At 72.0% G+C, this 115,343-nt stretch carries 94 protein-coding genes and 6 pseudogenes (2 of these 100 running past the window's edge); 41 read left to right on the top strand and 59 right to left on the bottom strand.

The annotated features are described in order from the left end of the window. Positions 1-394, bottom strand: the beginning of a protein-coding gene (locus tag ACIP94_RS29455) for a universal stress protein (protein ID WP_402432147.1). 512 nt of this gene lie to the left of the window's left edge; the window shows 394 of its 906 coding nt (coding positions 1-394); the start codon lies at positions 392-394; the stop codon falls past the left edge of the window. A 207-nt stretch (positions 395-601) separates the two neighbouring features. Then, positions 602-1,513, bottom strand: coding sequence for a universal stress protein (locus ACIP94_RS29450; protein ID WP_402432217.1), 912 nt, complete (start codon positions 1,511-1,513; stop codon positions 602-604). 345 nt (positions 1,514-1,858) lie between these two features. Here ACIP94_RS29450 and ACIP94_RS29445 point away from each other — a divergent pair, with 345 nt between their 5' ends. Continuing rightward, positions 1,859-2,560 carry a response regulator gene (locus ACIP94_RS29445; protein WP_402432144.1) on the top strand — a complete coding sequence of 234 codons (702 nt, stop codon included), beginning with the start codon at positions 1,859-1,861 and terminating at the stop codon, positions 2,558-2,560. Positions 2,561-2,612: 52 nt separating this feature from the next. Here the strand turns inward: ACIP94_RS29445 and ACIP94_RS29440 are convergent, their stop codons facing one another. Then, complete coding sequence (locus ACIP94_RS29440) at positions 2,613-4,346, bottom strand: GAF domain-containing protein (RefSeq protein ID WP_402432141.1); 1,734 nt, start codon at positions 4,344-4,346, stop codon at positions 2,613-2,615. Between the two features lie 259 nt (positions 4,347-4,605). On the opposite strand from ACIP94_RS29440, the gene ACIP94_RS29435 reads away from it, so the two are divergent. After that, complete coding sequence (locus ACIP94_RS29435) at positions 4,606-5,772, top strand: AI-2E family transporter (protein ID WP_402432214.1); 1,167 nt, start codon at positions 4,606-4,608, stop codon at positions 5,770-5,772. Positions 5,773-5,943: 171 nt separating this feature from the next. Beyond that, positions 5,944-7,473, top strand: coding sequence for a N,N-dimethylformamidase beta subunit family domain-containing protein (locus tag ACIP94_RS29430; RefSeq protein WP_402432139.1), 1,530 nt, complete (start codon positions 5,944-5,946; stop codon positions 7,471-7,473). A gap of 19 nt (positions 7,474-7,492) precedes the next feature. Here the strand turns inward: ACIP94_RS29430 and ACIP94_RS29425 are convergent, their stop codons facing one another. The 11 genes from ACIP94_RS29425 to ACIP94_RS29375 form a co-directional block, all read right to left on the bottom strand. After that, a complete protein-coding gene (locus tag ACIP94_RS29425) occupies positions 7,493-7,774 on the bottom strand; it encodes a hypothetical protein (RefSeq protein ID WP_402432136.1) in 282 nt (93 codons plus the stop codon). 141 nt (positions 7,775-7,915) lie between these two features. Then, positions 7,916-10,036, bottom strand: a complete 2,121-nt coding sequence (locus ACIP94_RS29420; protein ID WP_402432133.1) for a chorismate-binding protein — start codon at positions 10,034-10,036, stop codon at positions 7,916-7,918. A gap of 613 nt (positions 10,037-10,649) precedes the next feature. Then, a complete protein-coding gene (hypE, locus tag ACIP94_RS29415) occupies positions 10,650-11,729 on the bottom strand; it encodes a hydrogenase expression/formation protein HypE (RefSeq protein WP_402432130.1) in 1,080 nt (359 codons plus the stop codon). Then, positions 11,722-12,846, bottom strand: a complete 1,125-nt coding sequence (gene hypD / locus ACIP94_RS29410; RefSeq protein ID WP_402432127.1) for a hydrogenase formation protein HypD — start codon at positions 12,844-12,846, stop codon at positions 11,722-11,724. Before hypD ends, hypE begins: the two co-directional genes overlap by 8 nt. After that, positions 12,843-13,154, bottom strand: a complete 312-nt coding sequence (locus tag ACIP94_RS29405; RefSeq protein WP_402432124.1) for a HypC/HybG/HupF family hydrogenase formation chaperone — start codon at positions 13,152-13,154, stop codon at positions 12,843-12,845. The genes hypD and ACIP94_RS29405 overlap by 4 nt, the downstream gene beginning before the upstream one ends. 52 nt (positions 13,155-13,206) lie before the next feature. Next, the gene (hypF, locus tag ACIP94_RS29400; RefSeq protein ID WP_402432121.1) at positions 13,207-15,606 is read right to left on the bottom strand and encodes a carbamoyltransferase HypF; all 2,400 of its coding nucleotides are present in this window, start codon (positions 15,604-15,606) and stop codon (positions 13,207-13,209) included. Then, entirely contained in the window at positions 15,603-16,403 is an 801-nt protein-coding gene (gene hypB, locus ACIP94_RS29395; protein ID WP_402432119.1) for a hydrogenase nickel incorporation protein HypB, read from the bottom strand. Before hypB ends, hypF begins: the two co-directional genes overlap by 4 nt. Before the next feature lie 3 nt (positions 16,404-16,406). After that, entirely contained in the window at positions 16,407-16,805 is a 399-nt protein-coding gene (locus ACIP94_RS29390) for a hydrogenase maturation nickel metallochaperone HypA (protein WP_402432117.1), read from the bottom strand. A gap of 173 nt (positions 16,806-16,978) precedes the next feature. Beyond that, the gene (locus tag ACIP94_RS29385; protein WP_402432114.1) at positions 16,979-17,524 is read right to left on the bottom strand and encodes a hydrogenase maturation protease; all 546 of its coding nucleotides are present in this window, start codon (positions 17,522-17,524) and stop codon (positions 16,979-16,981) included. After that, positions 17,521-18,837 carry a hypothetical protein gene (locus ACIP94_RS29380; RefSeq protein WP_402432111.1) on the bottom strand — a complete coding sequence of 439 codons (1,317 nt, stop codon included), beginning with the start codon at positions 18,835-18,837 and terminating at the stop codon, positions 17,521-17,523. The genes ACIP94_RS29385 and ACIP94_RS29380 overlap by 4 nt, the downstream gene beginning before the upstream one ends. A gap of 322 nt (positions 18,838-19,159) precedes the next feature. Then, positions 19,160-20,923, bottom strand: coding sequence for an enoyl-CoA hydratase-related protein (locus tag ACIP94_RS29375; protein WP_402432108.1), 1,764 nt, complete (start codon positions 20,921-20,923; stop codon positions 19,160-19,162). A 316-nt stretch (positions 20,924-21,239) separates the two neighbouring features. Between ACIP94_RS29375 and ACIP94_RS29370 the strand changes: the two genes are divergently transcribed. Then, the gene (locus ACIP94_RS29370; protein WP_402432105.1) at positions 21,240-24,062 is read left to right on the top strand and encodes a SpoIIE family protein phosphatase; all 2,823 of its coding nucleotides are present in this window, start codon (positions 21,240-21,242) and stop codon (positions 24,060-24,062) included. A 124-nt stretch (positions 24,063-24,186) separates the two neighbouring features. Continuing rightward, the gene (locus ACIP94_RS29365) at positions 24,187-25,035 is read left to right on the top strand and encodes a chitosanase (protein WP_402432101.1); all 849 of its coding nucleotides are present in this window, start codon (positions 24,187-24,189) and stop codon (positions 25,033-25,035) included. A 10-nt stretch (positions 25,036-25,045) separates the two neighbouring features. Here ACIP94_RS29365 and ACIP94_RS29360 read toward each other — a convergent pair whose 3' ends face one another. From ACIP94_RS29360 to ACIP94_RS29350, 3 genes are all read right to left on the bottom strand, one after another. Then, positions 25,046-26,938 carry a DUF2264 domain-containing protein gene (locus tag ACIP94_RS29360; RefSeq protein WP_402432098.1) on the bottom strand — a complete coding sequence of 631 codons (1,893 nt, stop codon included), beginning with the start codon at positions 26,936-26,938 and terminating at the stop codon, positions 25,046-25,048. Continuing rightward, complete coding sequence (locus ACIP94_RS29355) at positions 26,935-27,978, bottom strand: hydroxyacid dehydrogenase (RefSeq protein WP_402432095.1); 1,044 nt, start codon at positions 27,976-27,978, stop codon at positions 26,935-26,937. The genes ACIP94_RS29360 and ACIP94_RS29355 overlap by 4 nt, the downstream gene beginning before the upstream one ends. An 84-nt stretch (positions 27,979-28,062) precedes the next feature. After that, positions 28,063-28,545: an HIT family protein gene (locus tag ACIP94_RS29350; RefSeq protein ID WP_402432092.1), complete on the bottom strand. Its 483-nt coding sequence runs from the start codon at positions 28,543-28,545 to the stop codon at positions 28,063-28,065. A gap of 60 nt (positions 28,546-28,605) precedes the next feature. Between ACIP94_RS29350 and ACIP94_RS29345 the strand changes: the two genes are divergently transcribed. Next, a complete protein-coding gene (locus ACIP94_RS29345) occupies positions 28,606-29,325 on the top strand; it encodes a YqjF family protein (RefSeq protein WP_402432089.1) in 720 nt (239 codons plus the stop codon). Here the strand turns inward: ACIP94_RS29345 and ACIP94_RS29340 are convergent. After that, positions 29,297-29,755: a phage holin family protein gene (locus tag ACIP94_RS29340; protein WP_402432086.1), complete on the bottom strand. Its 459-nt coding sequence runs from the start codon at positions 29,753-29,755 to the stop codon at positions 29,297-29,299. The genes ACIP94_RS29345 and ACIP94_RS29340 overlap by 29 nt on opposite strands. Positions 29,756-29,920: 165 nt before the next feature. Between ACIP94_RS29340 and ACIP94_RS29335 the strand changes: the two genes are divergently transcribed. The 9 genes from ACIP94_RS29335 to ACIP94_RS29295 all read left to right on the top strand — a co-directional run bounded on the left by ACIP94_RS29335 (position 29,921) and on the right by ACIP94_RS29295 (position 36,660). Continuing rightward, positions 29,921-31,159, top strand: coding sequence for a hypothetical protein (locus ACIP94_RS29335; protein ID WP_402432083.1), 1,239 nt, complete (start codon positions 29,921-29,923; stop codon positions 31,157-31,159). Then, complete coding sequence (locus ACIP94_RS29330) at positions 31,146-31,691, top strand: hemerythrin domain-containing protein (RefSeq protein WP_402432080.1); 546 nt, start codon at positions 31,146-31,148, stop codon at positions 31,689-31,691. The genes ACIP94_RS29335 and ACIP94_RS29330 overlap by 14 nt, the downstream gene beginning before the upstream one ends. After that, complete coding sequence (locus ACIP94_RS29325; protein WP_402432077.1) at positions 31,688-32,815, top strand: hydrogenase expression protein HypE; 1,128 nt, start codon at positions 31,688-31,690, stop codon at positions 32,813-32,815. The genes ACIP94_RS29330 and ACIP94_RS29325 overlap by 4 nt, the downstream gene beginning before the upstream one ends. After that, complete coding sequence (locus tag ACIP94_RS29320) at positions 32,812-34,605, top strand: nickel-dependent hydrogenase large subunit (protein WP_402432074.1); 1,794 nt, start codon at positions 32,812-32,814, stop codon at positions 34,603-34,605. Before ACIP94_RS29325 ends, ACIP94_RS29320 begins: the two co-directional genes overlap by 4 nt. Further along, on the top strand, positions 34,598-35,149 hold the full coding sequence (locus ACIP94_RS29315; protein ID WP_402432071.1) for a NifU family protein: 552 nt from the start codon (positions 34,598-34,600) through the stop codon (positions 35,147-35,149). The genes ACIP94_RS29320 and ACIP94_RS29315 overlap by 8 nt, the downstream gene beginning before the upstream one ends. Further along, positions 35,146-35,736 carry a DUF5947 family protein gene (locus ACIP94_RS29310; RefSeq protein WP_402432068.1) on the top strand — a complete coding sequence of 197 codons (591 nt, stop codon included), beginning with the start codon at positions 35,146-35,148 and terminating at the stop codon, positions 35,734-35,736. The genes ACIP94_RS29315 and ACIP94_RS29310 overlap by 4 nt, the downstream gene beginning before the upstream one ends. 18 nt (positions 35,737-35,754) lie before the next feature. Next, complete coding sequence (locus tag ACIP94_RS29305; RefSeq protein WP_402432065.1) at positions 35,755-35,961, top strand: hypothetical protein; 207 nt, start codon at positions 35,755-35,757, stop codon at positions 35,959-35,961. A 58-nt stretch (positions 35,962-36,019) separates the two neighbouring features. Continuing rightward, positions 36,020-36,169: a hypothetical protein gene (locus ACIP94_RS29300; RefSeq protein ID WP_402432062.1), complete on the top strand. Its 150-nt coding sequence runs from the start codon at positions 36,020-36,022 to the stop codon at positions 36,167-36,169. 269 nt (positions 36,170-36,438) lie between these two features. Then, positions 36,439-36,660 carry a hypothetical protein gene (locus tag ACIP94_RS29295; RefSeq protein ID WP_402432059.1) on the top strand — a complete coding sequence of 74 codons (222 nt, stop codon included), beginning with the start codon at positions 36,439-36,441 and terminating at the stop codon, positions 36,658-36,660. 206 nt (positions 36,661-36,866) lie between these two features. On the opposite strand, the gene ACIP94_RS29290 is transcribed toward ACIP94_RS29295, so the two are convergent. From ACIP94_RS29290 to ACIP94_RS29280, 3 genes are all read right to left on the bottom strand, one after another. Further along, positions 36,867-39,050 carry a SpoIIE family protein phosphatase gene (locus ACIP94_RS29290; RefSeq protein WP_402432056.1) on the bottom strand — a complete coding sequence of 728 codons (2,184 nt, stop codon included), beginning with the start codon at positions 39,048-39,050 and terminating at the stop codon, positions 36,867-36,869. Between the two features lie 109 nt (positions 39,051-39,159). Beyond that, entirely contained in the window at positions 39,160-40,671 is a 1,512-nt protein-coding gene (gene glpK, locus ACIP94_RS29285; protein WP_402432053.1) for a glycerol kinase GlpK, read from the bottom strand. Positions 40,672-40,711: 40 nt separating this feature from the next. Beyond that, on the bottom strand, positions 40,712-41,479 hold the full coding sequence (locus ACIP94_RS29280; RefSeq protein WP_402432050.1) for an IclR family transcriptional regulator: 768 nt from the start codon (positions 41,477-41,479) through the stop codon (positions 40,712-40,714). Positions 41,480-41,622: 143 nt separating this feature from the next. Here ACIP94_RS29280 and ACIP94_RS29275 point away from each other — a divergent pair, with 143 nt between their 5' ends. Continuing rightward, positions 41,623-42,045 carry an ATP-binding protein gene (locus ACIP94_RS29275; protein ID WP_402432047.1) on the top strand — a complete coding sequence of 141 codons (423 nt, stop codon included), beginning with the start codon at positions 41,623-41,625 and terminating at the stop codon, positions 42,043-42,045. 117 nt (positions 42,046-42,162) lie between these two features. On the opposite strand, the gene ACIP94_RS29270 is transcribed toward ACIP94_RS29275, so the two are convergent. Together ACIP94_RS29270 and ACIP94_RS29265 are read right to left on the bottom strand one after the other, a co-directional pair. Then, positions 42,163-43,206, bottom strand: a complete 1,044-nt coding sequence (locus tag ACIP94_RS29270; RefSeq protein ID WP_402432044.1) for an amidohydrolase family protein — start codon at positions 43,204-43,206, stop codon at positions 42,163-42,165. A 60-nt stretch (positions 43,207-43,266) separates the two neighbouring features. Continuing rightward, positions 43,267-44,886 carry an FAD-dependent oxidoreductase gene (locus ACIP94_RS29265; RefSeq protein WP_402432041.1) on the bottom strand — a complete coding sequence of 540 codons (1,620 nt, stop codon included), beginning with the start codon at positions 44,884-44,886 and terminating at the stop codon, positions 43,267-43,269. Between the two features lie 263 nt (positions 44,887-45,149). On the opposite strand from ACIP94_RS29265, the gene ACIP94_RS29260 reads away from it, so the two are divergent. Further along, positions 45,150-46,427: a cytochrome P450 gene (locus ACIP94_RS29260; protein ID WP_402432038.1), complete on the top strand. Its 1,278-nt coding sequence runs from the start codon at positions 45,150-45,152 to the stop codon at positions 46,425-46,427. Positions 46,428-46,582: 155 nt separating this feature from the next. Here the strand turns inward: ACIP94_RS29260 and ACIP94_RS29255 are convergent, their stop codons facing one another. After that, a complete protein-coding gene (locus ACIP94_RS29255; RefSeq protein ID WP_402432035.1) occupies positions 46,583-47,272 on the bottom strand; it encodes a TMEM175 family protein in 690 nt (229 codons plus the stop codon). A 669-nt stretch (positions 47,273-47,941) separates the two neighbouring features. Between ACIP94_RS29255 and ACIP94_RS29250 the strand changes: the two genes are divergently transcribed. The 4 genes and pseudogenes from ACIP94_RS29250 to ACIP94_RS29235 form a co-directional block, all read left to right on the top strand. Further along, positions 47,942-49,276 carry an MFS transporter gene (locus ACIP94_RS29250; protein WP_402432032.1) on the top strand — a complete coding sequence of 445 codons (1,335 nt, stop codon included), beginning with the start codon at positions 47,942-47,944 and terminating at the stop codon, positions 49,274-49,276. Between the two features lie 177 nt (positions 49,277-49,453). Further along, positions 49,454-49,639 (top strand): hypothetical protein, encoded by a 186-nt coding sequence (locus ACIP94_RS29245; protein WP_402432029.1) that lies wholly within the window; start codon positions 49,454-49,456, stop codon positions 49,637-49,639. Positions 49,640-49,767: 128 nt separating this feature from the next. Next, on the top strand, positions 49,768-51,915 hold the full coding sequence (helR, locus tag ACIP94_RS29240) for an RNA polymerase recycling motor ATPase HelR (RefSeq protein ID WP_402432026.1): 2,148 nt from the start codon (positions 49,768-49,770) through the stop codon (positions 51,913-51,915). A 299-nt stretch (positions 51,916-52,214) separates the two neighbouring features. Next, positions 52,215-52,454, top strand: a pseudogene (locus tag ACIP94_RS29235) (NPP1 family protein); the annotation flags it as partial. A gap of 20 nt (positions 52,455-52,474) precedes the next feature. On the opposite strand, the gene ACIP94_RS29230 reads toward ACIP94_RS29235, so the two are convergent. The 3 genes from ACIP94_RS29230 to ACIP94_RS29220 form a co-directional block, all read right to left on the bottom strand. Further along, a complete protein-coding gene (locus ACIP94_RS29230) occupies positions 52,475-53,836 on the bottom strand; it encodes an MFS transporter (RefSeq protein ID WP_402432023.1) in 1,362 nt (453 codons plus the stop codon). 117 nt (positions 53,837-53,953) lie between these two features. After that, positions 53,954-55,429: an NAD-dependent succinate-semialdehyde dehydrogenase gene (locus tag ACIP94_RS29225; RefSeq protein ID WP_402432020.1), complete on the bottom strand. Its 1,476-nt coding sequence runs from the start codon at positions 55,427-55,429 to the stop codon at positions 53,954-53,956. 207 nt (positions 55,430-55,636) lie between these two features. Then, on the bottom strand, positions 55,637-56,431 hold the full coding sequence (locus tag ACIP94_RS29220; protein WP_402432018.1) for an IclR family transcriptional regulator: 795 nt from the start codon (positions 56,429-56,431) through the stop codon (positions 55,637-55,639). Between the two features lie 224 nt (positions 56,432-56,655). On the opposite strand from ACIP94_RS29220, the gene fae reads away from it, so the two are divergent. The 5 genes from fae (at position 56,656) to ACIP94_RS29195 (ending at position 62,071) form a co-directional block, all read left to right on the top strand. Further along, positions 56,656-57,219 (top strand): formaldehyde-activating enzyme, encoded by a 564-nt coding sequence (gene fae / locus ACIP94_RS29215; RefSeq protein WP_402432015.1) that lies wholly within the window; start codon positions 56,656-56,658, stop codon positions 57,217-57,219. Further along, complete coding sequence (locus ACIP94_RS29210) at positions 57,216-58,328, top strand: mandelate racemase/muconate lactonizing enzyme family protein (protein ID WP_402432012.1); 1,113 nt, start codon at positions 57,216-57,218, stop codon at positions 58,326-58,328. Before fae ends, ACIP94_RS29210 begins: the two co-directional genes overlap by 4 nt. Further along, entirely contained in the window at positions 58,325-59,839 is a 1,515-nt protein-coding gene (locus tag ACIP94_RS29205; RefSeq protein WP_402432009.1) for an aldehyde dehydrogenase, read from the top strand. The genes ACIP94_RS29210 and ACIP94_RS29205 overlap by 4 nt, the downstream gene beginning before the upstream one ends. 77 nt (positions 59,840-59,916) lie before the next feature. Next, entirely contained in the window at positions 59,917-60,855 is a 939-nt protein-coding gene (locus tag ACIP94_RS29200) for an NAD(P)-dependent oxidoreductase (protein WP_402432007.1), read from the top strand. 31 nt (positions 60,856-60,886) lie between these two features. Continuing rightward, entirely contained in the window at positions 60,887-62,071 is a 1,185-nt protein-coding gene (locus ACIP94_RS29195) for an iron-containing alcohol dehydrogenase family protein (RefSeq protein ID WP_402432004.1), read from the top strand. A gap of 124 nt (positions 62,072-62,195) precedes the next feature. Here ACIP94_RS29195 and ACIP94_RS29190 read toward each other — a convergent pair whose 3' ends face one another. The 3 genes from ACIP94_RS29190 to ACIP94_RS29180 all read right to left on the bottom strand — a co-directional run bounded on the left by ACIP94_RS29190 (position 62,196) and on the right by ACIP94_RS29180 (position 68,216). Continuing rightward, the gene (locus ACIP94_RS29190) at positions 62,196-63,584 is read right to left on the bottom strand and encodes a M1 family metallopeptidase (RefSeq protein WP_402432001.1); all 1,389 of its coding nucleotides are present in this window, start codon (positions 63,582-63,584) and stop codon (positions 62,196-62,198) included. A 68-nt stretch (positions 63,585-63,652) separates the two neighbouring features. Next, complete coding sequence (locus tag ACIP94_RS29185) at positions 63,653-67,537, bottom strand: Pls/PosA family non-ribosomal peptide synthetase (RefSeq protein WP_402431998.1); 3,885 nt, start codon at positions 67,535-67,537, stop codon at positions 63,653-63,655. 307 nt (positions 67,538-67,844) lie between these two features. Continuing rightward, a complete protein-coding gene (locus ACIP94_RS29180; RefSeq protein WP_402431995.1) occupies positions 67,845-68,216 on the bottom strand; it encodes a winged helix-turn-helix transcriptional regulator in 372 nt (123 codons plus the stop codon). A gap of 140 nt (positions 68,217-68,356) precedes the next feature. Here ACIP94_RS29180 and ACIP94_RS29175 point away from each other — a divergent pair, with 140 nt between their 5' ends. Beyond that, positions 68,357-69,007: an FMN-dependent NADH-azoreductase gene (locus ACIP94_RS29175; protein WP_402431992.1), complete on the top strand. Its 651-nt coding sequence runs from the start codon at positions 68,357-68,359 to the stop codon at positions 69,005-69,007. Positions 69,008-69,040: 33 nt separating this feature from the next. On the opposite strand, the gene ACIP94_RS29170 is transcribed toward ACIP94_RS29175, so the two are convergent. The 6 genes from ACIP94_RS29170 to ACIP94_RS29145 form a co-directional block, all read right to left on the bottom strand. Then, positions 69,041-69,280 (bottom strand): hypothetical protein, encoded by a 240-nt coding sequence (locus ACIP94_RS29170; RefSeq protein WP_402431989.1) that lies wholly within the window; start codon positions 69,278-69,280, stop codon positions 69,041-69,043. Positions 69,281-69,355: 75 nt separating this feature from the next. Beyond that, on the bottom strand, positions 69,356-72,733 hold the full coding sequence (locus tag ACIP94_RS29165; protein ID WP_402431986.1) for a pyruvate carboxylase: 3,378 nt from the start codon (positions 72,731-72,733) through the stop codon (positions 69,356-69,358). 508 nt (positions 72,734-73,241) lie between these two features. Then, the gene (locus tag ACIP94_RS29160) at positions 73,242-74,747 is read right to left on the bottom strand and encodes a glycosyltransferase 87 family protein (protein ID WP_402431983.1); all 1,506 of its coding nucleotides are present in this window, start codon (positions 74,745-74,747) and stop codon (positions 73,242-73,244) included. Next, positions 74,744-75,511, bottom strand: coding sequence for a class I SAM-dependent methyltransferase (locus ACIP94_RS29155; RefSeq protein ID WP_402432212.1), 768 nt, complete (start codon positions 75,509-75,511; stop codon positions 74,744-74,746). Before ACIP94_RS29155 ends, ACIP94_RS29160 begins: the two co-directional genes overlap by 4 nt. Before the next feature lie 92 nt (positions 75,512-75,603). Beyond that, a complete protein-coding gene (locus tag ACIP94_RS29150) occupies positions 75,604-76,260 on the bottom strand; it encodes a DUF2064 domain-containing protein (RefSeq protein ID WP_402431980.1) in 657 nt (218 codons plus the stop codon). Further along, on the bottom strand, positions 76,257-77,042 hold the full coding sequence (locus ACIP94_RS29145) for a glycosyltransferase family 2 protein (RefSeq protein WP_402432209.1): 786 nt from the start codon (positions 77,040-77,042) through the stop codon (positions 76,257-76,259). Before ACIP94_RS29145 ends, ACIP94_RS29150 begins: the two co-directional genes overlap by 4 nt. Positions 77,043-77,210: 168 nt before the next feature. Between ACIP94_RS29145 and ACIP94_RS29140 the strand changes: the two genes are divergently transcribed. Both ACIP94_RS29140 and ACIP94_RS29135 read left to right on the top strand, forming a co-directional pair. Beyond that, on the top strand, positions 77,211-77,945 hold the full coding sequence (locus ACIP94_RS29140) for a response regulator transcription factor (RefSeq protein ID WP_402431977.1): 735 nt from the start codon (positions 77,211-77,213) through the stop codon (positions 77,943-77,945). Beyond that, complete coding sequence (locus tag ACIP94_RS29135) at positions 77,935-79,047, top strand: sensor histidine kinase (RefSeq protein ID WP_402431974.1); 1,113 nt, start codon at positions 77,935-77,937, stop codon at positions 79,045-79,047. Before ACIP94_RS29140 ends, ACIP94_RS29135 begins: the two co-directional genes overlap by 11 nt. Before the next feature lie 36 nt (positions 79,048-79,083). On the opposite strand, the gene ACIP94_RS29130 is transcribed toward ACIP94_RS29135, so the two are convergent. The 3 genes from ACIP94_RS29130 to ACIP94_RS29120 form a co-directional block, all read right to left on the bottom strand. Then, a complete protein-coding gene (locus ACIP94_RS29130; RefSeq protein WP_402431971.1) occupies positions 79,084-80,136 on the bottom strand; it encodes an NAD-dependent epimerase/dehydratase family protein in 1,053 nt (350 codons plus the stop codon). Between the two features lie 104 nt (positions 80,137-80,240). Further along, the gene (locus ACIP94_RS29125; protein WP_402431968.1) at positions 80,241-80,645 is read right to left on the bottom strand and encodes a hypothetical protein; all 405 of its coding nucleotides are present in this window, start codon (positions 80,643-80,645) and stop codon (positions 80,241-80,243) included. Then, positions 80,642-81,778, bottom strand: a complete 1,137-nt coding sequence (locus tag ACIP94_RS29120) for a molybdopterin-dependent oxidoreductase (protein ID WP_402431966.1) — start codon at positions 81,776-81,778, stop codon at positions 80,642-80,644. The genes ACIP94_RS29125 and ACIP94_RS29120 overlap by 4 nt, the downstream gene beginning before the upstream one ends. A gap of 277 nt (positions 81,779-82,055) precedes the next feature. Here ACIP94_RS29120 and ACIP94_RS29115 point away from each other — a divergent pair, with 277 nt between their 5' ends. Then, complete coding sequence (locus ACIP94_RS29115) at positions 82,056-82,292, top strand: hypothetical protein (RefSeq protein ID WP_402431963.1); 237 nt, start codon at positions 82,056-82,058, stop codon at positions 82,290-82,292. 93 nt (positions 82,293-82,385) lie between these two features. Continuing rightward, the gene (locus tag ACIP94_RS29110) at positions 82,386-83,201 is read left to right on the top strand and encodes a DUF427 domain-containing protein (protein ID WP_402431960.1); all 816 of its coding nucleotides are present in this window, start codon (positions 82,386-82,388) and stop codon (positions 83,199-83,201) included. Positions 83,202-83,253: 52 nt separating this feature from the next. On the opposite strand, the pseudogene ACIP94_RS29105 reads toward ACIP94_RS29110, so the two are convergent. The 3 genes and pseudogenes from ACIP94_RS29105 to ACIP94_RS29095 form a co-directional block, all read right to left on the bottom strand. Next, a pseudogene (locus ACIP94_RS29105) lies at positions 83,254-83,706 on the bottom strand (M20/M25/M40 family metallo-hydrolase); the annotation flags it as partial. A 55-nt stretch (positions 83,707-83,761) separates the two neighbouring features. After that, on the bottom strand, positions 83,762-84,205 hold the full coding sequence (locus ACIP94_RS29100) for a DUF6114 domain-containing protein (protein ID WP_402432206.1): 444 nt from the start codon (positions 84,203-84,205) through the stop codon (positions 83,762-83,764). Between the two features lie 137 nt (positions 84,206-84,342). Further along, positions 84,343-84,966 carry a DUF6230 family protein gene (locus ACIP94_RS29095; protein WP_402431957.1) on the bottom strand — a complete coding sequence of 208 codons (624 nt, stop codon included), beginning with the start codon at positions 84,964-84,966 and terminating at the stop codon, positions 84,343-84,345. Between the two features lie 317 nt (positions 84,967-85,283). Between ACIP94_RS29095 and ACIP94_RS29090 the strand changes: the two genes are divergently transcribed. Both ACIP94_RS29090 and ACIP94_RS29085 read left to right on the top strand, forming a co-directional pair. Continuing rightward, positions 85,284-85,763, top strand: coding sequence for a class I SAM-dependent methyltransferase (locus tag ACIP94_RS29090; RefSeq protein ID WP_402431955.1), 480 nt, complete (start codon positions 85,284-85,286; stop codon positions 85,761-85,763). Positions 85,764-86,518: 755 nt separating this feature from the next. Beyond that, a complete protein-coding gene (locus ACIP94_RS29085) occupies positions 86,519-90,619 on the top strand; it encodes a beta-galactosidase (RefSeq protein WP_402431952.1) in 4,101 nt (1,366 codons plus the stop codon). Between the two features lie 341 nt (positions 90,620-90,960). Here the strand turns inward: ACIP94_RS29085 and ACIP94_RS29080 are convergent, their stop codons facing one another. The 5 genes from ACIP94_RS29080 to ACIP94_RS29060 form a co-directional block, all read right to left on the bottom strand. Continuing rightward, positions 90,961-91,935, bottom strand: a complete 975-nt coding sequence (locus ACIP94_RS29080) for an antibiotic biosynthesis monooxygenase (protein WP_402431949.1) — start codon at positions 91,933-91,935, stop codon at positions 90,961-90,963. Positions 91,936-91,941: 6 nt separating this feature from the next. Continuing rightward, positions 91,942-94,659, bottom strand: coding sequence for a molybdopterin-dependent oxidoreductase (locus ACIP94_RS29075; protein ID WP_402431946.1), 2,718 nt, complete (start codon positions 94,657-94,659; stop codon positions 91,942-91,944). Beyond that, on the bottom strand, positions 94,656-95,483 hold the full coding sequence (locus ACIP94_RS29070; protein WP_402431944.1) for an FAD binding domain-containing protein: 828 nt from the start codon (positions 95,481-95,483) through the stop codon (positions 94,656-94,658). Before ACIP94_RS29070 ends, ACIP94_RS29075 begins: the two co-directional genes overlap by 4 nt. Before the next feature lie 227 nt (positions 95,484-95,710). Then, complete coding sequence (locus tag ACIP94_RS29065; RefSeq protein WP_402431941.1) at positions 95,711-96,103, bottom strand: hypothetical protein; 393 nt, start codon at positions 96,101-96,103, stop codon at positions 95,711-95,713. A 23-nt stretch (positions 96,104-96,126) separates the two neighbouring features. Next, positions 96,127-96,426, bottom strand: a complete 300-nt coding sequence (locus ACIP94_RS29060; protein WP_402431938.1) for an MBL fold metallo-hydrolase — start codon at positions 96,424-96,426, stop codon at positions 96,127-96,129. 664 nt (positions 96,427-97,090) lie between these two features. On the opposite strand from ACIP94_RS29060, the gene ACIP94_RS29055 reads away from it, so the two are divergent. Then, the gene (locus ACIP94_RS29055) at positions 97,091-97,549 is read left to right on the top strand and encodes a Crp/Fnr family transcriptional regulator (RefSeq protein ID WP_402431935.1); all 459 of its coding nucleotides are present in this window, start codon (positions 97,091-97,093) and stop codon (positions 97,547-97,549) included. Positions 97,550-97,592: 43 nt separating this feature from the next. Further along, a pseudogene (locus ACIP94_RS29050) lies at positions 97,593-98,243 on the top strand (CBS domain-containing protein). A gap of 171 nt (positions 98,244-98,414) precedes the next feature. On the opposite strand, the gene ACIP94_RS29045 reads toward ACIP94_RS29050, so the two are convergent. From ACIP94_RS29045 to ACIP94_RS29025, 5 genes are all read right to left on the bottom strand, one after another. Beyond that, positions 98,415-98,984 carry a hypothetical protein gene (locus tag ACIP94_RS29045; RefSeq protein WP_402431932.1) on the bottom strand — a complete coding sequence of 190 codons (570 nt, stop codon included), beginning with the start codon at positions 98,982-98,984 and terminating at the stop codon, positions 98,415-98,417. Then, complete coding sequence (locus tag ACIP94_RS29040; RefSeq protein WP_402431929.1) at positions 98,938-99,345, bottom strand: hypothetical protein; 408 nt, start codon at positions 99,343-99,345, stop codon at positions 98,938-98,940. Before ACIP94_RS29040 ends, ACIP94_RS29045 begins: the two co-directional genes overlap by 47 nt. Before the next feature lie 116 nt (positions 99,346-99,461). Continuing rightward, positions 99,462-100,055, bottom strand: coding sequence for a sensor histidine kinase (locus ACIP94_RS29035; RefSeq protein ID WP_402431927.1), 594 nt, complete (start codon positions 100,053-100,055; stop codon positions 99,462-99,464). Positions 100,056-100,191: 136 nt separating this feature from the next. Continuing rightward, positions 100,192-100,866 (bottom strand): helix-turn-helix domain-containing protein, encoded by a 675-nt coding sequence (locus ACIP94_RS29030; protein WP_402431924.1) that lies wholly within the window; start codon positions 100,864-100,866, stop codon positions 100,192-100,194. 102 nt (positions 100,867-100,968) lie between these two features. Then, on the bottom strand, positions 100,969-101,874 hold the full coding sequence (locus tag ACIP94_RS29025) for a universal stress protein (RefSeq protein WP_402432203.1): 906 nt from the start codon (positions 101,872-101,874) through the stop codon (positions 100,969-100,971). On the opposite strand from ACIP94_RS29025, the pseudogene ACIP94_RS29020 reads away from it, so the two are divergent. Beyond that, positions 101,873-102,462 (top strand): annotated as a pseudogene (locus ACIP94_RS29020) (LuxR C-terminal-related transcriptional regulator); the annotation flags it as partial. The gene ACIP94_RS29025 and the pseudogene ACIP94_RS29020 sit on opposite strands and share 2 nt — an antisense overlap. 78 nt (positions 102,463-102,540) lie before the next feature. Here the strand turns inward: ACIP94_RS29020 and ACIP94_RS29015 are convergent. Next, entirely contained in the window at positions 102,541-103,422 is an 882-nt protein-coding gene (locus ACIP94_RS29015) for a CBS domain-containing protein (protein ID WP_402431921.1), read from the bottom strand. A gap of 357 nt (positions 103,423-103,779) precedes the next feature. On the opposite strand from ACIP94_RS29015, the gene ACIP94_RS29010 reads away from it, so the two are divergent. After that, positions 103,780-104,718, top strand: coding sequence for an Ig-like domain-containing protein (locus tag ACIP94_RS29010; protein WP_402432200.1), 939 nt, complete (start codon positions 103,780-103,782; stop codon positions 104,716-104,718). A gap of 323 nt (positions 104,719-105,041) precedes the next feature. On the opposite strand, the pseudogene ACIP94_RS29005 reads toward ACIP94_RS29010, so the two are convergent. Beyond that, positions 105,042-105,367 (bottom strand): annotated as a pseudogene (locus ACIP94_RS29005) (carboxymuconolactone decarboxylase family protein); the annotation flags it as partial. A gap of 195 nt (positions 105,368-105,562) precedes the next feature. Beyond that, entirely contained in the window at positions 105,563-106,147 is a 585-nt protein-coding gene (locus ACIP94_RS29000; protein WP_402432197.1) for an antibiotic biosynthesis monooxygenase, read from the bottom strand. Between the two features lie 280 nt (positions 106,148-106,427). Between ACIP94_RS29000 and ACIP94_RS28995 the strand changes: the two genes are divergently transcribed. The 3 genes from ACIP94_RS28995 (at position 106,428) to ACIP94_RS28985 (ending at position 109,602) form a co-directional block, all read left to right on the top strand. Further along, positions 106,428-106,802, top strand: a complete 375-nt coding sequence (locus tag ACIP94_RS28995) for a VOC family protein (protein WP_031487478.1) — start codon at positions 106,428-106,430, stop codon at positions 106,800-106,802. 321 nt (positions 106,803-107,123) lie between these two features. Then, positions 107,124-107,798: a lysophospholipid acyltransferase family protein gene (locus ACIP94_RS28990; protein ID WP_402431918.1), complete on the top strand. Its 675-nt coding sequence runs from the start codon at positions 107,124-107,126 to the stop codon at positions 107,796-107,798. Positions 107,799-108,216: 418 nt separating this feature from the next. After that, positions 108,217-109,602: an MFS transporter gene (locus ACIP94_RS28985; protein ID WP_402431915.1), complete on the top strand. Its 1,386-nt coding sequence runs from the start codon at positions 108,217-108,219 to the stop codon at positions 109,600-109,602. Between the two features lie 124 nt (positions 109,603-109,726). Here ACIP94_RS28985 and ACIP94_RS28980 read toward each other — a convergent pair whose 3' ends face one another. From ACIP94_RS28980 to lnt, 4 genes are all read right to left on the bottom strand, one after another. Continuing rightward, positions 109,727-111,649, bottom strand: coding sequence for a helix-turn-helix domain-containing protein (locus ACIP94_RS28980; protein WP_402431912.1), 1,923 nt, complete (start codon positions 111,647-111,649; stop codon positions 109,727-109,729). 68 nt (positions 111,650-111,717) lie between these two features. Continuing rightward, complete coding sequence (locus ACIP94_RS28975) at positions 111,718-112,518, bottom strand: 3-hydroxybutyrate dehydrogenase (protein WP_402431908.1); 801 nt, start codon at positions 112,516-112,518, stop codon at positions 111,718-111,720. A gap of 54 nt (positions 112,519-112,572) precedes the next feature. Beyond that, the gene (locus ACIP94_RS28970) at positions 112,573-113,052 is read right to left on the bottom strand and encodes an NUDIX hydrolase (RefSeq protein WP_402431906.1); all 480 of its coding nucleotides are present in this window, start codon (positions 113,050-113,052) and stop codon (positions 112,573-112,575) included. Between the two features lie 9 nt (positions 113,053-113,061). Continuing rightward, complete coding sequence (gene lnt / locus ACIP94_RS28965; RefSeq protein WP_402431904.1) at positions 113,062-114,723, bottom strand: apolipoprotein N-acyltransferase; 1,662 nt, start codon at positions 114,721-114,723, stop codon at positions 113,062-113,064. A 307-nt stretch (positions 114,724-115,030) separates the two neighbouring features. On the opposite strand from lnt, the pseudogene ACIP94_RS28960 reads away from it, so the two are divergent. Beyond that, positions 115,031-115,343 (top strand): annotated as a pseudogene (locus tag ACIP94_RS28960) (O-antigen ligase family protein) (it continues 678 nt past the right edge of the window).

Here is a 115,343-nt window from a genome sequence, read left to right as displayed (position 1 = left end):
GTACGGCGTGGGCCACGACGGCGAGCGACACCGAGCCGACCAGGAATCCGCCGACGCCGCCCAGTGCGCGCGAGCCCAGGACGAGCAGCTCGGCGTCCTCGGCCGCCCGCAGCAACACCTCGGTGGGCCGTCCGACGTGGTGTTCGGCGGTCACCGCGACGCCGGGGTGCCGCAGGCGCAGCCCGTCGGCGGCCTCGCGGGGGATCGTCCCGGTCCAGTGCTGCTGTGTCTCGGCGCCGAGCAGCGGGGCCTCCATCAGAGGATCGGGGGCCGGCTCCCGGACGTGGACCAGTGAGAGCGGCAGTCCGCGCAGCTTCGCCTCGCGGGCGGCCCACTCGGCGGCGGCCCGGCTCTCGGACGAGCCGTCGAGGCCGACGATGACGGGGCGGGGCATGATCTCCACCTCCTGAATCGTGGATCCGGGGGCTTTCCGGCTCCGCTGCCAGCGTCGTGCCGCGGAGGCCGTGCGGTGCAGGGGCCGCAAGTCCCCGGCAGGGGCCGACCGGCCCCTGGGGGGCCGGTCGGCGAACTTGGCCGAGTACCCCAGGCACCCGCTTCCGAACCGGTCGCCGGCCGTCCGGCGACCCGCCCGCGAGCCCGTTCAGGTGTGCGGGACGACCGCGACGGGACAGTCGGCGTGGTGGAGCACCGCATGGGTGACGGCGCCGATGAGCGGACCGAGACGGCGGGTGTCCCGCGTCCGGCGCCCCACGACGAGGAGGGAGGCGCACGCCGAGGCATGTACGAGTTCGGCGGCGGGCCGCCCCTCGGTGACGGTCTCGGTGACCCGGACCCGGGGAAACTTCTCGCACCAGGGGCGGAGGGCCGCCACCACGAGGTGTTCCCGCTCGGCGACGGGTTCCCCGGCGCGTGCCGTGTCCGACCGCCCGTAGGCGCCGTAGGCCGACACGGCGCCTAGGGCGTGGATCACGCGCAGCCCGGCGCCACGGCGGCGGGCGGACTCGAAGGCGAACCCGATCAGCTCGTCGCCGGGGTGCTCGGTGTCCAGTCCGAGGACGACATCGCGGTAGGGGGTCTCCGGTATCTCGTCGGGCGAGACGCCGTCCAGGGCTGGCAGGTGCTCATGGGCGGAGGCCTCACCGGCGCGGACGAGCACCACGGGCCGTGGCGACCGGGCGACGACATGCTGGGACACCGAACCGAGCACGAAGCCCGCGATCCGGCCGAGGCCACGGGATCCGAGCACCACTACCTCCGACTCCTCGGCGGCCGCGAGCAGGACGGTCACCGGGGAGTCGGGCAGCAGTACGTCCTCCACGCGCAGGCCGGGGTGTGCGGCCCGCACGCTGGCGACCGACCGCCGCAGGGCACGCTCGGCGGCGCGGAGCCGGCCGGTGTCGACGGGGACGGAGGACCCCGGCCCCGGCTGTCCGTGCCAGGCGTGCACCAGGCGGAGCCCGGCGCCGCGGCGCAGCGCCTCCCGGGCGGCCCAGTGGGCGGCGGCGAGGCTCTCGGCCGATTCGTCGACTCCCGCGGTGACATGCTGAGCCATGGTGCGCACCTCCAGCGCCTCCGGCGTGCGGGCCGTGGTGCCCTCCGGGTCGAGCCTCGCCCGGGTGCGGGTGGCGTGCGCAGAGGCCGCTCGGACCTGCCCGCGGGCCGGGCGGTCCCGGGACCGGGGCGGGGACACGGACTCACGCTGCTCGCCCGACGACCAGCATGCTCCGCGCGCTGCCCGCCGACCACCGGGAGAAACCGCGGCGGACCGCCCACGAGGCCGTCACCGGGGTCCGGGAGCAGTGGGCCGGTCGGCCCTAGTGCTTCCGGCCCCCGTGGGCGAAGATCGTGGTCGCGGGCGTCCGCAGCCCGTCCCTGGCACGGAGAACGAGAGGTCCCGATGGCCGAGGCACGCACCTTCACCGAGGAGCACCCCATCCGGGTCTTTCTGCTGGACGACCACGAGGTCGTCCGACGCGGCCTGGCCGACCTGCTGGATGCCGAACCCGACATCTCGGTGGTCGGGGACGCCGACACGGTCGAGCACGCGCTCTCCCGCGCCCCGGCGCTACGGCCGCATGTCGCCGTCCTCGATGTGCGTCTGCCGGACGGCGACGGCATCGGCGTCTGCCGCGAGTTGCGCAGCCGGATGCCGGAGCTGGCCTGTCTGATGCTGACCTCCTTCGACGACGAGGACGCGCTGCTCGACGCGATCATGGCCGGGGCCTCGGGGTATGTGCTCAAGCAGATCAAGGGATCCGACCTGGTCTCGGCGGTGCGCACCGTCGCCTCCGGGCAGTCGATGCTCGATCCCGCGACCACGGCACGGCTGATGCGCTCGCTGCGCGCCGACCCCGCCGAGCAGCCGCCCGTAGCCTCCGAACTGGCGAGCCTGTCGCCGCGTGAGCTGGACATCCTCGCGCTGATCGGTGACGGGCTCACCAACAGGGAGATCGGCAAGAAGCTCTATCTGTCGGAGAAGACGGTCAAGAACCACATCTCCCGGCTGCTCGCCAAGCTGGGAGTGCAGCGCCGGGTCCAGGCCGCGGTGCTCGCCTCCCATCTCACGCCGCCGGAGTCCGGGAACGGCCCCGCCCGGTGAGCCGGAGGCCCCGGCACCGCCCGGTGAGGTGACCGCCGGGCCCGCCGGGCCGTCAGTCCCGCGGTGGCCGTGCCGGGACGGTCCACACCAGCCGTGTCCCGCCGCCCTCGTGGCGTTCGCCGACCGTGAGCGTGCCGCCCAGGGCGACGGCCCGTTCCTCCAGGTTCCGCAACCCGCTGCGGCGAGCGTCCCGCGGGACCCCGCAGCCGTCGTCGGTCACCGTGAGCGTCAACTCGCCCGCCGTGAGCCGCAGGTGCACATCCACGGCGCCCGCCCCGGAGTGCCGGGCCGCGTTGCTCAGGGCCTCGCCGAGGACGGCGATCACATGGTCGGCCGTGTCGTCGGGGACGTCGGTGTCCACGAGGCCCTCGATCCGCAGCGCGGGGGTGAAGCCGAGGGGGGCGGCCGACGCCGTCACCGTCGTCGATACCCGGGCGCGCAGACCGGTCTGCTCCTTGGCCTGGCCGCCATGGGTGCGCAGCCCGAAGATGGTCGACCGGATGATCTTGATGGTCTCGTCCAGGTCGTCGACGGTCCGGGACAGCCGTTCGGCGGCCTCGGGGTGGTCGACGAAGCGCTGGGTGCTCTGCAGTGTCATCCCGGCCGCGAACAGCCGCTGGATGGCCAGGTCGTGCAGGTCGCGGGCGATACGGTCGCGGTCCTGGAGCAGCGCGATCTGCTCGGCGTCCCGGCGGCGCTCGGCCAGCTCCAGCGCGAGCGCGGCCTGCCCCGCGAACCCGAGCAGGGGACCGGCGTCGGTGTCCGTGAACGGGGTACGGCCTGCCATGCGTCCGAGCATCAGCACCCCTAGAGACTTGCCGCTGGCCACCAGGGGCACGCCGAGCACGGGCCCGAGTCCGGTCCACAGGTCCGAGTCCCGGCTGATCCGGACGTCCTTCTGGATGTCGGCGCTGACGACCGGCTCCGCCGTGCTCAACGCGGCCTCCACGAACCCGTCCTGCCCGGACACCACGAGGCCCCGGCGGCGCTCCGCCTGCGAACCGACCGCGAGCAGCGGCCGCAGCACGGTCTCCCCGGAGACCCGCTCGGCGATCATGCCCACGTCGGCGGAGACGATCCCCAGCGCCTGCTCGACGATCATCTCCAGGACCTCCGGGCCCGGGGCACCGGACAGCAGGGCACTGGTGACCTGGGCGCTCGCCCTGAGCCAGCGTTCGCGCAGCCGCGTCTGCTCGTACAACCGGGCGTTGTCGACGGCGACACCGGCGGCCACCGCCAGCGTGGACAGCACCGCCTCGTCCTCGGCGTCGAACTCCGCGGCGCCGCGCTTCTCGGTCAGATAGAGGTTCCCGAAGACCCGGTCGCGCACCCGGATGGGCGCACCGAGGAAGGAGTGCATCGGGGGATGGTGGGGCGGGAAGCCGTAGGAGGCCGGGTGCTCCGAGATCTCGGCGAGGCGCAGCGGCTCGGGATGCCGGATCAGCTCTCCGAGGATGCCGTGCCCGCTGGGCAGCGCTCCGATCTCCGCCCGCTGCTCCTCGCTGACGCCGACGGTGTGGAACTCCGAGAGCATGCGGTCGTCACCGATCACGCCCAGCGCGCCGTACTCGGCGTCCACGAGGACCACGGCCGCCTCGACGATGCTCCGCAGCACCTGGGGCAGGTCCAGTTCCCGTCCGACGGAGAGGACGGCCTCCAGGAGGCGGTGCACCCGGTCCTGGGCGCCACGCGCCGCGTCGATGCGGGCCTGGAGCTCGTCCAGCAGCTCGTCCAGCCGCAGTTTGGGCAGGTGCTGATCCGACCGCCTCGGCCCTTCGCCGCTCATCATTGCCTCCGACCGCGCGTCACGCAGAAAAGGTGCGGACCGCCAGCGCCCCCTTAGGCCCTCACGATACTGGCTGAGGGCCTGACCGAGCAGCGCCACTGACGCAAAGTGACACCTTGGCCAGGCACCTTCACCCAGGGAACCGTCGCCGCCGGGCGGGCGCGTTGCACCCGATCACCGCCCGTTATGCACCTTAATGTGCTAGTGAGATGACCACATGGGCTGTGGAGATCACCACGGCCGGGACACGGGAGACGCGGTGGCGCATACGGGCGGTCCGGCGAACAGGCCGGGGCGAGGGCGCAGGACGGGTGCCGTCGTGCTGGGCAGCCGGCCGTCGCAGTCCGTACGCGTGCGGCGCACCCCGGCCGCATCCGTCACGGCGGCCGAGCGCACGGTCCCCTGGCTGCGCGTCACCGCCGCCTACGCCTGGCGTCTGATCCTCGTCGGGATCGTCGTCTACGGCGTCTTCACCATCCTGGGACGCTTCCAGCTCATCGCCGTGGCTCTGTTCCTGGCACTCGTCATCACCTCGGTGCTGCGGCCTCTCACCGACCTGCTGAGCCGTTGGCTCCCGCGTTCCCTGACCGTCGCCGTCTGCCTCGTCGGCAGCATCCTCGTCCTCTTCTCCGTTCTCGCCCTGGTGGGCGACGCGGTGGCGGGCGAGTCGGCGAAGCTGGCCGACGAGTTCCGCGGCGGCATCCGGCAGATCGAACGCTTTCTGGAACGGCCGCCGTTCCGGCTCAGCCCCCGCAAGCTCTCCGATCTCCAGCAGCAGATCGTCTCCTATCTGTCCTCCCACCGGGCCATGCTGCTGAACAACGCCGTCAGCGGCCTCGGCAGGATCGTGGAACTGGTCACCGGAGGCGCGCTCGCGCTCTTCTCCTCGGTTTTCTTCCTCCACTCCGGCGAGCGGCTGTGGCGCTGGACGCGTGAGCAGTTGGTGCCCCGGACGGCGCGAGGGGCGTGGGACCGGGCGGGGCACGCGGCCTGGCACACGTTCGCCGGGTACACCCGGGGCATCATCATCGTCGCCGCCACCAACGCCGCGCTCGTCGGCGTCGCCCTGTTCCTGCTGCGGGTGCCGCTGGCGCTTCCGCTCACCCTGCTGGAGTTCTTCGCCACCTTCGTGCCGCTGGTCGGCTCGCCGGTCGCGCTCGCCGTGGCCACGGTGGTCGCCCTGGCGGGCCGCGGCCCGCTCACGGCCGCGGCCGTGCTGCTGCTGATCGTCGTCATCGGCCAGATCGAGGGACATGTGCTGCACCCCCTCGTGATGAGCTGGGCCGTCCGTCTGCATCCGCTCGTCGTCGCCGTGTCCGTCATCGGGGGCAGCATCGTCGCGGGCGTCATCGGGGCCGTCGTCGCCGTCCCGTTCATCTCCGTCGTCTGGGCGGTGCTCAAGGCGCTGCGGCCCGCACCCTCGTAGCGCCCGGGAGCCCCTGCGCGGGGGCGGCCACCACCGTGCTGTGCCACGCTGGCCGGGAGGAGGCGAGGGGCATCGGCCGACACCACGGGAGGCGATGTGGGCCCCGACGAGCCGAGCAGGGCGGAACAGGGAGAGCACCAGCACCAGCACCGAAGCCGGGAACGCGAACACATGTGCGGCCTGAGGCGCAGGCACTTCCTCGGAGTGTGCGCCGGCCTCGGACTCGCCTCGGCCGCCGCCCGCGATCCGGCTCCTTCCGCGCACCGGAGCCCCCAGAGGACGGCTTCCCACCGACCCGAGGCCGAACGGGACCGCCCGGGGACCGCCGACTGGCGTGTGCGCTCGGCGGGTCCCGCCCCCGCTGTCGCCGGTTACGCCGACCGGGTGAGTGTGACGCCGGGCGAGGAGTGCGGTCTGTATGTGTCGACGACCGCGTCGTCCTTCCGTGTCTCGGCCTTCCGCATCGGCTGGTACGGCGGGGCCGGCGCCCGGCTCGTCTGGGCCTCCGAACGCGTACCGGGGCGTGTGCAGGCCGGCCCCCGTCTGCTGTCCGGCACCCGCACGGTCCGCGCGGACTGGCAGCGCACCCTGACGGTCGGCACCGAGGACTGGCCGGAGGGCGCGTACCTGCTGCGGCTGGAGGCGGACAACGGTCACCAGCGCCATGTCCCGCTGATCGTGCGCTCCATCGGGGGCGCGGGCCGGACCGTGCTGGTGCACGCCCCCACCACCTGGCAGGCGTACAACCGGTGGGGCGGCCACAGTCTCTACGAGGGACCCTCCGGCGCGTACGCCACCCGGTCACTGGCCGTCAGCTTCGACCGGCCCTACGACTCCGACGGCGCAGAGAAGTTCCTGGTGTACGAGCGCGCGGCGGTGGTCCTGGCCGAACGCCTCGGCATCCCCCTCGCCTACACCACGGGCCCGGACGTGCACCGCGACCCGGGGGTGCTGAGCGGCGCGGCCGCCGTCGTCAGTCTCGGGCACGACGAGTACTGGACCCCCGAGCAGCGCCGGCACATCACCGAGGCCCGGGACGCCGGCACCAATGTCGTCTTCCTCGGCGCCAACACCTGCTTCCGCCGGGTCCGCCTCGAACAGGGTGAGGCACGGCCCGGACGCACGGTGGTCTGCTACAAGACCGACGTCCGCGCCGACCCCTGCTACAGCTCCCGTCCCGCCCTGGCGACGACGGACTTCCGCCAGGCTCCGTCGCCCGACCCCGAGTCGTCGCTCACGGGCGTGCTCTACGACGGCTATCCGACGGACGCGGCGTACGTTGTCCAGGCGGCCGACCACTGGCTGTACGAGGGAACGGGCGTACGCCCCGGGGATGGCTTCGACCACCTGGTCGGGGTCGAGTACGACCGGGTCACCCCGGGGGCGCCAGTCCCCGAACCCCTGGAGATCACGGCGCACTCGCCGCTCGTGTGCGGCGGCCGGCGCAGCCACAGCGACTCGGCCTACTACACGGTCCCGAGCGGCGCCGGCGTCTTCGCGACCGGCACCATGCGCTGGGTGGAAGCCCTGATGGCCGGGACTCCCGGCGACGGCCGCGATCACGGGATGGACGCCCGCACCGGCGCCTTCGTGACCCGTACGACGGAGAACCTCCTGCACGCCTTCGCGCTCGGCCCCGCCGCACAGCACCGCCCCGCGCCCCGCCCGAACGCCGACGAGATCTACCGGGGCGACGGCTGAGGGACTGGCGGGGGCCGGGTCACCATGCTCCCCGCCGGACCGGATGGCGGCGGAGCCGTCCGGCGGCGGTACGGAGCAGCGACGGCACGAAACTGACGCCCCGGGAGACCATGATGGCGGCGACGTTCTCCCGGGCCAGACAGATCAGGTCGGCCTCCAGGCCCACCGGGACCGGAGTGACGGGCACGACGAAGGCGCGCAGCCGGTGTGCTCCGCCATGGTCGCTGACGGCGACCACCGCGACCTCGCCCACCGCCGGATGCGTCCGCAGCCCGGGACGCGAGATCGTGCACCTCGCCACGGGTCCAGCAGCGGTGGCGCTGGTGGAAGGCGGGCCGCCCGCTCCAGCCCCGGCGTTCGGCGAGTGCGGCGAGCCGGGCCGCGAGATTGCCGGGAGCCCCCGCCTCGGCGGGCGGCACGGCGGGCCGGGGAGTGGTCATGGTCATCGGGCCGCCTCCTCCTCCGGGGCCGGGGCGGTGGTGTGCTCGCGGTGGGCGCGCATCACGGCGGCGGTCTTGAGCAGCATCTCCTCGTACTCCGCGGCCGGATCGGAATCGAGGACGATCGCACCGCCGGCGCCCAGCCGCATCAGACCGTCGGACAGCACGGCGGTACGGACGACGAGGCCGAGGTCGGCGGCGCCGCTGCAGCCGAAGTAGCCGAGGGCCCCGGAGTAGACACCCCGGGCCCCGGTCTCCAGTGCGCCGACGATCTCCATGGACCGCAGCTTCGGCGCGCCGGTCACCGAGCCGCCGGGGAAGCAGGCGCGTACGCAGTCCACGGCGTCCGTGCCCTCGCGCAGGCGGCCCTCGACGGTGGAGACCAACTGGTGCACGGCCGCGCAGGTCTCCGTGGCCATGAGCCGGGCGACCCGTACCGTACCGGTCGCGCAAACCCGGCCCAGGTCGTTGCGGAGCAGGTCGACGATCATCAGGTTCTCCGCGCGGGTCTTGTCGTCCACGGCCAGCGAGTGCCGCAGCCGCGCGTCCTCCGCCGGGTTGCCACCGCGCGGCGCGGTGCCCTTGACGGGTCTGGCCTGCGCGATGCCGTCCCGGGTGATCCGCAGAAAGCGCTCGGGGGACGAACAGGCCACCTCGAGGTCCCCGAACCTCAGGAAGGCCGCGTAGGGCACCGGGTCGACACGGCGCAGCACCCGGTAGAAGCCGTAGGCGTCGTCGGGCGCGGGCAGCCGGACGGCGTTCGTCAGGCAGATCTCATAGCTGGTGCCGGCCTCCAGCTCACGTCGGCAGGCCTCGATGTCCGCGAGATAGGCCGCACGGTCGCGCACCAGCCATGGTTCGGCGGCGGCCGGCTCCGGTTCGACGGGGTCGGGGGTGGCGGGGGGCTCACCGGCGGAGACGAAGGTGAGCCGGGCCACCGCGCTGTCGAGCCAGTCGGAGGCCTCTCGGGTGGCGGCCGGGTTGTCCTCCGCGACGCACACCGCGTAGGTGGCGCCCTCCTCGTGGTCCACGGCGATCAGCCGGTCCGCGAACAGCCAGCAGGCGTCCGGGGTTTCGGCCCGGTGCCGGTTCGGCGAGCCGCAGTCGGCCTTGGCCTCGTAGCCGAAGTAGCCGACATAGCCGCCGGTGAAGTCGAAGGGGAGGCCGGTGGCGTCGACATGACGGGTCGCCAACTGCCGCTTGAGGTAGTCGAAGACGCTCGCGCGGACCCGGCGCACCGGCCGTCCGGGCCGCTCGATCTCGCAGACGCCGCTGTCGGCGTCGTAGCGCACGAACTCGGCGAGCGGGCCGGCGCCGTCCCCGAGGAAGGAGAAGCGGGAGAGTCCGGGCTCGACGCGTGAACTGTCCAGCCAGAAGGCCCGGGGCGCGTCGGCGCACATCCGGGCGAACGCCGCCTCCGCGTCGACGGCGGTGCCGAGCCGGCGGTAGTGGAGCCGGTGGGCGGGCCGGGTGGTGCGGCGGGGGCGGGGGACGGCCGTCGCGGACTGCGGGATCGTGGTGTTCTTCGTACGGGTCCTGCGGGCGCGCTCGGCGGTCAGATTGCGGAAGTTGACGAGCATGCGGTGGCCGTAGTCGGTGAGCACCGACTCGGGGTGGAACTGCACTCCCCACAGGGGCCGGGTGCGGTGCCTGAGGCCCATCACGACCCCGTCCTCGGCCCAGGCGGTGGCCTCCAGGGTCTCGGGCAGCGGCTCGGCGACTGACAGCGAGTGGTAACGGACCGCGGTGAAGTTCTGCGGCAGGCCCTGGAACAGGTCCCGGCCGTCGTGCCGGACCGTGGACAGATACCCGTGCCGGGGCTGCGGCGCCGGCTCCACACGGCCCCGCTCCCCCACCGCGATGCCCTGATGGCCGAGACAGACCCCGAGCACGGGTATGCCGGCCCGTGCGATCACTCTCGCGCCGATGCCGAAGTCCCGTGGTTCGGCCGGGTGTCCGGGTCCCGGCGACACCACCACGTTGTCGAACGCCGCGAGGCCCGGCAGGGCGTCGATCGGGGTGTCGTTGAGCACGACCACCGGCTCCTCGCCGTTGACCTCGGCGATCAGCTGGAACAGGTTGTACGTGTAGGAGTCGTAGTTGTCGATGAGCAGGGTCTTCACCCGCCCACCTCCCTCGTGTCGGTCTCGGGCCTGCCCGGGGCCACCGCGCGGTCGTCCGCGGCGGGGCCCGCTCCCCGAGTGGAAGTCCGCCTCGCGGCCCGGTACCACCCGATGAGCGACGGCGGCGGTAACGGGCTCCCTGAGGTCACACCGTCGAGTACGCAGCAACGGCGGACCATGTTCAACGCCCCGGGCGCACCCGGGCGGCGGCCGGCTTCTCCCTGTGCGCCTCGGACGCACCGGGCTCCGCCGTCAACCACCTGCGCCGGTCCGCGCCACCGTCAGCCACCTGCGCGGGTCCGCGCCGCCGGAGACCGGCGCAGGAGTCCGGGCCCGGGCGGGCCGCCTCGCCGCCGGACGCCGTACGACCGGGATCGCCACATCCGCCGTACGCCCCGGGGCCCCACGGCCACCGGGGCGGGCGGGTCGCCGCCGGCCGGCGCCCGGACGGCAAGACGTCAGCCGTACGACCCGGGATCGCCACGTCCGCCGTACGACCCGGGATCGCCACGTCCGCCGTACGACCGGGATCGCCACGTCCGCCGTACGACCGGGATCGCCACATCCTCCGTGGGAGACGGGTCGCCGCCACTCGGCGTCGGGACCGGAAGGGTCAGCAGATCCTGGGCAGTTGCTCCCCGATCGGCAGGTCGATCACCCGCGTGCCCCCCAGACCGGTACGGGCCACGACCATGCCCGGGTGGTCCGCCACCGTCTCGCCGATGATCCTGGCCTCCACGCCCAGCGGATGGGCCCGCATCGCGTCCAGAACGGCGTCGGCGTGCTGCCGCGGCACAAACGCTACCAGCTTGCCCTCGTTGGCCACGTACATCGGATCGAGGCCCAGCACGGCGCAGGCGTTGGCGACGGCCGGCGGGACCGGGACCTCGCGCTCGATGATGACGACACCGGTGCCCGAGGCGAGCGCGATCTCGTTGAGTGCGGCCCCCAGCCCGCCCCGGGTGGGATCCCGCAGCACGTGCAGGTCCGGGGTGACCGCGAGCATCGCGTCCACCAGAGTGCCGAGGGGCGCGCAGTCGCTCTGGGTCTCCACGCCGAACTCCAGACCTTCGCGGACGCTCATGATCGCCACGCCGTGGACACCGATCGGGCCGCTGACGATCACCACGTCGCCGGGGACGACCCGCTGGGGCCGCAGATCGACGCCCGCCGGGATCAGCCCGATACCGGCCGTGTTGATGAAGACGCCGTCGCCGTGGCCGGCCTCCACCACCTTGGTGTCGCCCGTCGCCACCTCGACCCCGGCGGCCCGCGCCGCCGCGCCCAGCGCGTCGGCGACCCGGGAGACCGTCTCCAGTTCGACGCCCTCCTCCAGGATGAAACCGCAGGAGAGGTACGAGGCCCGGGCACCGCTCATGGCGAGGTCGTTCACGGTGCCGTTGACCGCGAGGTCGCCGATGCTGCCGCCGGGGAAGAACAGCGGCCGCACCACGAAGGAGTCGGTGGAGAACGCCAGTCGCAGTCCGCCCAGCGAGAGCGCGGCGGCATCGCCGAGCTGCGCCAGCGCCTCTCCTCCGAAGGCGGGCGCGAAGACGTCCCGGACCAGCTCCGCGGAGAGCGCCCCGCCTCCGCCGTGGCCCATGACGACGCGGGACTGGTCGCGCAGTGGGGCGGGGCAGGTCCAGGCCGCCGGGTCCACGGACGGCATACCCAGATCGGTGGTGTCAGACAACGGGGGTCGCCTCCCGGGGCGCGGGGGTCAGGTCCAGGCGCCGGTAGAGGTAGTACGCGGCGCAGGCGCCCTCGCTGGAGACCATCGTGGCTCCGAGCGGGGTGCGCGGGGTGCACAGGGTGCCGAACGCCTCGCACTCGTGCGGCTTGATCAGGCCCTGGAGGACCTCTCCGCTGCGGCACTCGGCGGGTTCGCGGGTGCGGATGCCGTCCACCGAGAAGCGGTACTCGGCGTCGTAGTCACGGTATTTCGGGGACAGCCGCCAGCCGCTGTCGGGGATCACGCCGATGCCGCGCCAGGCGCGGTCGGTGACCTCGAAGACGTCCTCCAGCATGGCCTTGGCGGCCGGGTTGCCCTCGGAGCGGACGGCACGGGGGTAGGCGTTGTCGACCCGGTGCTCGCCCCGTTCGAGCTGGGCCACCGTGCGGCGTACCCCTTCCAGGATGTCCAGGGGCTCGAATCCGGTGACCACGATCGGGACCCGGAAGCGCTCGGCCAGGTCCGGGTACTCGTCGACGCCCATCACGCTGCACACGTGGCCCGCGGCCAGGAAGCCCTGGACGCGGCAGCTCGGCGACCGCATGATGGCCTCGATCGCGGGGGGCACCCGTACATGGGACACCAGCATGCTGAAGTTCCGGATGCCGAGCCTGCGGGCCTGATGGACCGTCATCGCGTTGGGGGGCGCGGTGGTCTCGAAGCCGATGCCGAAGAACACCACCTGCCGGTCCGGGTTCTGCTGGGCGACCCGCAGGGCGTCGAGCGGGGAGTAGACGATCCTGACGTCCCCGCCCGCCCCCTTGACCTGGAACAGGTCCCGGCCGCTGCCGGGCACGCGGAGCATGTCCCCGAAGGAACAGAAGACCACCCCGGGGCGGGAGGCGATCTCCAGCGCCTTGTCGATGACCTCGAGCGGGGTCACGCACACGGGGCAGCCCGGGCCGTGGATCAGCTCCACTTCACCAGGCAGCAGTTGGTCGATGCCATGGCGGATGATGGAGTGGGTCTGGCCGCCGCAGACCTCCATCAGGGCCCAGGGCCTGGTCACCGTGGCATGGATCTCGTCGAGGAGCCGGCGTGCCAGCTCAGGGTCCTGGAATTCGTCGATGTACTTCACTGCTGAGGCGCCTCCTCGCACCCGGGCGGTAGCGTTCCGTTCGCCTCCGCCGCCATTTCCCAGGGATCGCCGAACTCCTCCTGCAGCAGGCCGAGGGTTTCGAACAGTTCGAGCGTCTGCTTGGCCGACTCCTCGTCGAGGCGCTGCAGGGCGAAGCCGACGTGGACGATGGCGTACTCGCCGACCTGGATGTCGGGCAGGTACTCCAGGCACACCTCCTTGACGACACCGCCGAAGTCGACGGTGGCCATCCGGGTGCCGTCGCGTTCCTCGATGTCCAGCACTCTGCCGGGTACCGCCAGGCACATGGGCCTCTCCTCGCTGTGGATGTGCGTCGCCCGGCGCTGCCGGGAGGGTCGGTCAATCGGGGGCCGTGGTCCGCTCCCCCGTGCGGGCGGCCACCACGAGCTGGCCGAGGGCCAGACCGCCGTCGCCCGGGGGCACCAGGTGGTGGCGCAGCACGGTGAAGCCGTCCGCGCGCAGGTCCCGCGCGCAGGCCGAGGAGAGCAGGGAGTTGAGGAACACACCGCCGGTGAGGGCGACGGTGTCGACTCCGTGCCGCTCCCGCGCCCGTCGGCACATGGCCTGCACGAGGCCGGCGACGGCCCGATGGAAGCGGGCCGCGACCAGCTCCGCGGGCGCTCCCGCGCGCAGGTCGTCGACGATCGCCGCGATCACCGGCGCCGGATCCGCCCGCACCGGGCCGCCGTCCGGTCCCGGTGGCCCGACGGCGAAGGCGTAGGCCGCGGTGTCCCCGGTGGGCGCCCGCAGCGCGGCGGCCTCCAGTTCCACGGCGGCCTGGGCCTCGTACCGCGACCGGTGGCGGACCCCCGCGAGGGAGGACACGGCGTCGAAGAGCCGGCCCATGCTGGAGGTGGGGACACAGTTCAGATCGCGCTCCAACTGCCGCTCCAGCACACGGCGTTCATCCGCCGGGCAGGCGTCCGCGCAGGGCAGTCCGGCCAACCAGTCGATCCCCGCCCGGCGCAGATGCGCGAGGGCCATGCGGTACGGACGGTGCACCGCGGCGTCGCCCCCGGGCAGCGGCGCATACGCCAGATGCCCGAACCGGAGGAAACCGTCGTAGTCGGCGAGCAGGAACTCCCCGCCCCACACCGCCCCGTCGTCGCCGTAGCCGGTGCCGTCAAAGGCGACGCCGAGCACCGGCCTGCGGCCGTCGAGTCCGTGCTCGGCCATCGCGGCGGCGACATGGGCGTGATGGTGCTGGACCCGCACGACGGGGCGGCCCGCGGCGTTCCGCAGGGCCCATCCGGCGCAACGGTAGGCGGGATGCCGGTCGGCGGCCAGCAGCCGCGGCCGCACCGGGGTGATCGACTCCAGCTGCGCCACGGCGCGTTCGAAGGCCCGCTGGGTGGCGAGGTCGTCCATGTCGCCGATGTGGGCGGACAGCCACGCCAGCCGGCCCGCGCCGAGACAGAGCGTGTTCTTGAGGTCTCCGCCGACGGCGAGGGCCGGGCGCACCTCGACCGGAAGGGTCAGCGGCAGCGGCGCGTATCCCCGGGCGCGGCGTACGAGGAGCGGCTGTCCGTCGCACACCCGGACCACGGAGTCGTCGCACGGCACATGGATCGGCCGGTCGTGGGTGAGCCAGGCGTCGGCGAGAGGGGCCAGTCGCTCCAGCGCCTCCGCGTCGTCGGTGACGATGGGCTCGCCGGAGACGTTGCCGCTGGTCATGACGAGCAGCCGGGGGCCCTCGGGGTCGCCGGGGAGGCCGAACAGCAGATGGTGGACGGGGGTGTACGGCAGCATGACGCCGAGGTCGGGACTTCCGGGCGCGACGCCATCGGCCGGCCGGGGGACGCCGCGCGCGGCCCTGCCGTCCGTACGGCGGCGCAGCAGCACGATGGGGCGGGTGGCGCCGGTGAGCAGGGCCCGCTCCTCGGGAGCGAGCCGGACGAGGGGCTCGATGTCCTCCAGGCTCGCGGCCATGACCGCGAACGGCTTGTCCCCCCGGGCCTTGCGGTGCCGCAACCTGTCGACCGCCTCGGAATCGGTGGCGTCGCAGGCGAGGTGATAGCCGCCCAGGCCCTTGACCGCCACAACGGCGCCGGCCGCCAGGAGCCGCCGGGCCCCGGCGATCGGGTCCCCCTGCCGTTGCGGGCCCGGCGGGCCGCCTCCGTCCACGCGGCCGACGAGCAGACGCAATCGCGGCCCGCAGGCCGGGCAGGCGATGGGCTGGGCGTGGAAGCGGCGGTCGCCCGGATCGGCGTACTCGCGGGCGCAGTCGGCGCACATCGGGAAGCCGGCCATGGTGGTCTGGTCCCGGTCGTAGGGCAGGCCGGTGACGATGGTGAACCGTGGGCCGCAGTGCGTGCAGGTGATGAACGGGTGGCGGTGGCGCCTGTCGCGGGGGTCGGCGAGTTCGCCGAGACACGTGGCACAGGTCGCCGTGTCCGCCGGGATCAGGGTGCGCGCGGGGCCGTCCACCCGCGAGGCGCGGATGGTGAAGGACGTCTCACCGGTGACGGGCACCTCCCGGTGGTGGACGCGCTCCACACGGGCCAGCGGGGGCGCGTCCTCGGCGATGCGGTCGCAGAACCGGGCGACGGCCAGGGGCTCGCCCTCGACCTCCACGACGACGCCTTCGAGGGTGTTGGTCACATGCCCGGACAGGTCCAGGGCGGTGGCGAGGGCGTGGAGGTACGGCCGGAAGCCGACGCCCTGCACCACGCCCTCGACGGTGACCCTCCGGCGCAGCGGTGCCCGGACCTCGGCGGCCGTCGGGGGCGGACCGGTCACGAGCGGGGCTGCGCCATGGCGGCGGTGCCGTTCGTGTCGTCCTGAGCGCCGGTCCGGGGTGGGGTGGGGTCGGCGTGGGTGCCCGTGTGGCCGTGGGTGTGCCGGTGCGGCTCACGGGCCATGACGGGCGTGTGGACGGGGGCGCCGGCCGCGGCCGCCAGGGCCCGGTCGAGCAGGAGACCGACCCCCATGTCGCGGCGGGCCGAGGTCAGCAGCACCTCCACCCCGGGATTGACGCGTTCCACGTTCGCGCGGAACGTCTCCTCGTCGAAGCCGACCGCCTCGGCGATGTCCGTCTTGGTGACCACGACCAGGTGGGCGAGTCCGAAGGCGGTGGGGTACTTGAGGGGCTTGTCCTCGCCCTCGGTCACGGAGGCGAGCACCACCCGCAGCGTCTCCCCCAGGTCGTAGGAGGCCGGACAGACGAGATTGCCGACGTTCTCCACGAACAGCAGCCGCACCGGGCTGGGCAGCCATCCCGCCAGATGGCCGGCGAGCATCGCGGCCTCCAGGTGGCACAGGCCGTCGGTGAGGACCTGCTTGACCGGGACTCCCGAACGCGCAAGGCGTGCCGCGTCGTTCTCGGTGGCGAGGTCGGCCGTGAGCGCCGCGACCGGCACGGCCCGGTCCCGGGCCTCGACCAGTTCGCGCTCCAGGAGGGCGGTCTTGCCGCTGCCGGGGCTGGAGAGCAGGTTGACGACGGTGGTGCCACGGGCCGTGAGTTCGGCGCGCAGGGTGTCCGCGGCCCGGTCGTTCTTGGCTAGTACGGCCTCGTGCAGGTCGACCACACGGCACATGGTTCAGCGCTCCTCGGGGATCGGTTCGCGGGTGGTGGGTTCGGGCGGGCGGCCGTCCTCCCACCGCACGCCGACGATCTGCAGTTCGCGGCCGGACAGCAGGTCGGTGGTGCCCGCGTCACAGCGCGGGCAGCTCAGCAGCGGGGGCATGCCGACGGCCCATTCGTGTGCGCACGGTGCGCAGCGGGCACGTCCCGGCACGAGGTCGGTGACCAGTTCGGCGCCTTCGAGCACGGTCCCGGCGCAGGCCAGTTCGAAGCAGAAGGACAGGGCGTCGGGGACGACGCCGGCCAGCTCGCCCACCTGGAGCCGGACCTCATGGACCGCCGTGATGTCACCGGCCCGCTCGGCGGCCTCTTCCACCTGGCCGATCACCGCCAGCGCGATCGACATCTCGTGCATGGGTCTCCGTCCCGGCGGGAGGCCGGGGAGCGGCCCCGTGGGACGGGGCGTGCGCGGCCCGCCGACGTCCATTGAAGGTGAGACACCATCGGCTCGCGGACCGGCACGCCGGTGCCGCCGGACGGGTACGCCGTTCGCCGCAACGCCCCGGCGGGGCGGGCCGAGGCCGTCGGTCAGCGCGCGGTGTCGTCCACCAGTGCCTGGGGCGCTGGGCCGTCCGTCGCGTCGGACCGCACCAGCTGTTCGATCAGCTGGACGGCCCGGGGTACGGCGTCGGACACCGCCGGGCTGAGGCCGATGCGCTCCTCCACGGATGCGGGCTCGCACCCCACCACCATCGTGCGCCGCGGCGGCTGCCCGTCCGTCCCGGCGCACAGCGTGCCGAGCAGGGCGAGGACGGCGTCGGGGGTCATCCGGTGGCCGTCCATCGGCGCGCCCGGCACGCCGTCCGCCGCGACCTCGTCGTGCTCGATCACATACAGCGTGCCGGGATCCCCGCCGCGCGCGGTGGCGTCCACGAGAATCAACGTGTCGTAGCCGTCGAGGATCTGGTAGGCGAGGTGCACTCCGCGCACCCCGACGTCGAGGACCTCGACATGCGGGGGCAGCCGGCGTTCGCTCAGCGCGCTCACGGTCTCCACGCCGAAGCCGTCGTCCCCGAGGAAGACGTTCCCGATGCCGGCCACCAGGACCTTGCCGTTGTCGCCACCGGGGCTCATGTCGCGTCCTCCACGGGTGCCACCTCATCGGTCCGGAAGTAGAGGAAACTCCCCTTCGCCCGCCGGATGTCGGCGCCCGGGTCGTCCTCCACCGTCACCGCGAGATGCACCGAGCCGTCCACGTCGTGCAGCACGGACTCGACGGTCGCGATACGGCCGCGCAGAAACAGATCCTGCGCGTCGGTGCGCCGCAGACCGGGGCGGAGCAGCACCCGGCTTCCGGCGCGCACCGGCCGGCCGTCCACGACGACCTCGTCGGGGGCCGGGTCGATGCCGCCCTCGCCCGCCGGCGCGCGCCGGGGGTCGGGACGTACGATCCCGTACTCGTCGGGGAAGCCTTCGGCGGATGCGGCCCCCGTCACCGCGCGCACGCCGTCCGGGGTGAGGCCCCCGTCGGCCGCCACCGGCGCGCAGAGCGTGCCGGGGTGGTCGGGCGGTCCGGGGTGGCCCGGGGGGACGGCCGGATGGTCCCCGAGGATGACCGGCGAGGACAGCACCACGTCGGCACGGCCGGATTCACCGGCGAGGACGGGCCAGGTGTGCAGATTGCGGCAGGAGGCGGTCGCCTCCTTCGCCCACTCGGGGGGATCCGTCATCGACAGGAAGGACCCGGCGCTCAGTCCCAGCAGGAGGTGGGTGGCCATCAGGGAGCGGGGCAGAGCCGAGTTCCGGTCGTCGGCCTCGTCGTCCGCGGGGGCCCAGGGGCTGGTGTTCTCGGCGACGGCGGTCAGCCGCAGGACCCGGAAGGGGCCGTCGAGCCGGCGTGCCGACAGCCGCAGGGTGCCGTGGATCTCCTCGCACCGGCGTACCAGACGGCCCACGGCCCGGCCGTCCGCGTCGAGGACCGGCTCGCTCTCCTCCTCCGCCGGGCGGCCGAAGGCGAGCGTGACCCCCTCGCCGTCGAGGAGTTCGGCCGGTGTCACGACCGCTTCGACGCGCTCCACGGTTCCCTCGTCCCGGGGAGCGAGGACGCGGTCCCCCAGCCGGAGTTCGGGAACGGTCGTGAACGTGCCGTCGGCCCGGGCCCGCTGGACCGTACGGCGCCAGGCGCGCAGGAACCGCAGCTCGACCGCCACGGTGGCGTCCGCGCCGGGTTCCATCAGGCACTCGGTGTGCTGGAAGTCGTACTCCTGCTCGCGGTCGGCGCCCCAGGCGGGCGGTACGAGCACCCCGGACTGACGGCGCAGCCGGTGCTCGGCGGCGAGGCCGCGGTACGGGTGGAGCGCACACCCCTCGAAGAGGACGGTGTCGGCCACCCGCCGGGCGAGGGCGAAGCGTGCCTCCGTCTCCGGGGCGAACACGGTCACGCTCACGCGGCGGTCCTTTCGGGCGTCGGCGGGCCGCGAAACGCGGCGCGGGGGCGGCGGTCCTCGGCGTGGGGGCAGCGGTGGTCGGCGGGGAGGCGACGGTCCTTGGTACGAAGGCGGCGGCCTTCGGGGTGGAGGCGGCGGCTATCGGGGCGTAGGCGGCAGTCTTCGGGATGGAGGCGGCGGCTATCGGGGCGTAGGCGGCAGCCTTCGGGGTGGAGGCGGCCGCTATCGGCACGAAGACGGCGGTCGCCCGCACGGGTGCGGCGGTCTTCGGCAGCGGGGCGGGGCAGAAGCGGCCGGCTCCCGGCCGTCGGGCGTCCCGCCATCAGTCGTGGGGCCGTTGTGTGAGGGTCCCCTCGGCGGCCGTGGTGGTGGCCGTGTCCTCGGACCGGACCGGTTCCGCCGCCGTCCGGGCACTCGCGGCGGCGGTGAGATGCGGGGGTGTGCACGACGGTGTCTCCTTGCGGACGAACGCGCGCCGCAGTGCGTGGTAGGGCGCGCCCGGGTCGTAAAAGGTCCGGTGCATCCTGGCCAGCTCCCGTTCCCTGAAGGCGGCCAGTGGCTCCTTGCTCTGCTGGAGTTCCAGTTCCGCCTTCTTCGCCGCGATCCGGGACCGCGTTCCCGGCAATGCCGCCAGCCGGGCCGCCAGCCGGCCGGCCTCCGCCGCGAAGTCCTGCGGCCCGCACTCGACCACACGGTCGACGAGTCCTAGGCTCCGGGCCCGCGCGGCACTCATCGGCAGGGCCTCACGCAGCAGCCGGTCGGCCACCGTGGCACCGACGCGACGGGGCAGCGTGTACGTCCAGTACTCCGAGCCGTACAGGCCCATCAGCCGGTAGTGCGGGTTCAGGACGCAGCCGGACCTGCACCAGACCTCGTCCGCCGCGAAGGCGAGCATCACACCGCCCGCCGCGGCGTTGCCGCCGAGCGCGGAGACGACCAGCCGGTCCGTGGTCGTCAGGACCGCCTCGACCAGGTCGTCGATGGCGTTGATGTTCGCCCAGGACTCGGCCGCGGGGTCGTCGGCGGCCTCGATGACGCCCAGATGGATGCCGTTGGAGAAGAAGTCCCGCGGGCCGCCCAGCAGCAGCACCGTGGTGGGGCGCGCGCACGCGGCCCGGTAGGCGGCCAGCAGCCGCCGGCACTGGGCGGTGCTCATCGCGCCGCCGGGGAAGGCGAACGAGAGGAAACCGACGCCGCCCTCCTCGCGGTAGCGGATGTCGGTCCAGGCGGGCCGTGCGGCGTCCGGGGCCACGGGCAGCTCGGGCACCGGGGGCAACCGGTCGCCGAGGGCCTGTACGGCGGGAAGTCTGATCGGGCGCGGCTGTCCCGGAACGCGCCGGCGGCGCAGTTCGGGGATCCACACGGCACCGTCCCGGGTCGCCCGGCAGATCGCCCCGGCCCTGGTGGCGAGCAGCTCCCCAGGGGTTCCGCGCAGTCCCTCCTCGGGGTGGCCGCCGTGCAGGTACCACTCCTCGCCGAGCAGCACGTCGAGCACGCCGGGCTGGGAGTCGGCGGCGCGCAGCTTGCGGACGACGGTGAGCGTGGGATCGGCGGCCCAGTCGATCCGCCGGACGCTCTGGTCGAGGTACGGCCGGCTCCGCGCGGCACCCTGCGCCAGAGGGGTGTAGGTCCCGGAGGCGAAGCGCTCCACGGCCAGCAGCACGGCCGCGAGGGCCGCGTCGGCGATCTCACCCCGGTACAGGTCGCTCTTGGACACCGGCGGTACCGGGCAGGCCACGGACGCCCACACGGCGCCCGCGTCCATCTCCTCCTCCGCCTGAAGAACCGTCACGCCCCACCGCCTGGCGCCCTCCGTGATCGCCCAGTCCAGGGAGGACGGCCCGCGGTCCCCGGGGGGGCCGGGATGGACGATGAGACACGGGTACGCGGACCACACCTCCCGGGGAATCGCCGTCTTCAGCATCGGCGCGAGCACGAGGTGCGGCGCATGCCGCCGTACGGCGTCCGCCAGGGGGACGTGCGGCAGGGCGAGTTCCACCGCCACCGTGTGCCCCCGGTCGCGCAGCTCGGCGTGGACGCGCTGCGTGAGGCTGTTGAACGCGGTGGCCACGAGCAGGATGTGCACGGCGGACTCCCGGCGGACGGTGTGGGCTGAGTTGCCCGGCCGACTGCGATGGTCGGACATGGCCGTCCCGGGGTGGCGCAGACTGGCTGCGAAGTCACCCGAAAGTGGGCGTGGCGCCGCCACTCGGCGGCGAGCGCGGCTGTCTCGTTGTGGCACACGGAGCAGCCGGAGCAGACAGGCGGACCTGGAGGAACGGGCCGGTGCCGCGGTCCGGTCCGGTCGGGTCCGGTCCGGTCCGCCGAGTGCACCGGAGAACGCACGATGACGGCGTGTGACCTCTCTCGCCTCCCGCCGCCGGGGAGTGTAGACATGGCACATGGTCCGACTTCTGGGTCGAACCGGTCTCCGGTCGTCCCGTCGTCCCAGCGGTCCGCGTTCCCCGGGCGCGCAGAACCGCACCGACCTGGTGTCCTCTCCGGGGACACCGCAGGCGCCGCATCCGCCGCAGACAGCGCCCCCGCCGCACCCCGGGCACGAGCGGGGGACGGGCCGGCGGCACCCGGGAGCCCTCGCGGCGCTGCGGTCCGCGGTGGCCGGGCGCAGCGTCGCCCGACAGGTGTTCCTGCTGCACGTGATCATCGTGCTGCTGCTGGTGCTGACCGCGGTCGCGGCACTGCTCCTTCAGGTGCGGCACGACACCACGCAGGAGGCCCGCAACCGCTCCCTCGCCGTCGCCGAGGCGTTCGCGCACGCCCCGGGCACCCGTGAGGCACTGAGCGGTCCCGATCCGACGGCCGTGTTGCAGCCTGCCGCCGAGGCGGCGCGGAGGACGGCGAAGGTCGACTTCATCGTCGTCATGAACGACGCGGGGATCCGCTACACCCATCCCGTGCCGCAGCGCATCGGCGGGCACTTCGTCGGGAACCTCCAGCCCGCGCTGGCCGGGAACGCCGTGATCGAGGAGATCAACGGCACCCTCGGCCGGCTGGTGCAGGCGATCGTCCCGGTCAAGGCAATGGACGGCAGGGTGGTGGGCCTGGTGTCGGCCGGTGTCACGATCGAACACGTGGGCGGGGCCGCGGACCGGCAGCTGCCGCTGGTGCTGGCCGCCGGGGCCGCCGGGCTGGCTTTGGCCACGGCGGGCACGGCGCTGGTCAGCCGGCGGTTGCTGCGCCAGACGCATGGCCTGGGGCCGCGCGAGATGAGCCGGATGTACGAACACCACGACGCGGTGCTGCACTCGGTCCGCGAGGGCGTGATCATCCTCAGCGGCGAGGGCGACCTGCTGCTCAGCAACGACGAGGCGCAGCGGCTGCTCGACCTTCCCGACGACGCCGAGCGACGGCATGTGACCGACCTCGGCCTGCCCCCCGAGACCGCCGCACTGCTGGCCTCCGGGCGGACCGCCACCGATGAGGTGCGGCTGGTCGGGGACCGGCTGCTGGCCATCAACCAGCGGCCCACGGACCGGGGAGGGGGCCCGCCGGGGAGCGTGGCCACCCTCCGTGACTCGACGGAACTGCGCGCCCTGTCCGGCAGGGCGGAGACGGCACGCGAGCACCTCAGCCTGCTCTACGACGCCGGTGGCGCCGTGGGGACGGGCCTGAGCGTGCGGCGCACCGCCGAGGAGCTGGCCGAGCTGGCGGTCCCCCGGTTCGCCGACTTCGTCACCGTCGACCTGTTCGACGCCGTACTGGACGGCGAGGAGCCGGAAGTGGGGGCCGATCTGCGCCGGACCGCGTCCGCCGGGATCCGCGAGGGCGCCCCCCTCTACCCGCTGGAGCAGCGGATCCAGTTTGTGGCGTCCTCTCCGCAGGCCCACAGCCTGCACACCGGCAGGCCCGTTCTGGAGCCCCGGCTGGACGACGCCCCGGGCTGGCTCGCGCAGGACATCGAGCGCACCACGGCGGTCGTGGCCTTCGGGATCCACTCGCTGATCATCGTGCCCGTGCGGGCGGGGTCGCTGGTGCTGGGCCTCGTCAACTTCTGGCGTTCCGAGAAGCCGGAGCCCTTCGACGCGGAGGACGTGGCGCTCGCCGAGGAGCTGGTGGCCCGCGCCGCGGTCGCCATCGACAACGCGCGCCGGTACACGCGCGAGCACAGCATGGCGGTGACGCTGCAGCGCAGTCTGCTGCCGCGGAGGCTGCCCGAGCAGGGCGCCCTGGACATCGCCTACCGCTACCTTCCGGCGCAGGCCGGAGTGGGCGGCGACTGGTTCGATGTGCTGCCGCTGTCCGGCGCCCGGGTCGCGCTGGTGGTGGGGGACGTGGTGGGCCACGGTCTGCACGCGGCGGCCACGATGGGACGGCTGCGCACGGCGGTCCACAACTTCTCGGCCCTGGATCTTCCGCCCGACGAACTGCTCGGTCTGCTGGACGAACTGGTGGCCCGTATCGACCAGAACGAGACGGCCGAGGACACGAACGCCCCCGTCACGGGCGCGACGTGTCTGTACGCGATCTACGACCCGGCCTCGCGGCGCTGTGTCGTCGCCCGTGCGGGCCATCCACCGCCGGCCCTGATCCGGCCCGACGGCGAGGTGCACTTCCCCGAGGCGCCGGCCGGCCCGCCACTGGGGCTCGGCGGGCTGCCGTTCGAGACGGCCGATCTGGAGCTCGCGGAGGGCAGCAGGCTCGTCCTCTACACGGACGGGCTCGTCGAGGACCGCGAACGGAACATCGACGACGGATTGGAGCTGCTGCGCACCGCACTGACGCAGGCGGGTCCGTCGCCCGAGGACAGCTGCCGGGCCGTGCTGGACGCCCGGCAGCCGTTCCGGTCCCGCGACGACATCGCCCTGATCGTCGCGCGCACCCGGGCCCTCGCGGCCGACCAGGTCGCCGAGTGGGATGTGCCGGTGGATCCGGCGGCCGTCGGGGAGGTGCGGGCTTCGGTGACGCGGCGGCTGACGGAGTGGGGGCTGGAGGAGCTGAACTTCACGACGGAGCTGATCCTCAGCGAGCTGGTCACCAACGCGATCCGCTACGGCAGTCCGCCGCTCCACGTGCGGGTGGTGCGCGACCACTGCCTGATCTGCGAGGTCTTCGACGGCAGCAACACCTCGCCCCATCTGCGCTACGCGGCCATGACGGACGAGGGCGGACGCGGTCTGTTCCTCGTGGCCCAGCTCTCCGAGCGCTGGGGGACCCGCTACACACCGTCGGGCAAGGTCATCTGGGCCGAGCAGCCGCTGCCCTGAGCCGGCGCCGCCCCGCGACTTGTTCGACCCTACGAACCTCTGTCTGACGGGTACCCCTCAACTCCAGTTTCTGATAGGAAACCTTCCTATCAGCGCAACCTACCCCCCACCCCTTGGAGTCCCCATGGTGCACCGCTCCCCCGGCGCGTCGGGCCGCACGGCCACGTCCCGTCGCGCCGTACTCGCCCTCATCGGCGCGTCCCTGGCCGCCGCGCCGCTCCTGAACTCCCCGTACGCCTCGGCGGCACCCACGGCCGCCAGGGCCGTGGGGCTCGACGACCCGGCGAAGAAGGAAATCGCCATGGAACTGGTCTCCAGCGCGGAGAACTCCTCCCTCGACTGGAAGGCCCAGTACAAGTACATCGAGGACATCGGCGACGGCCGCGGCTACACCGCCGGCATCATCGGCTTCTGCTCCGGCACCGGCGACATGCTCGACCTGGTCCAGCTCTACACCGACCGCGAGCCCGGCAACGTCCTCGCCAAGTACCTGCCCGCCCTGCGCGCGGTGAACGGCAGCGACTCGCACCAGGGGCTGGACCCGAACTTCCCCAAGGACTGGCGTAAGGCCGCGCAGGACCCGGCGTTCCAGCAGGCGCAGAACGACGAGCGCGACCGGGTGTACTTCAACCCCGCCGTCAAGCAGGGCAAGGCCGACGGGCTCGGGGTGCTCGGGCAGTTCACGTACTACGACGCCATCGTCATGCACGGCGACGGGGACGACCCGACGAGCTTCCGCAACATCCGCAAGCGCGCGCTGCGCTCGGCGAAGCCGCCGGCGCAGGGCGGCAACGAGGTGACGTACCTCAACGCCTTCCTCGACGCGCGGGTGTGGGCCATGAAGCAGGAGGAGGCCCACAGCGACACCACCCGGGTCGACACCGAGCAGCGCGTCTTCCTGCGCAAGGGCAATCTGAACCTCGACCCGCCGCTCGACTGGAAGGTCTACGGGGACAGCTACCACATCGGCTGACCCGGGGCGCCTACCGCAACAGGGCCACGGTCAGCGGCCGGAACCCCACCCGCGACCGTGCGCCGTCCCCGGCCCAGGTCACCTCGACGCCGTCGTCGTCGGCCACCACGGCGGCGACGGCGTCCGCGGGCGGCGCGGGCCGGGGCTCGGCCGTGAGCACGGCCAGGCACACATGCACCGAGGTGCCGCCGGCCCGCCCGCGCAGCCGGGGCACCCGGGCCCAGCGGGTGTAGGCCGTGCCCTGAGGCGCGGGCACCGGTTCGGGGCCCTCGTCCCAGCCATGCAGCCCGTGCAGCGCCGACACCACGGGCTCCTCCGGGCCGGTGGCCCAGCCCGTATGGGTGACGCGGGTCCCGTCCGGGGCGCCGACCACCCGGTGGACACGGAGTTCGTAGCGCCCTCGGACCACCGTCACGCTCTCCACGCGCAGTCCCGGCACCATCGGCGGCCCGACGGCGAAGACGGGCCGGTGCCAGGACGCCGCCCACCCCCAGCCGTCCCCGTGCCCGGCGCCCAGGAGGTGGATGCGGCGCCGTACGCTGCCCCGGCCGTCCACCTCGACGGACAGATGGTTGTCCGCGATGTTTCCCCGGGCCGTGGGCCCGGTGTGGGTCGAGTACGCCTGGCGCCCGTAGTGGGGGTCGTCCTCGGCGGCCGACTCGCCCGCGTGGGGCAGTACATGGTCACTGCCGTGGTTGTGCAGCCGTACGATCCCGTCGGCGCCCGTCGTCTGCACGAGCAGCCCCGGTGCCGGCAGGGCGAGGACCCGGTCGGCCCCCTCGGCCGGCGCGGGCTCCTCCCGGGCCGTCCACAGCGGATGGTCCGCGGGCGCCAGCAGGGACACGAACGCCTTCGAGGCCCAGTACGGGGACGCCGGGCCCGAGTAGCTCTGGAGCGTCGCCTCGTGGGGGCCGTGCCAGCCGAGGCCGAGCAGCCCGTCCGGGGTCAGTGCGCCGCGGTCCAGGAAGTAGCGCAGACCGCCGCTGAGCACGCGCCGGGACGCGCCGGGGGAGAGCGGGGTGTGGCCGGTCAGGGCCCCCAGGGCGATGGCCGCCGTGGCCGCGAACCGGTAGGTCAGCGAGCGGCCGAAGTGCAGCGGCGCGCCGTCCGCGCCGAACATCAGGGAGAGGCTTTCGAGATGCTCCCGCAGCCGGGCTCCGTGCCCGGCCAGGCGGTCACCGTCCCCGGCGAGGTGGGCGTCCAGCACCGGATACAGGTGCAGGGCCCAGCCGTTGTAGTGGTCGAAGGCGCGCCCGTCGCCGTCCGCGTACCAGCCGTCGCCGCGGTACCAGCCCTCCAGCAGGTCCAGCGCGCGCCGCCGGGCCGCGGCCGTCTCCGCGTCCCCACGGCCCACCGACTCCAGGAACCCGGCGACCGTGAACGGGAAGAGATACCAGTTGTTCGGCGCGGGCGTGTGGCGCAGCGCCCCGCGCAGCCATTCCTCCGCCCGGTCCTGGACGCCCGCGTCCAGGTTCTTCCACAGCCAGGGAGCGGTCAGCCGCAGTCCGAGGGCGACCGACGCGGACTCCACCATCGGCTGGCCCTGTACTTCGTGACCCAGGATCAGCGGCCAGGACTCGGTGTCGTCCCGGCCGGGGCTGCGGGTCCCCGCCGCGAGACCCGCCGCGTAGCGCTCCAGCCTGCCGTGCGGGTCGTTCCCGTCGGCGCCCGCCACCCGGAAGGCGGCGGCGAGGAACGTACGGGCATAGCCCTCCAGGCCGTCCGAGCGCGCCCCCGAGCGTGAAGGCCGTCCGGGCAGGTCGAGCAGGGCGCCGCCCGGTGTGCTCCAGCGCCAGGCGGCGGCCAGCAGCCCGTCCGCCACCGCCTCCCAGTGGGCCCTGGTGTATCCCGTACGGGGGCTCCACTCCCGGTCTTCCGGGGGCAGTTCGAAGGGGATCCTCATGCCTGGAACGCCAGCCTCTCGCGTCGTACGGGGTGCAGGAACCCGGCACCGGACGCCCAGCGCGCTGTCTCGGCGAGGGCGAGATCGGCCAGCCGGCGCCACTCGTTGCCCTGGGAACCGGCCAGGTGCGGGGTGATGAGCACGTTGTCGCAGTCCCACAACGGGTGCCCGGGCGGCAGCACTTCGGGGTCGGTCACATCGAGGACGGCCCGGAGACGGCCCGCCAGGGCGGCGTCGGTCAGCGCGTCCTGGTCGACCACCGCTCCGCGCGAGGTGTTGATCAGTACGGCCCCCGGCCGCATGGCGTCGATCTGGCGCCGGCCGACCAGATGGCGGGTCGCGGGCAGCAGCGGCGTATGCACACTGACGGTGTCGCCGCGTGCGAACAGCTCGTCCAACTCGACGCGTTCGGCGCCGAGTTCGTCCGCTTCGGGGCCGGTGACGCAGGGGTCGTACAGCAGCACCTCGATGTCGTGCGGGCGCAGCAGCTCGATGACCCGGCGGCCGATGAGCGACGCGGACAGGATGCCCACGGTGCGGCGGTGGTTGCCGACGGTGCGGGGGGTGCTCAGCCAGTCGCCGCGGCTGCGGGTGGCGCGGTACTCGCGGGCGCGTCCCAGGATGTCCTTGCCGGTGAGCAGGATCATCGCGAGCGTGTACTCGGCGACCGGAAGGGCGTTGGCGAAGGCCGCGGAGGAGACCTCGACACCCCGTTCCCAGCAGGCCTCGGTGATGTGCCCGCGGACGCTGCCCGCGGTGTGCACCACCGCCCGCAGCCGGGGGGCCGCCCCTAGCACGTCCCCGTCGAGCGGAGGGCAGCCCCAGCCGGTGACCAGCAGGTCGACATCGGCGAGGACCGCCCGCGCCCGCGGTGTGGTGAGGTCGTCGAGGACGGGCGGTGGGACGAGGTCGCAGATCCCGGCGAGGGCGTCGAGGGTCTCGGGGTCGAGCACGGCCGCCGCGGCCTCCCGGGACATGGCGAGGGCGGTACGGGGGCGGAAGCCGGGGCCCGGCGCGGCGGCCGTCGGGGGGTCGGTCATCTCGGGGCGGAACTCCTCACGTGTGGGGTGGCCCGGGCTCCTCGACGGCACCTGCGGTCGGTCCGCTGCGCCGGAAGCGCCGGATCAGGACGAGGGCGAGGACGAGCGGTCCAACTCCTCACCGATGGCCCGGCGCACGGCATCGTGGTCGGGGCCCAGCGCAGACCGCTCGTCCGTCCACCGCTCTCTCGGGTACAGCCACACCGGCAGCCCCACGAGGTCCCCGGCCTCCCAGGTGTATCGCGGCCACACATGCGCGTGCAGATACCCGTCGGTGTTGCCGAGGATCTCCAGATTGACCCTCCGGAAGGCCGGATCGAGGCGCCCGCAGGCGTGTTCCACGGCCTCGCCCAGCCTGTCCATGTCGGACAGGAACGCCAGCCGTCTGCTCCGCGGAAGCTCCGAGAGGCGTCGCACCGCGGGGTCGTCCGTCAGGAGCACCGAGTAGCCCGGCAGGAACTGGACGTCCCCGATCACCGCGAATCCCGCGTCGAGCCGGCGTATCACCGTCGGATTCCCGCCCCGGAGCGCACTGCCGACCCGGTCCTTGCGCCAGTCGTCCGTCATGACCGGTGACTCTATGCCAGGACCGGGGGCCGCCGCCGGTCGCGCACGTAGCCTGGAGGCATGGTGTCGAGGACCGCCGAGCACCATGTCGTCCTGCCCGTGGCCGAGGCACGGTGGCTGAGCCAGACCTTCGTCCACTGGCCCTATGAGCCACGGATCGTGCAGGCCCTGCTGCCGTCGGGCCTCACCGTCGACACGTTCGGGGGCGCGGCATGGGTCGGGTTCACGCCCTTCGTCATGTCGGGCCTGCGACCCGGTGGTCTGCCGCCCCCACGGTGGTCCTTTCCGGAGACCAACCTGCGCACCTATGCGCGCCGCCCCGACGGCCTGGACGGCCTGTGGTTCCTGTCCTTGGAGGTCGGCACGCCCGTCATGCTCGCGGGCCGGGCCATCGGCGCGCCGTACCAGCTGGGCGCCCTGACCCTGCACATCGAGGACGGCGTCGTGCGGTACGCGGGGGTCCGCCGCGGCGGCTTCCCGTCCTACTGCCTCACGGTCCGCCCCGGCGCACCGCTCGCCGCCGGCGACCTGGACATCTGGCTGACCTCCCGGTGGCGTGCCTTCACCCACACCGGCCGTGTGCTGTGGCAGACGGCCGTCGACCACGAACCCTGGAGGCTGTGCCGGGCCGATCCGGTGGACCTCCGCCAGACGCTGACGACGGCGGCCGGCCTGCCGGCGCCGTCCGGTCCCCCGGTGCTCCACTACTCGCCGGGAGTGCACGACGTACGGTTCGCGCCGCCCCGTCCCGCTACCCGGGCCCACCGTCCCGGCCGGTGATGTCGGACCGGCCGGCGACGGCCTCGTCCACCTGGTCGAACGCGTCCGCCGACGTCTGGACCCCGGTGCGCACGCGGTCCCGCGCGGCCGCCCCCAGGGCCACGGCCCCCGCGGCGTAGGCGCAGCCCAGCACGGCCGACGCACGGGGGCCGGGCAGTTTCGTCTCCAGTACCCGCAGCGCGGTCTCGTGCGCGGACCACAGTGCCAGGCCGCCGCACACCCCGGCGGCGCCGAGCAGGGCGCCGCCCGCGCCGATCCGCCGCAGCGCCGCCCTGATCTCACCCTGAACCGCGAGGATCTCGTGACGGACCAGTTGCGCGGTGTCCTGGGCCAGTCGTGCCGCCGCGTCGCCCACCGTGGCCCTGCCCTCCGCCGAGTCGTCGCCTTGCGCCTGCATCGCCTCCGCCTCCGCCTCCGTCTCGCCGCGCACCGGGTGCCGGGTCCGCCGGCGCCCACTGCCCGCGTCACCTCCCGCAGTACCCCGCCAGGCCGGCCCGTCACTCACCCGTATGCCCCCAATACGGGCTTCGCGCAATAAAAGGTGTGATGGTTGTAAACCAATGCACTGAGGGCATTCAGTCAGCGAGGAGCGACGGTGAGCGACCCTGACCTGAGGCGCGGAAGCGCAGGCGATGCGGATTCCGCGTTCGAGAAGGCGTGCGCGGTGGCCGACGCTGTCCTCTACGAGGGGTATCTGCTCTATCCGTACCGGAGGTCCTCCCCCAAGAACCGGGTGCGCTGGCAGTTCGGCATCCTCGCGCCACGCGCCTGGGCCGAGGCGCACGGCCCCGTCGCGCCCGGCCTCTCGGGGTCCGTGGAGTCCTGGCAGCAGCAGACCGAGTGCCTGCTGCGCGCCGAACCCGAGGCCGTGGTGCGGGTACGGGTGCGCTATCTGCAGACGCAGGCCCGCAGCGTCGAGCGCCGGGCCGAGGACGGCCGCCATGTGCCCGTGGACGGCCTGGAGGCCGCCGGCACCGTCCACCTCTCCTTCGAGGAGGCGGTGCCCCAGGAGCGGGACCTGGTCGTTCCGCTGGCGGACCTTCTGGCGGCGGACCGGGAGTTCGACGTGGGCGCCCCCGGTGGCGAGGAGACCGAGGACCTGCCCTCGGATGTGGGACGCCTGGTGCGCCGGCGCCGTCCCGTGCGGGCGCGGACGACGCTGAGCGCGAAACGGCTGCCCGGCCCCGGCTCCCTGTACCGGCTGCGGGTGCGCACGGAGAACACCGGCCGGTCGACGGCGGCCGCGGCGCCACGGGACGAGGCCCTCGGCCATGCCCTCATCGCGGCGCACACGTTCATCGGCGGTACGGGGCTCGGGTTCTTCTCCTCCATCGATCCGCCCGACGAGGTCGCGGGGCTCGTACGCGACTGCCGCAATCTGCACACCTTCCCGGTGCTCGCCGGCGCGGAGGGGTCCGACGGCCTGGTCCTGTCGTCGCCGATCATCCTGCCCGACCATCCGCAGGTGGCACCGGAGAGCCCCGGTGACCTGCACGACGCGGCGGAGATCGACGAGATCCTTACCCTGCGGACGCTGTTGCTCACGGACGACGAGAAACGGGAGGCCCGCGCCACCGATCCGAGAGCCGCCGGGATCCTGGACCGGGTGGAGAGCATGCCTCCGGAGGTGTGGGCCCGGCTGCACGGAGCCATCCGGTCGCTGGCTCCCGCCGCCGCGTCCGGCTCCGCCGCGGCTCCGTCCGCCCGCATGGACGGCTCCCCCGCCCCAGGCGCCCCGGCCGAGGGCGGCGGCGCGTCTCGCCCGCACATCACCGGACCGGGCGGGCGGGCCACCGCCGTCCTGGACCAGGAAGGGTGTCATGGACGCCATTGAGTTGCTGAAGCATGACCACCGGATGGTCGAGCAGTTGTTCCGCGACTATCACTCCGCCGCCTCCGGCCGACAGCGCCGGGCCGTGGTCGAGACGCTGGTCCAGGAGCTGTCCCGGCATACCGCGCTCGAGGAACTGATGGTCTATCCGCTGGCCAAGAAGGTCCTGCCGGGCGGAGTGCAGGAGACCGAGGAGCTCCTCTCCGAGCACATGGCGGCCAAGAAGACGCTTCTGGCCCTCGACAAGTTGTCCGTGGACGACGACCGCGAGAGAGAACTCGTCGAGCAGTTGCGCCAGGAGATCGAGGAACACGTGCACGAGGAGGAGGGCGAGCTGATGCCCCGGCTCCGCGATGCCGTGTCCCAGAAGGATCTGGACCGGCTCGGGGAACTGCTCGCCCAGGCGAGACAGACCGCGCCGACCCGACCGCATCCACACGCACCGGACGAGCCTCCCGCGCTGTCGCTCGCCGGACCCGTGGCCGCGGCCTACGACCGACTCCGGGACCGACTGCAAGGGAGGCCGAGGACATGACCATCGAAAGCGGGACCACGGAGGTCAGCCAGCAGCCCGCCAGGGCTGAGGACAGGCAGGGGTTCGACGAGGTTCACATTCTGTGGATCTCCGAGGGCATGAGCTGCGACGGGGACACCGTGTCGATGACGGCGGCCGGCCAGCCGGGGATCGAGGACGTCGTCCTCGGACTCGTCCCGGGCCTGCCGAAGGTGAACCTGCACAACAAGGTGCTCTCCCCCAGCCTGGGCGGCGAGGACTTCCTCGCTCCCTTCCGGGCGGCGGCACGCGGCGAACTCGAGCCGTTCGTCCTGGTGATCGAGGGGTCCATCCCCAACCAGAACATCATCGAGGGCGAGGGCTACTGGACCTCGTTCGGCAACGATCCGGAGACCGGCAACCCGCTCACCTTGAACTGGTGGATCGACCACCTCGCCCCCAAGGCCTGGGCGGTCGTCGCCGCCGGTACCTGCGCCACCTACGGCGGGATCCACGCGATGGCGGGCAATCCCACGGGCTCCATGGGCCTGGCCGACTATCTGGGCTGGGAGTTCAGGTCGCGGGCCGCGCTGCCGATCATCAACGTGCCGGGCTGCCCCATCCAGCCGGAGAACTTCATGGAGACGCTGACCTGGCTGCTGTACCACGCGGCCGGCTCGGCGCCGCCGCCCCCGCTGGACCATATGCTGCGCCCGCAGTGGCTGTTCGGGAAGACGGTGCACGAGGGCTGCGACCGCGCCGCGTACTACGAGCAGGCCGACTTCGCCAGGGACTACAACTCGCCCAAGTGCCAGGTGAAGGTGGGCTGCTGGGGTCCGGTCGTCAACTGCAACGTGCCCAAGCGCGGCTGGATGTCGGGTGTGGGCGGCTGCCCGAACGTCGGGGGCGTCTGCATCGGCTGCACCATGCCCGGTTTCCCGGACGCGTTCATGCCGTTCATGGACGAGCCGACGGGCGCCACCTTCTCGTCGGCCCTCATCCGGCCCTACGGGGCCGTCATCCGCAGGCTGCGCGGCCTCACCAACATCGCCGTCAACCGCGAGCCCAGGTGGCGTCATGACAAGGACCAGTTGACCAGCGGTTACGACCCCTACTGGCGCCCCTCGGAGGGGGCGAGCGAGAGAGCGAGGAAGGCCCGGACATGACGGCAACCGAGGCGCGGGGCACGCGACGCAAGCCTGCGCAGATCGTGGACATGTCGTGGGATCCGATCACCCGGATCGTCGGCAATCTCGGCATCTACACGAAGATCGACTTCGCCAACCGGGAAGTGGTGGAGTGCCACAGCACTTCGTCGCTGTTCCGCGGCTACTCCGTCTTCATGAGGGGCAAGGACCCGCGCGACGCGGGCTTCATCACCTCACGCATCTGCGGGATCTGCGGTGACAACCACACCACCTGTTCCAACTACGCCCAGCAGATGGCCTACGGCGTCAAACCGCCGCCGCTCGCCGACACCATCGTCAACCTGGGCGAGGCGGCCGAGTACATCTTCGACCACACCATTTTCCAGGACAACCTGGTGTTCGTGGACTTCTGCGAGGCCATGGTCAAGTCCACGAACCCGAGCGTCCTGGCCCGGGCGGAACGCACCGAGGCACGCAACGGCCACATCCACGGCTACCGCACCATCGCCGACATCATGCGCGCCTTCAACCCCTTCGAGGGCGAGGTGTACAAGGAGGCGCTCAAGGTCAGCCGGATCACCCGGGAGATGTTCTGCCTGATGGAGGGACGCCATGTCCACCCCTCGACGCTGTACCCGGGCGGCGTCGGCACGATGCCGCAGCCGACCACGTTCACCGACTACCTCTCCCGGCTGCTGCACGTCCTCGACTTCGTGAAGAAGGCCGTCACGATGAACGATGACGTCTTCGACTTCTTCTACGAGGCGCTGCCCGGTTACGAGGAGGTCGGCCGCCGCCGGATCATGCTCGGCTGCTGGGGCGCCTGGCAGAACCCGGACGTGTGCGACTACCGCTACGAGACGATGAGCGAGTGGGGCCGGGCGATGTATGTCACCCCCGGTATCATCGTGGACGGCAAACTCGTCACCAACGACCTCGTCGACATCAACCTCGGCATCAGGATCCTGCTGGGCAGTTCGTACTACGAGGACTGGGTGAACCAGGAGCCGTACGTCACCCGCGATCCGCTGGGCAACCCCGTCGACATGCGCCACCCGTGGAACCAGACCACGGTGCCGATGCCGCAGAAGCGCGACTTCGACGGCAACTACAGCTGGGTGATGAGCCCGCGCTGGTACGACGGCAACAGCGGCGACCATCTCGCCCTGGACACCGGCGGCGGCCCGCTGGCGCGGCTGTGGTCGACCGCGCTCAACGGGCTGGTCGACACCCCGTATGTGAAGGCCACGGGGCACAGCGTGCAGATCTCGCTGCCCAAGAGCGAGAAACTGCCGGAGATGACGCTGGAGTGGAGGATCCCCAAGTGGAGCAACACCCTCGAACGGGACCGGGCCCGGCCGTACTTCGTCGCCTACGCCGCCGCCATGGCCTTCCAGTTCCTGGAGAAGGCGATGGCCGCCGTCCGCGCCGGTGAGACCAAGGTCTTCGAGAACTACGAGGTGCCCGACGAGGCGATCGGCTGCGGGTTCCACGAAGCGGTGCGCGGTGTGCTCTCCCACCATGTGGTGATCAAGGACAAGAAGATCGCGAACTACCACCCGTACCCGCCGACTCCGTGGAACGGCAGTCCCCGGGACATCTACGGCACCCCCGGCCCCTACGAGGACGCCGTCCAGGGCCAGCCGATCTTCGAGGAGAACGGCCCGGACGACTTCAAGGGCGTCGACATCATGCGCACCGTGCGCAGCTTCGACCCGTGTCTGCCCTGCGGTGTGCACATGTACCTCGGCAAGGGCAACACGCTGTCCAAGCTGCACTCGCCCACCTATGGGGCGGCTCATGCCTGAGACGGTACGGCTCGACGAGGCGGCGGTCGCGGAGCGGCTGTCGCGCATCGACCGGCTGCTGGAGCGGATGCAGGGCGCTCCCGGCCCGATGACGGGCGCCGCGATCGAGGCGGTCCAGGCCCTCACCGAGGTCTACGGCGAGGCACTGGCCCGGGTCCTGGAGGGCGCCGACGGGCCGCTGGTGGAGCGCATGGCCGAAGACGAGCTGATCGGGCATCTCCTGGTGCTCCACGGCATCCATCCGGAGCCGCCGGAGCGCCGGGCCGAGCGCGCCGTCGCCGGGCTGCGGCCGGCGGTGCGCGAGCGGGGCGGTGACATCGAGCTGGACGCCGTGGAGGAAGGGGTCGCCCGGGTACGCGTGTCGGCCAAGGGATGCGGGACATCGTCCGCCGCCCTGGAGGACGCGGTCCGCGAGGCCGTGCTCGCCATGGCACCGGAACTGACCGGCGTCGAACGGGCACCGGGGGACGACGGGCGGCGGACCGCCTTCGTCCCGGTCGAGTCGCTCACCCTGCGTCCGGCGTCCGCGGGGGGACGGTCATGACCTCCGGCGCGCTGGCCCGTGTCATCCGCTCCGCCGCCGACCGGCGACCGGACGCGGAGTTCTGCGACCTGTGCGGTGCCGAGGTGGTCTCCGGGCACCGGCACCTGTTCGACACGGCCCGGGAGGCGGTGCTGTGCGCGTGCCGGCCCTGCTCTCTGCTCTTCGTCGAGGAGGGCGCGAGCGAAGGGCGTTACCGGCTGGTGCCCCGACGCAGAGTGCGTCTCCCCCCGGTCGACACGCAGGGGCTCGGCGTTCCGGTGGGACTGGCCTTCTTCGTGCGCCACGGGGACGACACGGTGACCGCGCATCTGCCGAGCCCGGCGGGGGCCACCCGCTGGGAGGCGGACCGCGCGGCCTGGCGCGAGATCGTCTCCGGCTGCCCGCAGCTCGCCACCCTCCAAGCGGACGTGGAGGCACTGCTGGTGAACACCGCGCACTCCGCGCGGCAGCACTGGATCGCTCCGGTCGACGACTGCTTCCGGATGGTGGCCATCGTCCGACGGGAGTGGCGGGGTCTTTCCGGCGGCAGCCGGGTGTGGCCCGCCGTCGAGCAGTTCTTCGAGGAGCTGACCGAACAACCGCAGTAACCGGCAAGGGAGCAGACGATGGGAAGGATCCGTGTAGGCAAGGCGCAGGTGAGTCCCGACACGCCCCAGCACGTCTCCGGACTGCATCAGGGCAACAGGGGCCCGAACAGGCGGCAGACCGGCCACCACAAGGACGGGACCGTGGACGCGCGCCGCTCGACCGGAGTGCACTGGAAGGCGCACAACGCGATCACGAAGACCATGCCGAACCTCCCTCCGGGATGACACGGCCTCCATGGCCGCGCCCGCACGGACGCGGCCACCGAGACGAGAGGAGTTGGGGATGACGGCCAAACGAGTGCTGATCGCCGAGGGGCTGCTGGTGGGCGCCGTGGCGTTGACGCTGCTCGCCAGGGAGCTGCCCGGGCTGGTCCGCGAGGTCAGGATCTGGCGGATGGTGGGAGTCCGCGGCGGTTCCCGGCAGGCGTACTGAGCGTCCCGCCGCCAGGCCTCACGCAGATGACCGCGGACCGCTCCCGGCGCGCCTCACCGTGACGGGAGCGGTCCGTCGGCATGCCCAGGGCCGTGCCGGCGCGCCGTCACCGTGCGCGGTCGCGGCGCGGCCGCGCGCCGCCGCGCCAACTGCCGGTCGGAGCTGGGGAGATAGGCGGCCATGTCCCCCGAATGGCCCCCTCTGCCCCGCGCGCAGGGCTCGGGCGGGGTCTCCTGGAAGGGGAGAGGCATCCGTCAAAGGAGCCGATCATGTATGAGATGTGTGCGGGCCCCGAGAAGCCCGGCGGCGTGCTGGTGTGGCACGTCATGGTCAAGCAGACCACAACGACCCTGTGCGGCCAGCGGCTTGTCGAGGCGGTGGATACGGCCGGTGCCCAGCAGGCGGGTCACTGTACGGCGTGTATGGCGTCGTTCGCGAAGCTGATGACGGCCCCGCCCGGGACCGGTCCCTCGGCGGTCGCGACGCACTAGGGGGTGTCCGACAATTCGCGTCGAATCAGCGCGCGGCGTCTGGTGCGGTGCATCGCAAGGCGGACGGTCATCCGCGTACTGGGGCGTACTCGGGTGATCCGACAGCGGCGAGGTGCCGTGCCTGGGGCCACCTCCCAGCCGCCAGGCTGGGGGATCGTCGCGCGCCCGGCGGGAATTGTCGGACATCCCCTGGGCACCCTCCGCCGTCAGACCGCGGACCCGACGGTGGGATGTTCCTCGACGTTCAGCAGGAGCAGGGCGGTGTCGTCGGTGCGGTCACCCGACGGCTGGGCCCGCGCGAGCAGCGCGTCGGCGATGGCGTCCAGCGGGCCGCGGGCGCCGGAGAGCACGGCCGCGAGCTCCGCGATGCCGGCGTCGTGGTCCTTGCCGTGGGTCTCGACGAGTCCGTCGGTGTACACGGCCAGCAGGGTGCCGGGAGGCAGGTCGACCTCCAGGGTGGGGTAGTCCGCCGCGGGGTCGACGCCGAGCAGGGGACCCGGCGGCAGGTCGAGCACATGACCGGGCCGGCCCGGTGGCCGCAGCAGGGGCGGGACATGGCCGGCCGTCGCCAGGTGCGCGCAGTGGCGCGCCATGTCGATGTGCGCGTACAGGCAGCTGGTGAGCAGGTCCGGGTCGAGGTCGGTGAGCAGGCGGTTGGTGCGGGCGAGGACCTCGCCCGGGGCGGCGCCCGCGACGGCGTAGGCGTGGACGGCGGTGCGCACCTGGCCCATCAGTCCGGCGGCGCTGACGTCGTGGCCCTGGACGTCGCCGATGACGGCCGCGACCTCCGTGTCGGAGAGCCGGATGAGGTCGTAGAAGTCGCCGCCGACGTCCATGCCGTGGCTGGCGGGCAGATAGCGGGCGGCCACCTGGAGTCCGGGAATGCGGGGCAGGGTGCGGGGCAGCAGACGGGCCTGGAGGCCTTCCGCCAGCTGCTGGGCGGCGTCGTACTGCCGTGCTCGGTCCAGCGCCTGGGCGATCAGGGCGCCGAGGGAGGTCAGGGTCGTGCGTTCCGGAAGGGTGAACTCGCGGGGACGTTCATAGCCGACCACGCAGATGCCGACGGCCCGCCCGGAGACCATGAGCGGCAGCCACGCCCACGCGCCCATGCCGTCGTCGATGTCGGCTCCCTCGGGATGCACCGCCCGCAGTTCCTCCCGGTCGGCGAAGAAGGACGGCACCCCCTGGTTCAGCTCCCAGGACGGCGCACCGGCGGTCAGCCCCGGCACGGAGACGTCCGAGACGAGCGGGGCGTGGTCGACGCCGTCCAGCACCTTCGGGTCGAAGCCGCGGTGGCCCACGACCCGGACCCGCCCCGCCTCCGAGACGAGCAGCGCGAAGGCCTGCGCGCGCAGGGAGAGCATGAGGTGGTCGGCCACCAGGTCGACGATCTGGCGCACGGAGGCCGCCTCGGCCAGGGCGCCGGACAGGCACATGAGGTGGGAGAGCGCGTCCAGGCGGGTGGGGCCGGCCACCGCTTCCATGCCGACGGGTTCCTGGCTCCGGGGCGCGAACACGTCGTCCGTGAGGGCGATGCGCACGCTCACGCCCGTGCGGTCCGGATAGAGCTGGAACAGCAGCCGCCCGCCGACAGGCCGGTGCGCCGTGAAGGAGGTCGGCAGCCGCTCGGCGACCGCGATCCGGTGCCGGTGCTCGTAGACGGCGTGGTCGAGCCAGGGCACCGCCTCCCAGAGCCGGGCGCCCAGGAGATGCGGGACGCTCAGGCCCAGCAGGGCGGCCGCGGTGGGGTCGACGAAGGTGATCCGGCCACGAGGGTCGAGCCGGCAGCCCCCTTCGGGCAGGGAGGCGACGAGGTCGGCGGCGGCCCGGGCCTCGCCCGGCGCCACGGGTTCGGTGGGTGGCAGGGGCAGAAAGCGCGGCTCGGATCCGGGGACGAGGCGGTTCCCGGCAGCGGCGGCACCCTGAAGCACCCAGGCGACACAGTGGCCCGCGGTGACGAGCCGGCGCCGGGCGTCCTCGTCCGGGCCGGGACCGTTCTGCGGGATCAGCACCAGGAGCGCGCCCCAGACGGCGGAAGGGGTGACGAGCGGGGTCACCGCGGCGCCGCGTGGATACGGGGAGAGCTCGACGTGCTGCGGATGGCCGCGCGCCGGTTGCCTCCCGTCCCCGGAACCGGTCCACACCGGCTGCCGCAGACGGACCGCCTCGGCCACGGGGTCACCGGGGGCGTCCGTCACCGCGATACGGCGCGGCGGTCCCATGAACTCCGGGGGCAGCCCGACACTCACGTCCAGGGCCAGGACCTCCGCACCGGGGTCGAGCAGGACGAGCGCCCCGGCGTGCGCGCCCAGGCTGTCCACCGTCCGGGCCAGCATGTGATCCAGCAGGTCCTGGACGGTGGCCGTCCGCAGGTCCTCGCTTCTGCCCATCCGCTGCGCTCACTTCGCGGAGAGTGCCTCTTTCTGCATGCTAGGTGGGGCGCGCGCCCTCGGCGTCCTGCGCCGTGCCGCCCTCGCCCACGCCGCCTCGGCGGGCGCGTCAGGAGTGCTTCGGGCGGACCCAGCCCAGGGAGCGCTCGACGGCCCGCTTCCAGGACTCGTACTCCCACTCCCGCCGTTCGGGGTCCATGTCGGGCACCCACTTGGCGGCCATGTGCCAGTTGCGCCGCAGGATCTCCAGGTCCGCCCAGTAGGTGGCCGCGAGCCCGGCGGCGTAGGCCGCACCGAGGGAGACCGTCTCGGCGACCATGGGCCGGACCACGGGCACGTCGAGGACATCGGCCAGGAACTGCATCAGCAGATTGTTGGCCGTCATGCCCCCGTCCACCTTGAGCTGCCGCAGGGCGAGCGTGGAGTCGGCGTTCATGGCGTCGACGACCTCCCGGGTCTGCCAACCGGTGGCCTCGAGCACGGCCCGGGCCAGGTGGCCCTTGGTGATGTAGGAGGTGAGGCCGACGATGACGCCGCGGGCGTCGCTGCGCCAGTGCGGGGCGAACAGGCCCGAGAAGGCGGGGACGATGTAGCAGCCGCCGTTGTCCTCGACGGTGCGTGCCAGGGTCTCTATCTCGGGCGCGCTGTTGATCAGGCCCAGCCGGTCGCGGAACCACTGGACGAGCGAGCCGGTGACCGCGATGGGTCCCTCCAGGCCGTAGACGGTGGGCTGGTTCCCGATCTTGTACGCGACGGTGGTGAGAAGCCCGTGCCGGGACCGTACGATCTCGGTACCGGTGTTCATCACCAGGAAGCTGCCGGTGCCGTAGGTGCACTTCGCCTCGCCGGGCGAGAAGCAGGTCTGCCCGAACAGGGCCGCCTGCTGGTCGCCGAGGGCGGCCGCGATGTGCACGCCCGGGAGCACCGAGCGGGCCTCGCCGTAGATCTCGGCCGACGAGCGGATCTCCGGCAGCATCGGGCGCGGCACCCCGAAGAAGTCCATCAGCTCCTGGTCCCAGGTCAGGGTCCGGAGGTTGATGAGCATGGTGCGGCTGGCGTTGGTGGCGTCGGTGATGTGCAGTCCGCCGTCCGTGCCGCCGGTCAGATTCCAGATCAGCCAGGTCTCCATGGTGCCGAAGAGCACCTCACCGGCCCGGGCGCGGCGTTCCAGCCCGTCGACATGGTCGAACATCCAGCGGATCCGGGGCGCGGAGAAGTAGGTCGAGGGAGCCAGACAGCAGCGTTCGACGAAGAACTCGTCCCCCGGCCGCTCCCTCAGCCCGTCGACCATCGGAGCGGTGCGGATGTCCTGCCAGACGATGGCCCGGCCGAGCGGAACCCCGGTCTCCCGGTCCCACAGTACGGTGGTCTCCCGCTGGTTGGCGATGCCGATCGCGACGATCTGAGCGGCGTCGATGCCGGCGTTCGACAGCGCCTCCGGGACGATGCGCTGCAGATTCCGCCAGATCTCCACGGCGTCGTGCTCGACCCAGCCGGGCCGGGGGAAGTACTGCTGGTGCTCCCGCTGGGCAACCGACACGAGCCGCCCCCGGTGGTCGAACAGAATGCATCGCGTGGATGTGGTGCCCTGGTCGATGGACAGCACATACCGTTCAACCATGATCGGGCCTGCCTTCCGATGCGTCGTGGCGGTGCGGGACCTACCAGCGGGCCGCGCCGAGATCTCTGGAGACCGCCCGTGAGGCCTCCCGGAGCAAGGTGATGAGGGCCGGCTGGGGCCGGCCCTGGCTGTCACAGATGCGCTCGACCGGCCCCGACACGCCGATCGCTCCGACGACGAGGCCGCCCTGGCCCCGGATCGGCGCGGCGACACCGGCCTCGCCCATGCTCATCTCCTGCACCTCGGCGCCCCAGCCGAGGTCCCGGATCTCGGCGAGCGAGCGGTTGAGGTCGGCGGGTGAGACCACGGTGTGCCGGGTGTACGCCTCCAGGCCGGCTTCCAGCAGTGGGTCCACGGGGGCGGCCCCGAAGGCGAGCAGGACCTTGCCGAGTGAGGAGGCGTGCAGGGGCAGCAGTGCTCCGACGTCCAGGGTCTGAAGGGTGTCGTCCGGGCGGAAGACGTGGTGGACGACGAGCACCTTGCCCTCCAGAGGGGTGCCCAGCCGGACGGCCTCCCCACTGCGGGCGGCCAGGGCATCGGCCCAGTTGATGGAGCGGGACCGCAGCTCGTTGACGTCCAGATAGCTGGTGCCGAGATGCAGCAGCGCGGCCCCGAGCTGGTATTTTCCGGTGGCTTCGTCCTGCTCCACGAAGTCCACGTGCTGGAGGGTGCGCAGAATGCCGTGGGCGGTGCCTTTCGCCAGCCCCAGCGCCGCCGCGACCTCGCCCAGTCCCAGGCGTCCGGGACCGCCGGCGAGCAGACGCAGGATCGCCGCCGCCCGTTCTATGGATTGGACCGGGCCGGCCATGAAGCGATCATAATCCGGTTTGCCACGATCCACATGCCGTTCGGCAATGACGACCGCTGTTCATTGACGTCGGGCGCTTGTCTCCCTAACGTGCCCTGACGTCCGGTTTCCGACCGACCGCGCTTTCTGGGAGAGGAGGGCACATGACAGCAACGCGGATCGACGCCGCGCCTCGCGAGGGTGTCGCCTACGTGTTCCCGCTGCCATACGCCCCCAGGGCCGTCTCGGCCGTACGGCGACGCGTGTGCGCGGTTCTGGCCACTCTGGGCGTGCCCACCGACGCCGCCGAGAATGTGCTTGTGGTGGTGTCGGAACTGCTCACCAACGCCCTGGTGCACGCGTTGCCGCCGGCCACGCTGCGGCTCACCCAGGTGCTGGTGGACGGGCGCGGCGCCGTACGCGTCGAGGTGACCGACAACGGACCCGCCAAGGGGGCCCCGGACCGGCCCGTCGACCCGGACGAGCACGGCCGGGGGCTCGGCATCGTCACCACGCTCTCGGCGCGGTGCGGTGTGCAGGTGTACCGGGGCGGTACCTGCCGGTGGGCGGAGGTGCCCGCCGGGTGAGCGCGACCGGTGTGGCGGTGCCGCCGGCGCCCGGGGGCTCGGGGACGGTGCCGGGACTCGGGCGCCCCGACGCGGTGCCGTGGACCCTCGGGCGCCCCGACGCGATGCCGTAGACGCTCAGGCGCCCCGGGTGTGGCCCGTCGCGAGCGCCGGCAGCAGACGGTGGGCGTTGTCCCGGTTGATGTGACGGCGCTGATGGTCGTCGAGCGCCGGGTCGTTGTCGAGCGCGGGCGCGGTGACCCCGGTGACCAGGTGGGAGGGGGTGGGGGGCCAGTCACTGCCGTACAGGATCCGGGAGGGACCGACGGCGGACAGCAGGCTCGGCGTGGCGGACGGGGACATGGGGCCGGCGGTGTCGTAGTAGAAACGGTGCAGGTAGTCACGCACCCGGGCCGGCTCCACCTTCGGTGACAGATGCTGACCGAACACCTCCACGCGGTTGGCGATGTACGGCAGGAAACCGCCCCCGTGCGGCAGGATGAAGGTGAGGTTCGGGTAGCGGTCGAGGGTTCCGTTGACGATCAGGCTGAGGGCCGCCCGGGTGGTGTCCATCAGAAAGTCGCACAGGAACGGCGGCACGCCCTCCAGTTCCGCGTTCCCCCCGGGGACCTCCATGGGATGGGTACTGATCACAGCCGAGCGCTCGTCGAGTTCCGCGAGGATCGCGTCCTGGGACGGATGCCCGAGATACACCCCGCGCACGCTGGTGCGCGCACTGACCCCGACCGCCCCGAGGTCGTCCATGCCGTGGTGGACCGACCAGAGCGACAGCTCCGGGCTGTCGAGGAAGACGGGGGTGTAGAACGCGAAGCGGCCGGGGTGCTCCCGGACGAGGTCGCTCGCGGCCTGGAGCGCCACGTGCGCGCTCTCCTTGCGGGTCCTCGGCTCCTGGAGCCGTCCCAGCATGGCGACCGTGAGCACACTGGTGCGGATGCCCGCCCCGTCCATCAGCGCGAGGGCGCTGCCGAGGTCCCATCGCGTCCACGACGGCAGGCTTTCGCGACGGACGATGTCGTTCTTCTCCGCCCAGTCGATCCACTGTGGCGCGGTGTAGTGGTGGTGTACGTCCACGCGTGCCCGGCGCGCGTCGGCGTCCGCCGCCGCGCCCTCGTCCACGCCGGCCACCGGAGCCGCGCCGGTGGCCGTGTGCAGTGGTGTCATGGGCGGGGCCCCGTTCCTGTGGTCGCGTCAGAAGGGTTGCGCCTGCGGGTCGTGGGTGTCTCAGCGCCCGAGGACCTGCCGGAGGACGCCGGTCAGCGTCTCCTCCCCGTGCGACGGCCGGGCATCGGCCCGCCAGGCCACGAAGCCGTCGGGCCGTACGAGGACGGCGCCTTCCGGTGTCGTGCCGTGCACCGAGGCCCAGTCCGCGCCCTCGCCGGCGTCGAGGTCGTATTCCGCGCCCCGGCCGACGGTGTACGCCTCGAGCGGTACGTTGAGCAGCGTGCCCACACTGCGGGCGGCGTCGCGCCACTGCGGACGTCCTGAGAGCAGGACGAAGGAACGCTCGTACATGTCGATGGTGGAGACCCTCTCCCCGTCGCGGGTGACCCACATGTGCGGCGCGCGGGTACCGGGGTCGGCGCGCAGGCACAGGGTGTCCGGGATGAGGGGCTCGTCCGCCGGCGCACCGATCACCGCGCCGGAGACGTAGCGGTATCCGAGCGCCGTGGTCATCAGGTCGGCGGCGTCGCTCGACGCCGACCTCGCGGAGTAGCCGGGGTGCTGCTCACGAGCCGCCTGCACCGTGGCCCGTGCGCTGGTGACCTGGGCCACCGGCCGGCGTTCGGTCTCGTAGCTGTCCAGCAGCGCGGGCCCCGCCCAGCCACGCAGTACCGCGGCGACCTTCCAGGCGATGTTGTGCGCGTCCTGGATACCGGTGTTGGAGCCGAACGCTCCGGTCGGCGGCATCTCATGGACGGCGTCGCCCATGAGGAAGACGCGTCCTTCCCGATAGCTGTTCGCGACACGGTCCGCCGCGTGCCACGGCGCCCTGCCCGTGATCTCGACGTCCAGGTCACGTACGCCCGCCGCGGCCCGGATGTGCTCGACGCACCGGTCGTCGGTGAAGTACTCCATGGTCTGTCCGCGCTCGGGGAACCAGGGCACGTGGAACACCCACTGCTCCTCGTTGTCCACGGGCAGCAGCACTCCCTCGCCCGCGGGATCGGTGACGTAACACACCACGAAGAGCTGGTCCCCCGCCACCTCGCGCAGCTTCTTGCTGCGGAAGGTGACGCTGATGTTGTGGAACAGGTCCCCGGATCCCGAGTGTTCGATGCCGAGCCGCTGGCGCACGGGGCTGCGGGGACCGTCGGCGGCGAAGAGGTAGTCCGCGTGCACCGTGTGGGTCTCGCCGGACGTCCGGTCCTGCAGGACGGCCCGCACCCCGCCGTCGTCCTGGGTGAAGGACAGCAGTTCCGTGCTGAAGCGCACGTCCCCGCCGAGGTTCCGGGCGCCTTCCAGCAGCACCGGTTCCAGATCGTTCTGGCTGCAGGCGCAGCGGACCGTCGAGCACACATCGGCCTCGGGCGGCCTGCCCGTGATCCGGGCCGAGAGCCACCGCTGGTTGCCGCTGTGCAGCGTGTCCACCTGAAGGATGCCGTGGTTCCTCGACAGGGTGGCCGCGGCTTTCCGGATCTCCGGTTCGAGGCCCGCGGTCCGGAACAGCTCCATCGTCCGCATGTTGTTGCCGCGGCCGCGCGGATGTGCGGACGTGGCCGCATGACGTTCGACGACCCGATGCCGAATGCCGAGGCGTCCGAGAAAAACGGAGGCAGACAGACCGACGAGCGATCCCCCAACCACCAGAACGGGCACGTAGTCGTTCCCGCGATCTTCCATCGCGTGCTTCTCCTCTGCGGTCCATCTCCATGACACGGCGGCCGAGGGCTTTCGCGGCTCGCGCCCAGTTCTTTTGCCACGCCGTGGTGAGCAATACGCAGTAATCACTCGTACAGCGGCAGCAACTTCCGTCGGACGCCGGGCACGTGGCCAGACGGGCGAATCTCGTTTACGGCCCGGAGCCGACCGGGGAATGGTTGACCCGAAACTCGTAGACCTGCTGTCCCGTGGCCGGGGCGGGAGCCTTCAGAAAGGCCGAGAGAATGACTCAGCTCGACGAACGGGACACCACGGACGCCACCACGGAGGCCATTTCGGCGGCATCACGCGGCTCGGCCGCGTATCGCGCCGACCCCTATCCGGTCTACGCACGCCTGCGCGCTGCGGCGCCCGTGTGCCCGCTTTCCCCGCCGCACGGGGTGGACACCTATCTGATCACCCGGTACGAGGACGCCAAGGCCGCTCTGACGGACCCGCGCATCAGCAAGGACATGTACGCGGCCATGGACGCGTACCACACCATTTTCGGTGACTCGTCCGTCGCACTCGACGACAACATGCTCTTCTCGGACCCGCCCAAGCACACCCGGCTGCGCCGCATCGTCAACAGCGCGTTTACCCCGCGTCGTATCGAATCCCTGCGTCCGCGCATTCAGGAGATCACCGACGAACTGCTGGGCCGCTGTTCCACCGACGTGCCCGTCGACCTGCTGCCGTCCTTCGCGTTCCCGCTGCCGCTCATTGTGATCTGCGAACTCATCGGAATTCCCGAGGAGGAGCGCGAGGACGTCCAGAAGTGGTGCGCCGTGGTGGCGCGTACGGGGTTCAGCAAAGAGGACAAGGAAAAGCTGGCGGTGGCCGAGGGGGCACTGCGGGACTATTTCGTCGACCTCATCGCACGCAAGCGCCGGGAGGCGACCGACGACCTGCTCGGCGTGCTCATCCGCACACAGGACGAGCAAGGCGCCATGAACGACGGCGAGTTGCTGTCCACGCTGTGGGTGCTGCTTTTCGCCGGGCACAAGACGACCGCGTACCTCATCGGCAATGCCGTTTTCAACCTGCTGACCCATCCCGATCAGCTGCGGGAGGTCCTGGCCGATCCCGAAATCCTGCCGAACGCGATCGAGGAGGTGATCCGCTATGAGGGCTCGGTGGAGAACGCCACGTTCCGGCATGCGCTCGAGGACATCACCATCGGGGACACGGTCATTCCCAAGGGCTCTCTGGTCCAGATCGCGGTGGCCTCCGCGAACCGGGATCCGGAGAAGTTCGCTGCGCCGGACACCTTCGACGTCAAACGCCAGGGGCTCCAGAGCGCGCATCTCGGATTCGGCAGCGGTCCGCACTACTGCCTCGGTGCGCCGCTCGCCAGAATGGAGATGCGGATCGCGCTGACCACTCTGTTCGAGAGGTTCCCGGACATCGAACTCGTGGCTCCCGCAGGCGAGGCGGAGTGGCTCAAGGTTCCGTTCCCCGCCTTCCGGGGCCTGGAGAAACTGCCCGTCGTCCTGGACCCGTCACGGCTCCTCGACCGCTGAGGCCGGTGCGCGGATGCCGGCCGGGGGTCCGGGGGCCCGGCCGGCGTCCTGACGGGCGAGGTGTTCCCGTGCCTCCGTGATCCGCCGAGGCTCGGCGTCCGCGCCGAGCTCGGTACAGCGGGTGAACCCGCGCATCGTAAGCCCTGGTCCAGGCCCTACGGCCGCTCGCTCCCGGTGGTCTTGCCGGTCCCCCGCGCCGCCGCGGTGGGCAGACCCTCACTCGTCACGAAGTAGAACACCGGGAGGATCACGAACACCGCGAGGGCGAGCAGAGGGGTGACCAGCGCCCCGAGCGCGCCCGCGAGGGCGTAGGCCAGCGCACCGGCCCAGGAGCGCAGCAGGCCGTGGCTCACATAGGAGGGCTCCACGTCGGGGGCCAGCAGTTCGGGACGCCAGGCGAGCCACTGGTAGAAGGCGACCCAGCTCAGGCACATCGCCGCGGCGAGGCCCGCGTAGAGCGCCACGGCGACCCGCGCGTCCGCGCCCTGCGTGTCGGCCCGCAGCGCGTCGGCGACCACGGCCGTCGGAAAGGAGAGCGCCCCGGTGGTGAACAGCAGGAAGAGGTTGGCCGCGTGCAGACCGCGGTCCATGGCGGAGATCCGGACGAAGGCCTGGTGGTGGTTGAGCCAGATGACCGCCACATAGCTGAAGGAAGCGAGATAGCCGAGGTAGGCCGGCCATTGCTCCACCAGGGCGTGGCCCAGGCCGCCCGGCTGGTGCGGCGGGTCGTGGAGGCCGAGGACCAGAAGGGTGACGGCGATGGCGAACACACCGTCACTGAAGGCTTCGGCGCGCGTGGTCTCCGAGCGGGAGAACCTGCCATCACGTATGCGGGGTCCGGACACATCGGCTCCTGACGGGGTCGATCACTGGGCGGTCGGGTGCCGAAGGAGCGGCCTACGGCACCGGGCGGCGCCGGGGAGGCGTACGCCACAGGAAGCGCCGATGGCCGCCGCCGCGGAGGAGACCGAAAGCACGCCCTGCCCGGACGTCTTCCGAGGACCCGCGCAGCCGGACGATACCCGTTCCGCGCCGAAGGCGGCGTCGCCCACGGCCCGGAAAAGGTCCGCGACCAGGCTTTACGATCCCTGTGGCCGACTGTTCGGCCCGGAACCCGGCGTCCAGGCTCGCCGTCACCCCGCGGGCGCCCTCCAGCGGTACCAACGGTGACGCGACGGCCCGGCGCGCGGGCAGCGGGCCACCTCCAGCGTCTCGTGGGTGCGGCCGTCGCCCGGGAGGCCGGCAGGCGGAGGTTCTCGGGTTCGCGGCCCAGGCGGTGCAGAACGAAGCCGTCCGGCTGGAAGAAGTCGCGGGCGAAATCCACGTGTCCCGGGGCCCGCTGACCGAACCTCGCCGCGCCGTCTGCGTGCCGAGTGAGCCTCTGCCGGACGCCGCCTCTTCACTCCCGCCCCGCCCAACGACCACAAAGTCTGTCGACATCAAGTATCTTGACCTCAAGATTGATTGGGCGGTGGAACGGGGGCCTGGCCATGCGAGGGACCGGGGATGGACTGATGGCGCAGCTGCGGCGGCCGCCGGGCGGCCGGGATGCGCGGATCATGCTGCTCGCGCAGTGTGTGGACCGGACCGGGACGGGGGTGTGGGCCGCGGCCTCCGTGCTGTACTTCACCTTCGTGAGCGGGCTGGACGCGCGCCAGGTCGGGCTGCTGCTGGGAGTGGGGGCGGTCGCGGGGATAGCCGGGTCACCGCTCGCAGGGCGAGCCGCCGAACGGTTTCCGGTGCGGGGCCTGCTGATCGGCTGTCACCTGCTGCGGCTGGTGACGATGGGTCTGCTGTTGGTCGCGAACAGCTTCGCCACCCTGCTGCCCGTGGTCACCCTCACATGCCTGGGCGAGCGAGCGGCCAAGACACTCGAGATGCTCTTCGCCACCCGGGCCGCGGGTGAGCAGCGAGCCACCTATCAAGCGCTGTCCCGCAGCGTGGCCAACGCCGGATACGCGGTCGGCGCGGGCATCGCCGCGCTCGGCCTCGGCGTGGGCACCACGAACGCCTACCGTGCGCTGATCCTGGCCGACGCACTGTCCTTCGTACTGGCCGCCACGCTGGTCTCGCGGACCGGGGAGCCGGTCGGCCACGGCCTGGTCGTGGCACCGATCGACGGCGGTACCGCCGACGGGCCGCCATCCGCCCCCAGTCCTTGGCGGGACCGCGGCTACCTGCTCTTCGTGCTGCTCGACATTCCGATGAACCTGGACGACTCGGTTCTCAACGTCGGCCTGCCGCTGTGGCTGGTGGACCACACCCGAGCGCCGCACGCGGTCGTCCCCGCCTTCCTGGTGGTCAACACCGTGCTCGTGGTGGTCCTCCAGCTTCGGGTCTCGGCATGGGCCGAAGGCCCGCGCAAGGCGGCCGGAGCAGTGGGCTGGTACGGCATGGCCCTGGCCGCCTGCTGCCTCGTACTGGCGGCCGCCACCGGCGGCGGGGCCTGGTCGGCCTCCCTCGCCATGCTGGCGGCCGCGCTCCTGGTCACCCTGGCCGAACTGATGCGCTCGGTGAGTTCCTGGGAGCTGGCGGTCAGCCTGGCGCCGCCGCGTGCCCGCGCTTCCTATCTGGGAGTGGCCGGAATGTCCCAGTCGGTACAGAAGTCGGTGGGTCCGCTGCTGCTGACCGCTGCGGTGATGACGGCCGGTCCGGCGGGCTGGCTGGCGCTCGGTGCGGCAGGCACCGGGCTGAGCCTGGTGCAGCGGCGGGCCAGCCTGCGGCGACTGGCGGCCCTCGCCGCACCGGCCGCGCCCCGACAGACCGTCAGCAGCGTCGGCGACCGGAGCGAACCGGGTGGGCAGCGGTGCGCGCGCAGGGAGGCCGACGCCGGCCGGGCTCAGGGGTGAGCCACTGCTTCGCGAGGGGGTCGTCCGGAACGGACGGCGAGAGGGAAAGGGGAGTACCCGCTCCTTTCCACTCTCAACCTATAGCGCATGGGGGGGCTTGCGGCAAGGCCCGGGTCGTACCGCAGAATCATCGGCCGAAGCCGGAACCTGCGGAAACAGGTGACTTACGAAGTGCGTGTGCTGTTGTCGACGTATGGCTCGCGTGGGGTTGTCGAACCGCCGGCGGGACTCGCGTCCCTGTCTGCCGCGCCCACCGCGGCCTTGGCCCCCGAGACGCGCGCACGGGCGAAGACCGTGGCGGGTACGATCCGCGCCGACGGGGCGACGGTGGCCGCGCGGTCGTTGCTCGACGCGATCGACTGACGGAGGCCGCCCGTGCCCGTGTGAACCGCGCGGGATCGTCGAGCCAGGACCCACAACCGAGCACCTGCCGCCTCGCCGTGCGCCCAGGGTCGCAAGACAAGAAGCGACCCCATATCGGAGCTGATGCCGTGAACCCCCCGACCACCAGCGTGTTCGCCCTTCCCGACCACCTCTCCCCCAAGGCCGACCCGACGCTGATCGCCCAGGATGAGCAGCACTTCGCGGCCATCGCGGAGTGCCTCGACGCGACGATCGCCGAACTGTCCGACCGCCTCGATGCCGAGCGGAGGGCGCCCGGCGGCCTGGGCCGGCAGGCGATGGACCGAGATGTGGAGATCCACCGTCTGACCGCTCGTCTGCGGGCGCTGCGCCGCTTCGGTCTGGACCTGTGTCTCGGACGGATGGTCCGCGCGGACAGCCCCGAGCCCGTGTACGTGGGACGGCTCGGCCTGACGGACAGCGCGGGCCGACGGCTGCTGCTCGACTGGCGCTCCCCCGCGGCCGAGCCGTTCTTCGGAGCCACCCACGCCCACCCGATGGGGCTGACCAGCCGCCGCAGGTACCGCTGGAGCCGTGGCCGGATCAGCGACTACTGGGATGAGGTGTTCACCCCGGACGGGCTGGCCGGGAACGCCGCGCTCGACGACCAGTCCGCCTTCATCGCCAGCCTGGGCGGCAACCGGTCGGCCCGGATGCGAGACGTGCTCGGCACCATCCAGGCCGACCAGGACGCCGTCATCCGCGCGGGCTCCCGCGGCGCTCTCGTGGTCGACGGCGGCCCGGGCACGGGAAAGACCGTCGTCGCCCTGCACCGCTCCGCCTACCTCCTCTACGCCGACCCCCGCCTCGGTCACCGCCGGGGCGGCGTGCTGTTCGTGGGTCCGCACCAGCCCTACCTGGGCTATGTCGCCGACGTCCTCCCCAGCCTCGGAGAGGAGGGGGTGCAGATCTGCACCCTGCGGGACCTCGTCCCCGAAGGTGCCGCGGCGGCGGCCGAGCCCGATCCGGAGGTGGCCGTTCTGAAGTCGTCGGCGAAGCTGGTGAAGGCGATCGAGACGGCCGTCCGGTTCTACGAGGAACCGCCCGCCGAAGGGATGACCGTCACGACCCACTGGTCGGACATCCAACTCAGCGCCGGCGATTGGGCCGTGGCGTTCGAGGCGGCAGAACCCGGGACTTCGCACAACGAGGCGCGCGACCAGATCTGGGAGGAGCTGCTCACGATCCTGACGGACAAGCACGACGGCGACGCCCCGCCCGACCTGCTCCGCAAGTCGCTCGCACGCAACCGGGAGTTGCTCACGGCCTTCAACAGCGCCTGGCCGCTGCTCGAGGCGACCGACCTCGTAGGAGACCTGTGGTCGGTGCCCGCCTACCTGCGGATGTGTGCTCCCTGGCTCAGCCCCGATGACGTTCGGAAGCTGCAACGCGAGAACGCCCAGGCCTGGACGGTGTCCGACCTGCCGCTCCTGGACGCGGCACGGCAGCGGCTCGGCGACCCGGAGGCGGCGCGGCGCAAGCGCCGGCAGCGTCTCTCCGTCGCCGCCGAACGCGAGCACATGACCAAGGTCGTCGACGCCTTGCTCGAGGCCGATGACGACGGCGAAGGCGCCGTGACCATGCTGCGCGGGCAGGACCTGCGGGACGCCCTGGTCGACGAGTCCGTGCCGTCCGGCGCCGAACCGGACCGGCTCGCAGGCCCGTTCGCGCACATCGTCGTGGACGAGGCTCAGGAACTCACCGACGCCCAGTGGCAGATGCTGCTGCTCCGGTGCCCGTCCCGGAGCTTCACCATCGTCGGGGACCGTGCCCAGGCCAGGCACGGGTTCAGGGAGTCGTGGCAGGAACGGCTCGAGCGGATCGGGCTCGACCATGTCCGCTTGGCCTCCCTGAGCATCAACTACCGGACGCCGGAGGAAATCATGGCCGAGGCCGAGCCGGTCATCCGAGCCGTGCTCCCCGACGCCAATGTGCCGACCTCCGTCCGCAGCGGCGGCATTCCCGTCATCCATGGATCCGCTGCGGCTCTGCACTCGATCCTCGACTCCTGGCTCGACGCGCATGCCGACGGAATCGCCTGTGTCATCGGCGATCCCACGTTCCGGGCGACCTCCCGTGTCCGGTCGCTGACCCCGGAGTTGTCGAAGGGGCTCGAGTTCGACCTGGTCGTCCTCGTCGACCCGGAGGCGTTCGGCAAGGGCATCGAAGGAGCGGTCGACCGCTATGTCGCGATGACCCGGGCGACCGGGCAACTCGTGATCCTCACAAGCTCCTGACGCCGACCGGGCGACGGCGCGCTCCCGACCGGAGAGGTCCTCCTGGCTCCCGGCCGGAGAGGGCCCCGGGTTCCCGGCCAGAGGGGCCCCCGGGTTCCCGGCCGGACGAGCGCCCGGCAATCCGCACGGCCCTCGCGAAGGATGCCTTCTGAGGTCGTATCAGGTGACGTTCAGCCGGCTTTGCGTCACTGTTCAATCAGCCGGCTCGCCCCGCTGGTCCAGTCCTTGCGAGAATCTCGCCGCCCGGTCCGCGCGTCCATCGGTGGACCCCGGGAACCGCGCCTCCGCCATGCGTCGAGGTCCAGTACGTCTCCGTGTCGCAGCACACCGGCTACCAGGTGGCCGCGCGGTCGTCGGTGCGCTTCGACGGGACCCATCCGAAGATCGTCTACCACAAGGACGGCGTCTCGACCCACGACTTCCGCTTCGCCAACACCAACGACGAACCGCCGGAGAACGTGACGAGGGGCTGGTTCTACCCGCGTCTGGTGGGCTGGAACGGCTACCCGGCCGGTTTCCGGGACAAGCTCCTGAGCGCCGCCATGCCCGCGGTGCCTGCTCAGGCGACCGGTTCGCGGGCCGTCCGGGCCGCCCTGGCCAGATCCAGGTCGGTGGTCTCGGGGGCCAGGAACTGCGAGACCAGACCGCCGAAGGCGAGCACGCCCGCGCCGACGAGGAGTACGAAGCGGGGGCCGAAGTGGTCGAGCCCCATCGGGAGCAGAAAGGTGCCGACGGCGGCGCCGACACGGCTCATGGCGGTCGCGAAGCCGACGCCCGTGGCGCGCAGCGAGGTGGGGAACACCTCCAGCGGATAGACCGCGGTCAGTGCGCTGGACGCGGCGTTGAGGAAGATGAAGAAGAGGAAGCCGACCACGATGACCGGCGTGGAGGACGGCCACACGGCGACCAGCGCGAGGCAGCCGGCCGTGATCCAGAACGGCGGGATCAGCAGCTTGCGGCGGCCGATGCGGTCCACGAGCAGACAGCCCGCGGTGACACCGGCGACGGCGGTGAAGGAGTAGACGAGCAGGGCCGCGACCGCGTTGTCGCCCATGTGGAGGGCGTCGAAGACCTGGGTCCAGAAGGTGCCGATCGCGAAGTACGGCAGTACGAGCGCGGCCCAGAAGACGCCGGCGAACACCGTGCCGCGAAGGTGCCGACGGCTGAACAGGGCGCGGAATCCCTCCTGCCCGGACTCGGCGCGGTCGTCGAGTTCGGCGCTGACGTCGATCTCGATGCCGTACTTCGCGATGAGTTCCTCGGCCTCCTCGTGGCGGCCCCTGCTCAGCAGCCAGCGGGCCGACTCCGGGATGCCGCCCCGCAGTGCCACACACACCAGGGCGATGACCGCGCTGCTGGCCAGGGACCAGCGCCAGCCGCCCTGGACATCCGCGAACACGGCGCCGACGACCGTGGCCAGCGCGTAACCGACGTACCAGCTGATCTCGAGGCTGGCCAGCAGTCTGCCGCGGCCCTGCCGCGGTGCGTACTCCGACAGCAGCGGCGCGCCGATGGCGTACTCGCCGCCGATCGCCACACCCATCAGCAACCGGATGAGGAAGAGCTGGAGTCCGTCGGTGACGAAGAACTGCAGCACCGAGCCGACCAGGAAGACGACCATGTCGACGAGGAACACCGGGCGCCGGCCGAACCGGTCGGCGAGCCGCCCGAAGAGCGGGCCGCCGACGAAGATGCCGATGAGCGGCGAGGCTCCGACCAGTCCCTCCATCACGGTGGACAGATGGAGGTCGGTGGTCAGGGCGGCCATCGCCATGCCGATGCCGCCGATGATGTAGCCGTCGATGCCCTCGCCTATCTGTGTGGCCAGCTTCAGCTTGGTGTGCAGGCGGCGGCGTTCGCGCAGCAGGGCGGGGGTCGGCGGAGTGCCGGACTGGGGTTGGGTCGCAGGCGTCGTTGCCATGAGCGGTCCTTGTCTGTTCGGTGTCCGGGCCCCGGGCCGGGTGTCAGGGACCGGGTCAGGGCATGGCGGGGGAAGGCTCAAGGGGGCGTGGGGAGGTATTGAGAGGGGGCGAGGGGGTCAGAGGGGCCAGTCGAGTGCGATGTACTGCGTCTCCAGGAACGCCTCGATGCCTTCGCGGCCGCCTTCCCGGCCGAGGCCGGACTGCTTGACGCCGCCGAAGGGCGCGGCGGGGTCGGACAGCAGGCCTCGGTTGAGGCCGACCATGCCGGCCTCCAGGCGTTCGGCAAGGCGCAGCGCGCGGGCGAGATCACGGGAGTAGACGTAGGCGGCCAGGCCGTGGACGGTGGCGTTGGCGCGCGCGAGGACCTCGTCCTCGTCGGTGAAGGTGGTGAGCGGGGCGACGGGGCCGAAGACCTCCTCGTGGAGGATGCGGGCGTCGTCGGGGACGTCGGTGAGGACCAGGGCGGGGTGGAAGTGGCCGGGGCCGTCGGGGACGGTGCCCTGTGCGGCGATCCTCGCGCCGCGGGCGAGCGCGTCGTCGACGAGGGAGCGGATCTTCTCGGCCGCCGCCTGGTTGATCATGGGGCCGAGGGTGACGCCCTCCTCCATGCCGGGTCCGGTGCGCACGGCGGACATGGCGGCGGCGAACTTCGCGGTGAACTCGGCGGCGACGTCGGTGTGGACGTAGAACCGGTTGGCGGCGATGCAGACCTCGCCGCCGCCGCGCATCTTGGCGTCCATCGCGCCTTGTACGGCGGCGTCGACATCGGCGTCGGCGCAGACGACGAAGGGCGCGTTCCCGCCGAGTTCCATGGTCACATTGACGACGTTCGCCGCGGCCTGGGCGAGGAGCAGCCTGCCGGTGGCGGTGGAGCCGGTGAAGGAGAACTTGCGGATCCGCTCGTCGCCGAGCCAGATCGAGACGACCTCGGGGGCCCGGTCGGTGGGCAGGACGTTCAGCAGCCCCTCGGGCAGCCCGGCCTCGGCGAGCAGGGCGGCCACCGCGAGGGCGGTGAGCGGGGTCTCCGGGGCCGGCTTGAGCAGGACGGGGCAGCCGGCCGCGAGTGCCGGGGCGATCTTGCGGGTGGCCATGGCGGCCGGGAAGTTCCAGGGTGTGACGAACGCGGTGACGCCGACCGGGTGCCTGCGGACGATGTGCCGGAAGCCGCCGCCGGGGGCGTCACCGAAGGAGGAGCCGATGCGGACGGCCTCCTCGGCGAACCAGCGGAAGAACTCGGCCGCGTAGCCGACCTCGGCCACCGCGTCCCGGTGGGCCTTGCCGTTCTCCCGCACGATCAGGGCCGCCAGCGGCTCGGTGTGCTCCCGCATCAGCCGGAAGGCGTTGTGCAGGATCTCCGAGCGGTGCCGGGGCGGTGTCGCACGCCACGCGGCCGCGGCGGCCTCCGCCGCGTCGACCGCGGCGCGGGCATCCTCGGGGCCTGCCGCGGACACCTCGCGCAGGAGGTCTCCGGTGGCCGGGTCGTACACGGGACAGGTCCCTCCGTCGGCGGCCGGGAGCCAGCGACCGCCGATGAACACATCGCCGTCGGCGAGCGGGGCCTTGGCGAGGGTGTCGATGCCGACGAGGTTCATGAGCTGCTCTTTTCTCCGTCCGGACAGGGGCTCGTCCGATGGGCGGTGAATGTACGAGCGCGGCATACGGCGGACAAGGCCGGGTTCGCGGATCGCAACGGGGGTTGCTGTCAGGGCAACTCGACGATCACTGCGCGGCGGTGGGGGCCGGCGGGCGTCCACGCCGGTGAACGCGGGGGAGACAGGGGTTCGCCCGGCCGGGGCCGCTCAGGTCGGTCCGGGCCTGGCCGGTGCGCGTCGGGGTTCCCAGCCCAGCAGCGCCGAGACCCGGGCCGCCGCCCGGGCCGTGGTGCGGCCCGCTTCGTCGAGGCGGTCGCCGAGCCGGGTCTTGGGCGCGGAGATGTTGAGGGCCGCGACGACCCGGCTCCGGAAGTCGCGCACCGGGGCGGAGACCCCGACGAGACCGGCCTCGAACTCCTCGCTGACGCGCGCATAGCCCTGCCGCCGGGCCTCCTGGATGAGCCCCCAGAGCTCCGGCACCGGCATCTCACCGGTCGTGCCGAAGCGGACGTACAGCTCGTCGGGGGTGGCGTCGGCCAGCAGGACGCGGCCGGCGGACGTCTGCCAGGCGGGTACCCCGCGGCCCTCCCAGCCGTGGACGCGGAAGGAGTGACCGGAGATCGACAGCAGGGTGAGGACCTCCTGGTCGCTGAGCACACACAGATGGCTGGTCTCCTCCAGGTCCGCGGACAGGGCGTGCATGACCGGCTCGGCCACCCGCACCAGGCGGCTCTCGGAGGTGCGGGCCACGAGGGAGAACAGTCGCCAGCCCAGGCGGTACTCCAGCGTGTCGGGGTCGCGCTCGATGATCCCCTCGGCGGCGAGGGCCTTCAGGGCGCGGGAGACCTGGGTCTTCTCGCGCCCCACGAGGTGGGCCAGACGTACGACGCCGAGGCCGCCGGCGGTCTGTGCCTCGTCGGAGGCGAGGGCCTCCAGCAGGTCGATGTCCCGGCGCAGGCCATGCCCCCGCGAGGCCGAGGAGGTGTCCGTCACGCGCGTCATCCTAGGCCCGTGAACCGAGGAAGGAACCCCAGGTCAGCCCCTGAGTTGTCAGGAGAGCAACCGGCGTTTCGATTCCCGTGACCGCCTTGCGAGGGGGTGGTTGCGGACCTAGATTCACCGCATCGGGACGGATGAACTGCGCGGAATGCGAGGTTCGTCCCGCTCTCCCGTCGCATCCGGGCTCCCCCGGGGAGCCCTTCGCCACCAACGGTCCAGGAGTTCCGATGCCCTCCCCCTTCGCCGCCACCGCGCTGATCGGCGAGTCCTTCGTCGGCGACGGCGCCAACGCCGCCCACACGAACGTCGTGATCGGCCGCAAGGGCGGCCCGGTCGAGACGGCGTGGGCCACCGCGCTGGCCACACCGAGCGGCGGACATGTGCCGTTCATGACGGTGGTACGCCCCTCGGTGCCGGTCAGGCCGCTGACCCTGTTCGTGAACAAGGCCGCCGCCGGCAGCGATCTGCATGAGCGCGCCACCTGGGGCAGCGCACAGGCGGGCCTGGCCCAGGGCGTGCTGGACGCGGTGGCGCAGGACCTGATCCCGGCCGGGGAAGCCGACGACCTGCTGATCATCGCCGCGGTGTGGGTCAACCCGGCGGTGCATGACCTCGACGCCTGCTTCCGCAACCAGCGGGCCGCCGCGCACGGCGCGATCCGCGCGGCCGTGACGGGGACACCGACGGTCTTCGACGCCCTGGCAGCGGCCGAGGTGGGTCCGGCGAACCCCTTCTACACACCCAGCCCCGAGGTGCTCGCCGCGTCGGCGCCCGAGGCGGCCGCCCGATGAAGATCACCGACATCACCCTGGACCGGCTCCGGCTGGAACTGGATCCTCCCTTCCACGCCGCCTGGGACCCCGTGCCGCGCCGCCATTTCGACGCCACGATCGTCCGGGTGCACACCGACGAGGGGATCACCGGCATCGGCTCCGGCGACCTCATGGACGGCTTCGGCACCTACAAGCATCTGTTCGTCGGCGAGGACCCGCTCGACATCACCCGGCATGTCAGGGCGATCGAGACCGCCAACTTCCACGGCGCCTCCTACTGGCCGCTGGAGGCGGCGCTGTGGGACGTCATCGGCAAGGTGCACGGCCGGCCGGTCTCCGAGCTGTTCGGCAACGCGGCGAAGAGGCTGCCCGCGTACGCCTCGTGCGGAGAGCTGAAGTCGCCGCAGGAGCGGGTGGCGACGGCGCTGAAGCTGCGCGAGGCGGGCTTCGGGGCCATGAAGATCCGCATCGACCGCAACCGCGTCGACGAGGGCATCGCGGCGGTGCGGGCCGTACGGGAGGCACTGGGCGACGACTTCGAGATCATGGTCGATCTCAACCAGTCCTGGCGGATGGCGGGTGACACGGCAGGCGCCTCCGACCTCGCCAAGACCCGCAAGGTCATAGCCCGGCTCGCCGAACTCGATGTGTTCTGGGTGGAGGAGCCGCTGCCGTACGCGGATCTGGACGGCTTCAAGCGGCTGCGGGCCGAGAACCCGGGTGTGCGGATCGCGGCCGGCGAGATGCACCACTCCCCCACCGAGCTGCTGCGCTACCTCGAAGAGGACGCCCTCGACGTCTACCAGATGGACGTGGTGCTCGCGATCGGCATGCACCGCGCCCGCACCCTGGCCGAACTGGCCCAACTGAAGCATCGTCAGTTCACCCCGCACAGCTGGACGAACGGCATCGGCGTGCTCGCCAATCTGCATGTCGCGGCGGGCGTCGGCGGCGGCCCCTTCTTCGAGTTCCCCTACGACCCGCCCGGCTGGACCCCCGAGCGCCGCGACTTCATGCTCGCCGAGCCCGTCCAGGTGGCGGCCGACGGCTGCCTCGAGGTACCGGACAAGCCCGGTCTCGGCATCGAACTGGACGAGGACGCGATCGACCGCTGGAGGGTCGAGTGACCATCGAGGAACTGCTGACCCGCTCCCACGACGAGTGGCGGGCCGCGGCCGACAAGCTCACCTTCGAGACCCGCCCGTACATCAACGGCACCTTCACCGACGCCACCAGCGGTGACAGCTTCCCGAGCGTGTCGCCCCGCGACGGCTCGGTCCTGTGCGAGGTGCGGGCCGCGTCCGCCGAGGACGTCGACCGGGCCGTCCGGTCGGCCCGTACGGCCTTCGAGGACGGGCGCTGGCGCGACCTCGCCCCCAAGGAGCGTAAGCGCGTCCTGCTGCGCTGGGCGGATCTGCTCCGCACGAACGCCGAGGAGCTGGCCCTCCTCGACACCCTGGAGATGGGCAAGCCCATCACGGAGTCGCTGCGCGTGGACGTGGCCAAGGCCGCGGAGACCATCGCCTGGTACGCCGAGGCCATCGACAAGACGTACGACGAGGTCGCACCGACCCCGGGTGACGCGCTCGCGCTGATCACCCGGGAGCCCCTCGGCGTGATCGGCGTGGTCGTGCCCTGGAACTACGCGCTGCTGATCGCCAGTTGGAAGCTGGGGCCCGCGCTCGCCACGGGCAACAGCGTGGTGCTGAAGCCGGCCGAGCAGACCTCGCTCGCCGCGCTCCGGCTGGCCGCGCTCGCCACCGAGGCGGGGCTGCCCGACGGCGTCCTCAACGTGGTCCCGGGGCGGGGCGAGGTCGCGGGGCAGGCACTGGGCCGCCATCCGGACGTCGACAAGATCGCCTTCACCGGCTCGGCGGCGGTCGCCCGGCTCTTCCAGGTGTACGCGGGCCAGTCCAACGGCAAGCAGGTCGCCGTCGAGGCGGGCGGCAAGTCACCCCAGCTCGTCCTCGCGGACGCGGACATCGAGGCCGCCGCCTCGGCCGTGGCCTGGGGCATCTTCTACAACGCGGGGCAGACGTGCAACGCGGGATCCCGCGTCGTCGTGCACGCCCGGGTCAAGGACCGGCTGCTGGAGGCCGTGCGCCGGATCACCACCGAGACCTTCCGCGTCGGCGACCCCCTCGACCCGGCCACCGTGATGGGACCGATCGTCGACGAGACCCAGCTCGCCAGGATCCTCGGCTATGTCGAGCGCGGCACACGGGACGGCGCGACCGTGCTGCTCGGCGGCGGCCGGACGCTGGGCGAGACCGGGGGCAGTTATGTCGAGCCCACCATTCTCGACGGAGTCGACAACACCTCCGTCGTCGGTCAGGAGGAGATCTTCGGGCCGGTCCTGGCGGTGGTGGCCTTCGACGGCGACGTCGACGAGGGCGTACGGCTCGCCAACGAGAGCGACTTCGGCCTCGTGGCCTCGGTGTGGACGCGGGACGTCGGCGTGGCGCACCGCACCGCGAGGCGGCTGCGGGCCGGCACGGTCTGGATCAACACCTTCGACGCCAGCGACGTCATCACGCCGTTCGGCGGCTTCAAGGCCACCGGCGCGGGCCGCGACAAGTCCCTGCACGCGCTGGACGCCTACACCGCGCTCAAGACGACCTGGATCAACCTCGCCTGACCCGCGACCCGTTCGGTCGGGCACCGTTCGGTCGGGCACCCCCTTTCATCTCTTCTCCGACAGCATCGAGGACACTGATGAGGATCGGTTTCATCGGCCTGGGCAACATGGGACACCCCATGGCCCGCCATCTGGTCCAGGCGGGACACCTGGTCACCGTGCACGACACCCGGCCCGAGGCCGCCGCCGGCCATCTCGCGCTCGGCGCCCGCTGGGCCGGCTCCCCCGCCGAGTGCGCACGCGACGCCGAGTTCCTGATCACCATGCTGCCCAACCCGCGCATCGTCGAGGACGTGCTGCTGCGCGGCGGGGCGGCCGGGGCGCTTCCCTCGGGCACGCTGTGGATCGACATGTCGACCTCGACGCCGGCCGCGGCGGAACGGGTCGCGGCGGAGGTCCTGGACGCCCGGGGCGTCGGCCGGCTCGACGCGCCGGTCAGCGGCATGGCCCGGGGCGCCGAGGCCGGCACCCTGCAGATCTTCGTGGGCGGCCGCGACGACGACTTCCGCCTCGCCCTGCCCGTCCTGGAGGCCGTGGGCGACCCGGACCGCATCCTGCACGTCGGGCCGCTGGGCGCGGGCTATACCGTCAAGCTGATGATCAATCTGCTCTGGTTCAGTCATCTGGTCGCCACCTCGGAGGTCCTCGCCCTGGGCGTGAAGTCCGGGGTGGATCTCGGTGTGCTGCGCAACGCGCTGCTGGCGAGCCCGGCCGCCTCCCACTTCCTTCAGAGCGACATCATGTGCGTGCTCGCCGACGGCGACTACGACGACTCCTTCGCCATGGCCCTCGCCTGCAAGGACCTGGGGCTCGCCGTCGACCTGGGCCGTGAGCTCGGCGTGTCCACCGAGCTGTCCGCCCTCGTCGAGCAGATCTACCGCCGCGCCAAGGCCCAGCACGGCGATCTCGCGGGCGAGATGAGCCCGGTCCGCCTCTACGAGGCCCTCGCGGGGCAGGAGTTCCGCCTGCCCGCTCCGGTGGCCGCCGCGCCGCCCACCACCGCCGTCACGGTCTGAACCGGTACGCAGCACTCAGGAGCCGCATCCCATGACCCCTCCCCAGCGCGACAGCCTCGCCACCGCCTCGCTGAGCATCGATCCCCTCTGCCGGGTCGAGTTCGGGCCCGGTCGCATCGGCCTGCTGCCCGAGCTGATCGCGACGACCGGCCACACCCGGGCCTTCGTCGTCACGGACCGGGGGCTGCGCGCCGCCGGCGTCCTCGAACGCGTCCTCAAGACCCTCGACAGCGCGGGCGTCGAGTACGCCGTCCACGACGAGGTGGCGCCCAACCCGTCCACGGGCAATGTCGACGCGGGCGCCGCACGGGCCCGCGCCTTCGGTCCCGCCGTGGTCGTCGCGCTCGGCGGCGGTTCGGTCCTGGACGCGGCGAAGGGCATCTCCCTGCTGGTCGGCAACCCGGGCGCGGTGGCCGCCGACGCCGACCGGCTGTGGGAGGCCGCGCCGGGGCTGCCGGTCGTCGCCGTCCCCACCACCTCCGGCACGGGAGCGGAGACCAACGGCTTCGGCGTCATCGAGGACACCGAGGCTCGCCGGAAGGTCTATATCGGTCACCCCTCGGTCAAGCCCCGCATCGCCCTTCTGGATCCGGAGCTGACGCTCGGCCTGCCCGCCCCGGCCACCGCCGCGACCGGCTTCGACGCGCTGGTCCACGGCATCGAGTCGCTCGCCTCGCGGGGCGCGAACCCGTTCTCCGTCGCCTACGCCACCCAGGCCGTGACCATGGTGAGCCATGCCCTGCCCCTCGCATACCGGGACGGCTCGGACCTCGACGCGCGCGCCGAGCTGATGATGGGCGCCCACCTCGCGGGGCAGGCCCTCACCCTCTCCGGACTCGGCCTGGTGCACGGCATCGGCCATACGATCACCGCGCACACCGGCACCCCGCACGGAGTGGCTCTCGCCGCCGTTCTCGAGGAGGTCATGGAGTTCAGCGCACCCGCCGCGCAGGGCGCGTACGAGCGGGTGGGCCGGGCGATGCGCCTCGCACCGCCCGCCGACGGCGACTGGGCCGGGGCCGCCGTCTCGGCGGTGCGGGAGATCTCCGGGGCGCTGGACATCAAGCGGCCGCTGCGCGAGCTGGGCGCCGACCGTGCACTGCTGCCGGCCATCGCGGCCGGCGCGGTCGCCGACGCCGTCACCAAGAACGCGCCGCGCCTGCCGGACACATCCGAGGTACTGGAGATCCTCACGCGGACGTACGAGGGTCCCTGACCGAGGGGCCGGGCGGCGCCCGGGCGGCAGCCCGTCGGCCCGCCCGGGGGCGTTTTGCCGGCCGCGTGCGTCCAGGTCCCCCCGGCCATGAGGAGTCGCATGTCCGCGCGTCAGCGCCCGCGGCTCACAGGGACCGCGCGTTGCTGGGCGGATAGGGCGGACGCATCGGCACCGCGGCCTCCTGGGTCGGCAGGGGCGGCAGGGGCGGCAGCGCCGGTTCCTCCACCCACGCGGTGAACAGATCGTCCAGGGACCGGCCCGCGCAGCGGGCGGCGTGCGTGACGAAGGCGCCGGTCGTCACGGTTCCGCCCCGGTGCACGGCCGCCCAGCTCCGCAGCATCCGATGGAAGGCCTCGTCGCCCAGCGCACAGCGCAGCGCGTGCAGCACGAGGCCGCCGCGTTCGTAGAGCCGGTCGTCGAACATCCGCTTGCGGCCCGGGTCGGACAGCCGCAGGTCCTGCGGCAGCGAGGACAGCCTCCGGTGTGCCGTCGCGGCCAGTTGGGCGGCCGTGGGGCCTCCGGACCGTTCCGACCAGAGCCATTCCGCGTACTTCGCGAAGCCCTCGTTGAGCCAGATGTGCCGCCAGTCGGCGACGGTCACGCTGTTGCCGAACCACTGGTGCGCCAGCTCGTGTGCCACCAGCCGCTCCGAACCCCGGGCGCCGTCCACGTGGTTGGAGCCGAACAGCGACAGCCCCTGCGCCTCCACGGGGACGTCCAGCTCCTCCTCGGTCACCACCACCGCGTACTCGCCGAACGGGTAGGGACCGAAGAGTTCCTGGAACAGCTCCATCATGGCGGGCTGGCGCGCGAAGTCCCGGGAGAACTGCGGCAGCAGGCGTGCGGGGAGATGCCCGTACTGCGGCACACCGCCGTCGCCCTGATCGCCGAGCAGCACCGTCTGGTACCTGCCGATCGCCAGTCCGACGAGATAGCTGGAGGTCGGTGCCGGCTGCTCGTACACCCAGGTGGTGGTCGACGCCTTCGTCGTACGGGTCAGCAGGCGCCCGCCGGTCACCACCGAGTACGCCGACGGCGCGGTCATCGAGATCTGGTACGACGCCTTGTCCGCCGGGCGGTCGTTGCACGGGTACCAGGACGGGGCCCCGATCGGCTGGCTCGCCACCAGCGCCCCGTCCTCCAGCTCCTCGAAGCCGATCGCGCCCCAGGGGCTGGCGACCGGCTTCGGGTTGCCCGACCAGTGGACCTCGACGGTGAACGCGGCGCCGGCCCGGATGGGCTTCGGCGGACGGACGCGCAGCCGGCCGCCGCGGTGCGTGTAGTGCGGCGCCCGGCCGTCGACCTTGATCCGGCCGATCCGGAAGTCGGCCAGGTTGAGCTGGAACTCGGTGAGCGGGGCGCCGCCCGCTATGGCACCCAGCCGGGCCGTCCCGGAAAGCCGGTTGGGGCCGGGGCGGTAGTCCAGCGTGAGCTCGTAGCGGTTGACCCGGTAGCGGGGGTCGCCGTTGCCGGGGAAGTACGGGTCCGCTTCCACCTTCTGCTGAGGGGTCACTGCTGCGTCTGCTCCCTGCGCTGTGCTCGTACATCGTGCCGGTGCCCCGTCATCCGGCTCCGCCCGAGTCACGCCGTTCGCTTCCGGGGACGCCATGCCTCGATCGGATTGCCCAGCCAGCGGGTGTCGTCGGGCACCGACTCCGCCGCCATCACGAGCGAGGCGGGACCCAGCGTGGTGCGGGCCCCGACCGTGCTGCCGGGCAGGACGATTCCGCCTGGGCCCAGTGTCGCGCCCGCACGGAGGATCACAGTATCGGTCCGCAAGATCCGGTCGTGGAAGAGGTGTGTCTGCAGCACACAGCCCCGGTTGACCGTGGCGCCGTCCTCCAGCGTCACCAGATCCGTCTCCGGCAGCCAGTAGCTCTCCACCCACACCCCGCGGCCGATCCGGGCGCCGAGTGCGCGCAGCCACAGCGTCATCAGCGGCGTGCCCGGCACCGCCCCGGCCAGCCAGGGCACGGCCACGACCTCGACGAAGGTGTCCGCCAGTTCGTTGCGCCACACGAAGGAGCTCCACAGCGGGTGCTCCCCGCTCCGGTGCCGGCCCACGAGCAGCCACTTCGCCACGGCGGACACGCCGGCGCCCGCCAGCCCGGCTGCGAGCAGCACCGGCCCGCACAGCAGCCAGGCCCAGCCGCCCAGCGCGCTGAGCGCCGCGGCCGTCAGCACGGCGAGCCCCGCCGAGCAGAACACGGGCACGATCCGGCACAGCTCCACCAGCCCGCGCGCCCACAGCAGCCGGGCCGGCGGCTCGTAGGTGCGGCTCTGGTCGCCGTCGGAGGCGGTGCGCGGCAGCTTCACCGGCGGCAGCCCCAGGTAGGAGCTGCCCTTCTTCGCCTTCTTGGGGGTCGCCGAGAGCACGCCGACCAGCCCGCCGTCCGGCACGCTGCGGCCCGGCGCGGTCATCCCGGAGTTGCCGAGGAAGGCACGCCGCCCGATCTCGGCACGCCCGATCCGCACCCAGCCGCCGCCCAGTTCGTACGGCGCGGTCAGCGTGTCGTCCGCGAGGAACGCCCCGTCGCCGACCGTGGTCAGACTCGGCAGCGCGAGAACGGTCGACACCTCGGCACCCCGGCCGATCCGCATCCCGAGCAGGCGCAGCCACACCGGTGTGACCAGCCCGGCGTAGAGCGGGAACAGGGTCTCGCGCGAGCGGTCCATCAGCTGGGTGACCGTCCAGGCCTGCCAGCCGATCCGGCTGTGTGTGGGGTAGGTGCCCTCGCGCAGCCCGAGACTCATCAGCCGTACGGCGACGAGGAGCAGCAGCGCGTACGCCAGCCCGAACGCGAGCGTGGCGGGAACCAGCGCCGCGAGGGCCCCCGACAGGGCCGTGCCGAGACCGGCGGCCGGATCGACGAACAGGTGTGCCACCAGGAGCGCGGCCGCGCCCGCCGGGACCGGCAGGGCCGTCAGCGCGGCGCCGCTGACGCCGTACATCGCCCGCCACAAGGTGCCGCGGCCCGGCCGCTCCTGGGGCCAGTTGCGCTTGGCCTTGCCGAGCTTGACGGCGGGCGCGCCCGCCCAGCGCTGGCCGGTCGGGATCTGTCCGGCGACGGCCGAACCGGGAGCCACCTCGGCGCGCTTGCCGACGCGCGCGCCCGGGAACAGCATGCTGCGCGTGCCGACGACGGCGTGCGCGCCCACCTTGACCGGGCCGATCTCCAGCCGGTCGCCGTCCAGCCAGTAGCCCGCCAGGTCCACCTCGGACTCGACGGCCGCGCCCCGGCCCAGCTTGAGCATGCCGGTCACGGGCGGCAGCGAGTGCAGGTCCACGTCCGGGCCGATCTTGGCGCCCAGTGCCCGGGCGTACCGCTCCAGCCAGGAGCCGGTCAGCGAGGTCGCCCCGCTGAACTCGGCGAGCCGTTCCGCGGTCCACAGCCGCAGATGCACGCCGCCTCCGCGCGCGTACCGGCCGGCCTTGACCCCTCGCAGGAGCATCCGGGCGCCGCCCGCCGCGATCGCGAGCCGCCCCGGCGGGCTGTGGAACAGCACCGCTCCCGCGGCCACGGCCCACCAGGAGGTGACCGGCGCCCACGGGTACGGACCGCACCAGTGCAGTACGTTCCCGAGCGCGGCCAGCGCCACGGTCCAGCGCAGTCCGAGCACCGTGAACAGGGGGACGAGCAGAAGGAGCTGGAGTGCGCCGGCGCGCTTCGGAACGGGCGCGACCACGCGCTCCGCGCCGTCGTCGTGGGCCGACTCCTCCAGATGGCGGGCCAGCTTGCGCAGCGTCGGCTGCTGGTAGATGTCGAGGACGGCCACGCTGGGGTAGCGGGTGCGCAGCCGGGTGGTGAGCTGGGCGGCGGCCAGGCTGCTGCCGCCGATCGCGAAGAAGTCGTCGGAGGCGTCGGCCACCGGGATGCCGAGGACCTCGGTCCACTGCTCGGCGAGCCAGGCCTCGGTGCCGTAGAGCCGGGCGGCGGGGCCTTCGAGGCCCTCCAGCGGCCAGGGCAGCGCGTTCCGGTCGACCTTGCCGGATGTGCGGGTCGGCAGGTCGTCGACCGGCGCGAGCAGCGGGACGAGGGCGGCGGGCAGCTCGGCGCGCAGCCGCTCGACGGCCGCCGCCTGGTCCCAGCCCTCCTGGGTGACGACATAGCCGACGAGGAGCTGGTTGCCGCTGCGGGCGGTGCGCACCGCGGCGGCGGCACCGGCCACTCCGGGCAGCGCCTGGAGCGCGGCGTCCACCTCGCCCAGCTCGATCCGCCGTCCGCCGAGCTTGATCTGTTCGTCGGCGCGTCCGAGGAAGATCAGCCCCTCGGGCTCGGCCCGGACGAGGTCCCCGCTGCGGTAGGCGCGCTCCCAGCCGAGGGAGGGAAGGGGGGCGTACTTCTCCGCGTCCTTCTCGGGGTCGAGGTACCGGGCGAGCCCGGCCCCGCCGATGACCAGCTGGCCGCTCCCTCCCATCGCCACCGGATACCCGGCGTCGTCCACGACGGCCAGCTCCCAGCCGTTCAGGGGCAGTCCGATCCGGATCGGCTCCTCGCCGGTGAGCAGCGCGGCACAGGCCACCACGGTCGCCTCGGTAGGCCCGTAGGTGTTCCAGACCTCGCGTCCCTCGGTGACCAGCCGCTGCACCAGCTCGGGCGGGCAGGCCTCGCCGCCGAAGATCAGCAGGCGGACGTCGGTGAGGGTCTCGGGCTCCCAGAGCGCGGCCAGGGTCGGCACGGTCGAGACGACGGTGATCTCCTGCTCGACCAGCCAGGGGCCGAGGTCGGCGCCGCTCCTGACCTGCGAGCGCGGTACGGGCACCAGGCAGGCCCCGTACCTCCAGGCCAGCCACATCTCCTCGCAGGAGGCGTCGAAGGCCACGGAGAGGCCGGCCATCACGCGGTCGCCGGGCCCGATCGGCTCTTCCTTGAGGAAGAGGTCGGCCTCCGCGTCCACGAACGCGGCGGCGCTGCGGTGGCTGACGGCGACGCCCTTGGGCTTGCCGGTGGAGCCGGAGGTGAAGATGATCCAGGCGTCGTGCTCGCCGCCTGGGCGGGCGGCGGGGACGTCGGACGGGCCGTTGACGGTGATCCGGTGGCCGGCGCCGACGACCGCGCGCACCTCGGCCTCGCCGAACACCAGCTCGGCCCGCTCGTCGGGATCCTCGGCGTCCACCGGGACGTAGGCGGCTCCCGCGGCGAGTACGGCGAGGATCGCCACGTACAGGTCGTTGGTGCCGGAGGGGACGCGGATGCCGACCCGGTCGCCGCGGCCCACGCCGGCGTCGGCGAGGCGGCGGCGGAGGGTTTCGACCTCGGCGGCCAGGGCGCGGTAGGTCAGGCCGCGGCGGCCGTCGTCGAGGGCGGGCTCGTCGGGATACGCCCGCACCGTGGCCTCGAAGACGTCCACGAGGGTCCGCGGCGGGGCGGCGGGGGCGGCGAGGAAGCGCGCGCGGTCGCCGGACTCGCCGCGCATCTCGGTGTCGGACAGCGCGAGTGCGGGGCCTTGCTGGAGGGCTGCCATCGGGTCCTCACGTGTCGTTCCCGGATCGTGCCGGGGTGCTGGGGGGCCGCAGGATTGCCTGGGGATCTTCCGGTCCAGCTCCAAACAAGCGGACAATCCTAGTACGAGCACGGATACGGACCGCCCCGCGCGCCCTCGGCGGGCCTGCCGAGCACCTCCGGAAGCAGTCATTCCGGCGCGCTGACATGGGGATGCGTCACCGTGACGAGATATGCCCCACACACCGGGAACCCGGCCTCGCCCAGCGGCGGAAGACCCCCATGACCCGGCCCGTCGGGAGCCGCCACACCCCCGTCGGCCCCCGCCGTCACTCCACGGGCGTCTCCGTGCAGGGGGTGCTGCCCGGCAGATGGTCGGTCGCCCACTGCCCGAGTTCCTTGAGCGCCGGCTCCAGCGCGGCCCCCGCCTCCGTGAGGCGGTAGGAGACCCGCAGCGGCGGGCCCTCGTCGACCTCGCGCACCACGAGCCCCGCGGCACCGAGTTCGGAGAGACGGTCGGAGAGCATGCGCTCGCTGAGTCCCGGAATGGCGCGGCGCAGGGCGGCGAAGTTGGCGGGCTGCCCGACGAGTACGGCCACGATCTGGCCGGTCCAGCGCTTGCCGAGCAATTGGAAGACACGGGTGATGCCCTCGTCCACCCGCTTGCACGCCCCGGGATCGTGGCTCTGTTCGACCGTCATGTCCTCAGGATACTGCGTCCCCGTATGGAGGTGAAAAAAAGTAAGCACCTGTGTTATTCATAGTCGAGTACGAAAACTTAGCCCCTTGGGCGGCCGTCACTCCGGCGGGCGTCCTCGGACCACTTTTCACTGGAGACCCGATGGCCACCCTCCTGCACCTCGACTCGTCCGTGTTCCCGGCCTCCGCCTCCGCCTCCCGGGCGGTGACGGACACCTTCCGCAAGGCCTGGGAGGAGCAGCACCCGGGGGGCACGGTGATCTACCGTGACCTCTCCGCCGACCCCGTACCGCACATCACCGCCGACGCCCACTCGGCCGGATTCGCCGATCCCGCCACCCACACGCCGGAGCAGGCGGCCGCCTTCGCCGAGCGCGTACGGCTGATCGAGGAGCTGGAGCGCGCGGACGCGGTGCTGATCGGCGCCCCGATGTACAACTACGCGATCCCGTCGACCCTCAAGGCCTGGCTGGACAACGTGATCCTGATCGGCCGCACCGCGGGCGAGAGCCCCTCCGCCAAGGGCACCCCGGTCACCGTGGTCGCCAGCCGCGGCGGCTCCTACGCGCCGGGCACGCCGCGGGAGCCGTACGAGTACGTGCAGAACTACCTGAAGGCGATCCTCGCCGACTCCCTCGGCCTCGACCTCGACTTCATCGTGCCCGAGCTCACCATGGCCCCGCACAACCCGGCCATGGCCGAGCTGGTGCCGCTGTTCGAGGCCTCGCGCGAGCGCGCGCTGCAGGAGGCGGCCACCAGGGCCAAGGCCCTCGCCGAGCGCCTCACCGCCTGAGCGAGCCGGATCCGGGGGAGCCGCGGTCCCGTCTCAGTCGGCCGTCGCATGGTGACGGTCCGCCGGGGCGGGCCGCGCTCCCTGCCGTGGTTCCTCCCGTTCCGGGTTGACGCACCCCGCGAGGCACGGGGTGCGGGAGAGGGCGAAGACCCCGTAGGAGAGCAGGGCGAGGCCGAGGAACGCCGGCAGCCGCCTCGACTGGTTCCCTTGCTGCGACAGTTCGACGTCGTGCTGCACCACGGAGCCGAGATCGCCCTGATCCGCGACCTGCATCGCGCACCAGGGCACTGACCCCGGCCTGCGGCCCCGGTTTTCCCGCCGTGTGTCCGCCCTATGGGGAGCGCCGGACTAGGCGATGACCATCAGCAGATCGCCGCCCTCCACCTGCTGCACGGAGTCGACGGCCAGGCGGCCCACCGTGCCGGCGACGGGCGCGGTGATGGCGGCCTCCATCTTCATGGCCTCGATCGTCGCCACCGTCGCGCCCGCCTCCACCTGGGCACCCTGCTGCACGGCCAGGGTGACGACCCCGGCGAACGGCGCGGCGACATGCCGGGGGTCGGACTTGTCGGCCTTCTCGGCGGGCGGCAGGTCCGAGGCGACCGAGCGGTCACGGACCTGGACCGGCCGGAGCTGGCCGTTGAGCGTGGTCATCACCGTGCGCATGCCGCGCTCGTCCGCCTCGCCGATCGCCTCCAGGGCGATGAGCAGGCGTACGCCGGGCTCGAGGTCGACCGCGTGTTCCTCGCCCGGGCGCAGCCCGTAGAAGAAGTCCTTGCTGGGCAGGACGCCGGTGTCTCCGTAGGCGTCGCGGTGTGCCTCGAACTCCTTGGCCGGTCCGGGGAACAGCAGCCGGTTGAGGGTGGCCCTGCGGTCCTTGTCCAGGCCCTCGCGGTCCTCCCCGGTCAGTTCGGCGGTCGGCTTGGCCTCGGCCCGGCCCTTGAGGGCCTTGCCGCGGAAGGGCTCCGGCCAGCCGCCGGGCGGGTCGCCCAGCTCGCCGCGGAGGAATCCGATCACCGAGGCCGGGATGTCGTACGCGCCCGGCTCCGCGGCGAACTGCGCCGGGGTCACACCCGCGCCGACGAGGTGCAGCGCGAGGTCGCCGACCACCTTGGACGACGGAGTGACCTTCACCAGGCGGCCGAGGATGCGGTCGGCGGCCGCGTACATCGCCTCGACGTCCTCGAACCGGTCACCCAGGCCCAACTCGCGTGCTTGCACCCGCAGGTTGGAGAGCTGCCCGCCGGGGATCTCATGGTCGTAGACCCGCCCGGTCGGCGCGGCCAGACCGGCCTCGAAGGGGGCGTAGATACGGCGCACGGTCTCCCAGTACGGCTCCAGGTCGCAGGCCGCGCGCAGGCTCAGCCCGGTGGGCCGCTCGGAGTGGTCGGTGGCGGCGATGATCGCGGACAGCGACGGCTGGGAGGTGGTGCCCGCCATCGAGGCCACCGCCCCGTCCACGGCGTCCACGCCCGCGCCGATCGCGGCCAGATAGGTGGCGAGCTGCCCGCCTGCCGTGTCGTGGGTGTGCAGATGCACCGGCAGGTCGAACTCCCGGCGCAGCGCCGTCACCAGCCGTGCGGCCGCGGGCGCCCGCAACAGCCCGGCCATGTCCTTGATCGCCAGGATGTGGGCCCCGGCGTCGACGATCTCCTCGGCGAGCCGGAGGTAGTAGTCCAGGGTGTAGAGCTTCTCGGCCGGGTCGGACAGATCGGCGGTGTAGCACAGGGCGACCTCGGCGACGGCCGTGCCGGTGGCGCGTACGGCGTCGATCGCGGGCCGCATCTGGCTGACGTCGTTGAGCGCGTCGAAGATGCGGAAGACGTCGATGCCGGTGCGGGCGGCCTCGTCGACGAAGGCGTCGGTGACCTCCGTCGGGTAGGGGGTGTAGCCGACGGTGTTACGGCCGCGCAGCAGCATCTGGAGACAGATGTTGGGCACCGCCTCGCGCAGCCGGGCCAGCCGCTCCCATGGGTCCTCGGCCAGGAAGCGCAGAGCCACGTCGTAGGTGGCGCCGCCCCAGCATTCCAGGGAGAACAGCTCGGGCAGGGTGTGCGCCACCACGGGGGCGACGGCCAGCAGGTCCTTGGTGCGGACACGCGTGGCCAGCAGGGACTGGTGGGCGTCGCGGAAGGTGGTGTCGGTGACGCCGACGGCGGGCGACTCGCGCAGCGCCCGGGCGAAGCCCTCCGGGCCGAGTTCGGTCAGCCGCTGCTTCGAACCCGCCGGCGGCAGCGTGCCGGACGGGACGTGCGGCAGTTTGGTCACGGGGTCGACCAGCCGCGGGCGCGCGCCATGTGGCTTGTTGACGGTGACGTCGGCGAGATAGGTCAGCAGGCGGGTGCCGCGGTCCGCGGAATGGCGGGCGGTCAGCAGATGGGGGCGTTCCTCGATGAACGAGGTGGTGACATGGCCCTCCCGGAAGTCGGGGTCGTCCAGCACCGCCTGGAGGAACGGGATGTTGGTGGCCACGCCGCGGATGCGGAACTCGGCGACCGCACGCCGGGCTCGGCGCACCGCGGTGGCGAAGTCACGGCCCCGGCAGGTCAGCTTCACCAGCATCGAGTCGAAGTGGGCGCTGATCTCGGAGCCGACGAACGCGGTGCCGCCGTCGAGCCGGATGCCGGAGCCGCCGGGCGAGCGGTAGGCGCTGATCGTTCCCGTGTCGGGGCGGAACCCGTTGGCCGGGTTCTCACTGGTGATCCGGCACTGGAGGGCCGCGCCGCGGACATAGACCGTGTCCTGGGCCAGGCCGAGGTCGGCCAGCGACTCCCCCGAGGCGATGCGCAACTGCGCCTGGACCAGGTCGACGTCGGTGACCTCCTCGGTCACCGTGTGCTCGACCTGGATGCGCGGGTTCATCTCGATGAAGACATGCCGGCCGTCGCGGTCGACCAGGAACTCGACGGTGCCGGCGTTGCGATAGCCGATGGTGCGCGCGAAGGCGACGGCGTCGGCGCAGATACGCTCCCGCAGCGCGGGGTCGAGGCCGGGAGCGGGGGCCAGCTCGACGACCTTCTGGTGCCGGCGCTGCACGGAGCAGTCGCGCTCGTAGAGGTGGATGACATCGCCCTGGCCGTCGGCGAGGATCTGCACCTCGATATGGCGCGGCTCCACCACGGCCTTCTCCAGGAACACGGTCGCGTCCCCGAACGCGGACTCGGCCTCGCGGGACGCCGCCTCGATCGCCTCCCGGAGCCTCGCGGGCTCCGCCACCCGCCGCATGCCGCGCCCGCCACCACCGGCGACCGCCTTCACGAACAGGGGAAAACCGACCTCCTCGGCGGCCGCGAGCAGTTCGTCCACATCGGTCGAGGGACGCGAGGAGCCGAGCACCGGCACCCCGGCCGCGCGGGCGGCGGCCACGGCGCGGGCCTTGTTGCCGGTCAGCTCCAGGATCTCGGCGCTCGGGCCGATGAATGTGATCCCGGCCTCCTCACAGGCCCGGGCCAGATCCGGGTTCTCGGACAGGAACCCGTATCCGGGATACACGGCGTCCGCTCCCGCCCGGCGCGCCGCCTCCACGATCTCCTCGACCGACAGATAGGCGCGCACCGGGTGGCCCTTCCGCCCGATCTCATAGGCCTCGTCTGCCTTGAGACGGTGCAGCGAGCCGCGATCCTCGTACGGGAACACCGCCACGGTTCCGGCGCCCAGTTCATAGGCCGCGCGGAACGCGCGGACGGCGATCTCACCCCGGTTCGCCACAAGTACCTTGCGGAACATCAACGGTCCCTTCTCATGGTGCGCCGGATCAGGCGCCTGGCAAGCGTTGGCATGTCTGCACCGGCGCCGGGCCGGACCCGCGCCCGGACCACGACCGGCCGGTCCATCATCTGCCCGCCATGGACGCTCGCGTATGCATCATCGCCACCGGTGTGACGACCTCCACGCCGGCCGGGCCGCGAGCCGGGCCACGGACGGCGGACCAGGCCTCATCCTCCTCCATGCGACGCGGGGGCGGCGGTCCGTCTCGCCCATGCGACGGGGGACGGCGGTCCGTCTCGCCCATGCGACGGGGGACGGCGGTCCGTCTCCTCCATGCGACGGGGGCGGCGGTCCGTCTCCTCGGTCCGTCTCCTTCATGCTCCATGGGGCGAGGGCCGGCCGGTCCGTCTCCCCACCATGGGGCGAGGGCCGGCCGGTCCGTCTCGCGGCCGCCCCCGACGACCTGGCCCGCATCCTGCGGGCAGGGGGCTCGCTGAAGGCCGCCGCGACCACCGCGGCCTCCGGGTCATGACCGCTCCCCGGCGGCCTGTGCTCGGCCGGCGTGCCGTGGCCGGCCGCGGCCTGGCATCAGCAGCCCGCGGGCCCGGCCGGAGCGCAGACAGGCGCCGGCCGTGACGGCCACGGCGGCCATTCCATACGCCCACGCCTGGAGCGGGAAGCCGGGCAGCAGCCGGCCGGCGAGGTAGAGGACCGTGCCGGCCAGGGTGATCGTCAGCCATTCCCAGCGGCCGTCCAGGGCGACGAGGGCGATGACGAGCAGGGAGTACCAGGGGTAATCCGGCGAGAACAGCAGCAGCGCGGTTCCGGTGAGCAGCAGGGCGCCGCTCCAGGGCCGGTCCGGGTCGCCCCGGCGCCACACGTACAGGGCCACCAGCGCGAGCATCACGGCCGCCGTCACTTCGGCGGCGGCGTCCGGCAGCACCAGTCGCAGCAGCGCGAACCGGCGTACGTCCCCGGGTTCGTAGCCCTCCTCGTGGAGGTAGCCCGGCAGGTAGCCGAGGACACCCGTGCCGGATGCGGCGACGTAGGGAACGTAGGCGAGCGCGACCGCGGCGACGGCCGCCGCACCGACCCGCAGGATCCGCGCCGGTCCGCGCTGCCCGGACAGGGCCCCGGGCAGGGCCAGGACCGGCAGAAGTTTCACGGCGATCGCGGCGCCCAGCAGCGCGCCCCGGCGGGCCCCCGCGGTCGCGGTGCCGAGCGCCAGCACGGTGAACAGGACGCCGAGGGTGTCGACATGGGCGTTGTCGACCGCCTCGAAGGGCACGGCCGGGCACCAGGCCCACAACGCGGCCCGGGCGGGGGCACGTTGCCGGTCCCCCCGCCGGCGCCCCACCACGAGCAGGGCCACGGTGGTGGCGAACGCGACCGCCGCCCCGCCGACTTGGAGCGGCTTGTGACGGCTGTCCGGCGGGGAGGCGGCATGGACGGCGAGGAACCAGCCCTCGGCGACGGGTGGGTAAATGGTGGGAACGGTGGGACGGTTGATACGCACGCACAGACCGCTGCCGGTCTGATGGAGTCCCCAGCCCGCACACGCTTGCCGGGTGGGGAACAGCCAGTCGTCGCGCAGCTTGGCCAGTTCGGGTGACGCGGGCGGATGGGCGTAGGGAGAGATGCCGGCTGCCTGGACCCGGCCGTCCCAGGCATAGCGGTACATGTCGTCGCTGGTGCGGGGCGGTGCGGTGAGCGCGGCCAGTGCCACGGCGGCCGCACCGGCCAGCACCAGCCCGGTCGCGGTACGCGCCGGAACCTCGCGTACGGTCCACACCGCGGCGGCGAACAGGGTCCAGGCGATGCCGTAGCCGGTGAGCAGGCGGCCGGGGGCGCCGATGTTGTCGCTGGCGTGGACGGTGCCGGCGACGACCGCGGTGAGCGCGGCGAGGAGGACCACGGTGACGCCGACGCGGATGCGGGCCGTGCCGCGGTTCGCCGGTGCGGCGGAGCCGGAACGCGGGTGCCGCGCGAACGTGAGGGAGTCCCGCGAACGCGCGGGGGCGGTGTCGGTCATGGGTGGCCGGGCCTTCCGTCGGCCGAGGGGCGTGCGTGCGGCTGCCCCAGTTCCACGAAGGGGCGGCCGCCCGCCGTCCAGCGGCCGGTGAGGATCCAGCCCGTGGCGTCGGCGGCACGCGCCAGCGCGGTGGTGCCCAGGCGGGCCCAGGGAAAGGGGCGGCCGTGGCGGCCGTGGGCGTCCTCGACACGGACGGTGAGACGTTCGTCCACGTCCTGCGGGGCCGCCTCGGCCAGCAGCCGTCCGCCGGGACGGACCAGTTCGCGCAGCCGGGCCAGCAGGGCGGCCGGGTCGCCGCCGATGCCGACGTTGCCGTCCATCAGCAGGACGGTGCCCCAGCGGCCTTCCTTCGGCAGGCACTCGAAGACGGATCGCCGCAGGGCGCAGCCGCCGAGACTGCGCGTCCGGGAGACGGCGATCGGGCTGATGTCCACGCCCAGCGCCGGCAGACCACGGGCGGCCAGAGCGGCGACCAGGCGTCCGGGGCCGCAGCCGACATCGAGCACCGGGCCGGTGCAGCGGCGCAGCACGCTCGTGTCGGCGGCGTCGACCGCGGCGCACCAGCGCTCCACATCCAGGAGCAGCAGCTCCGGCCCGGTGCCCTCGCCCATACGGCGCAGATACAGCGGGCCGCGGCCCGCGCGCAGGGCGTGGGCGTAGGGGTCGTCCGTCCAGGGCTCGCCCGGCGCCACGGGGGCGGGCCGAGCGGTGGCGGACGCCGGTGTGCGGGGCGGGGCGGGCCGCGGAGTCAGGGGCTCGGGAATCAGGGGGCGCGGGTGCGGGTCTGCCGTGGCCGGCTCGGCCCACTCGGCGGCGGGGGACGTTCCACGCGGCGCGGCGCCGGTTGCCGTAGCGCTCACCGTGCGGCCTCCGCCAGTCGGTCCAGGGCGGTGGCGAAGCGGGAGCCGGGTGCGCAACGGGCGGCGGCCTCCGCCGCGTCGGCGGCGGTGTCGACGTCGCGCAGCACCGGCAGGTCACCCACCGACAGTCCCGCCGCCGTGAGGCGGTCTCGCTGGATCGCGCCGGTACGGTCGGTGGACATGGGCACGCTACGCACCAGTGCCCCGGCGCGGGCCGGATCGGCCAGGCCGAGCGCCCAGAACCCGCCGTCGGCGGCGGGCCCGAACCAGGCGTCGTGGCCGTCGCGGCCGACCCCGGCGAGCAGGCCGGGGGTCAACTGCGGGGTGTCCATGCCGATCAGAAGCGCGGGACCGTCGGCGCAGTGGGCGAAGGCGGCCGCGATCCGCTCGTCCAGTCCGCCCGGTGCCTGGGGTACGACGTCGAACCCCGGCGGCAGCCAGGCCCCGGGGACGCCGTCCAGGACGAGGACGCGGCGCCGGGCGGGCGTCCGCAGCACGGTGTGGAGGGTGTCGGCGAGGGCGGCCTCGGCCAGCGTGGCCGCCTCCCGCGGCGTGTAGGGCGGGGTGAGCCGGGTCTTGACCCGCCCGGGTACGGGTTCCTTGGCGATGACCAGCAGCGTGGCCGGCCCCGTGACCGTGCCCCGCGCGCTCATCGTCCGGCTCCGGTGACACCGGTGACGCCGGTGACGCCGGTGACGCCGGTGACGCTCGCGAGATCCGCGGGTCCGCCGGCGGTTCGCCTCACCGCGTCCGCGGTGGGCGGTTCGGCGAGAACGGCGCTCATGTCCCGTACCGCCTGCCAGGTGCCGCGCCAGGTGCCGGTCACCTTGGAACGGCCGGTGCGCGGGTGGTAGGGCACGTCCGTCTCCCGGACGCGCCAGCCGGCGTCGGCGGCGCGGACGACCATCTGCAAGGGGTAGCCGGAGCGCCGGTCGGTCAGATCCAGGGCGAGCAGCGCCTCGCGGCGGGCGGCACGCATCGGGCCGAGGTCGCGCAGGCGCAGTCGGGTGCGTCTGCGGATCAGCCGGGCCAGCTCCAGGTTGGCCAGCCGGGCGTGCAGCGGCCAGGCGCCGAGGGTGGTGGGCCGCCGTCGGCCGAGGACCAGGTCGGCCGACCCGGCGAGGACCGGCCCGGCGAGGGCCGGCAGCAGCGCGGGGTCCAGGGAGGCGTCGCAGTCGCAGAAGCAGACCACGTCGGCGGTGGCGGCGGCCAGTCCGGCGTGGCAGGCGGCTCCGAAGCCACGACGCGGCTCCCGGACCACATGGGCCCCGAGGGAGCGGGCCACGTCCGCCGAGCCGTCGGTCGAACCGTTGTCGACGACGATCGCACGCCATCCCGGCGGGATCCGGTCCAGCACCCAGGGCAGGGCCCCGGCCTCGTCGAGGCAGGGCAGCACGACGTCGACAGGCGGAGGCGAGGAGGGGGTTGTCTCGATCACCCCACTCACCCTACGAACGCACAACGGACAAAAGGGAATTGGCGACCTTACGGATCGCTGACGTCCGCCGGCGTGGCGGCGGGCGTCTGCCGCCGTCCTTACGGATCCCTGACATCGCCCACCGCTCCCGCCGGCCGGCCGAACGGTGGTGCGAGACTCGGTGACGTGAAACGCGTACTCGTCGTGGACGACGACCCGACCGTCTCCGAGGTCGTCGCCGGCTATCTGGACCGGGCGGGCTTCGCCGTCGAGCTGGCCGCCGACGGCCCCGCCGCCGTGGCCAGCGCCGCCGTCCGGCCACCCGACCTGGTCGTTCTGGACCTGATGCTGCCCGGCATGGACGGACTGGAGGTCTGCCGGCGCATCCGCGAGGACGGCCCCCTGCCCGTGATCATGCTGACCGCGCGCGGCGACGAGGAGGACCGCGTCCTCGGCCTCGAGGTCGGCGCGGACGACTACGTCACCAAGCCGTTCAGCCCCCGCGAGCTCGTGCTGCGCGTGGAGTCCGTGCTGCGCCGCTCCGGGACACCGGCGGCGCCCCGTCCCGAACCCGCGGCGCCCTGGCTGCGGGTCGGCCCGCTCGCCCTGGACCCCGTCGCCCGGCGCGCCACCCGCGACGGTGCGGAACTCGCCCTCACCATCCGGGAGTTCGACCTGCTGGAGTTCTTCCTGCGCCACCCGGGCCGGGCGACCACCCGCGAGGAGCTCATGCGCCGGGTGTGGGGCTGGGAGTTCGGCGATCTGTCGACCGTCACCGTGCATGTGCGGCGTCTGCGCGAGAAGATCGAGGACGACCCGGCGCACCCCCGTCTGATCAGCACCGTGTGGGGGGTCGGCTACCGCTTCGATCCTCCCGGGCCACACGGACCTGTCGAGAACGGAGCCGGCGATGGTCGCTGACGCACTGCTCATCGCCCTGTACGCGGCGATCGGCGCGGCGGCCGCCGGGCTGGGCGGCGCGGTCGCGCTGCGGCTGCTGCGACGCCGCTCGGTCGCGCTGTCGCTGGCCGTGGTCGCGGCCGTCACGGTCGCGGCGATGCTCGGGGGCACCCTGCTGGTGGCCTGGGCGATGCTTCTGTCCGACCACGACCTGTGGGTCGTGACGACCGTGTGCGCCATGGCGGCGGTCGTCTCCCTGGCGGTCGCAATCGTTCTGGGCCGCACCGTCGTCAGGGGCAGCCGTGCGCTGGCCGAGGCCACCCGAGCCCTCGGTGACGACGGGAGCTTCACCCCGCCCACCGCGGCCCCCACCGCCGAACTCGCCGAGCTGAGCCGTCAGCTCGCCGCCACGAGCGCCAAGCTCACCGCCTCCCGGGAACGGGAGCGGGCGCTTGAGGCCTCCCGCCGCGAGCTGGTCGCCTGGATCTCCCATGACCTGCGCACCCCGCTGGCCGGGCTGCGGGCGATGACCGAGGCCCTGGAGGACGGCGTGGTCGAGGACCCCGCCGTCTACCACACCCGTATCAGCGCCGAGGTCGAGCGCATGAGCGGCATGGTCAGCGATCTGTTCGAGCTCTCCCGTATCCAGGCCGGGGTCCTCGCCCTGTCGCCCACCCGGATGTCGGTCTACGACCTCGTCGGCGACGCCATCGCGGGCGCCGACGCCCTGGCCAAGGAGCACGGGGTACGGCTCGTCGGGGACGGGGTCGAGGCCGTGCCGGTCGAGGTCGACGGCCGTGAGATGTCCCGCGTCCTGGCCAATCTGCTCGTCAACGCCATCCGCCGGACCCCCGCCGACGGCACCGTGGCCGTAGGCGCCCGCCGGGAGGCCGACAGCGTCGTGCTCTCGGTCACCGACGGCTGCGGCGGCATCCCGCCGGAGGACCTGCCCCGCGTCTTCGACACCGGCTGGCGCGGCACCCACGCCCGCACCCCGCCGGCCGGGGCCGGGCTCGGGCTGGCCATCGTGCGCGGCATCGTGGAGGCCCACCGCGGCCAGGCCGCCGTATGCAACGTCCCGGGCGGCTGCCGCTTCGAGGTCCGCCTGCCGGCGGCGAGCTGAGCCTCCCGGCCGGCAGCCGGGCGCGGCAGCAAAACGTCAGGCGTCGCGCAGCCGTGCCCCCGCGAACTCCGCCATCCCCTCGGCGAAGGCGACCCGCGGCTTCCAGCCCATCTCCTCGCGGAGCCGGTCTGAGGAGGCGGTGATGTGGCGGACGTCGCCGAGCCGGTACTCCCCCGTGACGACCGGCGTGGGACCGCCGTACGCCCCGGCGAGGACGGCCGCCATCTCCCCCACCGTGTGGGGCTCACCGCTGCCCACGTTGTACGCCCGCAGGGTCCCCTCCGGCAGCTCGTCCACCGCGTCCAGCGCCGCGAGGTTGGCGGAGGCGACATCCCGTACGTGCACGAAGTCCCGCCGCTGGCCGCCGTCCTCGAAGACGCGCGGGGCCTCGCCGCGTTCCAGCGCGGAACGGAAGAGCGAGGCGACGCCCGCGTAGGGAGTGTCGCGCGGCATTCCGGGCCCGTACACATTGTGGTAGCGGAGCACCGCCACCCGCCCGCCCGTGGCCCGCGCCCACGCGGCGGCGAGATGCTCCTGGGCGAGCTTGGTGGTGGCGTACACATTCCGCGGGTCGGCGGGCGCCTCCTCGTCCACCAGGCCGGAGGCGAGCGGTTCACCGCAGCGCGGGCAGGGCGGTTCGAAACGTCCCGAGTCCAGGTCCGCCACCCGGCGCGGGCCCGGCCGGACGACGCCGTGGGCCGGGCATGTGTAGCGTCCCTCGCCGTACACCACCATGGAGCCGGCCAGTCCCAGTCGCCGCACCCCGGCCGCCGCCATGCCGGCGAGGAGCACCGCGGTGCCCAGGTCGTTGCAGCTCACATAGTCGGGCGCGTCGGCGAAGTCCTTGCCCAGGCCGACCATGGCGGCCTGATGGCACACGGCGTCCACTCCGCGCAGGGCGTCGGCCACGGCCGCCGCGTCCCGGACGTCCGCGTGCCGCCATTCGGCCCCCGGGGGCAGGGACGGCGCGGTGCGGTGGGCGGCGGGCAGCACGGCGTCGAGGACGCGCACCGTGTGCCCGGCGCTCATAAGGGACTGGACGATGTGCGAGCCGATGAAGCCCGCGCCTCCGGTGACCAGGATCAGCATGCCATCGACCCTACGGCCGCAGACCCGGCGGCGGGCCGCTCGACGCAGGGACGTCAGGGGTTCGTAAGCCCCGGCCCCGATCACAGCCCTCACGACGGACTTCATCAAGAGGGCGGCCGCCGCCGGCCGCGGACGAGCCCGCGAGCGGCCGTCAGCAGCGCCGTCACCGTCGCCACGGCCGCGAGTGCGAGCAGCCAGTTGCGCGGGTAATCCAGCGGCAGCACCGAGGAGTTGGCGGTGGCCCCGGGACGCAGCAGCACCGGCAGCGCCACCGCCGTCAACGCGCCCGCGGCCATCAGCGCCCCGCGCACCGGCCCCCGCCGGCCGCCGCGCACCACCAGCAGCCCGACGAGCAACACCAGTGGGGCGATCACCGCGTCATGGAGCAGCAGGGCTCCGGCGAGCCAGACCAGCACGCCTGTCACGTCGCCCGTGTCCGACAGCAGGAACACGCCGGTACCCATGAACACCGCACCGGCCAGGCCCGTCAGAAACCGGATCACCTTCATGACAGCACCTCCAGCCGGCCGACCCACTTGGTCTGCAGGACACCGGGCCGGTCCGGGGCGATGACGCGGGCCGGGTAGCCGTGGTCGGGGGCGAGTTCCCGCCCGTTCAGGCGCAGCGCGAGCAGGGTCAGCGGGTCGCGGGCGTACTCGTGGCCCATCTCCGACACCCGGTATCCACCCCTGGGTTGCAGCGACACCACCCGCACCCGCGCGTGCGGCGGGGCGCCGGCCCGGTCGAGCAGATCCCTGATCCGCACGCCCGTCCAGTGGGCCGACTTGCTCCAGCCCTCGACGCAGGCGATCGGCAGCTCCACCTCGTACTGCGGCATGGCCCGCAGCTCGTCCAGCGTGAGGACGAAGGGGCGCGGGCCGGTCACGACCAGCCGGTAGTGCTCGGCGGGGATCCGGCCGACTCCGGCCGCGGCGGCGGTGCGGTTGACCGGCAGGCCCTGCGGGCCGTGGTCCGGATGGCGCGGCGCGAGCAGGTCCAGGTCCTTCAGCGGGGTGAGGGACTGGCCGACCGTGGTCAGCGTGACCGCTCCGACCGCCGCGCCCACGCCGGCGAGCAACGAGCGTCGGTCAATGGCGTCCCGCTCGGGCAGGGTGAGCGTCCCGGGTGACCGCCGGGTCCAATGGGCCCGGATCTCCGGGGACTTGACCGCCAGATGCAGCACCAGCGCCCCGGTCGTCAGCCAGGCCATCGCGTAGTGCACCGGTACGAACGAGAACGGCCAGGGATACCACTGCACCGTGTTCAGCAGCCCGGTGACCACCTCGAACACGGCCGCCGCGACCAGCACGCCCACCGACAGCCGCTCCAGCGCATGGCGCACCGACCGCACGGGCGGCCATGCGAACAGGCGCGGATACACCGTCCACAGTTTGGCGAGCAGCAGCGGAATCGCGGCGATGCCCGAGGCGACATGAAGTCCCTGGGTGAGCCGGTAGCCCCACGCCGGGCGGCTCGGCAGGTCGTCGGCCGCCCAGGACGGCGGATGCTGCAGGACATGGCTGACCAGGCCGGTGACGAAGCACACCACGAACGCCAGACCAAGCCACCGCCCGATCACGGTCGCCGTGCGGGCGTCGTGCAGCCTGCCCCTGAACACGGGGGGAGAGAAGCGCAGTTCCATGCCTTCATCCCACCCGCCGCGAGGCCGCTTCGGAATGTCCGGACCCCTTACGGAACTGGGACATCCGAGCGAGGCCATCCCACGCCCGTGTCCCCGCCGGACCGGCCGGGCGCCGAGCGGGGCGAAGCCGCCCGGCTCCGACGCCGTCGGCCGCCTGGAGCGGTCTCCTCCCGGGTGGTGTGGCGGTGCGTTCGCGCGACGTCCGCAGCAGCCCGGGGAACCCCTGCACCCGCGAGGTGAGCGTCGTGTCCGCCTGGGTCAGCGCGTGGATGCCGCGATGCGGCCGCGGTCGGGCCGGGTCACGGTGGGTCGTGCCGGGGACACCGGTCGGGGCAAGGCGCGAGACCAGGGACACTCCACTGCCCGCGCCGACGAGGGCCTGGGCGAGCGACGTCGTAGTGTCACCGGCTGGTCCACCGGGAGCGCGCTGGTGAGCGGGCCGGCGGAGCACCGGGGGCTCGGGGTGGCCACCGGCGTCCTGCCGGTGCTGGGCGTGGCGGCGGCGGGCGCCTGACGCGGCCGGCGCCAGGTTGCCCCGGTACCCGGCGGGTCTCGTGGAGCTGGGCCGCGACCAGGACGAGGATGAGAGGAGGAAGGAGACCCGATCATGAACCGGCTCGGCACCGAGAAGTCCGTGCGCACCACCCCCGAAGGCCTGCTCTGGGAGTCCAGCGAGCGCTGGGTACGCGGCCGCAAGGCCTACGTCACGGTCGTGGACAGCCGCCACCCCGTCCTCGTATGGGAGCCGGGCGTGCCCGTGCCGTTGTACGCCTTCCCGCGCGAGGAGGTCCGCTTCGACCTGCTCCGCCCCGCGAAGAACCCGCCCACCGGCGCCCACACCGGATCGACGCTCTTCTACGACCTCGAGGTCGCCGGCGAGCTGCTGGAGAACGCGGCCTGGACGTTCCCCGCCGACGACCTCGCCGGGCACATCGCCTTCGAGTGGTTGCAGCGGACCGGCACGGGCCTCGACCACTGGTACGAGGAGGAAGAGGAGATCTTCGTCCACCCTCGCGACCCGCACAAACGCGTCGACGCCATCCCGAGCAGCCGGCACGTCCGGGTCGAGATCGACGGCACGCTCGTCGCCGACACCCGGCGCCCGGTCCTCCTCTTCGAGACCGGCCTGCCCACCCGCTACTACCTCCCCCGCGAGGATGTCCGCCTCGACCTGTTCGACCCCGGCGACCACCGCACCGGCTGCCCCTACAAGGGCACCGCCGAGTACTGGTCCTGGCGCGGTGAGGCGGACCTCCCGCCCGATATCGTCTGGAGCTACCCCGATCCGCTGCCCGCCGCGGCCGCCATCAAGGGGCTGCTCGCCTTCTACAACGAGGCGGTCGACCTCACCGTGGACGGCGAACGCCTCGAGCGCCCGGTCACCCACTTCATCAAGCCGCTGTCCCCGCGCCCGGCGCGCTGACGGCCGCGTGGCGTCCGCTCACCTGTGTGCGGTCTGCCGCCTCCTGGGCGCGCTACCTGGTGCCGACGCCGCGCGGCACCGCCAGGACGAGGGTGCGGGCCACGGCAGCGATCTCCGGGACGGATATCCGCTCCCGGGGGCCGTGGGCCGGCCGCACATGGCCGGGCCCGAACTGGAGCGTGGGGACGCCCGCCGCCGCGTACAGCCGGAGGTCGCTTCCGTACGGCGTCCCGCGCTCACGTGGGCGCGACCCGCCGACCGCGTCGCCGTGGGCGTCCCGCACCAGATCCGCGAGCGGGTGTCCGGCCGGCAGGCGGCCGCTCGCGAACCGGCCGCCGGGCCAGCTGACCCGTGCGGGGTGGTCGCGCAGCCAGGGGTCGTCGGCGCATGCCTCGGCCACACAGGTCTCGAAGTCGGCCACTGCCTCGGCCGGATCCTCGCCGAGCCGTACTCCGAGTCTGCCCTCGGCAACGAGGCTGTCCGGCACGCTGCTTGCCCGGGCGCCTGTCGTGGCAGCACAACTGATGAGCCCGGATGCTACGTTCACGCTCCGTACGTCTTCAATCGCCTGTACCCGTCCCGACCGCACCGGCTCCCTGGGCCGTGTCCGCGCCGCTCGCGCGGAACGCCGAGGCGTTCTCCGGGCACAGTGCCTCGGGGGGAATCCAGGCGCAGGCCAGGGAGCCGCCGATCAGGCCGCAGAGCAGGCCGATGAACAGGCCCCCGAAGTTCGCGAGGGGGAACGAGACGAGGGAGAGCAGCAGGGTGGCGACCCCCGCGAACACGCGCGCGTGCTGCTGGAACCACAGGGAGACGCCCAGGACCACGAGCAGAACCCCGATGATCAGGGAGGCCGCCCCGGACGTGGTCGACAGGGCCAGTGCGACGCCCTGAAGATTGAGGTGCGTGTAGGGGAAGTACATGATGGGCAGCCCCGCGCAAAGGGTGAACGTCCCTGCCCAGAAGGGCCGTTCACCTCGCCATTCGCCGAATCGGCGCCACATCGCGGCAGCGGTCGCGCAACGCGACGGACGGTGGTGGAAGGGATCCAGGAACACGTCTCTCCCTGTGGTGAGGGCTCACGGGGACATACGGGGAGGGGGCGCCAGGCGCGTACGCCGACCGCGGACGGGAGCGGGCATCAGAAGCAGCGGTGACTCCCTTGCTCGATCCGCAGATCGAGGCCGGGGATGTTCAACGTGACGGCTGAGGCCGCGACCGAGGTCACCCTTACGTTGGTCAGGAGGACCGAGTCCGCTTGCTGGGCGAAGACATCGGGGTCGAAGAACCGCGAGTTCCTGTCTCCGGGATTGATCGGCCCCTTCCGGATGGCACCCGCCGCCACACCGATGTCGATGTCGTGGGTATCCCCCTGATCGGCTGTCACGGAGATCGCGTCGATGAACAGGTTCGCCGCCTCCACGCGCCGTTGTCGTGCGCTGGTGAGCAGCAGCGTGTAGGGACCGAGCCCTGGAACCGGCAGCTCCACGGACTGGCACAGCCCGGTGATGTCCGCATGGTTGAACCCCAGGACCACCACCGGGACCAGCGTGCCCTTCCGGGTCACGTCGACCATGGGGTAGATGCTCACGCCACGGCCGCGCAGCGTGTCGGCGGAGAGCTGGAACCTCTGGCCGGAGATGAAGAACGACGCGGCCAGCGCTCCCTGTGCCATGCCGATGCCGAGGGCCGCGGCGGCGGCGACGGCCGGGAGAAGGACGGCGGCGAAGCGTTTCCAGCACGTTCTGCTGGAGTGGTGCAGCATGGCGCCTCCTCCGTCGCGCGGGCGGCCCCACCCGTGCCGGACCGGGGCAGGCGAAGTGCTGGTGGCTGCTGTCGGAGTCTAGACTTCCGCGCCCGAGGGCCGACGACACATCACGGCGGCCGGTCGGGTGATATGCCTGCCGAAGGCACTGCCCGCTGCCCCGGGAAGGCACCACCTGCTGCCCGCCGAAGGCACCGCCGGCGTGCCCCCCGGCGGTCAGGCAGGATGCGCAGGCTCCGATTCCGCACCCCCGGAGGCGGCGAGCCCGTCAGCGGGGTGAAGCCGGCTCCAGAACTCTTCAGGCACCCACTGACGTCATGTCACCGCGCCGCCGGAACTGCGCCGTCGACCTCTCTCCGGCTGCCATCGCCTGGGCCGAGGAGCGCGCCCGTGCGGTGGGGGCCGGCATCCGGTTCCACCGCGGCGACGCCTTCGACCTCACCACGGACGGTCTCGGCGGACCGTATGCCCTGATCTACGATTCCGGCTGCTTCCACCATCTGCCGCCGCACCGCCGCATCAGCTATCTCGCCCTCCTCGAGCGCGCCCTGGCTCCCGGCGGCCATTTCGCCCTCACCTGCTTCGCGTCCGGGCGGATGGGCTCCGAACTCCCGGACGCGGCTCTCTACCGCCAGGCCCGCCTTCACGGCGGCCTCGCCTACAGTCCCGGGTCCCTGCGCTGGATCTTCTCCGACCTGACCGAAGTCGAACTGCGCCGCATGCACGACGAACCACCCGAGTCCCCGCACTTCGGGGAGCCCTTCCTCTGGACGGCCCTGTTCCGCTGCGCCGCCTAGGAGTCGTCACGGGCGGGGCACCCTCGGCGTTTCGGCCACCGCCGTTCCAAGCCCGGCCCGTGCGCGGCAAGGGTCGGTGCACCCCACATGCTCCGGCGCACGCTCGATCCCGGGGTCCCACGCCCGCCTGAGACACATGTGTCCGGAATCCGAGCCTGGTCGTTGAGCCTCACAAGCCGGCGGCGCGACCGTCAGGGGGGACACGTCGACCTCAGCCGGCACCCAACAACAACCGACTCCTGACACCGAAGACGCCGGCACGCCGGACGACGCGATCAGCACACAGGACGAGGAGTTCCCGTACCGCGACGCACCGCGGCGCCGGGCCGGTGCGCAGATGACGACCGGCACGACGGCACGGCGGCTGCCCGCACTGGTTCTCCATTTCCTGTGGGAACTTCAGCAACGCACCGGCGGAGAGGCGGGCAGGCACGCTTCCGCCTGACCGCTTGCGAAGGGCCGGAATGACGACCGTCACTGCCACCGCCGACCACTGGGCCCACGGACACCGGGCGCCCGCGTGCCGAGGGCGCCCGCGCCCGGCACGAGCGCGCCGTCGCCCACTACAGCGGCCAGCCGGGCCTTGATGCCCCGCCCCATTGTGCCGTGCCTCGCACCCCCCTACTGTTCGACTTTGCCTGAGTTTGTTTGATGCTGATTGCTCAGTCCGTATGGAGGCCGCAGTGCAGAGTGATCGGATCGGTTCAGAGGCTGCGAGACCCGGCCGCCGTCGGTTGTGGAGGGCGGTCCTCGCAATGGCCGCGACCATCGCCCTGTCCACGGGCATGACCGCGCCCGCCACGGCGGGAGAAGCCGGTCGGCAGGCGCCCGCCGCCGCGCCCGCGACCAGCCCGGGGGCGCACACGGTGAGCCTCGACGGCTACTCCTTCCTCGTCGACGGCAAGCGCACCTACCTGTGGTCCGGCGAGTTCCACTACTTCCGGCTCCCGAGTCCGGACCTGTGGCGCGACATCTTCCAGAAGATGAAGGCCGCCGGCTTCAACGCCACCTCGCTGTACTTCGACTGGGGATACCACTCGCCGAAGCCCGGGGTGTACGACTTCAGCGGGGTGCGTGACGTCGACAGGCTGCTCGACATGGCCCAGGAGACCGGGCTCTACGTGATCGCGCGCCCGGCGCCGTACATCAACGCGGAGGTCGACAGCGGCGGCCTGCCCGGCTGGATGACCACCAAGGCCGGGCACAACCGCAGTGACGACCCGCAGTTCCTGAAGTACGCGGACGAGTGGCTGACCCGGATCGACCGGATCATCGCCCGCCACCAACTGACCAACGGCACCGGGTCGGTCATCGCCTACCAGGTCGAGAACGAGTACTACAACGGCTCGGCCGCAGGCCGCTCCTACATGCAGCACCTGGAGGACAAGGCCCGCGCCGACGGCATCACGGTACCTCTGACCGGCAACAACAACGGGACCTTCAACTCCGGTACGGGCGCCCTGGACGTCGACGGCCCGGACTCCTACCCGCAGGGCTTCAACTGCTCCAGCCCCTCGAAGTGGAACGGCGTCCCCGACATCGGCTACGACCATCCCGCCGGCAGGCCGCTGTACTCGCCCGAGTTCCAGGGCGGCGCCTTCGACCCCTGGGGCGGGCCCGGCTACGACAAGTGCGCCCAGCTGATCAACGATCAGTTCGCCAACGTGTTCTACAAGCAGAACATAGCCGTCGGCGCGACCGCGCAGAGCTTCTACATGACCTACGGCGGCACCAACTGGGGCTGGCTGGGCATGCCGGAGAACTACACGTCCTACGACTACGGCGCCGCCATCCGTGAGAACCGCCGGCTGGACCCGAAGTACTACGAGGACAAGCTGATCGGGTACTTCACGCAGTCGGTCGCCCCGCTGACGAAGACCGAAGCGATCAAGGTCGCGCCGCCGGACGACCCGGCGGTCGTCGACACCGCCCGGATGAATCCCGACAGCAAGACGCAGTTCCACGTCCTGCGGCACGGGAACTCCACGTCCACCGCGGTCGACAAGACCCATGTCTCGCTGGACTTCAACGCCCAGCCGTCCGCGGACACCAGCTACACCTGGGACGACACCGACTCCGCGCTGCAGTACACCGGCTCGTGGTCGCACGTGGCCGACCAGAGCTACACCGGCGGCGACTACAAGCACACCGAGTCGTTCTCCAACAAGGCCGGTGACTCGGTCACCGTCCCCTTCGACGGCACCGCGGTCCGCTGGATCGGGTCGAAGACCGACAACCACGGCTACGCCGACGTCTACCTCGACGGCACCAAGGTGGCGACGGTCGACGACTCCGGCGGCGAGAACCAGGCGGTGGTCTTCCAGAAGACCGGCCTGACGACCGGGGCGCACACCCTGAGGATCGTCGTCGACGGGAACCACGGCTCGGGGTCGTCGGACAACTACGTGTCCATCGACGCCATCGACGTGCCGACGGCCGCCACCGCGACGCCGACCTACCCGGTCGTGCCGCAGCAGCCGGGCACCGCGATCACACTCGACGGGCGCGACTCGCACGTGATCGTGGCGAACTACCGGCTCGGGGACGCGCGGCTGCAGTACTCGACGTCGGAGATCATGACCCACGCGACCATCGGCAACCGGGACGTCGCCCTGCTCTACGGCAACTCCGGGAGCGACGGCGAGACCGTGCTGCGCTACTCCTCCAAGCCCACCGTGACCGCCGCCGGCGGCGCGGTCACGACCACCTGGGACGCGGCCACCGGCGACCTGCGACTGAACTACACGCACAAGGGCCTGATCCGCATCAGCATCAGCGGCGACGGAAGACGCCCGCTGCTGCTGCTCATCGGCGACAAGGCCACAGCGGAGACCTTCTGGCGTCAGGACACGGCGACCGGTCCGGTGCTCGTGCGCGGCACCCACCTGCTGCGGACGGCGACCAGCCTCAACGGCGGCCACACCCTCGCACTCACCGGCGACAACGCCGATGACAAGAACATCGAGGTGTTCACCTCTGCCGACCAGGTCACCTGGAACGGCAACGCGCTGGAGACCGGGGCCACCGACACAGCAAGCCTCACCGGGGAGATCCCGGTCGCGGCCCCGATCCGTCTGCCGGCGCTGACGAACTGGAAGCGGGCCGAGGAATCCCCCGAAGCGGCCCCGGGTTTCGACGACTCCAGCTGGCAGGTGGCCGACAAGACGACCACCAACAGCGTCTCCGGCGTCAACTCGCTTCCGGTGCTCTACGCGGACGACTACGGGTTCCACACCGGCAACACCTGGTACCGCGGCCGCTTCCGCGCCACCGGCAAGGAGACGGGCATCCACCTGGTCTCGGACTCGGGCGGCAAGGCGCAGGCGTTCTCCGCCTGGCTCAACGGCACCTTCCTGGGCAGCTCCACCGCAGGCAGCGCCGACTTCACCTTCCCGGCCGGGTCGGTGAAGTCGAAGGGTGACAACGTCATCTCCGTGCTCACCGTGAACATGGGGCACGAGGAGGACTACGACGCGACGAACGGCAACAAGGCCGCGCGCGGCCTGACCGGCGCCTCCCTCGTCGGGGCGCCGCTGACTTCCGTCACCTGGCGGCTGCAGGGCGTACGGGGTGGCGAGGAGCCGCGGGACACGGTGCGCGGCCCGCTCTCGACGGGTGGCCTGTACGGCGAGCGGGCCGGCTGGTCCCTGCCGGGCTACCCGGACGGCAACTGGACACCGGTGTCCCTGCCGACGACCGACACCCGTCCCGGGGTCTCGTGGTACCGCAGCGACGTCAACCTGGACCTGCCGCACGGCCAGGACACCTCGCTCGGACTGACGTTCACCGACGATCCGTCACGCAAGTACCGTGCCACGATCTTCGTGAACGGCTGGCAGGTCGGCAACTACGTCAACTACCTGGGCCCGCAGAGCACCTTCCCGGTGCCCAACGGGATCCTGAATCCGAACGGCCGTAACAGCATCGCCCTCGCTGTCTGGAACCTGGACGGCAGCACCGGCGGGCTCGGCAAGGTCTCGCTCACCAACTACGGCAGCTATGCCTCGTCCCTGAGCGTCGCCCAGAACGACAGCCCCCGCTACAACCGCCGGGCGTACGCGATGCCGAAGCATCCGGGAGCGGATGTCACGTTGGACGTGCCGGACACCGCTCGGTCAGGGCAGGCCTTCACGGCCGAGGCGACGGTGCGGTTGCCGAAGGACGGACCGTCCGCCTCCCGGCTGACGGCCTCGCTCTCCGCGCCCGAAGGCTGGAGCGTGAGTGCCACGAGCCCCATGTCCGTCAAGCGCCTGCACCCGGGCGGATCCGCCGTCTACACCTGGAGGGTGCGGCCGCCGACCGGAGACCTTCCCTCCTTCTCGGCCCTCACCGCCACGGTGCACTACCGGCAGGACGGACGGCAGGCCGCCGGCGATGACGAACGCATCGTCGGCGGGATCCCGCCCGCTCCGCCGGCCGGGAAGGACGCCGTGAGCGACCTGCCGTTCCTGTCGTCCACCAACGGGTGGGGCCCGGTGGAGCGTGACAGCAGCGTGGGCGAGCAGGCGGCCGGGGACGGCCGCCCGATCACTGTCGCCGGTGTCGGCTACCCGAAGGGTCTGGGCACCAACTCGGTCAGCGACGTCGAGCTCCATCTTGCCGGAAAGTGCTCGCGGATGACGGCGGACGTCGGTGTCGACGACGAGACAGGTGGCGCGGGAACGGTGACGTTCTCCGTGATCGCCGACGGCAAGGCCTTGGTCACCACGCCGACGATCCGGGGCAGACAGGCCGCGGTGCCGATCGACGTCGACGTCAGCGGCGCGCAGGTGGTCGACCTCAAGGTCGGTGACGCCGGCGACGGCAACGGAAGCGACCACGGCGACTGGGCCATGCCGACGCTGACGTGCGGCTAGGGCACGCCCCTTTGACGGGATGGCCAGTCGATCGGATCCATCCGTCCGGTTGGTGATCACTGACCCGATGTGGGACCGGATCAGCCGCCGATGCCGGCCGATCCGGTCCGCGGACGACGCTGGGCGTGGACGACGCTGGGCGGAGCCGCTGAACCACGAGCAGACGGAGACACTGCTGGGCCGAACGCGCACCGCACCCCAGACCTGCGCCTGTAGTGGCCGCGCGCATAGCCGACCCCCGAACCAGGGTGCCCCGCCATATGTGCGCCTGACCTGCATATTTCTACGGTGTGCCGACACGTACTCGCTCCCCCGGATGCCGACCTCCGGGTGGTCGCCGGTCAGGGCAGCGTCCAGAACCGGACCGTGACGAGGTAGAAGAGGACAGCCCAGAAGGCCATCGCCACCGCGACGATACCGAGGCCACGAAGGTAGCTCCTTGCCGCCGGTTCGTGCGGCGGTGGCCGCAGCCATCGCCCGAGCAGCGGGTTCACGTAGTAGGGCATGGTAAGGAAGCTCATGGTGAAGCTCGACAGCAGATTGCCCACGAGCAGGCCGATCCAGAGCCGCATGTGCAGCGGGGACAGAGCCAGGGTCAGCAGCACGACGGTGGGGTACAGGCCGACCCAGACGGCGAGGGAGGTCCTGGCCTCGGAGGGCGGCGGCGGTACCTGCTTGCCGTTGCCCTCGAAGGCGAACCAGCTGCCGAACGAGTTGTCGATCGTATGCAGTGTGAAGTCGCTGAACTTCTTGCCCTCGGCCAAAATCTCATGCCGTTGGGGCGACGTCAGCCAGGCATCGAGGTGCTCGGCGCTGTCATAGCGGTACAGCGTGGTCCATTCCTCCTGCAGCCCCTCGATGGGGCGGAAGAGCTCGGTCCCGCGAAACCCCTCGAACTTGCTCTCCTCCTGGACCATGCGGTGCTGCCAGTCGAGGAAGTCGTCGACCTGGTTCGGGTGGACGCGGTGGGTGACCACCACGGTGACCAGCGGATCCAGTGACCGGGTGCCGCTGCTGACCACCTGCTGGGTCGCCGGACCGTCGAAGTACTTGGCGCCGACGTCGAGATACGTCTGCCTGGTCCCGCTGTTGATCCACGCCTGCAGATGCGCCACCGAGTCGAACCGGTACACGACGACCCAGTCGGGTTGCAGCGGTGTCGGCGGGGAGACCTCGGCGCCGAGGAAGCCGGGGTAGTAGGCGGCCGCGGCGTTGAGGCCCTCCTGCCATGACTCGAACTCCCGGTCCATTCCGGGCAGAACCTTCTGGCCGATGATCGCCGTCGCCGCGGCTGCTACGTTCCTTTCGGTGTTCATGGTGGCTCAACCGGCCGACACCGACCGCTCCGCAGGGAGTCGGCTGTATATGCGTTCCGGAGTCAGCGGCAGCGCACGGTAGCGGACGCCCGTGGCGTCGTGCACCGCGTTCGCGAGCGCGGGGGCGACCGGGTTGATACAGCACTCCGCCATCCCCTTGGCCCGCATGGGTCCCACCGAATCCGCCGAGCCCACCAGGAGCACCTCGGTGCGCGGGATGTCGGCGTAGGTGGGGATGCGGTAGTTCCGGAGGTTCGGGTTGACCATGACTCCGCTTTCGTCGACGTGGTGGTTCTCGGTCAGCGCGAAGCCGATTCCCTGGGCGACACCACCCTCCACCTGTCCCCGGACCTGCGCCGGGTTGATGATCACTCCGGCGTCCGCCGCATGCACGCTGTACAGGATCCGCACCTCCCCCGTCACGCGGTGCACGGCGACCCGGAACCCCTGCGTGTTGGAGGTGACGCTCCGGGGCGAGCCGTAGGCCTTACGGGCGGCGGTGAAACGGATTCCACGCGTCCGGGCCAGCGCGACAAGTTCGGCCAGCGTCACCCGCCGTTCCCCGCAGACGACGCCGTCGTCATCCATCATGCACATCACGACATGGACGCCCGTGTGCGCCGCCGCGAAGTGCAGGATGCGGTCCCGCACGGCATTGGCCGCCCGCAGGACCGCGTTGCCCGCCACGAAGAGGCCCGCGCTCGCGAAGGCACCGGTGTCGAATCCCGTGCGGTCGGTGTCGGACTGGACCAGACGGATCCGCGACGGCGTCGTGCCGAGCTGGGTGGCCGCGATCTGGACATGGGCCGTGGAGGTTCCCTCCCCGAACTCGGGGGTCCCGACAGCCAGTTCGTAGATGAGATCGTCGCCCAGCGTGACCCAGGCCTCGGAGAGGTGTTCCGTGGGGGGCGCGGTCTCGTGCAGGGAACTGGCTGCGCCGGCTCCGACGAGCCACTCGGGACCGGGGGGCGGCTGGTCGGCCGTGCGGGCCAGGGCGGCGCCCACCAGGTCGATGCACTTGGCGAGTCCGTCCTCAGCGAAGATCACGTCGTCGGGGCCGTCGTGCAGAGCGGCCAGGGGCTCACTCGGCCGCACGATGTTGCGTCGGCGCAGTTCCAGCGCGTCGATGTGAAGGGCGCGGGCCAGTTCGTCCATCGCCGACTCCACGGCGAACGCCGGCTGTGTCATCCCGTAACCGCGCAGTGCCCCGCTCGGCACGGTGTTCGTGTAGACGGAGTACGCGTCGTACTTCTTGTTGGGGCAGCGGTAGATCATCACGGCGGCTCCGCCCGCGAACAGCGTTTCGCCGCCGTGGTTGCCGTAGGCGCCGGTGTTCGACACGTTGCGCACCTGGAAGGCGGTGAGCGTTCCGTCGGCCTGCGCGCCGAGCTTGACCGTCAGGGTCATCGGATGCCGCGGCGAGGCCGTGGTGAACTCCTCCTCGCGGGTGTACTCGAGGCAGGTGGGCCGCCCGGTGTCCAGGGTGGCGAGCGCGACCAGGTCCTCCGCGATCACCTCCTGCTTGCCGCCGAATCCGCCGCCGACACGCTTGCAGAACACCCTTGTCTGGTCCGGGCGCAGCGCGAACAGGTACTCCAGTTTGACCTTCGCGATCGACGGTGACTGCGAACTGGTGCGGACGTTCAGGCGGCCGTCCTCCATCCAGGCGATCGAACCATGGGTCTCCAGATGCGCGTGCTGTACCCGCGGTGTGAAGTACGTGCCTTCGTGGATCACGTCGGCTGCGGCGAATCCCGCGTCGACATCGCCGATGTGCGAGTGGAGTTCGAGCAGGATGTTGTGGACGGGGTCGCGGACGAACGGATCCTCCGAGCCGTGCAGCTGGGGTGCGCCGTCGGCCATCGCCGCCTCAGGGTCGAACACCGCCGGCAGCACCTCGTACTCGACCGCGAGACGCCGGCAGCCCTCCTCGGCCGCCCCGACCGTGTCGGCCAGGACCGCGGCGACGCGCTGGCCGGCGAAGCGGACGGTGTCGTCGAGAATGTAGGTGTCGCTCGGGTCGACCAGGTGGTCGGTGTGGATCGCTGTGGTGAAGCGTCTGCGAGGTACGTCTTCCCAGGTGTAGACCCGGTGTACGCCGGGCACCGCGAGGGCGGCGCTCTTGTCGATCGAGAGGATCCGGGCGTGCGCGTGGGGGGAGTGCAGCACCTTGAGGTGCAGCATGCCGTCGATATGCGTGTCCATGGTGAACTCGGCGTGACCCGTCACCACGTCGTGTCCCGCGGGCGCGCCGACGCTCGTCCCGACGGCCTTGCCCGGTGCCGGCACCTCCACCGCGCTGACGCCCTTCACGGCGTCCTCGATCGCCCGGTACCCGGTGCAGCGACAGAGGTTACCCTTCAACGCCCGTGGCAGATCCGCCTTCTGGTCTTCGGTGAAGGCCGCCGACGTCATGATCATCCCTGCGGTGCAGAATCCGCACTGGAACCCCGGGGCGTCCTCGAACTGCCGCTGTACGGGATGCAGGGCGCCGGGCCGTCCAAGGCCCTCGATCGTGGTCACCTCACGGCCGTCCGCCCGGAACGCCGGGGTGATACAGCTGTGTACCGGTGCGCCGTCCAGCCATACCGTGCAGGCGCCGCAGTCGCCCGCGTCGCACCCCTTCTTGACGCCGAAGTGCCCGAGTTCGCGCAGGAAGGTGCGCAGGCACTGGCCGGGGGCTGGTTCCCGGTCGAATTCCTTGCCGTTGACGATGTAGCTCATGCCAGGTCCCCAGCCATGAGTTCGCGGCAGATCTCTTCGGCGAAGTACCGTGTCAGATGCCGACGGTGATCAGGGGTCCCGTTGGGATCGGCGAACCAGACGTCTGCCGGGACGGCGTCGATGCTCTGCCGCAGGGTTGGAACATCGGGCACGCGGTCGAAGGCGATGCGGACCGGCCGCGTGGTGCCGGCGGTGACGGTGAGCAACAGGTCATCCGCTCCCAGCCGTTGCGTGCCGACGAGGAACACCGTCGAACGACCGAGCCGGGTCAGCGTGAAGCGACGGTGCGCGGTGCGTTTGCGCAGCGCGTGCTCCGGAATGGTGACGCGCCGAAGGATCTCCCCGGGGGCGAGGACGTTGCGGTGGTCGCCCGTGACGAAATCGAGGGCGTCGACGAAGCGCACAGAGCCATCGGGCGCCCAGAGTTCGTACTGCGCCTCCAGCGCGACCGTCAACGTGATCATCGGGCCGGCGGGCAAGGACATGCAGATATTTCCGCCGACGGTCGCCGCGTTCCAGACCTTGAACGAGGACAGGAATGCCTCACAGCTTTTCCGCAGGAGAATTCCGGCGGTCCAGCCCACCGGCCACGGGAAGGCGTACAGGTCACGAATGGTGCATGTGGCGCTGATCTCCAGTCCCTCGCCCGTCGGAACAACAGGCTCCCAACGCAACGCCGTCAGGTCGATGAGCCGGCGCAGCTCCGGTTGCTCCGTGGAATAGAGCCAGGTCCCGCCTGCGAGCCAGGCGTCGCCCTCATGCCAGTCCAGCCCTGGCCGCTCGGACGGTCGCCGGATCACTTCGGTGATGGTGTTGAGGTCCATGAAAACCGACCTCCGGAAAGAACGGACCTACGCGAAGAAACCGTCCCCTGGCACTGTTGGACTTGATCTCCCGCTGACCGTGCAATATGGCCGCCGTACCGCACTTTCGGGGCCTCTGAGCCACGAGGTACCGACGGGCACAGACGGCCATACAGCAGCGTATCGCAGCATGCGGTTGAGGGCCCGAGGCCGAGGACAGCGGAAAGTCACCGACGCACTCCGCACAGCTACCCGGCAGCGGCGCCGGCGGCGGTCGGACCCGATGTCGGACGCATCGTGAAGCTCCTGAGCGTGCCGCCCGACAGCAGCCACTGCGGGGTCACGTGGTGGCTGCACGCACTCCTGCGCCCAAAACTATGGTGCCCCACCAAATACGCCTCTGACCTGCGCGTTCCTACGGTGTGGCGACACGCAAGCGTCCCCGCCGAATGCCAGGAAGTGGTGCCGATGTCGTCGCCCGCAAGCGCTCCACCAGCCCCGTCCAGCCTCCCCAGAATCGTCGCCGCCGGCCTCATCGGCATCACCATCTGCGCGGGCCGGTGTCTGGACCAGCCGTGCTCGCTGGCGTGCTGAGCGGCCTCCATCCGCAGCTTCGCGCCGTCGCGCAGCACGATCTCCATGAGGCGGGCGCTGAACTCCCTCGTCACGACCCGCCCCGGAAGCCGTGGCGGACCAGCCGCGGCAGGTAGCCGCAGTGGTCCAGGTGGGCATGCGTGATCGCGACGGCCTCGATGCCCCCCGCGTCGCAGGGCAGGCCGCGCCAGTTGCGTCGGCGAAGGTCGGCGAGGCCCTGGAGGCCGCAGTCGACCAGGAACCGGACATGGTCGCTCTCGACCGGGAACTTGTTGCCGGTGACCGTGCCCACAGCGCCGAGGAAGGTGAGCAGCGCGGGCCGGGGCCTTACGGCCGGCCGGGCCACGGAGTCGTGATTGGCGGTTGTCATGTGCTCGGGCTCCTCGCGATTGCCGCCGCATCGGGGCCGACCGGCCCTGGTGGGCCGGCGGTTTCGGTGGTGTGCTGGTAGCGGCGGGAAGGACCCGTAGGAGACGCGGAGAAGCAGCCGTCGGCCGCGCACCGCGCAATCGGGATCCGCGAGAAGCGGGTGACGAGCCCTCCCCGTCCAGTCATGCCATGGCCGCGCCGTCGGCCCCACGCGCCGCGGCGACCCTGTGCCGGACGATCTCGTCCTCGACTCTCGCCTCACGAGGACGCCCACCACGGCGTTGACGGGTAGGGTCAGCCACGGCCCGAGAGAGGTGTCGGCGGCTTCGACGGCGTACGCCACCAGGTGACCGGACAGCCGGTTGACGCCGCCCGCGGCGCCCGCGCCCGGAGACGCGGCCTCCCAGGCCACCTCGACGGCCTCGCCGAGTCCGCGAGCAACCATGGCGTTCGGCCGGTCCAGTCGGCGGGCGTCCAGCGTCGCACCGGCCGGCGGAGCCAGCGAAGAGGCCCGACAAGGCCCAGGGCGGCCCGGCGACACCCCGCGCGGTATGAGCCGAAGGGCCCACGGCCGGATCCGGGCGGCCCGTGGTGCCAGCTCCCGAGGTCGCGCACGCTGGGATCGACAGCCCATCAATCGACAGCCCATCAAGGGAGCCGGTGCGATGACCTCCGCAACCACCATGAGCACGGCGCTTGAGCCCGTGCACCGCGAACGGCTGATGAGCCTCGCCCGCGAGGTCTCCTTCGAGGCCGGGACCCGCCTGTTCGAGGAGGGCCTGCACGCCGACCGCTTCTGGATCGTCCGCACCGGAACCGTCGCCCTCGATCTGCGCGTGCCCGGCCACCGGCCGGCCGTCGTCGAATCGCTCGGCCACGGCGAACTGGTCGGCTGGTCCTGGCACTTTCCCCCGTACCTCTGGCACCTGGGCGCCGAGGCCATGACCCCGGTGCGGGCCTGGGAGTACGACGCCGAGGCGGTGCGCGCGATGTGCGCCGCGGATCCCGCGTTCGGGCGGGCCATAGCGGTGTGGGTGGGACGTGTGGTCGCCCAGCGGCTGCACGCCACCCGGGTCCGGCTGCTCGACCTGTACGCCCCCTACGGCAGCGGTGACCTGTTCTGACCGCATTCCGGCTCCGTCCGGCCGCACGGCTTCGGAGGAAAGCATGGAGAATAGCCCGCGCCGTGTGAGTGACGTGATGACGCATGCCGTTGTCGCAGTGGGTCGCAAGGCCCTGCTCAAGGACCTCGTCGAACGCATGGAAGAATGGAAGGTCAGTGCCCTTCCCGTGCTGGAGGGCGACGGGCGGGTGATCGGGGTGGTCTCCGAGGCCGATCTGCTGCCGAAGGAGGAGTTCCGGGAAGCGACCCGGACCGGTTCACCCAGCTGCGCCGGCTGTCCGACCTGGCCAAGGCCGGGGCGGTGTCCGCCGAGGAGTTGACGAGCACCCCGGCTGTCCCCGTCCGTTCAGACGCCACGCTCGCCGAGGCGGCGCGGATCATGGCCTTGCGGCACTCAAACGCCTGCCCGTGGTGAATGCCGAGGGCGTCCTGGAAGGCGTGGTCGGTCGCGGGGATCTGCTGAAGGTGTTCCCGCGTCCCGACAACGACCTGGTGGACGAGATCCGGCGCGACATCGTCGACGTTCTCTCCCCAGTCCCGGTCGAGCCCGTGCACATCATCGTCAACGACGGCGTCGCGACACTGACGGGACGCGTTGGAGACGCCGCACGGATCCACTGGACGCGCGCCTCGTCCGAGGTGTGGAAGGGGTCGTGGGCGTGGACTGCCGACTTACCGCCGCCGACTCCGGGTGACGCCCTCAGCGCGCACCCGATCGGCGTTCGTTTATGCGTCCGACCGACCAGCTCACTCGACCGAGGGGCTGGGCCACTGCTCTGTCCTGAGACTGCGCCGTCGTGTAACCGAGCCGTCGGCCGTTGCCCTGGGCCTGCTGCTGCCGTACCTCTCGCGGTCGGCGTTGCCGATCAGTCTCTGCCCCCGCTCCGCCTCCGCCACTCGGGTCCCACCTGCTCCCACTCCTCGTCCCACTCGTCCAGGCGCCGCCGCAGGAGCCGCGTACGGATCAGCCAGCCGCCGGCCCAGACCGTCGCACCGGCCGGCGGAGCCACCAGGGCGCCGGTCAGAACCACCTGCAGCGTCGCCCCCGTCCCGCTGGGAGGCGGGGAGACGATCCGGCCGGTGCGGTCCGTCCACACCGTGAGCACGCTACCCGCCGGGGACCCCGGGAAGATCTTCGCCTGGCCGGTGTGCACCTTGCCGACCGCGTCCGTCCAGCGCACGGCGGCCCACACCCGGCCGTCGTCGTACCCGCTGCCGCCGGGCGGGGTCTTCGCCGCGTCGTCGGTGAGTACGGCGGACACGGCGTGCACCTGAGTGCGCCGGGCGGCGAACGCCGAGTGCATCGCCTGCGCCGCCACCACACCCGCGAGCACTCCTCCGAGGAGAGCCAGGGCCCACGTGACAAGCACGATCCAGGCCTCGATGACGTCACTGTGCCGCTTGAGTGGGTTGTGCCGCCAGCGCCAGAGCCTCACCCGTGTCACGGTCGTGGGAGGTGTCCGTACCATCGGTTCGCCCTCCTTCGGCATGCTGTCGGCCTCCGTCAGGCACGGGCCGACCGTTGCGGGTCCGGCAGGCCGGGTCGAGGCCCGAATGGCGGGGCGGACCGCTGAGTGCACAGTGCACGTCCACAGCGGCAGCCGGAGCGGTCATCGGCTCACCGGCGGTCACCGCGTCCGACGTGCGGACCTCCGCGATGTGCGGCACCTGCCCGGACTGGCCCAGGTCGCCCTCGCTGTACTCCTCCTTGGGCAGCAGATCGGCCTCGGAGACGACGCCGACGACGCGTCCACCCTCGTCCGGCACGGGAAGGGCACTGACGCGCCACTCCTGCATCGTCCGCACGATGAAGGCCGCCCCCCGTACGCAGGGCGACGACCCTGCGGGTCATCACGTCGTTCACGACGGTGGGAGTGCCGTTCATGGCGTCCTCCAGGGGGCTGGGTGCCGTTCTACGACACCTTCAGGCTGCGCCGACGAGCGGTCGCGGGACATGGGCCGAGTGGCCCCGTGCCTGGGCCCCCTTGCCCATGTGGTCCCTCAGCGCTGACCTGCCGGACTCCGCCCCGCACCGTGGAATGCCCGCTTTCCCATGTGCCGGGCAGGGGCACGCACCAGCGCAGTGTGGCACCGCCCCCGTCGGGGCTGGACACCTCGAAGCGCCCGTCCAACCGCTCCGCACGCTCGGCGATGTCGCGCAGCCCGCCGCGTCGGCCGTCCGGCGAAATGTCCACACCGTTGTCCGCGACCGTGAGAGAGACCTCTCTGCCGTCGGTCGTCAGGGCGACCTGCGCCCGGTCGGCATGGACGTGGCGGGCGATGTTGGTGAGGGCCTCGGAGAGGACTGCCACCACGTGGTCGACGATCTCTGCCTCCGCGTCCATGCCCACGGCGATCTCCACGGTGAGGGACTCGGTGGCCTCCATGGGTATCGCCACGGCCGCCAGGGCCGACCCGATGATCTCGCGTGCCCGTTCGGCGATCAGTTTCAGGGTCTCGGCGTGTTCGCTGCCGGCAGCCTTGGGTGCCGATGGAACGCTGGTCACCGGTGTCCTCCTCAGGGAGACGGGCGGCGCGGCGAACACAACCGGCTGACGGCCGGCGTGCAGTTGCATACATGGCGGAGGTGGTACGAGTATCGAGCCACTCGTACCACCTCCGTCGTGATGAAGCAGCAGTCGCTCACACGGTGATCCGGCGTCCCGTGACCATTCCGGTGTCGATTCGCATCCACCGTTCACGGTGGCCGCCCGCCCATGGCTTGCTGTGTGCCTTCTCGTCGTACCGGCGCTGCTGTCGTGGGTTCAGTACCACCCGCCCGACGCCGTGCACCAGGACGCTCCAGCCCTGGCTGAACGCGTCGTCGATGCGGTCGACCTCGAAGGCCACCTGGCGGCCGTCGGCCAGCGCCGGCGTGGCGCCGGTAGCGGTCCGGAAGACGATCACACCATCCACGACGCTGTAGTTGACCGGCACTATCTCCGGCCCGGAGCTCGTGGAAACCGCCAGCCGCCCGACTCCATGTGACCCCAGCAACGCCTGGCACTCGACGGCGCTCAATTCGGTGAGGCGGGGGTCACGGGCGGCGCGTCCGGGTCCCGGTGGCACGTCGACCGCGCCGCCGGTCAGCTCGGTCACGGTGGTGTCCAACGCCTCCGCCAGCCGGTGCAGCACGCCAGAGCTGGGGGCGGCACCGGGGTACTCTTCCACATACCGGAGGTAGCCGACGGCCATGCCGGCACGGGCGGCCGCCTGACTTCGTGTGAGACCAAGTCGCGCCCGCTGGGTAGCCAGGCGGCGCCCCAGGTCGCCCAGCGGCGCCTCCGGCCCGGCATGAGCGCTCGTCTGTTCGGTCATGGCCGTCACCTCTTTCTCGATCAAACCGCGGGAACCGCCAGGGACTCCCCGAAGGCATGTGCGGCCGATGCGCTCATGGCTTCTCCCCCTCGGTGTGGCAGGTCAGCTGTGCGCGACGACCGCCACGGGGGCGGCGATGTGGTGCAGGGCGGAGTGGGTGACAGGGCCGATGTGCGCACCGAAGGAGCCGGTGCGGATACGCCGGCCGACGACCACCAGGGAGGCGTCCCGGGAGTCGTTGACGAGGACCTGGGCGGCGCTGCCGCACCGGCTCGCCTCGATGACCTCGACGTCCGGGAACTTCTGCCGCCAGGGATGCAGCACCTTGCTCAGGAGGGCGGCCTGCCCACGCTCGAGCGAGGCGTAGAACCCGGCGCCACCGGCGACTCCATGGAAAGAGATCGTCGGGTCCGGCCAGGCGTGGACGGCCCTGAGGGGGGCTTTGCGGCGCGCCGCGGCGTCGAAGGCGAACTCCAGCAGAGTGTCGTCCGGCTCGGCGATGTCCAGGCCGAGCACGACGGGCCGGAAGGGCGCCGCGGCGGTCGGCACACCGGCCGGGTCCATCCTGTGCTCGTCGGCGGCCTGCTCCCCCGCACGGACGAGGACCACCGGGCGCTCGGCGCGGGCCACGACGGCAAGACTCACCGAGCCGACCACGAACCCGCCGAGTCCACCGAGGCCCCGCGAGCCGAGCACCAGCAACTCGGCGAAGCCCGCCGCCTCGCACAGCGCGTCGGCCGCGGCCCCCGTGAGCTGCTCACTGGTCACCTCGATGCCGGGGTGGCGAAGCCGGATGCCCTCCGCCGACTCGCGTGCCGTCCGCTCGGCCCAGCGCCGGTAGACCTCGGGGTCGTACAGCGGGGTCTGGGCGAGGCGCGCGGGCGCCGGCTCGCGGACGAGCACGATCTTCAGCGGCAGCGCGCGAAGCAGCGCTTCTCGCGCCGCCCACCCGGCTGCGGCCCGGCTTTCGGGCGAGTCGTCGACGCCGACGGTGACGGTGCGGGACATGGTCTCCACCTCCCGGTGCATGCGGGACATGGTCCCCACCTCCCGGTGCAAGGGTTCCGCCATCAGCGTGGTGCCGCGGCGCCATGCCGCATCAGGGGCCACACGGCCCCTTCGGGGACCGACCGACCCTCTGCTCGACGTCCGCCTGCCCGACGGCGACGGCATCACGGTCTGCCGCGAGTTGCGCGACCGGATGCCGGAACTGGCGTGCCCGATGCTGACCTCCTTCGACGACGAGGAGGCCCTCCTGGACGCCATCATGGCCGGGGCGTGAGGATACGTGCTGAAGCAGATCAAGGGCTCCGACCTCGTGTCGGCGGTGCGTACCGTCGCCTCGGGCAATCAATGCTGGACCCGGCGACGACCGCCCGGCTTATGCGCTCCCTGCGAGCCGCCCCGGCAGAGGTGCCGTCGCTGCCTCCGGAACCGGCCAGCCTCTCGCCCCGAGAACGCGACATTCTCGCGCTGATCGGCGACGGTCTGACCAACCGCGAGTTCGGCAAGAAGCTGTGCCTGTCGGAGAAGACCGTCAAGAACCACATCTCACGGCTGCCGGCCAAGCTGGGCGTGCAACGCCGCGTCCAGGCGCGCTCCTCGCCGCCGGACGAGCACGAGACCGGCCCGCACGAAGTGAAGGATCGTTCTTCCCGTTGGGAGCGGCCGGGATCAGACGGCGGTGAGCAGATTCTTCACCTCTACGACGTCGGCGATCTCTTCCACCTCCGCCACCAACCGGGCCAGTGCCGGCGAGGGCATCCGGCCGGTCAGCTCCACAATGCCGTCGTGCACGGCCGCTTCCACGTTTTCCCGGTCACCCGGTGAGCAGCACGCTGCGATCGTTGCCTCTACCTCCGCCCGGATACCGGCGTCGTCCCTGATGAGCGACTGCAGGAGCGCATCACGGCGCACAACGCCCACCAGGCGGCCATCGCGGTCGGTGACAGGCATCCGCTTCAGCCGGGACAGCGCGGCAAGCCAGGCCGCCTCGGCAACGGTCGCGCCCGGGAGCACGGTGATCGCTGGACTTGTCATCAGGTCGGCGGCCAGGTCGCCACGGGCCTTGCCATGGATCCGGCGCTCACGCAGCCTGCCGATACGGCCGGGCCGGTGACCGGATGCCTCGAAGGCGACCTTGGCCAGCAGATCGGACTCCGAGACGATGCCGACCACATGGTCCTCGGCATCCACTACCGGGAGCGCGCCGACGTGCTCGCGCGCCAGCGAGCGGGCGATGTCGCGGTACGGCAGGTCTTCGCGCAGGGAGGCGGCGGGCACGTCCATCACATCCCGTACCAGGGGCAGTCCCTGTTCGGGCGCGGCTGCGGACTGCGTGGGCGGGACGGACGGAGGTGTGGGGCGGGCCGTAGCGCTCGGCACAGTTGTCGGAGCCTGCGCTTCTGTACCTGCATGCTTGGCGGCGGCGGTGGCCACGGCACCCAGGTAGCGGAGCAGCGTGTCCTGCCGTGCTGTTTCGCCGGAGCTCCAGGGGCGGGAGGGCACATCCTGCCGGGCCTCGGCCTCCGCGGAGAGGTTCTCGTGCTCGTTCACGGCGGCCTCCTGACTCCGTCGATTTGCCTACCGTCCCAGTCTTTCGCCCTCGCTGCCCGTGCCAAGAGCCGAACGGCCCTGGTGGAACGGCGTCACGGCCCAACCTGCGGCCGGGGCAGACAGAACGACCGCACCAACGATGACGCCAATCGCCCCGTACCCTCTGCGGGCAATTCAGCAACAGAGTCCAGGATGCGCACAAAGTTTTGAGACACGTTTTACTCGGCGCAGGCAACTGCTGGCCCCTTCTCTCTGTCTGACAGACAGTCGGGCCCGGCAGGGCTGAACAGCGAGAGAGCGGGGTAGGTCGTGGGGCGGCGCCAGGGCAGCATAGGGATCGCACTCGTCACGGCTGCGATGCTGGTGGGCGCGAGTGCCTGCGGCGGGGGTGGCAGTGACAAGGCGGGCGGGAACGACGCAAAGGCGTCGGGCAAGCCGAGTGCGAGCGCCTCCCCGTCACCGACGAAGCCAGCAGGCCCGCCAATGCTTCTGGACACGATCACCCCGCAGACGGGAACCACGGTCGGTGTGGCCATGCCGATCTCGATGATCTTCACGAACCCTGTGGCGGAAAAGGCTCGGGCCACGGTGGAGAAGCACATGAAGGTGAGCGCCTCGCAGCCAGTGGCCGGCGCCTGGCACTGGTTCGGCGACAGGCGCGCCGACTGGCGCCCGAAGACGTACTGGCCCTCCGGCACGAAGGTGAAGATCGACGCCGATATGAACGGTGTCAGTAACGGCAACGGACGCTACGGCGTGCGCAGCTACACGCACACCTTCACGATCGGCGACGACGTGCGCGCGGACGTCTCGGTGACCGGCCACACCATGAAGGTGACCCGGAACGGCGCGGTGGTGCGCACCCTGTCGATCAATGCGGGCAGCGCTCAGTATCCGACGTGGAACGGCACAATGGCCGTCATCGACAAGCAGGAGAAGGTCCACATGACCTCCTGCAGTGTTGGCATCAGTTGCGACAAGGGCAGTCCCAACTTCTACGACCTGACGCTGCCCTGGGACGTCCACCTGACCGAGTCCGGCACGTACGTGCACTACTCGACCGGCGACCCCTACCCGGGCAGCGGCAGCGCTCGCGGCTCGCACGGCTGTGTCCACCTGTCCATGTCGGACGCCAAGTGGTTCTACGGCCAGGTCAAGCAGGGCGACCCCGTCACCATCACCGGCTCGCCCCGTGCCAAGGCCTCAGCCGACAACGGCTACGCCGACTTCAACCTGGGATGGGACCAGTGGCTCGCGGGCAGCGCGTCCGGTGAGGGGACGACCGCGACGCTGTGACGCGCCGCGGTGCGGGCGTCAGTCAGCACTCGACGAAGTCGACGGCGAGACCACCGTCGCTCTCCTTCGAGCTGAGCTGAAACGGCCGACGCCTCCGGCGCACCCCACTCGTCCGACCGCTGGTCGAGGCCGGCGAGCAGGACACTGAACACCCGCATGAGCGCCGTCGGCTCGCGTAGCCGCGCCTGCTCCCGGCGAGCGAAGGGCACCCGCCAACTCGTGAGACCGCCCATGAACGGACGGCCTCACAGGTCACCTCATTCGGGGCCAGTGCCGGCCACTGAGAAGCCGACAGATCGCGCCTGCGCGGTGGACGGATCAGGTCAGTCCCACTGCTCGTCCGCGAGAGAGCTGACCGGCTGCGGCTTGCCGATGACGGCCAGCGCGATGAAGAAGCTGATCTGGCCGATCGCGATGGTGAGGGTGGCCAGCGCCTTTTGGTCGTAGTGCTTCGCCACCTCGGCGTACAGTTCGTCGGAAACGCGCTCCTTACCGCGCGGCGCGGGCTGGAGCGTGGCCTCCACCAACGCGAGGGCGGCACGTTCGGCGTCGCTGGAGTACGGGGCGTCCTGCCACGAGGAGACGGCCGTGATGCGCTCCTCCGACACCCCGCCTTGCGCAGGAAGCCGGTGTTCAGGATCGTCAGGTGGCCGGGTTCGGCCCGGAAGATCGAGGTGTTCGTCGCCGACAGCACTCGCCCGGGCCCTGCGGCGGGGCGTCGCTGAGCGGAATGGGGTCGCGTCGCCGACGATTGAGTCAAGCCCAGCCGACTCAACGATCCAGGCAGTGTGTTGTGTCCGCGGTGAGCTTCGCCAGTTTACGCAGTGAGACACGCCCCTATAGGTCAGTACTTCCATGCGAGAGGTGCCAGTGCCAGGAGCACCAGGCAGCTGACTGCGACCACCACAGCGCCCAGCACATCAGTACGTGCCCTGGCTGTCGGTGCGGGGGCCAGCCAGAACCGCAGGAGTCGGTTGACCATCGGCATCAACACCCAGGTCAGGAGGAGGACGCTGACAATGTTGCTGATGAAGAGCATGGCGAATGTGGGGAATCCGGCAGCCAAGAGTGCGTTGTTCACCGTCCGCGAAAGGAGAACGACGGTCGGATAGATAGCCAGGAACACGGCCATGGCCTGTTTCCAGTCGGGGGGAACGGCCCCTTTGTCGGTTTCACCTTCGGCGCCGAACCATCCGCTGAATGCCGAGCCGACTCGGCGCACCTCGTAGGAGCCAACCGCATCACGTCCCTCCTCGAGCAGCTTCCTGCGCGCCTCGGAGCTGAGCCAGTTCTCAAGATGTTCACGGGTGTCGAACCGGAAGACGACGACCCAGTTCTCCTCGATCCCCGGGACCGGCCTGAAGCGTTCGATCCCCACGTATCCCGGGAATTTCTCCTGGACCTTCTCCATCTTGTGCTGCCAGCGCAAGTAGTCGCGTGAGTTCGGTGGGTAGGGCGGTCTCGTTGCCAAGGCCGCCTGACGAACCGCCGCCGATCGCTTCCCTGTTGTGGCAGTCAGTCCGATCAAGTAGGGTCACCCGACGTGAACACCGGACCGGCGCTACGCCACGCACAGATTGGCCACCCGGTGGAGGGCTGATCGCACGGTGGGTGCAAAGAACGCACCCCCTCAGTTCGGCACGCGGACCTCCCGGCACTCGCGCACCGCGAGTCCGTTTTCCGTGTCGAACAACAACGAGGTCAGCCGAATGACAGCCACGTTCAACCACACCATCATCGCTGCCAAGGACCGCAACGAGTCGGCTCGGTTCTTCCGGGAGTTGTTGGAACTCTCAGAAGCGCCGTCCTGGGGCCCATTCACCAACATCCAGCTCACCGACGGCGTGCTACTGCAGTTCGCCGAGCCGCCGGTGGAGATCCAGATGCAGCACTACGCATTCTTGCTCGACGACGAGCTGTTCGATCGCGCGTATCGGCGGCTGTGTGATCGCGACATCGAGCACTGGGCCGACCCGCAGATGCGCCGCCCAGGCGAGATCAACAACGAGCACGGCGGTCGAGGCGTGTACTTCAAAGACCCCGCCGGTCACGCGATTGAGCTGATCACACGCCCGTATCTGTAACCGAGGCAGGACCTGGTCGGGTGCCCGAAACAGCGCGCCCGACCAGACGGTCAACTGGCCGAACTCCGCCTTTCCTCCAGGGCGTCGCCGCCATCCAGGATGGAGTGGCCTCAGTCTGCTGACGAGGAGGCAGCACGTCGATTACCCGGCCAACCAAGCAGGTCGAGCCGCCAGTCGGTCAGGGCGGGTTGACGGGGTTTCACAACCGGCCGGGCCGGCCGACCGGAGCGGCACGCCCGGCATGAGGTGATCAAGGAGTGCTCGCCCCCGCGGCAACGACAAGGGCAGCTATCGGTTGCCGCCACCCTGGGGGGCGCTGTCGTGCTCAGTCACCTCGCAGACGCCGTAGTGCCGCCAGTCTTCGGCCGCCTGGACGTCACCACGGAAGTCGGTCCTGGACCGATTGCGGGCAGCAGCATCATCGCCAACCACACCTCCCTCAGCGACCCCGTGATCGTCCTCGCCGCCCTGCGCCGCCTCGGCACCGAGCCCATCGTGCTGGCAGCCGCAGGGCTGTGGCGCATCCCCGTGCTCGGCCGTCTCCTCACGCGGGAGGGGCACATCCCGGTTCACCGACACGACCCACGAGCCGCCCTGGCACTCCGAGAAGCCCAAGCCGCACTGACCGCGGGCCGGTCCGTCCTGCTCTACCCGGAAGGCGGGCTCCCGCATCGCAAGGGCGTCCGCGAGGCCCCGCCCCGGCCCTTCCATCCAGGCCTCTTCCACCTCGCGCACGCCACCGGCGCCCAGATCGTGCCCGTGGGCCAGACCGGAGCCCGCGCCCTGGCATCCGGCAGCCCCCTCGAACAGGCGGCCGGACTGCTCACCGCTCCCCTGCGCCGCCCACGACTTCACGTACACATCGGTGGACCGCTGCGCCTGGACAGCGAACAGACGCGGGCCCAGGCTCTCACCATGACGCACGGCGCGCTGACCCAGGCCTCGCACGCCGCCGTCCGGCAGCTCGGCCCACCGGTGCTCCTCACCGGGCGCTAAGCCTCGGGCCCACCCACCTGAGCCGTCGTCCATCAGGTGTGCCGGGGCCGGTCGGCCCCTGCCCCGACAGTTTTACGGCGCCCGATCTGCGACTCATGCCGGACCTCTACGCTCCCTAGTCCGCCGCAAGTCAGCACGGGAGAGGTGAAGACGGGTGATGCCGTGGGCTTTTAGTCAGCACCAAACCGGCACGGGAGTCGGCACCGCACCGTCAAATCACCTCGAACTACGCGTCCCGGACGGCAGTCGTTTCGACCACCTGCGAGGCCCTGAATCACCCTGTCGCGAGCCGGCATGGTGGCCACACGCATAGCCAACCCTCGAACTATGGTGCCCCACCACATGTGCCCCTGACCTGCATCTTCCTACCGTGTGCCGACACGTACCCGTCCCCACCGCACACGAGGAAGTGGCGCACATGGCCTCCGGAACCACCGCTCCCCCACCCCCCGCCAGCCTCCCCAGAATCGTCGCGGCCAGCCTCATCGGCACCACCATCGAGTGGTACGACTTCTTCCTGTACGGGTCCGCTGCCGCACTCGTCTTCAACAAGCTGTTCTTCCCGGACTCCGACCCGCTGGTCGGCACCCTTCTGTCGTTCCTGACGTATGCGGTGGGCTTCGCGGCCCGTCCGCTCGGTGCTCTGGTCTTCGGGCACTACGGTGACCGGCTCGGGCGCAAGAGGCTGCTGGTGCTCAGCCTGCTGATGATGGGCGGGGCGACGTTCGCCATCGGTCTGCTGCCCACGCACGCGACCGTCGGCACCGCCGCCCCCGTGCTGCTCACCCTCCTGCGGCTGGTGCAGGGGTTCGCACTCGGCGGTGAGTGGGGCGGCGCCGTGCTGCTCGTATCGGAGCACGGTGACGCGCGGCGGCGCGGCTTCTGGGCCTCCTGGCCGCAGACCGGCGCGCCGGCCGGGCAGCTCCTTGCCACGGGTGTGCTGTCCCTGCTGACCGCCGTGCTCTCCGACAGCGCGTTCGGGTCCTGGGGATGGCGCATACCGTTCCTTCTCTCCGGAGTGCTGGTGATCATCGGCTTGTGGATTCGTCTCTCTGTCGATGAATCGCCCGTTTTCCAGCAGGCGTTGGCGCAAGCCGAGGCCCGGAAGGCGGCCAGCGAGACCGACGCGGAGAAGCCGCCGCTGGTGTCCGTCCTGCGTCACCACTGGCGGGACATCCTGGTCGCGATGGGCGCGCGGATGGCGGAGAACATCAGCTACTACGTGATCACCGCCTTCATCCTCGTCTACGCCACCACGTCGGCCGGTGTGTCCAAGCAGACCGCTCTCAATGCCGTACTCATCGCCTCCGCCGTGCACTTCGCCGTCATCCCGGCGTGGGGCGCACTGTCGGACAGGATCGGCCGCCGTCCCGTCTATCTGCTGGGCGCAGCCGGAGTCGGCCTGTGGATGTTCCCGTTCTTCTCGCTCATCGACACGGGCGGGTTCGGCGACCTCGTCCTCGCCGTGACCGTGGGCCTGGTGCTGCACGGGGCGATGTACGCGCCCCAGGCGGCGTTCTTCTCCGAGATGTTCGCCACCCGTATGCGGTACTCGGGGGCGTCCATCGGTGCCCAGTTCGCCTCCGTGGCCGCCGGTGCCCCGGCCCCGCTCATCGCCACCGCGCTGCTGTCGGACTACGGCAGTTCGACGCCGATCGCCCTGTATGTGATCGCGGCGTCCGTGCTGACCCTGGTCGCGGTGGGCGTCGCGAAGGAGACACGCCACCGCGATCTGGCCCGGGTGGAGGACTCGGCTGACACCGCGTCCGGGGAGACCCGGCAGGCGAACGCCCGTACCGTCTGATCCCCCATCTCTCCTGCCGGTCCCGGGCGTTGCGGCGCCCGGGGCCGCTGTGCGTCCGGCTTCGCTCGGCCGGTTGACGGTGTCCGCTCCGCCGGGCGTGCCGTGCCGCGGCCACGGCTCAAGGTCAGCGCCGGGGCGACGACAACCGGTGCAGCCGGAGGGCCAGTTGTATCTCCAGGGCCCGGGCCGGGCTCTGCCAGTCGTCGCCGAGCAGCCGGCTGACCCGCTCCAGGCGCTGCGCCACCGTGTTCACATGGACATGCAGCCGGTCCTTGGTGCGTGCCGGGCTCATCCCGGAGTCGAAGTAGGCGTCGAGGGTGCGCACGAGATCGGTGCCGCGCCGTGCGTCGTAGTCGACGACCTGGCCGATCGTGCGCTCGACGTACCCGGAGATGTCTCTGTCCCCGGCGAGCAGCAGTCCCAGGAAGCCGAAGTCCTCGGCCGCGGCACCGTCGCCCGGCCGCCCCAGCAGACGAAGGGCCTCCAGGCAGCGCTGCGCCTCCGTGTAGGCCGCGGACACTCTGTCCGGGCGGGCCGCGACGTCCTCGAAGGGTGCGGAGGCGCCGACGGTGACCGCCTCGTGGACGGCGGTGCGCAACTGCCGGGCGGTACGGCGGGCGAGGTGCGTCGCGGTGGCGCCGGGTTCCAGGGGCAGCAGCAGGACCGTACCGCCGTCGCGCACGGCGGCGAGCCCATGCCGGGTGGCCGCGAGGTGGGAGGCGGCGGACCCGAGGCGGCGGCGGGCGGCGGCCTCCTGATCGGCGTCGGCCGCCGTGCCGTCGAGGCGGGCGGCGAGCAGCACATGCGTGGCGTCGAGATCGGCGCTCAGCCGCGCGGCCCGCTCGCGCAGCACACGCGGGTCACGGTCACGGGCGTCGAGGAGGTCGTCCAACAGCTCGCCGCGGACGCGTTGTTCGGCCTCCGCTGCCGAGCGTCGGGCGAGCAGCAGCAGGGAGGTCACCATCGCGGCGCGCTCCAGGGTGCGCTGGTCGACGGGGTCGAGCCGCGGATGGCCGCGCAGAACCAGCGCACCGAGCAGTTCGCCGCCGGCCGCCACGGCGGCGACCCAGTCGTCCGCGTGCCGCACGGCATGGCCCTCGGCGCGGGAGGCTTCCAGCGCCGAGGCGGGGGCGGCGTCCGCCTCGGCGAACTCGACCGTGCCGTCGAGGACCTGGGAGACCGCCGCGGCCACGTCGTGGACCCCGCCGCCGCGCAGCACGAGTTCGGCGAGCCGGTCGTGGACGTCCGAGGCACGCTCGATGACCGAGCTGCGGTCACGGATGATCTCGTTGGCGCTCGCCAGCCGGTCGAGGGCCGAACGGGTCTCGGTGAGCAGGTTCGCGGTGTCGATGGCCGCGGCGGCCAGCGCGGCGAACGAGCCGAGGAGGGCGATCTCCTCCCGCTCGAAGACCCGGGCGCGCCGGTCGGCGGCGAACAGCACCCCGATGACCTGCGCACCGATCATCAGGGGTACGCCGAGGATCGCCACGAGTCCCTCGTCACGGACGCCGGTGTCGATCGTCCGTGTGTGCTGGAAGCGGGCGTCATGGAAGTAGTCGGGTGTCACATAAGGGCGGGCGGTCTGGGCGACGAGTCCTCCGAGTCCCTCGCCCATGCCGAGGCGCAGCTGCTGGAACCGTGCGGCGACCGAACCCTCCGTGACCCGCATATAGGTGTCGCCGGCCGCCTCGTCGTGCAGTGTCAGATAGGCGACGTCGGTGCTCAGCAGCGACCTGGCGCGCTGGGCGATCGCCTGGAGCACGGCGTCGAGATCACGCAGGCCGGCAAGGTCGTGGGCGGTCTCGAAGAGCGCGGACAGCTCCGCCTCCCGGCGGCGTCTGCCCTCCAGCTCCGCACGCACGTGCAGCGCGAGCCGCTTGGCCTCGTCGAGCGCGTCGATGTGCTCGGGCGGCAGGCCCTCGGCCCGGGCGAGCAGCACCGGCTGCTCGTAGGCGTCGGCCGACGCGCGCCGGGCCAGGAGTTCCAGGAACGGGGCCTCGGCATGGGTGGCGAGGCGTGCCGCGGACTGTGCGTGATCGCGTGACATGCCCTCAGGATGGCCCACCGCCGGGCCGAGGCGACCGGTCCTGTGGACAACTTCTGGCATGTTCCCGCTCAGTGGGCCGTCCAGCCGCCGTCGAGGACCAGCGAGGTACCGGTGATGACGGAGGCCGCTGGGCTGCAGAGATAGGCCACGGCCTCGGCGACCTCCCCCGGTTCGATGAGCCGCTTGACCGCCGTGTCCTGGAGCAGCACCTCGGTCAGGACGCGCTCCTCGGGGATTCCGTGCGCCCTCGCCTGGTCCGCGAGCTGCTTCTCCACGAGCGGCGTGCGCACATAGGCGGGGTTGACGCAGTTCGACGTGACACCGTGGGGGGCGCCTTCCAGGGCCGCGGTCTTCGAGAGGCCCTCGAGGCCGTGCTTGGCGGCGACGTACGCCGACTTGAAGGCGGAGGCGCGCAGGCCGTGGACCGACGACACGTTGACGATACGGCCCCAGCCTTGGGCGTACATGTGGGGCAGTGCCCCGCGGATGAGCCGGAACGGCGCCTCGAGCATCACTGTGAGCACGGTGTGGAAGACATCGGGCGGGAACTCCTCCAGCGGCCGTACCAGTTGGAGTCCGGCGTTGTTGACGAGGACATCGGTGCCGGCGGCGGCGCGTTCGGCCGCGTCCAGGTCGGTGAGGTCGAGGACGTGCGGCTCGACGCTGCCCGGGAGCCCGTCGGCCGCGTCGGTGAGGGCGTCAAGACCGGCGGCGTCCCGGTCGACCGCTCTCACCTTGGCCCCGGCGGCCGCCAGCCGTAGCGCACAGGCGCGGCCGATGCCGCCGGCGGCTCCGGTGACGAGGGCGGTGCGGCCGCCGAGATCGAGCGAGGGAGTGTGGGGGGCCAACAGGGGGCGGGGCTCGGTCATGTGTCAACCCTAGGCAGGGCTCCTCCCCCGCCGCATATGGTCAACCCCCATACTTCACAGCAGATTAGTAGGGTCAAACCATGTGGGTGCTTCCGACAGTGCCTGCTTGATCCGCAGCAGCGCGAACTCGTTCAGCTCCGGCAGCGCGTCCACCGCGAACCAGCCCACGTCCAGCGACTCGTCGTCGTTGACCCGCGCCTCGCCGCCGATGGCACGGCAGCGGAACGTGATGTCCATGTACTGGCACCTGTCGCCATTCGCGTAGGTCACCGGAGCCAGCGCCTGGACAAGGACGACCCGCTCGGCGACACACCGCACGGCCGTCTCCTCGTACACCTCCCGCACGGCGCAGGCGGCGGGCTGCTCCCCCGGCTCCGGTATGCCTCCGATGACCGACCACTGCCCGTTGTCGGCCCGGCGCCCCAGCAGGACCCTGCCGTCGTCGTCGAAGACCACGGCGGTGACGCCGGGAAGCCAGAGCATCTGATGGCCCGCGGAGGCGCGGATGGTCCTGATGAAGTCGGGAGTGGCCATGGGGGGACCCTACCGGGCCGGTTCCGAGACCTCCGGATCCCCGGGCCGGACGTCCTGGACGACGCGGTCACGGCGACCACGCACCGCCGACGTCACCGCCCAGCCGAGCCCGCCGACCGCGACGAGCACGAGCAGGCCCTCCGGCAGGGTGCCGAGCCGCGTGGCGGGGGTCTCGGAGGAACGCAGCGGCACCTTCTGGACGAGCGAGTCGGCCACGAACATCCCGGTCCGCTGGGTGATCTTCCCGTCCGGCATGATGACCGCGCTGACGCCGCTGGTCACCGGGACGGTGACGGTCCGGCTGTGCTCGACCGCGCGCACCCGGGACATGGCGAGCTGCTGGTAGGTCATCTCGCTGCGATCGAAGGTCGCGTTGTTGCTGGGCACCGAGATCAGCTGGGCGCCGTCCGTGACGGTGGAGCGCACCGTCCAGTCGAAGGCGGCCTCGTAGCAGGTGACGAGCCCGACCTTGGCGTCCGCCATGGCGAACACGCCCGGCTTGCGTCCCCGGCTGAAGTCCTGACGCACCATCGACGTCCAGTTCTTGTTGATGGCGCCGAGCAGCGGGCGCAGCGGGAGGTACTCGCCGAACGGCTGGACCTGCCGCTTGTCGTAGGTGTCGACCGGGCCCTTGTGCGGGTCCCACAGGATCTGCTCGTTGTAGAGCTTGCCGTCCCGCTCGACGACACCGCCCACCGAGATGGGTGCGCCGATCGCCTGGGCGGCGCCGGTGATGACCGCGGCGGCATCGGCGTTGGCGAAGGGGTCTATGTCGGAGGAGTTCTCCGGCCAGAGCACCAGGTCGGGCCGCGGGGCCTTGCCCGCCTTGACCTTCTCGGCCAGCCGCTCGGTCTCACGCGCGTGGTAGTCGAGAACGGCGCGCCGCTGGGCGTTGAACTCGAGGCCCGAGCGCGGCACGTTGCCCTGGACGACGGCGACGGTCGTGGTGCCGTTCTCGGCCTTGTCGCTGACCAGGGAGCGCGCGGCGACCGCGCCCACCACGGGAGCCGCGATGCTCAGCAGGGCCGCGACGGCCGCTCCGCGCCGCAGGACGCCCGCGTTGCGCCGTGCGTCCACGACGACGCGCACGATCTCGCAGAGACCGAAGCCGCACAATACGACGGCGAAGCCGAGCACCGGGGTGCCGCCGACGGCCGCGAGCGGCAGGAAGACACCGTCCGCCTGACCGAAGGCGATCTTTCCCCAGGGGAAGCCGCCGAAGGGCGCACGCGCGCGTGCCGCCTCTCCCGCGATCCATAGGGCGGCCGCCCACAGCGGCCAGGCCGGCAGCCGGGAGACCAGCGCGATGCCCGCACCGACGAGCGCGATGAAGACGGCCTCCACCGCGACGAGCGCGACCCAGGGGCCGGGACCGACCTCCACGCCGGTCCACACCAGCAGCGGCAGCAGAAAGCCGAGGCCGAACAGATAACCGAGGCCGAGGCCCGCCTTCCAGGTGCGGCCGCGCAGGATCCAGCCGAAGAGGGCGAAGGCCGGGAGGGCCAGCCACCACAGGCTCCGGGGCGGAAAGCTGACGTAGAGCAGCACTCCGGAGAGCGCGGCTGCGGCGGTCGGAAGGAGGTGCTTTGCCCGGCGGACACCGCGGGGTGCGGGTGCGGCCTGGGGTTCGAGCTGTTCCGGCTCGCCCACGGGGGTTGCGGTGACGGTCACCCGGGGAGTGTACGGCGCGTAACCGGACACCGGACAGCTCGGTCCGCCCCGAACCCTGTGACATACGCCCGCTCTTCGACCGTTTTGCTCCGCCCCTGGGCAACAACGTTCATACGCAGCTCGTCCACAAACCGGCGCATCAGCCGTTACGGTGTGCGCGAGCCTGTGACGTGCAGCCGGACACGGGCCGGGACGGTGGGGGCCGGCTCAGGGGGGCGGCGGAGTGGGATCCACGGGAACGGAGTCCGCGGCCGGGGCCGCGGATGCGGAAGACGAAAGACGAAACGTTTCGGATGCGACGGGCGTCCTGCTGCTCGGCGCGTGCGCGGCCTGGTCGCTCATCACGGCCGCCGCGCACGGCGGGCGGCCGGAGGGCGTCCTGCTCGCGGTGCTGGCGGTCGCCGCCGGCTACTCCTCCGGGCGCATCCTCGGGGCTCTGCTGCCGGTCACCGCACCGGCCGTGGGCGCCTTCTGCGGAGTCGCGTTCGCGGTCGCCGCATCGCACGCGGCGCCGGACCCGGAGTTCCTCGTCCCGCTCGGCCACACCGGTGCGGTCGCCGCGCTGCTGACGCTTTCCTCGAGCGGCGTGCTGCGCGGCATGGGCGGCCCGGGACCCGGCG

Origin of the sequence: Streptomyces sp. NPDC093261 (genome assembly GCF_044753645.1) — a bacterium.
GTDB lineage: Bacteria > Actinomycetota > Actinomycetes > Streptomycetales > Streptomycetaceae > Streptomyces.
Note: the sequence above shows the minus strand (reverse complement) of the source record. Positions and strands in the feature narration are given on the sequence as shown.

Coding starts and splice junctions, on each gene's coding strand:
- ACIP94_RS29095 (WP_402431957.1), bottom strand. CDS start 84,966: ATGCTGCACCACTCCAGCAGAACGTGCTGGAAACGCTTCGCCGCCGTC.
- ACIP94_RS29090 (WP_402431955.1), top strand. CDS start 85,284: ATGTCACCGCGCCGCCGGAACTGCGCCGTCGACCTCTCTCCGGCTGCC.
- ACIP94_RS29210 (WP_402432012.1), top strand. CDS start 57,216: ATGAAGATCACCGACATCACCCTGGACCGGCTCCGGCTGGAACTGGAT.
- ACIP94_RS29200 (WP_402432007.1), top strand. CDS start 59,917: ATGAGGATCGGTTTCATCGGCCTGGGCAACATGGGACACCCCATGGCC.
- ACIP94_RS29010 (WP_402432200.1), top strand. CDS start 103,780: ATGCTGGTGGGCGCGAGTGCCTGCGGCGGGGGTGGCAGTGACAAGGCG.
- ACIP94_RS29230 (WP_402432023.1), bottom strand. CDS start 53,836: ATGGCAACGACGCCTGCGACCCAACCCCAGTCCGGCACTCCGCCGACC.
- ACIP94_RS29315 (WP_402432071.1), top strand. CDS start 34,598: ATGCCTGAGACGGTACGGCTCGACGAGGCGGCGGTCGCGGAGCGGCTG.
- ACIP94_RS29150 (WP_402431980.1), bottom strand. CDS start 76,260: ATGAGCGCGCGGGGCACGGTCACGGGGCCGGCCACGCTGCTGGTCATC.
- ACIP94_RS29115 (WP_402431963.1), top strand. CDS start 82,056: ATGCGGCCGCGGTCGGGCCGGGTCACGGTGGGTCGTGCCGGGGACACC.
- ACIP94_RS29135 (WP_402431974.1), top strand. CDS start 77,935: ATGGTCGCTGACGCACTGCTCATCGCCCTGTACGCGGCGATCGGCGCG.
- ACIP94_RS29300 (WP_402432062.1), top strand. CDS start 36,020: ATGACGGCCAAACGAGTGCTGATCGCCGAGGGGCTGCTGGTGGGCGCC.
- ACIP94_RS29185 (WP_402431998.1), bottom strand. CDS start 67,537: ATGGCAGCCCTCCAGCAAGGCCCCGCACTCGCGCTGTCCGACACCGAG.
- ACIP94_RS29325 (WP_402432077.1), top strand. CDS start 31,688: ATGACCATCGAAAGCGGGACCACGGAGGTCAGCCAGCAGCCCGCCAGG.
- ACIP94_RS29120 (WP_402431966.1), bottom strand. CDS start 81,778: ATGGAACTGCGCTTCTCTCCCCCCGTGTTCAGGGGCAGGCTGCACGAC.
- ACIP94_RS29360 (WP_402432098.1), bottom strand. CDS start 26,938: ATGAGGATCCCCTTCGAACTGCCCCCGGAAGACCGGGAGTGGAGCCCC.
- glpK (WP_402432053.1), bottom strand. CDS start 40,671: ATGGTTGAACGGTATGTGCTGTCCATCGACCAGGGCACCACATCCACG.
- ACIP94_RS29065 (WP_402431941.1), bottom strand. CDS start 96,103: ATGGAGATCGTGCTGCGCGACGGCGCGAAGCTGCGGATGGAGGCCGCT.
- ACIP94_RS29130 (WP_402431971.1), bottom strand. CDS start 80,136: ATGCTGATCCTGGTCACCGGAGGCGCGGGCTTCATCGGCTCGCACATC.
- ACIP94_RS29040 (WP_402431929.1), bottom strand. CDS start 99,345: ATGCAGGAGTGGCGCGTCAGTGCCCTTCCCGTGCCGGACGAGGGTGGA.
- ACIP94_RS29250 (WP_402432032.1), top strand. CDS start 47,942: ATGGCGCAGCTGCGGCGGCCGCCGGGCGGCCGGGATGCGCGGATCATG.
- ACIP94_RS28985 (WP_402431915.1), top strand. CDS start 108,217: ATGGCCTCCGGAACCACCGCTCCCCCACCCCCCGCCAGCCTCCCCAGA.
- hypB (WP_402432119.1), bottom strand. CDS start 16,403: ATGTGCCGTGTGGTCGACCTGCACGAGGCCGTACTAGCCAAGAACGAC.
- ACIP94_RS29440 (WP_402432141.1), bottom strand. CDS start 4,346: ATGAGCGGCGAAGGGCCGAGGCGGTCGGATCAGCACCTGCCCAAACTG.
- ACIP94_RS29175 (WP_402431992.1), top strand. CDS start 68,357: ATGGCCACCCTCCTGCACCTCGACTCGTCCGTGTTCCCGGCCTCCGCC.
- ACIP94_RS28970 (WP_402431906.1), bottom strand. CDS start 113,052: ATGGCCACTCCCGACTTCATCAGGACCATCCGCGCCTCCGCGGGCCAT.
- ACIP94_RS29310 (WP_402432068.1), top strand. CDS start 35,146: ATGACCTCCGGCGCGCTGGCCCGTGTCATCCGCTCCGCCGCCGACCGG.
- ACIP94_RS29070 (WP_402431944.1), bottom strand. CDS start 95,483: ATGGACCTCAACACCATCACCGAAGTGATCCGGCGACCGTCCGAGCGG.
- ACIP94_RS29330 (WP_402432080.1), top strand. CDS start 31,146: ATGGACGCCATTGAGTTGCTGAAGCATGACCACCGGATGGTCGAGCAG.
- ACIP94_RS29405 (WP_402432124.1), bottom strand. CDS start 13,154: ATGTGCCTGGCGGTACCCGGCAGAGTGCTGGACATCGAGGAACGCGAC.
- ACIP94_RS28995 (WP_031487478.1), top strand. CDS start 106,428: ATGACAGCCACGTTCAACCACACCATCATCGCTGCCAAGGACCGCAAC.
- ACIP94_RS28980 (WP_402431912.1), bottom strand. CDS start 111,649: ATGTCACGCGATCACGCACAGTCCGCGGCACGCCTCGCCACCCATGCC.
- ACIP94_RS29305 (WP_402432065.1), top strand. CDS start 35,755: ATGGGAAGGATCCGTGTAGGCAAGGCGCAGGTGAGTCCCGACACGCCC.
- ACIP94_RS29060 (WP_402431938.1), bottom strand. CDS start 96,426: ATGACAACCGCCAATCACGACTCCGTGGCCCGGCCGGCCGTAAGGCCC.
- ACIP94_RS29075 (WP_402431946.1), bottom strand. CDS start 94,659: ATGAGCTACATCGTCAACGGCAAGGAATTCGACCGGGAACCAGCCCCC.
- ACIP94_RS29390 (WP_402432117.1), bottom strand. CDS start 16,805: ATGCACGAGATGTCGATCGCGCTGGCGGTGATCGGCCAGGTGGAAGAG.
- ACIP94_RS29265 (WP_402432041.1), bottom strand. CDS start 44,886: ATGGAAGATCGCGGGAACGACTACGTGCCCGTTCTGGTGGTTGGGGGA.
- ACIP94_RS29195 (WP_402432004.1), top strand. CDS start 60,887: ATGACCCCTCCCCAGCGCGACAGCCTCGCCACCGCCTCGCTGAGCATC.
- ACIP94_RS29165 (WP_402431986.1), bottom strand. CDS start 72,733: ATGTTCCGCAAGGTACTTGTGGCGAACCGGGGTGAGATCGCCGTCCGC.
- ACIP94_RS29170 (WP_402431989.1), bottom strand. CDS start 69,280: ATGCAGGTCGCGGATCAGGGCGATCTCGGCTCCGTGGTGCAGCACGAC.
- ACIP94_RS29055 (WP_402431935.1), top strand. CDS start 97,091: ATGACCTCCGCAACCACCATGAGCACGGCGCTTGAGCCCGTGCACCGC.
- fae (WP_402432015.1), top strand. CDS start 56,656: ATGCCCTCCCCCTTCGCCGCCACCGCGCTGATCGGCGAGTCCTTCGTC.
- ACIP94_RS29275 (WP_402432047.1), top strand. CDS start 41,623: ATGACAGCAACGCGGATCGACGCCGCGCCTCGCGAGGGTGTCGCCTAC.
- ACIP94_RS29160 (WP_402431983.1), bottom strand. CDS start 74,747: ATGACCGACACCGCCCCCGCGCGTTCGCGGGACTCCCTCACGTTCGCG.
- ACIP94_RS29280 (WP_402432050.1), bottom strand. CDS start 41,479: ATGGCCGGCCCGGTCCAATCCATAGAACGGGCGGCGGCGATCCTGCGT.
- ACIP94_RS29085 (WP_402431952.1), top strand. CDS start 86,519: ATGGCCGCGACCATCGCCCTGTCCACGGGCATGACCGCGCCCGCCACG.
- ACIP94_RS28975 (WP_402431908.1), bottom strand. CDS start 112,518: ATGACCGAGCCCCGCCCCCTGTTGGCCCCCCACACTCCCTCGCTCGAT.
- ACIP94_RS29125 (WP_402431968.1), bottom strand. CDS start 80,645: ATGAAGGTGATCCGGTTTCTGACGGGCCTGGCCGGTGCGGTGTTCATG.
- ACIP94_RS29295 (WP_402432059.1), top strand. CDS start 36,439: ATGTATGAGATGTGTGCGGGCCCCGAGAAGCCCGGCGGCGTGCTGGTG.
- ACIP94_RS29345 (WP_402432089.1), top strand. CDS start 28,606: ATGGTGTCGAGGACCGCCGAGCACCATGTCGTCCTGCCCGTGGCCGAG.
- ACIP94_RS29030 (WP_402431924.1), bottom strand. CDS start 100,866: ATGACCGAACAGACGAGCGCTCATGCCGGGCCGGAGGCGCCGCTGGGC.
- ACIP94_RS29385 (WP_402432114.1), bottom strand. CDS start 17,524: ATGAGCCCCGGTGGCGACAACGGCAAGGTCCTGGTGGCCGGCATCGGG.
- ACIP94_RS29365 (WP_402432101.1), top strand. CDS start 24,187: ATGGTGCACCGCTCCCCCGGCGCGTCGGGCCGCACGGCCACGTCCCGT.
- ACIP94_RS29350 (WP_402432092.1), bottom strand. CDS start 28,545: ATGACGGACGACTGGCGCAAGGACCGGGTCGGCAGTGCGCTCCGGGGC.
- ACIP94_RS29430 (WP_402432139.1), top strand. CDS start 5,944: ATGTGCGGCCTGAGGCGCAGGCACTTCCTCGGAGTGTGCGCCGGCCTC.
- ACIP94_RS29370 (WP_402432105.1), top strand. CDS start 21,240: ATGGTCCGACTTCTGGGTCGAACCGGTCTCCGGTCGTCCCGTCGTCCC.
- ACIP94_RS29290 (WP_402432056.1), bottom strand. CDS start 39,050: ATGGGCAGAAGCGAGGACCTGCGGACGGCCACCGTCCAGGACCTGCTG.
- ACIP94_RS29180 (WP_402431995.1), bottom strand. CDS start 68,216: ATGACGGTCGAACAGAGCCACGATCCCGGGGCGTGCAAGCGGGTGGAC.
- ACIP94_RS29260 (WP_402432038.1), top strand. CDS start 45,150: ATGACTCAGCTCGACGAACGGGACACCACGGACGCCACCACGGAGGCC.
- ACIP94_RS29225 (WP_402432020.1), bottom strand. CDS start 55,429: ATGAACCTCGTCGGCATCGACACCCTCGCCAAGGCCCCGCTCGCCGAC.
- ACIP94_RS29080 (WP_402431949.1), bottom strand. CDS start 91,935: ATGAACACCGAAAGGAACGTAGCAGCCGCGGCGACGGCGATCATCGGC.
- ACIP94_RS29355 (WP_402432095.1), bottom strand. CDS start 27,978: ATGACCGACCCCCCGACGGCCGCCGCGCCGGGCCCCGGCTTCCGCCCC.
- ACIP94_RS29110 (WP_402431960.1), top strand. CDS start 82,386: ATGAACCGGCTCGGCACCGAGAAGTCCGTGCGCACCACCCCCGAAGGC.
- ACIP94_RS29320 (WP_402432074.1), top strand. CDS start 32,812: ATGACGGCAACCGAGGCGCGGGGCACGCGACGCAAGCCTGCGCAGATC.
- ACIP94_RS29025 (WP_402432203.1), bottom strand. CDS start 101,874: ATGTCCCGCACCGTCACCGTCGGCGTCGACGACTCGCCCGAAAGCCGG.
- ACIP94_RS29100 (WP_402432206.1), bottom strand. CDS start 84,205: ATGTGGCGCCGATTCGGCGAATGGCGAGGTGAACGGCCCTTCTGGGCA.
- ACIP94_RS29450 (WP_402432217.1), bottom strand. CDS start 1,513: ATGGCTCAGCATGTCACCGCGGGAGTCGACGAATCGGCCGAGAGCCTC.
- ACIP94_RS29270 (WP_402432044.1), bottom strand. CDS start 43,206: ATGACACCACTGCACACGGCCACCGGCGCGGCTCCGGTGGCCGGCGTG.
- ACIP94_RS29445 (WP_402432144.1), top strand. CDS start 1,859: ATGGCCGAGGCACGCACCTTCACCGAGGAGCACCCCATCCGGGTCTTT.
- ACIP94_RS29220 (WP_402432018.1), bottom strand. CDS start 56,431: ATGACGCGCGTGACGGACACCTCCTCGGCCTCGCGGGGGCATGGCCTG.